The sequence below is a fragment of the Sphingomonas quercus genome (assembly GCF_018863195.1).
GTDB lineage: Bacteria > Pseudomonadota > Alphaproteobacteria > Sphingomonadales > Sphingomonadaceae > Solisphingomonas > Solisphingomonas quercus.
Window position 1 is genome coordinate 112,619 of sequence record NZ_JAHKRT010000001.1, and the last position, 111,013, is coordinate 223,631.

Sequence of the window (111,013 nt, forward strand, 5' to 3'; positions counted from 1 at the left end):
CGCCGATGTCGCCTCCGGGGAGATCGTGGTCCAGGCGGTCGAGGGCCGCTCGCGTCACCGGCTGATCTGGAGCTGGCTTGCCAGCCTGCTGCGACTGCGCAGCCGCAAGCAAACGGTGCGGGAGTTCCGCGGGGCGAGCCTGCGCATCGCCACCGAACCCCGCCTGCCGCTGTCGATCGACGGCGAGGTGCTGGCGCGCACCCCCGTCACCGCCCGCATCGCGGCAGGCGTGATCGAGGTGGCAGCGCCGGCCGATTGATCAGCCGGCGGGCTTCATTCTCCCGGCGGGCTCGGCATCGCCCTCGGATTGCTCGCTCGCCTCGTCGGGGTCGGTGACGGTAAGCAGCGGCCCTCCGCGCCATTTGCCCCAGCGATAATAGGCAAGAGACAGCAGCATCGAGGTCAGCGAACTGATCGGGATCGTCCACCAGATCGCCTCGGCGCCATAATAAGGCAGCAGCGACACCATCAGTCCCAGCCGCACCGGGAACAGGGCGATGAACAGAATCACCAGCGGCCCATAGACGGCGCCGTTGGCGCGCACCGTGCCGAACAGCACGAACGTGACGCCGAACAGCACGAAACCCCAGCTCGCCACCCGCTGAATATGCTGGGCGATCGGCAGCGACGGGCTGTTGGCGCCGAGGAACAGGCCGAGGGCGTGGGCGTCGATCACGGTCAGCACGGTCACCAGCACGCCCGTCATCACCACGTTGCACCACACGCCCGAGCGGGTGACGCGCTGCACCCGGTCCCAGCGGCCGGCGCCGATATTCTGCGCCGCCATGGCGCTGACCGCCGCACCCAGCGCCAGCGCCGGCATCTGCACATAGGTCCATAGCTGGGTGGTGACGGCATAGGCGGCCGTGGTCACCACGCCCTGGCGGTTGACGATGCCGATCACCGAGATCTGGGACAGCGAGACGACGATCATCTGCAACCCCATCGGCAGCCCCTTGGCGAGGATGATGCGGAGCAGCGCCGGGTCGGGGACCAGATAACGAAGCTCGCGCCCACGCAGCCGCAGCGGCAGGTCGCGCGAGTAGACATAGGTGAGGAGGGCGGCGAGGCTCGCATAGCCGGCGATCGCCGTCGCCACCGCCGAACCGGCGATGCCGAGGCGCGGCGCCGGGCCGAGACCGAGAATGAAGACGGGGTTGAGGCCTGCATCCAGCACCGCGCTCAGCCCCATGAACCAGAGAGGGGTGAGTGAATCGCCGGTTCCGCGCAGGCCCATCATCAGCACGACGCTGACGAAGCTGGCCGGCATTACGGCGAAGATCACCCGCATATAGGCGGCGGCGAGCGGCATGGCGTGGCCCGGGGTCGCCATCAGCGACAGCAAGGTCGGCGTCGCCAGCCAGCCGGCCACCGCCACCACCAGCGACAGCATGAACAATGTGCCGACCGCCGTGCCGATGGCACGGCGGGCCATGTCGCGATCCCCCCGGCCCCAATTCTGGCCGACGATGATCGTCGCGGCCATGCCGAAACCGAAGATGGTGGCGAACATCAGGAACATGATGATGTTGGCATTCGAGGTGGCGGCGAGCGCATCCTCGCCGAGGAAACGGCCGACCCACACGGCGTTGATCGACCCGTTCAGCGATTGCAGCACGTTCGACAGCAGGGTCGGCACGGCGAAGGCGAGCAGGGTGCGGGTGATCGGCCCGGTGGTGAGGTTTGCTCCTGCATTGCCGCGCATGCCGCCATCCCCCTCCCGCGAATCCGGTGCGCCGGGATGGAGCGACGGAGGACGGCTGTCCAGTCGCGTTTGCGGGGAGGCGCGCGATGGCGCGATGCCTCCCGTCTCGTTAAACGGGAGGCGAGTGGCAGGGCTGTCCCGGAGCACGCGCATTGTCCCCCGATACCGTCGCCCTGAGGCATCGAGCTTGTCGAAATGCCGTACCGAAGGGTCGTCGCGTCTCGCCCGCCCTTCAATGCGACTTTCGACAGGCTCAGCCTCAACTCAGTACGCACGGATAGGTCGGGATACCCCGGCGCGCCCCGGCGTGGCGGACGTCGCACGTGCCAGCGCTGATAGCCGGGACGGTTTTCCCCCGGGCTCAGGGCGAACTCCGGAAAGGCCAGACATCTCGCCGCGACCTTCTATGCCGGACGGCGGCTCTACCGGCGCCGGATTCCTGACCTCGGCCCGGCGGACTATGGACGTGCCGGCTTTGACGGGCAGGACGACTCCCCGGCCCCCGAGGCAGATCCTCCCGTAACAGCAGAATCGTTACGGAGCCAGCACGATCATGACAGCCGACGCCCCAACACCCGCACCTCGCTCGGCTCGTAGCCGAGACGTTCGTAAAAGGCCGCGACCGGAGCGTTGTCGGTACGGACCATGAGTCGGACGACCGGGGCGCCCTGCCCGGCAAGCCAGCCTTCCGCCGCTGCGACCATTTGCCGGCCCAGCCCCTCGCCCTGCCGGTCCCCGGCGACGGCGAGGTAATAGAGCCAGCCGCGATGGCCGTCATAGCCCGCCATTACCGTCGCGATCAGCCGGCCGCCCTCGTCATGGCCGGCGAGCACCGTTGACGAGGCGCAGGCCAGCGCCGCGTTGATGTCGGCGGCGGGATCGTTCCACGGCCGGGTGAGGCCCGCCGCCTGCCACAGGGCAACGGCGGCGGGCGCCTCGGGCGTCAGGTCCGCGATCGACAGGCTCATCCCAGCCGGGCGAGGGCCGCCCGCAGCCGTTCCGCCTCGGCGGAACGCTCGGCATGATCGGCGCGGGCCTTGTCCACCGCCTCGGGCTTGGCGCGCTCGACGAAGCCGGGATTGCCGAGCCGGCCGGCAAGCGCATCCCGCTCCTTCTCGGCACCCTCGGCGGCCTTGGCGAGGCGCGCCTTCTCGGCGGCGATGTCGATCACCCCTTCCAGCGGCAGCACGAAGGTCGCCTCGTCCACCGGCACCTGCGCGGAGCCGCCGGCCGGCGCGTCGCCGAGCTCGGGCTGGATGCGGGCAAGGCGGGCGATGGCCGCGGCGTTGCGCTCCAGCCGGGCCAGTGTCGAGGGGCCGGCATCCCGGATATGAGCGGGGATGCGCGCGCCCGGCGGCACGTTGAGGCTGCTGCGTGCCGCCCGCACCTCGCTGACGAGGCGAATCAGCCAGTCGATCTCCGCGGCGGCATCGGCATCGAGCGCGCGCGCGTCCGCCATCGGCCAGCGGGCGACGATCAGGTCGCTCTCCCGCTCGCCGAGCGCGTGCCACAATTCCTCGGTGATGAACGGCATGAACGGATGGAGCATGACCAGGATCTGGTCCAGCACCCAGCCCGCCACCGCCTTCGTCTCGTCGGCGATCCCGCCTTTTTCGACGTCGCTCGAAACAGGCTTGATCAGCTCCAGATACCAGTCGCAGAAGCTCGCCCAGACGAACTGGTAGACGGTGTTCGCCGCCTCGTCGAAGCGCAGGTCGGCGAGCGCGAGGTCCAGCGCCTGCACGGTGCGCACCGTCTCGGCGATGATCCAGCGATTGACCGGCAGATCGGCGACCGGCGGCTCCAGCGTGTTTGAGCCGCCGATGCCATTGGCCTGCGCGAAACGGGCGGCGTTCCACAGCTTGGTCGCGAAGTTGCGATAGCCCTCGACCCGCTTCTCATCGAGCTTGATGTCGCGGCCCTGGCTCTCCATCGCTGCCAGCGTGAAGCGCAGCGCGTCGGCCCCATAGCGATCGATCAGGCCGAGCGGATCGACGGTGTTGCCCTTCGACTTGGACATCTTCTGGCCCTGCGCGTCGCGCACGAGGCCATGAAGGTAGAGCGTGCGGAACGGCACCTCCTTCATGAATTCGATGCCCTGCATGATCATCCGCGCATCCCAGAAGAACAGGATGTCGAAGCCGGAGATCAGCACGTCGTTCGGATAATGGCGCGACAGCTCCTCGCTCTGCGTCGGCCAGCCGATCGTGCCGAACGGCCACAGCGCAGACGAGAACCAGGTGTCGAGCACGTCCGGATCGCGGCGCAGCGCCACGCCCTCGCCGGCCTGCGCCTGCGCGTCCGCCTCGGTCTCGGCGACATAGGCCGTGCCGTCCGGGCCATACCAGGCGGGGATCTGGTGCCCCCACCAGAGCTGGCGGCTGACACACCAGGGCTGGATATTCTCCAGCCAGTTATAATAGGTCTTCTTCCACGTCTCCGGCACGACCTTGATCGCGCCGGACCGCACCGCCTCCAGCGCCGGCTTGGCGAGCGTTTCGGCATCGACATACCATTGGTCGGTCAGCCACGGCTCGATGACGACGCCGGAACGATCGCCATAGGGCGTGGCGATGGTGCGATCCTCGACCTTCTCCAGCAGGCCCTCCGCCTCCAGCCGGGCGACGATCGCCAGCCTCGCCGCGAACCGATCCAGCCCGATCAGCTCGGCCGGGATCAGCCCGTCCGCGGTCTGGGCGATGCGCGCCGCGGCATCGAGCATGTTGAGCATGTCGGCGGGGCGGATGCCGGCGCGGCGGCCAACCTCGAAATCGTTGAAATCGTGGCCCGGCGTGATCTTCACCGCGCCCGAGCCCAGCTCCGGATCGGCATGTTCGTCGGCGACGATCGGGATCAGGCGACCGGTGATCGGCAGGCGCACCTCTTTGCCGACGAGATGCCGGTAGCGCTCGTCCTCCGGATTCACCGCCACCGCCATGTCGGCCAGCATCGTCTCCGGCCGCGTCGTGGCGACGGAGAGCGCGCCGGAGCCGTCGGCGAGCGGATAGCTGAGATGCCAGAATTTGCCGGCGACTTCCTTCGTCTCCACTTCCAGATCGGAGATGGCGGTCTGGAAGCGCGGGTCCCAGTTGACGAGGCGCTTGTCGCGATAAAGCAGCCCGCGCCGGTGCAGCTCCACGAAGACATGGACGACGGCCTTCGAAAAGCCCTCGTCCATGGTGAAGCGCTCGTTCGCCCAGTCGCAGGATGCGCCCAGCCGGCGCAGCTGACGGGTGATCGCCCCGCCCGATTCCGCCTTCCACGCCCAGACATGCTCGACAAAAGCCTCGCGGCCGAGCTCGGTGCGCTTGCGGCCCTCGGCCTCAAGCTTGCGCTCCACCACCATCTGGGTGGCGATGCCGGCGTGATCGGTGCCGACGACCCACAGCGCGTCCTTGCCCTTTAGGCGGGCATGGCGGGTCAGGATATCCTGCAGCGTGTTGTCGAGCGCATGGCCGATATGCAGCGAGCCGGTGACATTCGGCGGCGGCATGACGATGGTGAACGGCTCGGCAGCAGGGCGGGACGGGCGGAACCGCCCCTCCCCTTCCCAATGGGCATACCAGCGCGCCTCGATGTCGGCGGGGTCGAAGGTCTTGGGCAGATCGGTCATGCAGCGGCGGTAGCGGGGTGGTGGATGGCGTTCAAGACAGCTGACTGCCCCTCGAACCGCCGGCGGCAGACTATCGCGCGGTCCACCTCTTCAGCCAGCCCAGCACTTCCTCATGCCATTGCAGGCTGTTGCGCGGCTTCAGCACCCAATGATTCTCGTCCGGAAAGACAACGAGCCGCGACGGGATATTGCGCCGCTGGAGCGCGGTGAAGGCGCCGATCCCCTGGGTATAGGGAATGCGGAAATCCTTCTCGCCATGGATGACGAGCATCGGCGTCTGCCAGCGATCGACCATGTTGACCGGGTTCCAGCGCTCATAATCGGCCGGCGCTTCATAATAGGGACGGCCGCCATGCTCCCATTCGTCGAACCACAATTCCTCGGTCTGATAGGCCATGCCGCGCGCGTCGAACACGCCGGCGTGGGTGACGAGGCATTTGAAGCGGTCCGGCCAGTTGCCGGCGATCCAGTTGGTCATGAAGCCGCCATAAGAGCCGCCCAGCGCGCAGGCGCGGCTTTCGTCCAGCCAGCCATAACGCGCGGTGGCGGCGGCGAGGCCGAGCCTGAGATCCTCGAGCGGCTTGCCGCCCCAATCCTGGTTGATCGCGTCCGTGAAGGCCTGGCCATGGCCGGTCGAACCATGGAAATCGATCGTCACCACGCCGAATCCCGCCTCGGCCATCACCGCCGGGTTCCAGCGATACGACCAGCCATTGCCGAAGCTGCCCTGCGGCCCGCCATGGATAAGGAAAGCGATCGGCAGCCTGGTGCCCGCCGGCACCCCGGCCGGCTTCACCGCCCAGCCCCACACCGTGTCGCCGCCGGCGCCCTTGAAGCTGAACTTCTCCGCGGTCGGCATGTCGACGCCGGCGAGGAGGTCGGCGTTGATCGCCGTCAGCTGCGTTCCGCCGCCACCCGCTGGCGGCAGCCGGTACAGATCCGCCGGCGCGAGCATGGTATCGCGCGCGACGATCACGCCGCCATCCGTCAATGGCACCATCGCGCTGACTGTGCCGGCGGCGCTCAGGCGGGTGACCTTTCCAGTCGGGATGTCGACGCGAAACGCCGGCACGTCGAATTCGTCCTCGGCGGTGACCAGCAGGCTTTTGCCGTCCTTCGCCCATTGGATGGAGCCGACCGAGCGATCCCAGTCCCGGGTGAGCGCGCGCACCTTGCCGGTGGCGAGCTCGCGCAACTGGAGCACGAGCCGATCCGATTCATAACCGGGCCGCGCCATTGCCGCATAGGCCAGCCACTTGCCGTCCGGCGAGACGGCCGGCTGGGTGTCCATCGCCTTGTTGGCGGCGGTGAGGTTGGTCGGCTCGGCCGAACCGTCCGCGGGCACCGACCAGATATCGAGATTGGTGGACAGCGGCTCGATCCGGCCGGCCTCGCGGAGCGTGAAATAGACCGTCTTGCTGTCCGGGCTCCAGTTCAGCTCCTCACGACCGCCATAGGGCCGGGAGGGCGCGTCGCCGTCGAGCCGCTCGATCGAGATCGCCCGCCCCTGCCCGACGCCATTGGCGAGCGGCAGCACGAACAGCATGTTGCGCGTATCATCCGCCCATGTGTCCCAGTGTCGGATGAACAGCCGGTCATAGGTGCGCGCCGAGCCGGCTTCCGGCGATTTCGGCGGCACCGGCTCGGCAAGGTTCGCCACGCCCGGGCGCCGCGCCGCCCACACGACCAGGCTGGCGCCGTCGGGGCTGGGCAGGAAACCATCGACGCCGGCCGGGAAGCGCGTCACCTGGCGCAGATCGCCACCGGGTGCGATCGCGAACACCTGTCCTTCGCCGGTACGGTCGGAGAGGAACCAGAGGGTGCCGTCGTCGGTGTAATAGGGATCGGTGGCGTTGTGCGTCGGATCGGGGGCGAGCTTGACCGGCCTCGCGCCCTTCACCGAGAGATTCAGCGACCAGAGATCGAAATGGCCCTTGTTGCCGGTCCAGTCGGTTTCGCGCTGTTGCCAGACAAGGGTGCGCCCATCGGGCGACGCGACCGGCGCGGACAGGCGGCGGAGCGAGGCGAGGTCCTTCGGCGTGAACGGGCGGGAATTGGCTGTGGTGGCCAACAGGGCCGCAGAAGCTGCGGCAAGGGCCGCGATGGAGCGCATTTTCATGGCTATATTCTAGCCGGTTTGCGTTCGGCTGAAAGGTGTTCCGGGGCAGACAGGCGGATGGATGGCTCCCCGGCGGACGCGAACCGACGGGGAAAAGTCAGCTCCGGTCCGCCGTCAGCCTGGCGATTTCCTGCACGACCAGCCGCTCGACCAGGGTCGGCAGCTCCGCGTCCAGCCACGCCTTGAGCATCGGCTTCAGCAACTCGCGAACGAGGCCGTGGAGAGTGTCGTCGGCCGGATCGCCGCTCCTGAGCTTGAGGCTGGAGAGGTAGGTGAGCGCCTGCCGGCTGGCGTCGGCGGCGCCGGGCGATACCAGGGCCGGGGCCGGCCGCGGCGCTGGCGCCGTCGCAGCTTGAGGCTGCGGCGCGGCGGTGATGTCCAGCGGCTCCGTCAGCTCCAGTTCGTCGTCCGGCTCGGCCTCGGGCGCCACCTCCTCCTCGGTGATGACGCGCCGGATCGAGGCCAGGATGTCCTCGATGGATTGTTCGTCCGGTCCCATGATGTGCGTTATCGCTCAGCCATGCCGCGCTGTCACCTCGGCTGTTGCGGCCCGGAGACGGTGGTCGGGCCGACCGTGCGCGTCGCCTGGGTCGTCGGCGGGGAACCGAGCGCGAAATCCGAGATGCTGCGCGTAACCCGGTTGTAGTTCACCGCCGGATCATAGAGCGGCCCGGGATTTTCCAGGTTGAGATTCCTGATCTCGGCCTGTCCCATCGCATTGAGCAGCGCGAAGCCGGCGACGTAGCGGTCGCGCTCCGCGCTGACCAGCGCGACGCGGCTGTTGAGCAGCTCCTGCTCGGCGTTCAGCACCTCGATGACGGTGCGGGTGCCGACGCTGTTCTCGGCGCGCGCGCCCTCCAGCGCCAGCTGGTTGGCCGACACCGCCACCTGATTCGCGGTGATCGCCTCATTCGAGGCGCGGAAGCTGGCAAAGCTGGAGCGCGCCCGGGCGACCACCGATCGCTCGACCAGCACGGTCTGCTCGAACGCCTGCGACTGCAGTGCCCGCGCCTGACGTACCCGGGCGGCGACGAGGCCGCCCTGATAGAGCGGCACGTTGAGACGCACGCCGACGTTCGACGTCGTCACCACCTGGTTGCCGGCGACCCCGGGCAGGCCCGACGCCTGCTGCAAGGTGTTGAGATAATTGAGATAGGATGTTCCCGCAAAGATCTGCATGCTGGGCAGCAGGCCGGCGCGCGCCGTGCCCACGTCGAAACCGTTGGCGCGCGCAGTGGCGGCGATCGAGGCAAGCTGCGGATTATTCTCGATCGCCACCTCGGTGGCGCGATCCGGACTGTCGGGCAGGATCGGCAGCGGCGGCGGCGGCTCGAGGTTGACCGGCTCGAGGCCCGTCACCCGGCGGAAATTCTCCTGGCTGGAAACGAGGTTGCCCTGCGCGACCGCCAGCTGGCTGCGCGCACCCGACAGACGCGCTTCCGACTGGGCGACATCGGTGCGGGTGAGGTCGCCAACCTCGAAGCGATCGCGCGAGGCCTGGAGATTGGTCTCCAGCACCTTCACCTGATTCTCGTTGAGCTGGACGATCGACTGATCGCGGATCACGTCCATATAGGCGCCGACGGCCTCGGTGAAGAGGTCGGCCTCGACGCCGCGCAGGTCCGCCCGGCCGGCCTCGACGCGCGCATCGGCCGCCTTGATCGCCGAGCGCACGGCGCCGCCCTGGAACACTGGCACGCTCAGCGTGCTCGTCGCCTGAAGCTGGCGACCGCGGGATGCGAAGGTGCCGATGCCGTCGAAATTCTGGGTGAAGCCGACCTGCCCGCTGAAGGCCGGACGGCCGTTCGCCTTGGCGATGGCGACATTCTCGTCCACGGCGCGCAACTGGGCACGCGCGCCGGTGATGGTCGGATTGGTGTTGTACGACTGGATCAGGGCATCGCGCAGCGTCGTCGCCTCTGCCACCCCGGCCATGGCCGCCAGGATCGCCGTCCCCGCGATCAAGGCACCCCGCTTATGCAACACCATCCCCTCTCCCCCTTCTCATTTCTGTTCTTAGAAGCTGAACGCCCTCACCTTGGCGAAACCGGGCAGCACCACCGCCTCCGAATCGGCAAAGGGGAAGAGACCGAACGCCGAGCCCGACTTGCGCCCCAGCGCGAGACGGGTGACGCCGCGTTCGACGATGCCGGTGGCGAGCCGCCCGCCATCGACGAGCTGGTCGACGATCGCCTGCGGCACTTCTTCCACCGCTCCGTCGATCAGGATCAGATCATAGGGGCCGCCGCCGGCATGGCCCTCGGCGAGGGGGCCCTCGTCCACCGCGGTCGCGGCATGATGAAGCGCGCCGCGGGCCTGCGCGACGAGCGCCGGGTCGGACTCCACCGCGGTCACCGCCAGGCCGATATCGGCGAGCACCGCGACCGAATAGCCCGTCGCCGCGCCGATGACGAGCGCGCGCTCGCCCGGGCGCGGGCGCGCCGCGTCGAGCAGCCGCGCGGTGGCGAGGATCGGGTTGAGCTGCCGCCCGCCGCCGAGCGGCAGGGCGCGGTCGATATAGGCCACGGGCTGCTGCCCGGGGCCGACGAACGCCTCGCGGGGCACGCGGCCCATCGCGGCCAGCACGCCGGCGTCGGTGACGGCGTTGGTGCGCAACTGGCTCGCCACCATCGCCTTGCGGGCGGCCGCGAAGTCCTGATCTGTCGCCGGTTCGGTCATGAGCACTCCTGTCGCACAAGTGTGTTATACACGCAATACAGTCAAACTGCCTTTGTCTGTATCGCCAGCGTGCGCGCGCGCCAAGCGTCGGCGGCCGCTTGCCACGAATATGGTTTGCAAAGCGTTTACGGTACGAGCGTGTCCCATGCCGGTTGACAGGCCGGGCAAAGCCTCGCATCTGCCCCGCTTCCACATCGGGGCCCGATGGCGGAGTGGTTACGCAGAGGACTGCAAATCCTTGCACGCCGGTTCGATTCCGGCTCGGGCCTCCATTTCCGAACCCGTTCCGGCGCAACGCAAAGGTTTCGGAAAGGAAGTCTGCGTAGCCTACGTGGCTGAAGCGCGACATGGCTCGCGCGAATCAGACAATGGTCAAGGGCGGCGAGAACCGATGTTCAACGACGAAAAGAGCGATGAAACGCGCTCCGCTGTCGCCGGCGCGCCCCCGGCCACGCCGATGTCGGCGCAGGAGCGCCGCTCCGGACAGCGCCACATGTCGATCCTGCGCGTCGGCAAGATGCGCACGCCGCGCGGCGAGGATTTCTGCCTGATCCGCAACATCTCGGCAGGCGGACTGATGGCGAAGCTCTATCGCCCCGTCCAGGTCGGCGAGCATGTCGTCATCGAGCTGCGCGCCGAGCGTCGGCTGGCCGGCGAGATCCGCTGGACCAGGGACGACGCCGCCGGCATCCAGTTCGACGAGCCGATCGACGTTGCCGCGCTCCTCGCCGATCGCGAGGAGTTCGTCGACGGCCGCCACCCGCGCCCGCCGCGCCTCTCCCACCGCTGTCGCGCCACGATGCGCCTCGGCGCGGACTATCACCGCGTCACCGTCGTCGACATTTCGCAGGGCGGCGTGAAGCTGGCGGTCGACAAGCCGGTCGCGATCGGTGCCGATGCGGTGATCACGATGGAGGGGTTCCGCGCGGTCGCCGGCGTCGTGCGCTGGTGCAGCGACGGCCAGGCCGGCATCGCCTTCAACCAGGTCATCCCCTATCCGGAGCTGACCGGCTGGCTGCGCGGCCAGTCCCCGCGATAAGGCATAAATTGCACATGGTTAGCGGGATTTAACCCTGCGCGAACACCGCGGGGCAAGGATCATGCGCGATAAGGCCGCATGGCTCCCGTGTTTTTCTCCGCAATGTCCGGACTCCGTCACCTGTGCCGGGCGACGCGCGGCGGCGTGAGCGTGATCGGCGCACTCTCGGTAACGGCGACGATCGGCATGTCCGGCCTCGCTGTCGAGGCGAGCCAGGGCTATGCCGAAAAAGTCTCCAACCAGCGCATCGCGGACGCCGCCGCCCTGGCCGCTGCGATGGCCTATAACGCCAATCGCACCGACCCGAACCTCGCCAGGACGCTGTCCGACACCGCGCAGGCGATCGCGGCCGCCAATGGCGTGGCGCCATCCGGGGTGTCGCTGGCCGGCCCCACCGCCGACGGGCCGACGCGCAAGCTGATCAGCGTCACTGTCACCACCAGCGTGCCGCTCCGCCTCACCCGCGTGCTGACGCCGGCGCTCAGCTACGGCGTCAGCGCCAAGGGGGTTGCGGCGGTGTCGGACACGGCGCCTGGCGACAAGGGCAGCGGCGGCTGCATCATCGCCCTGTCGTCCACCGCGCAGAATGGCGTGGCGCTGTCCGGCGGCACCGGCATCGTCGCGGACGGCTGCGTGGTCGTCGCCAACGCCCCGATCACGCTGAACGAAGGCGGCAACATCACCGCGAGGCAGGTGATTTCCGGCGGTGCGGTGACCCGCAACGGCGGCAGCTGGATCAAGACCACGCCCGAGGACAACAAGATCTCGGCCAACGTGCCCGGCGCGGCCAGGGATCCGCTCGCCGCCAGCGCCGCGCTGAAGGCCGCGCTCGACAAGGCGGACGATCCCTCATTCTTTATCCCGTCCGCCAGCATCACCGATCCGGACACGCCCAATGGCGGCAAGGACTGGTATTTCGACTGGAACGGATCCAGCAACACCGTGAAGCCCTACCTCGTGGAGGGCGGCGTCTATGTGGTGCCGCCACCGGCAGCGGGACAGACCTACCGGATCAGGAAGCTGACCGTGGACGGCGGCGTGCGCGTCACCTTTCAAGGGGCGTCCACCGTCACGATCAACAACGGCCTCGTCAACGGCAGCAATCCCCTCACCATCGGCGACGGCAGCGACTGGAAGGTGAATGGCGGGATCGACACCGGCAGCGGCGGCATGGCCATGGGCAATTCCAGCCTCGCCATTGGCCAGGGCAATGTGCGCTTCAACAATTTCTCGATCGGCAATGGCAATCTCATCGTTAACGCCACCGCCAACTTCACCTGGAGCACGATCTCGATCGGCGCGGGCACCCATGCCTTTCGCGGGCTGAACGTCAGCGGCACGCTCAACGTCGGCGAGGGCGATTTCATCTCGCCCGGCCAGCTCAAGGTCACCGGCGGCACCGTCCTCAACATCGCCGGCGGCCCGACCAGCAGGATCGCCATCGGCGACACAGGCGGCACGTCGATCTTCGTGGACGGCGGCTCGACGCTGAAATTCGGCGCCTCGAAGAGCTTCGTCACCAGCGGCGGCATCACCACGGCAGGCGGCACGAACCTGATCTTCGGCGCCGCCGCCAACCATTTTATCAAGGGGACGATGAACCTCGCCGGCAGCGCCAGCTTCGGCAGCGGCGCCTATACGATCAACGGCGACTTCACCAACGGCACCGGCGGCGCGATGACCGGCACGGACGTCAGCTTCTTCATGTCCGGCCGGGTGTCGCTCGGCGGCGGCAGCGGCGTGGACATGCGCGCGCCGCAGGCGGCGGTCGGCGAGGCACTGCCGGATATCCTGTTCGCGACGCGCACCAGGCAGCCCACCTCCCTCAGCCACGGCGCCAACATGCTGCTGTCCGGAGTGTGGTGGTCCCCCTATTCGGCGTTCGTGATGGACGGCGGCACCAGCTTCCGGTCGGGCAGCCGCTGCTTCACGCTGGTCGCCGACACGGTGACGCTCAGGGAAGGCGGCGCGATCAGCGGCATCGGCTGCCCGGCGACGGGCAGCGGCCAGACCGGCGGCCCGGCGACCCTTTCGCTGATCCGATGATGCGGTTGCTCGCCTTTCTCCGCCGGCTGGCCGACGACCGGCGCGGCGTCGCGGCGCTCGAATTCGCGCTGTGGTCGACCTGCTTCTTCCTGACCGCGCTCGGCGGGCTCGATTTCGCGCTGTGGCGCACCTACCAGCTCCGCCTGCATGTCGCCGTCGAGCAGGGGGCGATGATGGCGTTCAACGCGCGTGATGCCGCCGGCGCCGCCACTGCGACGAGCATTCGCGCCTATGTGCAGGCCGCCGCCCGCCTGCCCGGCGCGGTGCAGGTGAATGTGACGTGCAATGGCGGCGGGGACCTCGCCTGCGCCGCCAAGGGCGACACGGCCCGCACCTGCGCCTGCATCAGCACCCTCAACGGCGTCACCAGCTATGCGCCCGCCAGCTGCGGCAGCCCATGCGCGCACTCGGCGCCGGCCGGCTATTATCTGACGATCCGCGCCAGCTATCCCTATCGGCCGGTCGTGCTGCCCCGGAACGCGGTGTTCGGCGGCACCATGGCCGATTCCGCGACGATCCCGCTGCAATGATCCGCCACCTCTTCCGTGACCGGCGCGGCGCCACCGCAGTGGAGTTCGCCCTTGTCGCGCCCGCGATGCTGGCGATGATCTTCCTGCTGCTGGAAGGCGGGCGGATGATCTGGACGCAACAGGTGCTCCAGGAAACCGCCTTCGCCGCCGCGCGCTGCATGGCCCTGAAATCAAGCGATTGCACCGATGTCAGCGCGATGCCGGCATGGGCGGTGACGAGGGCCCGCGCCTCGGGCGTGCGCATCGCCGCCGGGGCGGTGCACATCGAGAGCAACGCCGCCAGCAACAACCCGCTCTGCCAGAATCAGCCGGGCATGAACGGCGTCGCCATCACCAGCCCGTTCGCAAGCCGCATCGGGCATATCCTGCCGGTGGCGGGGCATGGCCTCACCGCCTCGGCCTGCTTCCCGGTGGCTCCGACGCCGTCAGCCTGACGTTTTTGCGATACGTTCGCAAAAAGGCTTGACCCAGACACCGCGCCGCGCTCTTCTGCTATTGCAAGTCATTTGCATGTAGGAACGGGCCATGTACGAGCTTATCGATCAGCCGGTGAATGCCATCGGACCGGGCAGCCGCCTTCTTCTCTGGGCCATGCGCGGCTGGGCGCAGGCCCGCGCTTCGGGCACCTGCCCGCCTGGCGCCATCGCCCCTGCATTTCTCCATTGCGGGGTGATCGCCGCGCTGCCCGATCTACACCGGCTGATGCTGCTTCTGGAGGGCGGCGAGCTGGAGCGGCTGATGCTGCCGCCCCCCGGCGCACCGCGCATCGACGATATCGAGGCAGTGCTGTTGCAGCTCTGGGCCGACGCGCTGAGCCGTCCCCACTGCGCCCGCGCCACATTGTCGCTGATGCTGTGCCGCGAAAGCGGCGGGACCGATCGGGCGGAGCTGGACGCGGCGTTTACCGCGCTCGGCAAGGTCGCGACGGTGCTGCTCGGCAAGGGGCTGGCACCCGAAGGATTGGCGGCGCGCAGTTCGGCGGGCACCTGATCTCCACCGGTCACAGGGTTGACCTGCGCCCGCCGCTTACCGAATGAGGGCGCATGTCCGCGCCCCTCACCCTGTTCAACAGCCTGACCCGATCGCTCGAGGTCTTCACCCCCATCGATCCGAAGATGGTGCGCCTCTATTCCTGCGGGCCGACCGTCTACAATTTCGCCCATCTCGGCAATCTGCGCGCCTATGTGTTTACCGACACGCTGCGCCGGGTCCTGAACTGGAAGGGCTACGCGGTCACCCATGTCATCAACATCACCGACGTCGGCCATCTGACCTCGGACGCCGACGCCGGCGAGGACAAGATGGAGCGCGCGGCATCGGCCGCCGGCAAGACGATCTGGGACATCGCCGCCTTTTTCACCGCCGCGTTCAAGGCCGATCTCAAGGCGCTCAACATCCGCGAGCCGACCATCTGGTCGACCGCGACGGATCATGTGCAGGATATGATCGCCTTCACACAGGCTATCGAGAAACATACCTATCCACTTGAATCCGGCCTGTATTTCGACACGACATCGGTACCCGATTACGGCCGTCTGGCCGGCAGCGCCACCGATGAGACGGTGGGCCGCATCGCCGAAGTGGAAGGCAAGCGCCACCCCGCCGACTTCGCGGTATGGCGCAAGTCGCCGGCCGGAGAGACGCGGCAGATGGAGTGGGAGTCCCCGTGGGGGCCCGGTGCGCCCGGCTGGCATCTCGAATGCTCGGTGATGAGCATGAAGTATCTCGGCCAGCAATTCGATATCCACACCGGCGGCATTGATCATCGCGAGATCCACCATCCCAACGAGATCGCCCAGAACCAGGCTTTCACCGGCTGTCAGGAAACTGGTGCAAATATCTGGATGCACAATAATTTCCTCGTCGATCGTGGCGCCAAGATGTCCAAGTCCTCGGGTGGCTTCTCGACGTTGGCAAGCATCGTCGAGCGCGGCGTGCATCCGCTCGCCTATCGCCTGCTGTGCCTCTCTGCGCATTATCGATCGGAACTGGATTTCTCCGCCGACAGCCTCGGCGCGGCGTTGACCCGGCTCAAGCGCCTCGTCGGACAGGTGGAGAAGCTTCGCGCCGAGGTCGGGCCGCAGCCCTGGATGGCGGTGCTCGACCAGGCCAGGGACGGCAAGGGCGCCTCCTATCGGTGGCAGCTGGAAGCGCTCGGCGAGTTGCCGCCCGCCCCCCTCGCCGCCTTCGACGACGCGATCGCCGCCGACCTCAACCTGCCCCGCGCCCTGCCCTTGGTGGAGGAAGTGGCCAGCGACAGGACGATCCCCGCCGGCACGCGCCTGCGGCTCGTCGCGGCGATGGACCTCGCCCTCGGCCTCGACCTGATGCATGTCACCCGCGCCGCGTTGCGCGTCCGGCCAGGGCAGGCGGCGCTGGATGCAGCCGCGATCGAGGAGAGGCTCGCCGGGCGCAAGGAAGCGCGCGCCGCCAAGGACTTCGCCCGATCCGATGCGATAAGGGATGAACTCAACGCCGCCGGCGTCGAGATCATGGACGGCGATCCGCTCGGCTGGGACTGGCGCGTCGACCTCGCCTGAAGCGGCGCCTCGGCAGTACCCCGGAGGGGCGGCGATCAGTGCTGAAGCTGCTCGGCCAGCCGCTGGTTGGCGAGGCGGAGCTTCTCGGCGATGTCGCCGACGAAGGCGCTCTCCAGCGCCGGGCGAAGATCGGGATTGGCGGCGAGGAAGCGGTTCAGCGCCTCGGCCTCGATGCACCAGAAACGGGATTTGGTGGCGAGGCGCACAGTGGCGGTGGCCGGGGTGCCGGCAAGCGCGGTGATCTCGCCGAGGAAATGGCCAGCGCCGCAGGTCGCGACCGGCTGGTCGCCGCTCAGCACCGTCGCCTCGCCTTCGCTGAGGTAGAAGAGATGCGGCGCGCGCTCCCCCTCCTTGATCAGGGTCTCGCCGGCCAGACCGTCGATCCACAGCCCCTGGCCGAGCAGCTGCCAGGCGGCGGTGCGGCTCATCCGGGACAGCGCCGTCTCGGCGAAATGGCCCTCCTCCGCGGTCATGCGGACGCGGTCGCGCCGGACGAACAGCAACAGGAGCTGGATCAGATTGACGATGACGAGCAGCGTCGCCACGCCTGAAGCGATCGGCCGATGCGTGGCGATCGCCGCATAAAGGCCGAGCGCGCCGGCGATCGCCAGCCCGGCGCGGATCGCGCGAACATCCTTGATGAACGACATGACGACGAGCACGCCGCCTGCTGCCAGCATCGCCATCTGCGCGAGAGTCATCGCCCCGGCCAGTCCCGTTTCCTGAAATTCTTTTCCCCGATTTCCGGCTTTAACGACAATGGCCCGGGCCGGCCAGCGCGTAAGCGCGGCACGCGGGCGTGCTTATCTGGCCAGCGCCTTGAGCACTGCCTGCCATTGCGCGACCCCGGCATCCAGCGTGGCCAGCGGCAGCCGTTCGTCGAGGCCGTGGGCGCGATCATCCTCGGATTTCATGAAGATGCTGGCGACGCCATAGGCCGGCACCCCCAGAGCGCGGAAATGCATCGAATCGGTGGCGCCAGCCTCCATCGCCGGCAGGATCGGCAGACCGGGCGCGCGGGCGTGCACCGCGTCCGTCACCGCCTTCACCACATCGGCGCGGAGCGGCGATTCCGGCGCCGCCAGCGTACCCGCGTCGCGATAGGCGACGGCGATGCCGGGATCCGCGACGATCTGCTTCAGCTGCGCTTCGATCGCGGCGATCGAGGTGCCGGGAAAGATGCGGCAATTGATCACCGCCTCGGCGCGCTGCGGCAGCGCGTTGGGGGCGTGGCCGCCGTCGATCATCGTCGCCACGCACGTGGTGCGGACAAGGCCGACATATTCGGGATCATCGGACAGCGTCGCGGCGGCGGCGGCGTCGCGCGGATTGGCGGCGAAGGCCTTCATCGCCGCCCCGAGCGGGCCGGGCGTGCGCGGCGCGCTGGCCTCGAAATAGGCCCTGGTCACCGGGCTGAGCTCGGGCGGGAACTGGAAGGAGGCCAGCCTGGCGAGCCCGGCGCCGAGCCGGTAGATGGCGTTAACCTTGCCCGGACGGCTGGAATGCCCTCCGGGATCGGTGACGGTCAGCACATATTCGGCATAGGTCTTCTCGGCGGCCTGCAGCCGATAGGCGATCGGCTTGCCGTCCTTGTCGAGCAGGCCGCCGCCGGCGTCCGCGTTCAGCACCAGCTCGGCGTTGCGGAGCGCGCTGGCGGCGGCCCGGGTGCTCGCCATGCTGGTCTCCTCATCGCCGGTCAGCGCGAGCACCAGGTCGCGGCCCGGCACCCAGCCGGCCGCCTTCAGCTGGAGAAGCGCGGCAAGCAGGATCGAGACGTCGCCCTTGTCGTCGAGCGCGCCGCGCCCATAGACATAGCCGCCCTCGATCACCGGCACGAACGGATCGCGCTGCCAATCCTCGCGCTTCGCCTCGACGACGTCGATATGGCCGAGCAGGACGATCGGCCTGGCGCTGCGATCGCGCCCCGGATAGCGGACAGTGAGATAGCCGGTCTCGCCGACGGGGGTGAAGGCGATGTCGCCGGCCGCGAAGCCGCCGGCGACCAGCCGTTCGCCGATCCAGCGCGCCAGCACCGGCACCTGCCCGCGCCCGGCGACAGTGGGCACCGCCACCGCCTTTTGCAGGATCGCCAGCGCCTCGCGCCCGCCGGGCGTCGCCGGCCCCTGCGCCGGAGCCGCGCCCGCCAGTGCGGCTGCCGCCGCCAGACCTGCCGCCAACCGCTTCCGCATGCCGTCGCCCCCCGCTTTTCCGACTATCGCTTTACCAGCTTGCCCGCCGGTCGCTAGAGAGCTGGGCTATGGCCGACAAGACACTCACGCCGTCCCGCATCGCGTTGGGCGCCTCAGCCCTGATCGCCGTCGCCGCGATCGGCGTCGCCACGCTGCGCGGCGGGCCGGAGGCGCCGCCCGCGCCGCCGCCACCGTCGGCCGCCGGCGCGCCGGGACAGGCACCGGACGTCGCCGCCATGATCCCGCAGCTGGAGGAAAGGCTGCGCGGCAACACCACCGACGCCAATGGCTGGCGCCTGCTCGGCTGGGCCAATTTCGAGACCGGGCGCTATCAGCAGAGCGCCGACGCCTATGCCAAGGCGACGTCGATCGACCCGGCGAGGGCGGACTATTGGTCGGCGCTGGGCGAGGCGACGGTGATGGCGGAGAAGGTCGGGGTCTCGCCGCGTGCCGAGCTCGCCTTCCGCAAGGCGCTGCAAGTCGATCCGAAGGATGCGCGCGCCCGCTATTTCCTGGCCATGAAGAAAGATCTCGGCGGGGATCACAAGGGCGCCATCGACGACTGGATCGCGATGCTGAAGGACGGGCCCGCCAACGCCCCCTGGGCGCGCGACGTGCGCCAGCTCGTCCAGGATGTGGCGGCGAAGAACGGGGTCGACATCGCCGGTCGGCTGCCGCCGCCCCCGCCCTCCTCCGGCCCGTCACAGGAACAGGTGCAGGCCGCAGCCCAGATGACGCCCGAGCAGCAGCAGGCGATGATCCGCCAGATGGTCGACCGGCTCGCCGCGCGGCTCAAGGCCAGCCCCCGGGATGGCGAAGGGTGGGTCCGCTTGATGCAGGCGCGCGCGGTACTCAACGATCGGGCCGGCGCCAGTCGGGCGCTCGCGGAGGGACGCGCGGCGCTCGCCGGGGATCAGGCCAATCTCGCCCGGCTCGGCGAAGCGGCGAAGGCGCTGGGCTTGCCGGGCGCCTAGTTCTCGCGGCCCGGCGGAGTGACCGGGAAGGGCAGCGGCGCCACCGGCAGACCATCCTCGATCAGAGCGCGGGCCTCGTCCGGCGTCGCCTCGCCATGAATGGCGCGCTGCGGCCGGTCGCCATTGTGCATGTCGCGGACTTCTGCGGCGAAGGCGCTGCCGACCCAGTCGGAGCCCTCCAGCATCTGCTTCTGCGCCCTGGCGAGGGCGGCGAGCATCGCCTTGCACTCGGCGTCGGCGCCGGTTGCCATCGGCATGGCCGGCGCGGCGCGATTGCCCTTGGCCGCTACCGCCGGCGCCATCACCGCCTTGTCGATGCCGGGGTCGCCGCACATCGGGCAGGAGAGCAGGCCGCGCGCCTTCTGCTGCTCATAATCCGCCGACGAGCCGAACCACGCCTCGAACACATGGGCGGCGCCGCATTTGAGATCAAAGACGATCACAGGAGCGCGATCGGGCGGCGATGGGCGATCGCCGGCACGCGGGCGCGGACGGCGGCCACCGCGTGCGGATCGACCTCGGCAAAGCCGAGGCCGGGCGCCTCGCCCATGTCGAGGATCACCTCGCCCCATGGATCGATGACCAGCGAATGGCCGTAGGTGTCGCGTCCATCCTCGTGATGGCCGGTCTGGGCGGCAGCGATCACGAACACGCCGGCCTCGATGGCGCGGGCGCGGAGCAGCACGTGCCAATGCGCGCGGCCGGTTGGCACGGTGAAGGCGGCGGGCACGGCGAAGGCGACGGCGCCGGCGTCGCTCATCGTGCGATAGAGATCGGGGAAGCGCATGTCGTAACAGATCGACAGGCCCATCGGCCCGAGCGGGGTGTCGGCGACGACGGCGCCAGCGCCCGGCGCATAGGCCGCCGATTCGCGCCAGCTCTCGCCGGTCGGCAGATCCACGTCGAACAGATGGATCTTGTCATAACGCGCGCGGATCGTGCCGTCCGGACCGATCACGAAACCGCGATTGGCGAACCGGCCGCCCTCCCCGCCGGCCAGCGCCAGCGAGCCGAGATGCACCCAGATGCCGGCCTCCGCCGCTGCCTCGCGGACGGCGGCGAGCACCGAATCATCGGCCTCGCTATGGATATGGGCGGCGGCGCGCGCGCGATCCCGATCGACGAGGTTGCCCATCTCGGGAGTGAACAGCATCGCCGCCCCGCCCGCCGCCGCCGCGGCCACCGCATCGGCGAGCGCGGCGGCGTTGGCGGCGGGGTCGATGCCGGTGGTCGACTGGAAGAGCGCGACGCGCATCCTCGTCAGGCCGCGAGCAGAGCGTCGAGCTTGCCTGCCCGGTCCAGCGCGGCGAGATCGTCCGACCCGCCGACATGATCGCCGTTGATGAAGATCTGCGGGACTGTGGTCTGCCCGTTGGCGCGGCTCAGCATCTCCCTGCGGCCGTCCCCGCCCATGGTGATGTCGGTCTCCGCGAAATCGACGCCCTTGCTGGCGAGGAGCTGCTTGGCCCGCGTGCAATAGGGGCAGAACATTTTCGTGTAGATCTCGACCTTGGCCATTATCCGTCCTTTCCGGGGCGCCTTCAGTTGTGGTCGCATCGCCGCCCTGTCAACATGGCTCGTCACCGGTCACCACCCGCGCCCAGCAGAGCAGCCGCACCTCCACCGCCCCGGCCCGCTTGAGCGCGCGGGCGCAGGCGGCGGCGGTGGCGCCCGTGGTAAACACGTCATCGACGAGGAGGATGCGCCGGCCTGCGGCGCGCGGCGCGGCGCGGAAGGCGGCGGCGACGGCTTCGGCCCGCGCCTTCGGACCCATCCCGCGCAGCACCGGCGTGGCGCGGGTGCGCACCAGCATGTCGACGTCAAGCGGCAGCCCGGTCTGTCGCGACAGCGCGCGGGCGATGAGCGCGGCCTGATTATAGCCGCGCCGCCACAGCCGCCAGCGATGCAGCGGCACCGGCACCAGCACCGCCCCCTCCTCCCTCTCGATCCGCCGGCGCATCTGCCGCGCGACCGTACCGGCGAGGCCGGGCCGCCCGCCATATTTGAGGCGCAGCGCCAGCACCCGCGCCGTCTCCCCATAGGCAACGGCAGCGGCCACCCCGTCATAGGGCGGCGGATCGGCGAGGCACGGCGCGCACAGCGCACCCTCGCCCATATCGTGCGCGAAGGGCTGGCCACAGTGCGCACAGGCCGGCCCGCCGAGAAAGTCGAGCCCCTGCCAGCAATCGAGGCAGAAGAGATGCGGCGCGTCGACCACGACGCCGCACCCCGGACAGCGCGCCGGCAAGGCGAAATCGAGCAGGCGGCCGCCGAGCGCGGCGAGAGCGGGCATGGCCGCTTGTCACCTCGCCGCACCGCGCGCACAAGCCCGGCGATGAGCAGCAGCCCCGAGATATTCGACCGCGCGCTTCGCCGCCTCCGCCGCGATCGCGCCGCCCGCATGCCGGCCGAGGATTTCGTGCGCGCCCATATCGCCGCCGAGCTGATTGAGCGGCTGGAGCTGGTGAAGCGCGCGTTCACCCGGGCGCTCGATCTCGGCAGCAGCGACGACAGCATCGCCGCCCCGCTTGCCGCGCGCGGCATCGAGGTGACCCGCGCCGACGCCGGCCCCGTCAACGCCGCGCGCGGCGGCGGTCAGCCCTGGGACGAGGACTGCATGCCGCTCGCGGAGGCGAGTTTTGACCTCGTCGTGTGGGCTGGCGGCATGGATCAGGTCAACGATCTGCCCGGCGCGCTGATCCAGATCCGGCGCGTGCTGCGACCCGACGGGCTGTTCATCGCCGGGCTGGTCGGCGCGGGGAGCCTGCCGCGGCTGCGCGCCGCCATGCACGCCGCCGACATGGCCGGGCCCGGTGGCGCCGCCAGCCCCCGCCTCCATCCGCAGATCGATGTGCGCGCGATGGGGGACCTACTCCAGCGGGCTGGCTTCGCGCTGCCGGTGGCGGACGGCGAGTCGCTCGACGTGCGCTATCGCTCGCTGGCCGGGCTGGTCGCCGACATCCGCGCTGCCGGCGCCGCCAACGCGCTCATCCAGCGCAGCCGGCGCGCGCTGACACGGCTCCAGGCCGGCGCCGCCTTCGCCGCCTTTCAGGACGAGGCCGAGCCCGACGGGCGCGTGCGCGAGCGGCTGGAGCTGATCTACTGCCTCGGCTGGGCGCCGGACGAGAGCCAGCCCAAGCCGGCCCGGCGGGGCAGCGCGGTGCGCTCGCTGGCGGACGAGCTGAAGGGTCGCGGCTGAGAGTTTGGGGGCGAGGCAGGGCCGGCATTTCCCCGACATCACCGGTCCGAAGTCGGCGCCGCGACAGGCACTCAGGCCCGGCGAGGCGCGCCTCCCGAAAGCCAGTTCAGGATGACAGGGCTTGTCGACAGGCACGGCCTGTCACAACAGCGCCTCGATCAGGCCGATCAGCGGCCGGTCCGCGGGCGGCATGTCGAGCGCGTGCAGCGCCACCGGGCGCACCCATTTCAGCGCGGTGGCGTGGCGCGGCTCGGGCGTACCCGCCCATTTGCGGCAGGCATAGAGCATGAGCAGAAGATGCCGCTCGCCCAGCGCCTCGCTGGCGAAGGTCGCCGGGGCGAGGCAGGCGGCGTTGACGTCGATGCCGAGCTCCTCGTGCAATTCGCGGATCAGCGCCGCCTCGGGCGTCTCGCCGGGCTCGACCTTGCCGCCGGGGAATTCCCAGAGGCCGGCCATCGGCTTGCCGTCGGGACGCTGCTGCACCAGCACGCGCCCGTCGCGATCGACCAGTGCGGCCGCCGTCACCAGCAGAAGCTCCGCTGCCATCGTTACTCTTCCTTCACTTCGATGATCTAGGCGCAGGCCGCGGCTTGCCGCCCATTTGGGGAATGACGATGCGGAAAATGTTGCGCAAGGGCCTGGACGCGCTCGCCCGCGACAGCCGCGGCGCGTCGGCGATCGAATATGGCCTGATCGTCGCCCTCATCGCGCTGGCCATCGTCGGCGGCCTCAGCGCGGTCGGCGGCAATGTCCTCGGTTTCTGGCAGCGGGTGGATCAGGAGGTCCGTATCAGCGGATGACGCCGTTGTTTCGGGGCTTTTCGCGCATCTACCTTAAGTCTTTTGCAACCACATTCGGTGTATTTCCCCTGCATTCGCCTCATCGCGGGGCGGCCGGGACCATCGCCAAGGAGATTGCCATGAAGTTCATCGCCAAGCTCGTCCGCAACCAGAAGGGCGCGACCGCTATCGAATACGGCCTGATCGCAGCGCTCATCGCCGTCGCCGCCATTGGCGCGATGCGTGGCCTCGGCACCAGCCTGAACACCACCTTCAACAGCGTCAGCGAGCAGCTGAACAACGCTTCCTGATCGCTTTTCCGGGCGGGGGAATGAAGAGGCGGCGGGTCCTTGGGCCTGCCGCCTTTCTCGTGCCTAGCCGATCGCCAGGAATTTATCGCGGCGGGCGGAGCGCAGCGCTTCGGGCGTCTCGCCGGCCAGCGAGGCCAGTTCCTCGGACAGCGCCGCGCCGAGGGCATTGATCGCCTCGTCGCGATGGCGGTGCGCGCCGCCGACCGGCTCGGGGATGACGCGATCGACCACGCCCAGCCGGCGCAGATCCTGTGCCGTGACCTTCATCGCCTCGGCAGCGTCGGCAGCCTTCTCGGCGGTGCGCCACAGGATCGAGGCGCAGCCTTCCGGCGAGATCACCGAATAGACGGCATGCTCGAACATCAGCACGCGGTTGGCCGCGGCCAGCGCCACCGCGCCGCCCGAGCCGCCCTCGCCGACCACTGCCGCGATCAGCGGCACGCCGAGCGACAGACAGGTCTCGGTGGAGCGCGCGATCGCCTCGGCCTGGCCGCGCTCTTCGGCCTGCACGCCGGGAAAGGCGCCGGAGGTATCGACCAGGGTCACCACCGGCAGGCCGAAGCGATCGGCCAGCTCCATCAGGCGGATCGCCTTGCGATAGCCTTCGGGCTTGGCCATGCCGAAATTGTGGCGGATGCGGCTGGCGGTATCGTCGCCCTTCTCGTGGCCGATGACCATCACCCGCCGACCGGCGATGCGGCCGAAGCCGCCGATGATCGCCTTGTCGTCGGCGAAGGCGCGGTCCCCGGCCAGCGGCACGAACCCTTCGACCACGCCGGCGACGTAATCCTTGAAATGCGGCCGCTCCGGATGGCGGGCGACCTGTGTTTTCTGCCAGGGCGTCAGCCTCGTGTAGCAGTCACGCAGCAGCTTGTCGGCCTTGGCCTCGATCTTGGCGATCTCGGCGTCGATGTCGACGGCACCGCTGCCATTGGCGGCGCGCAGCTCCGCCACCTTGGCCTGCAGCTCCGCGACGGGCTTCTCGAAATCCAGATAGGCGACCATGGCGGCGCGGGTTAGGCGGCTGGGGCGGCGCGGTCAATGTCGTCCGGGGTATCGGAGCATTCCCCCCGCTCTCGACCCTGTCCGGAATGACGACGGAATGGCTCAGGCGGCCGGGACATCCGCCAGGGGATGGCGCGCGTTCACCAGTTCCACCAGACGCCGCGAATCGACATGGGTGTAGATCTGGGTGGTGGCGATGTCGGCATGGCCGAGCATCGCCTGGAGCGCGCGCAGGTCGGCCCCGCCTTCGAGCAAATGGGTGGCGAAGGCGTGGCGCAGGACGTGCGGGCTGATCCGCGCCGGATCGAGCCCCGCCTCCGCCGCCAGTTCCTTGACGAGCTGGTAGAGGCGGATGCGGCTGAGATGGCGCTTGCCCGAGGGGAACAGCCAGTCGCCGCCCGGCGGCAGCGTCGCCGACCATTTCGCCACCGCCTCCAGCGCGCGTTCGGAGATCGGCACCAGCCGCTCCTTGCCGCCCTTGCCGCGGAGGATCGCGAAGGGCTGACCGGGGCGGATGGCGCGGCGCGGCAGCGACACCAGTTCCGTGGCGCGCAGGCCCGAGCCATAAAGCAGCTCGATCAGCGCGGTGAGGCGCAGCGTCAGCGGCGTCGGGGCACGTTCGGCGAGCGCGGCGAACAGGCGGTCGATGTCGGCCGTGCCCAGCGTCTTCGGCAGGGTGCGGCGGGCACGGCCGCGCGGCAGCGCCTCGCCCGGGTCGTCCTCGCGGAATCCCTCGTCGCGGAGAAAGGCGAAGAAGCGGCGCAATGCCGTGCCGCGCCGCGCGATCGTCGCCGGCGCCAGCGTCATCCAGCTTTCGGCGAGCGTCGCCAGCGCCGCCTCGTCCGCTCGCGCCAGCCCGCCCGGCAGGCCCGCGGACGCGCCCTCCAGGTCGGCGCGATAGGCGAGCAGCGTGTTGCGCGCCGAGCCCGCCTCCGCAGCCATCATTTCGAGGAAGCGGGCGATGAGCTCCCGATCGCCCGCCCCGCTCATGCCGATCGGCTGATCGCTTCCGCAGCGATCATCCGCGCCTCGGCCTCGTGGCCGGTGGCGGCGAGCGCGGCGACGATGTGGCGCAGATAGGCAGGCGGCACGCCGTCCCAGGCCGGGCTTTGCAACCCGATCGCGGCGAGCAGCGCGACCATGCCGGACTGGCCGCGCGCGGCGGCGCCGTCGATGGCGCGGGTCCAGGCGTCCTGATGGCCGAGGCCGGCGGCAGTCGCCCCGTCGAGCTCGCCCAGCGCGTCAGCCGGCAGGCGGCCGAGACCGGCGAGGCCGGCGACGAGCAGCTGGGCGCGGCGGGTCTGGCCCATGCCAGCGATGCGCTTGGCGTCGATCGTGATCACCGGTCGCGGCGCGGCGACGGCGAGCAGGCTCCACCCCAGCTCGCCCGAGGAGCCGCTCGGCAGCAGCGGCGCCCATTGCGCGGCGCGGCGATCAAAGCCGGCGGACAGCATCGCGGCGATCAGATCGCCGGCATCCGACGCGAAATCGTCCTTGGGCTGGATCAGCGCTGCGGCGCGCGCCGTCAGGATGGCGTTGGCGTAGCGGTCGGCCGCGGTCGGCGGATCGGCCCAGATCTTGCGCAGCGCCGCCACCCGGTCGGACTGTTCGGGCGCGGCATAGGCGAGGCGCAGGCGGCCGGTGACGCTATTGTCCTCGGCGGTGGGGTCGGCATCGTCGCCGAGCGTCGAATAGAGATCGACCAGCGCGCTGTTCGAGAACACGCCGAGCACCGCGGCGGTGCGCGCCGGATCGATCCGCGCCGAATAGGGGATGGCCGGCGTGCGCGCCGCCCAGGCGGTCATCGCCGGGCCGCCGCCTTCGAGAAGTTGCGGGGTCAGCGGCACGAACGCGGCGTTGCCCATGCCGAAGCGCCAGGGCGTGAGCTTGTTGACGCTGCGCCAGCTGATCGTGATCGCACGGCGATCATTGGTGCCGGCCGCCGCCAGCTTTTCGGCAAGCAGCAGGTCGATGCCGCCGGCGGTGCGGTCGGCGCGGGCTTTGTCAAGGATCTCGCCGGAGGTCGCCGAATCGCCCGACAGGCCGGCACATATGGCGCGGGCGAGCTGCCACTCCGGCGCCTTGTTGGCGGCAGCGCCGCGATCGGCGATGCCGCACAGCGCCACCGGATCGGATGTCGCCTCGGCCGTCGCCAGCGCCACCGCGTAAAGCCGCGCGGTATAGCGATCGCCGTCGACCGACTGGACCAGCAGCCGCGCCGCGTCCGCCTCGCCCATGCGCAGCAGCAGCGCAGCCCGCTCGGCCACCCAATCGGCCGGCTGGACCCTGGCCGGCGCCGGGATCGGGCTGAGCAGCGCGCGCCGCAGCAGCATCGATGCCCAGCGGGACGCGACCGGCGCATCCAGCCGGGTCATCAGCCCGACCAGGAAACGCCCGTCCGCGCGCCCGAAGGCATCGGGCGCGAAGCCGCCGCGCGCCACCGCCAGCGGCCCGACCCGGTCGATCGGACGGCGAGCCTGCGGGGGCAGCTCATCAGCCTGTTTGGCTTCCTCGGCGGCGGCAAGCTCGTCCGGCGAGGGCGGCGGCGGCGCGGCAACGGTGACGATCTGCTGCCCTTCGGCGGCGGGCAGCGCCGTCACCGGGGCGGGGGCGGCGGGTGCCGCCGGCGTGGGGGCGGCAGGGGCGGCGCCCGCCGCCGGCGCCGGCGCCGGCTCGCCAAAGCCGGGCGGCAGCAGGGATTCGGGGCGACTGTCCTGCGCCAGCACCGGCAGCGCGATCGCCGCCGCGCCGGCCAGCGCCGCGAGCGCGATCGCCCTATTTCGCGGCCGCATCGTTCAGCACGTCCTTCTCGACCCGGGTCTGCGGCACCTCATGATTGCGGCTGGCGAGTGCAATGGCGCCGCCAATGACGATCACGATGAGCAGGATCAGGATAAGCAGGGGACGCGACATGAGGAAGGTTTCCGTGAATTCTGGCAACAAGCTGGCGCTTTGACGCCGGGACAGCACCCTGTATAGCCCGCGCCGCGATGTCGCAAAGCCCTTCCCTCACCGCCGACACCGAAGCCGCCCCCGCCCCACGGTCGCGCACGATCGTGCTGGTGGGAATGATGGGCTCCGGCAAGTCCACCGTTGGCCGCCGCCTCGCCGCCCGCCTGCGCCTGCCGTTCGTCGATGCCGATCACGAGATCGAGCGCGCCGCCGGCCTCACCGTGCAGGAGATTTTCGATCGTCTCGGCGAGGCGGAGTTCCGCGACGGCGAGCGGCGGGTGATCGCCCGGCTGATCGAAGGCGCGCCCAAGGTCATCGCTACCGGCGGCGGCGCCTTCATGCATCCCGAGACGCGCGCCCTGATCCTGGAGAAAACCACCGCCATCTGGCTGCGCGCGGATATCGACGTGCTCGCCGATCGCGTCGGCCGGCGCGACGGGCGGCCGCTGCTCAAGGGCAAGGACCCGCGCGTCGTCCTCGCCGAACTCGCCAAGGTGCGCGAGCCGATCTACCGGCTCGCCCCGATCCACATCCTCTCCCAGCCTCTGCCGCACGAGGCGGCGGTGGAGGCGATCCTCAAGGCGCTCGGGAAATGATGACGCGGATCACGGTGGCGCTCGGCGCGCGCAGCTATCCGGTGGATATCGAGAACGGCCTGCTCGATCGTGCCGGCGCGGTGCTGGCGCCGCTGGCCCGGGCCAATCGGCTGTTCCTGGTGACGGACGTGAATGTGGCGGCAGCCCAGCTCGACCGCTTCCGCGCGGGCTGCGCGGGGATCGAGATCGAGGCGGTGATCCTGCCGGCCGGCGAAAGCAGCAAGAGCTGGGCGCAGCTGGAGGCGCTCACCGATCGCATGCTCGATTGGGGCGTGGAGCGCGGCGACCATGTCGTGGCGCTCGGCGGCGGGGTGATCGGCGATCTCGTCGGGTTCGCCTCGGCGATCGTCAAGCGCGGCTGCAATTTCGTGCAGGTGCCGACGACGCTGCTCGCCCAGGTCGACAGCTCGGTAGGCGGCAAGACCGCGATCAACGCCCGCGCCGGCAAGAACCTGATCGGCGCCTTTCACCAGCCGGCCCATGTGCTGATCGACCCCGATGTGCTCGACACGCTGGGCTCGCGCGAGACCCGCGCCGGCTATGCGGAGGTGGTGAAATACGGGCTGATCGACGATCCGGATTTCTTCGACTGGTGCGAGGACAATGCCGGGGCGCTGCTGGCCGGAGACGGCGCCGCGCGGCGGCACGCCATCGCGCGCAGCGTCGAGGCCAAGGCGCGCATCGTCGGCGAGGATGAGCGCGAGACCAGGGACCGCCGCGCGCTGCTCAATCTCGGCCACACATTCGGCCATGCGCTGGAGGCGGAGACCGGCTTTTCGGAACGCCTGCTGCATGGCGAGGCGGTGGCGGCGGGCATGGCGCTTGCCTTCCGCTATTCGGCGGCGCGCGGCCTGTGCGCGCCGGACGACGCGGAGCGGGTGTCGCGCCACCTCGCCGCCGTTGGCCTGCCGACCTCGGCCGCCGAGGCACATGTCACCGCCGCCGGCGCGACCCTGGTTGCCCATATGGCGCATGACAAGAAGATGGCCGGCGGCCGCCTGCCGTTCCTGCTCGCGCGCGGCATCGGCCAGACCTTCGTTGCGAAGGATGTCGAACTCGAGGATGTGGCCGCGTTTCTGGACAGCGAGCGGGGCTGAATTTCCCGAACAATGTGAGGGTCAGCGCGCGCGGCGGAAATCCCCCAGGCCGATCGCCGCGATGATCCCGGTGAGCCCGCCGACAATGCCGGTGAACATTGGTCCGTTCAACGCCAGGCCGAGCCAGTCGTGCAGCAGGGCCCCGATGGCGCCGGCGGCAACACCGGCGACGAGGCCGAGGATGATCAACCGTGAAAAGAAACGCACGGACATGGTTCGCCCCTTCACATGCCGCCATCAAGCAGAGTGAGGCGCCCGCGTGAAAGAGGCCGATCGGCCAGTCACCGCGTTCCGCGCCACGCGATGAGGAGCCAGCCGAGGATCATCGCCACCCCGCCCAGCGGCGTGATCGCGCCCATCACCTTCGGCGCGCCGAATGCCAGCGCGTAGAGCGAGCCGCCGAACACCGCGCCGCCGGCCGTGAACAGCCACCCTGCCCGCCGTTCGCGCAGCGCGATCGCGGCCAGCGTGGCGACGGCATGGACCAGCTGATAGGTGCCGCCGGTGCGCAGCAGGGCGGCGGCATCCGCGCCGGCGCCGTGCGCGGCGAAGGCGCCCGCCGCGACCGCCAGCGCGCCGGAGAGGCCCGCCAGCAGGGCCAGCGCATCCCGCTTCATGTGCCGCGCGGCCGGCGGAATTCGGGCTCGGTGAGGATCATGTCGCGTGCCGCGGCGACGTCGTTATGCTCACGCTGCAGGGCGAAGCGTTCGTCGTCGCGGCGGCGGTAATCGGCTTCGGCGGTGACGACCTCGTCCGCGTCGGCGCCGACCAGCGTCAGCGCCTGCTTGCCCATGGCGACGGCGCTCTCGAATACCTCGCGCACGCAGCCCGCGATCGGCACGCCGGCGATGCGCAGCATGTGCCGGCGATCGAACACGCGGACGAGCAGGCGGGCATCGGGGAATGCGGCCGCGATCGGCTCGAGCTGCGCGCCGCCAAGCCCCTCGCCGTCGATGCAGAAGGCGATGAGTTCCGCCTCCTCGGCGCCGGCCTGACGGAGCAGGTCGATGCGCGTGCCGTCCCCGTACCAGACCTTCATGCCGAAGCCGGCTGCGGTCTCGATCATCTCCACATCGGTATCGACGACGGTGATCGACACCCCCTGCGCGAGCAGCATCTGCGCCACCGTCTGGCCGAAACGGCCATAGCCGACGATGATCGCGCTGGACTGCTCGGCTTCTTCCGGCCCCGGCACATGGATCAGCCGCGCGCCCGCCGCCTCGCCGCCGAAGCGCCGCGACAGCGTCATCAGGAACGGCGTGGTCGCCATCGAGAGGGTGACGATCGCGCCGAACAGGCTCGCCGCGCCGGGAAGGATGAGCAGCGCTTCCTGGGCCTGGGTGAACAGCACGAAGCCGAATTCGCCGCCCTGGCTGAGCAGCAGGCCCATGGCCAGCGCCGGCCGGTTCGCCATCCCGAACAGGCGGCAGAGCCCGAACAGCACCGCGGTCTTCACGATGATCAGCACCGCCGCCATGCCGAACACGAAGGCCGGCCGCATCGCCACCGTATGCAGGTCGAGCATCATGCCGACCGAGAGGAAGAACAGGCCCAGGAGGATTGAGCGGAACGGCTCGACATCGGCCTCCAGCTCATGGCGATAGGGCGAATCGGCGAGCATCACCCCGGCCACGAAGGCGCCGAGCGCGGTGGAGAGGTGCAGCGTTTCCATCAGCGCCGCCGACGCCAGCACGGTGACGAGGCCGGCAGTCACGAACATCTCGCGCTCGCCCAGCCGGCCGATGAGGCGGAAGATGGGCGAGATGACGAAGCGGCCGGCAAGCACCAGGCCGGCCACCGCCGCCACCGTATAGACCGCCATCAGCCACCCCGGCGGCGCAGCGGGGTCGGCCGGCGCCCGGCTCAGCGCCGCGATCACCGTGATCAGCGGCACGATCGACAGATCCTGGAACAGCAGGACGGAAAAGGCGCGTTCGCCGAACGGCGTGTTCATGCGCCCCGCCGAGCGCAGCAACGGCAGCACCTGTGCGGTCGACGACAAGGCCAGCGGCAGGCCGAGGGCCAGCGCCGCCGCGCTGCTGAATGGAGTGAAGAAATAGATGACGCCCGCCAGCGCCAGCCCCGCCAGCACGACCTGCAATAGCCCGAGGCCGAATATGTCGCGCCTCAGCTGCCATAGCCGGGCGGGATTAAGCTCCAGCCCGACGAGGAACAACAGCAGCACGATGCCGATCTCGCCGACGGCGGCGGCGCTTTCCGGCGCCGTGATCAGCCGCAGGCCCTGCGGCCCGATCGCGGCCCCCGCGACGAGATAGCCGAGCACGGCGCCGAGGCCGAGCTTGCGGAACAGCAGCACCGAGACCAGCCCGGCACCGAGCAGGATGAAGCCGTCGGCGAGCAGGTCGCCGGTGACAGGGCCGGGCGCGCTCATGCCGCTGCCCGCCCCTGATGCGCCTGCGCCGCCGCCTCGGCGACCGCTTCGAAAGCGAGGCGGATCGACGGGTGGCGCGCGCTGTGCGGCAAGGCGGCGCGGAAGATGTCGAGGCCGGGCCAGTCGCCCGGATCGTCGCGCCGGCCGGCGAGGAAAGCGGCGAGCGCGTCGCGGGCGGCGGCAAGTTCGTCCGGCGAGCGGCCGATGGCATGCGCGCCCATCAGCGCCGCCGAGGCCTGGCCCAGCGCGCACGCGTTCACCGCCTGCCCCAGCTCGGCGACACGGCCGTCATCGCCGATCGACACGTCGACGGTCACCCGGCTGCCACAGACCGGCGAACGCCGCTCGGCCGTCGCCTGTGGCGCGGCCAGCCGTACGTGGTGGGGGATGGCGGTGGCGAGGCGCAGGATCGCGGCAGTGTAAAGTGGCGCGCTCATCCGCCGGTCCCCGCGCGGCGCGCCGCCACCCAGTCGACCACTGCCCCGCCCGAGGCGTGGAGCAGGGGATAGGTATGCGAGGCGCGCATCCAGTCGGGCCGCGCCGATCGCGAGCCCCAGATCGAATCATAGACCAGGGAGACGAGCAGGAACAGCACGGTGGCACCGAGCAGCCCTTTCAGCGCCCCGAAACCCAAGCCGAGCAGCCGGTCGAGCGGCCCGAGCACCGACTGCCGGGTGCGCGCGCCGACCGAGCGGGCGACCATCCGCCCGCCGAAGAATGTGATGCCGAATATGGCGACGAAGGCGAGTATCGCCGCGCCGGTCTCCGTTCCCACCGGCCCGATCAGCCAATGCGACACGGTGGTGAACAGCAGCTTCAGGGCGACGATCGCCGCCACCCACGCGAACAACGACAGGATCTCGGTGACGAAGCCGCGCATCACCCCCAGCAGCGCGGCGCCACCCACGAGGATGAGCACGACGATATCGAGTGCGGTGAGCGCCATGACCGGCAGGTATGCGTGGGGGGCCTGACCGTCAACGTTCAGGCAAAGAGATCGATCACCTTTGCATCGGGCATCGCATGCGCGACGAGCAGCGACCGGTGGCAGGCGGCAGGATCGCGCTCGAAGCAGAGCAGCGCGGAGGGCTGTTCGGCAGCCAGATCGCGCATCTGCTCGATCTGCGCCGCGGCCTCGGTGGTGGCGAGCTGGCCGGCATAGATTGCGGCCAGCTCGGCGCGCCGCCCCTTGCGCGCCGCCTCGCGTCCGGCCGGCGGCGTACCCAGCGCCCTCAGGTTGATGTAGCCGATGCCCGCTTCGCTCAGGCCGGCGGCGAGCACATTCTTCGAGAAGCCCGGCTTGCGGGACAGCGGCACTGCGCGCACGTCGATGACCCGGGCGACGCCGGCCGTTTTCAGGGCTGCGATCAGCTCGGGCTGGGTGGTCCCCTCATAGCCGATCGTGAAGATCGTCCCGGCGCGCGACAGCATTGGCCTCTCCTTCCCCATTCCGCTAACGGGCAACGAATCATGACGGATAAGGTGCATATCATCGGTGGCGGGCTGGCCGGATCGGAAGCCGCCTGGCAGCTCGCCCAGGCCGGCATAGCGGTGCGGCTGTCGGAAATGCGCGGCGTCGAGGCGACGCCCGCGCATCATACCAGCGACCTCGCCGAGCTGGTCTGCTCCAACAGCTTTCGCTCCGACGATGCCGAGAACAACGCCGTCGGCCTGCTCCATGCCGAGATGCGGGCGATGGGATCGCTGATCCTGGCGCAGGCGGACGCGCATCGCGTGCCGGCCGGATCGGCGCTGGCCGTCGACCGCGACGGCTTCTCCGCCGGCGTCACCGCCGCGATCGAGGCGCATCCGCTGATCGAGCTTGTCCGCGAGCGGGTCGACGCGCTGCCGGCAGACGGGCCGACCATCGTCGCCACCGGCCCGCTCACCGCCGCCGCCCTCGCAGGCTCGATCGGCGCCGCCACCGGCGAGACCGAACTGGCCTTCTTCGACGCGATCGCCCCGATCGTCCATCGCGACACGATCGACATGGACGTGGCCTGGTTCCAGAGTCGCTGGAACAAGGGCGAGGGCAAGGATTACATCAACTGCCCGCTCGACAAGGAGCAGTATCTTGCCTTTCACGCCGCGCTGCTCGCCGCCGAAAAGACCGAGTTCCGCGAGTGGGAGCGCGACACGCCCTATTTCGACGGCTGCATACCGATCGAGGTGATGGCCGAGCGCGGCGTCGACACGATGCGTTATGGGCCGATGAAGCCGGTGGGCCTCGATGATCCGCGCACCGGGCGCTGGCCCTATGCGGTGGTGCAGCTGCGTCAGGACAATGCGCTGGGCACGCTGTGGAACATCGTCGGCTTCCAGACCAAGCTCAAGCATGCCGAGCAGGTGCGCCTGTTCCGCACTATCCCGGGGCTGGAGAAGGCCGAGTTCGCGCGGCTTGGCGGGCTGCATCGTAACACCTTCCTCAATTCGCCGCGGCTGCTGGACGCCGCGCTGAGGCTGAAATCGGCTCCGCACATCCGTTTCGCCGGCCAGATCACCGGCTGCGAGGGCTATGTCGAGAGCGCCGCCATCGGCCTCATCGCCGGGCGTTTCACCGCCGCCGAACTGGCCGGGCGGGCGATCGTGCCGCCGCCGGCCGAGACCGCGCTCGGTGCCCTCCTCGGCCATATCACCGGCGGCGCGGAGGCCGACACCTATCAGCCGATGAACGTCAATTTCGGCCTGTTCCCGCCAATTCCCGGCCGCACCCGCAAGGCCGAGCGCAAGGGAATGATGGCCGCCCGCGCCCGTGACGCGCTTGCGGCGTGGATGGCGGACTGACGCGCCAGACGGCTGGCCACGAAGACAGCAGCCAACCCATGGGCGCGGATGACAAACGGGCGCCATGGGGGAGTGAATCATGAGCAGTTTCATCGAAACGCAGCATTTTTCCCCGTCGCTGTCGGTGCCGATCGCCGTCGCGCTCCTCGGCTCCGGTGTGTTCGTCGTGGTCCGCGTCGTGACCGCGGGCATGCCGTCCTATAAGCTATTGGTCGCGCTCCTCCTTATGGCCGTTCTCGTGGCCTTCGCTGCCCTGCTGGTGTTCTATCCGATGACGACCCGCGTCGACGGGGAGATGCTGTCGGTGCGCATGCCCGCGCTGATCAACCGCACGATCGACCTGCGAAACGTCGCCGAGGCGGATGTCGAGGAATTCAGCCCGCTGGGCGATTATGGCGGCTGGGGCGTTCGCTTCGCCCGCGGCGGCGTTCTCTATAATCTGCGCGGCGACCGGGCCGTCACCTTGCGACTGAAGAGCGGGGAGAAGGTTTCCGTCGGCTCGCAGGCGCCGCACGAGCTCTTGCGCGCGATCGAGGCCGCCCGCTCCTGATCGCAGCCTGAGTCCCTGAGCTTCGTCGACGCCGGATCGCCGTTCATCGAGGCCGGCTCGACGGCACCCCGTCCGCGCGGCCACCCCCTGCCTGCCCGATTGCCCCCAAAGCCCGCCGGGGAAGGCTCAGGCTCATCGGGTATTGTGACCAACAGGGGGAAATTCCGACATGCGTATGTTCCAATGGGGCGGCTTCGCCGCGCTACTCGCCTTCGCCGGGGCCGCCGATGCGGCGGCCGTGCTGAAGGCCCAATATCTGTTCCAGAACAGCCTCGCGTCGAGCGTTGCCGGGGCGCCGGACCTTGTCAATGTCGACCCGATGGGCGCCAACGCCTTCGTCACCGATACCGTACACGGCGAGACGCGCAGCGTGTTCAGGACCGGCGGCACCGCCTCGAAAAGCCAGCAGGGCGGCCTCAGCTTCAATAGCGGCGGCCTGTTGTCGCCGACCGAATATTCGGTGGCGATGACGCTGAAATTCAACGACGCCAGCAGCAACGGGCGTTGGCGACGCATCCTCGACACCAGCAATCGCGGCTTCGACGGCGGTCTCTACGTCAATCCGCAGAACGACCTTGAAGTCTATCCGGGACGAGGCGCCGATACCGATTTCCTCGCCGGCGACTATCGCAACATCGTCCTCACCGTTAAACCCGGCGCGACGCCCGGCGCTCTCAGCCAGGTCAGCGCCTATATCGACGGCGGCGCATCGCTCGGCCTCATGACGAGCGTCATGGATATTTCCATGAGCGGCATCCTCAACCTGTTCCTGGACGACGGATCGGAATGGGCGCCGGCCAGCATCGCCGCGCTGAGCTTCTATGACGGCGTGCTCAGCGCCGCCGAGATCGCCGAGATCAATGGCGACCCGATCCCGCATCCCTCGGCCGTGCCCGAACCGGCCAGCTGGGCGATGATGATCCTCGGCTTCGGCGCGGTCGGCGTCGCCTCCCGGCGGCGTCAGGGCGCCCGTCGCTCGCTCGCCTGAGCCGAGGTCAATTATCGTCGCGGCTGGCGAGCGCCGCTTCGACCGCCGCGCTGCAATCGCAGCGCGGCGTGTTGCTGGCGGGCTTGCGCACCTGTCGCGTGGTGGCGAACTCGGCAGCGGTCAGCGCGCCATCCTTCTGCTTGTCGGCGGTGTCGAAACGCTTGATCGAGCTGGCGGCATATTCCTCGAAGCTGAGGCGGCCGTCGCCATTGGCATCCAGCCGCTCGAAGGCGCGATGGCGGCCGATCAGGAACTCGTCGCGGCTGACGCGGCCGTCCTTGTTCTTGTCGTTGCGCGCAAAGCGCTTCTCCTCGCGGGTCGCCTCGGACGCGGCCGGCGGCGGCAGCGGGATATCGCGATCGTCATCCTTTGCCTGCGCGGCGAACGGCGCCGGGCCGAGTTGGCCGCCATGGCCGTCGTCCTGATTCTGCCACCAGAACAAGCCAGCCGCGACCAGCAGCAGCGCTGCCACTCCGCCTGCGAGATACCGCCACATCAACCATTCTCCACCGCTCGACCGCTACGGTCTAGCTCCCGGTAAGGCGGTGCCGCAATATGGCCAATAGGCGGGCCGGCGATCCCTGCCGTTCCGCCGCGCCGGCAGCGATGTCGCGCAGGGCGAGCGCGGAAAGCAGGCCGAGCGGGCGCACGCCACGCGGCCAGCGCGCCCGCACCGGCACCGCCTCTGCCAGCGCCGCCCTGTCCCCGCCCCGCGCGAGATCGACCAGCGCCCACGCCGCGCCCGCGCCCTCCGGCGCGACGCCGCCGAGCAGGCGGGCGGTCAGCCTGAACAGCCCTTCGCCGCGCGCGGCGGCATGGACCGCCCGCTCCTCGGGGCCGACAGCATCGGCGGGGAGCAGCACCTCCCAGCCTTCTTCCATGTCTGCCATCTCGGCTCCCGAGATACCCGCGGGCAGCACGTCCTGCGCGATCGCCCGGAGCAGGGGCTGGGCGGGCGGCGGCCCATCATCCAGCGCGGCGAGCGCATCGCGCCACCAGACCAGCCGCATCTGCCCGATAACCGCCTCGTGGGTGGAGGCGATGATCCGCGCGAACTGCTCGTCGAGCGCCCAAAGCGCCGTGACCGCCGGCCTGACGCCGGCGGGCACATAGGCGAGCGCCAGGCGGCGCTCAGGATCGGCTATTTGTAGCAGACCTGACGCGCCGCCTTCACGACGCGGTCGGCATCGACCAGCGCCAGCTTCTCCAGATTGGCCGCATAGGGCAGCGGCACGTCTTCATTGGTGACGCGCAGCACCGGCGCGTCGAGATCGTCGAACCCTTCCTCCATGGCGATGGCCATGATCTCGGACGAGATGGAACAGACGGGCCAGCCTTCCTCGACGACGACCATGCGGTTGGTCTTCGCCAGTGAACGCAGCACCGTCTCGCGATCGAGCGGGCGCAGCGTGCGCAGGTCGATCACCTCGGCCTCGATCCCCTCGCCGGCCAGCGTTTCGGCGGCCTCCAGCGCCAGGCCGACGCCGATCGAATAGGACACGATCGTCACATCCTTGCCCTCGCGGACGATGCGCGCCTTGCCGATCGGCAGCACGAAATCGTCGATCTTGGGCACCTCGAAGCTGCGGCCGTAGAGCAGCTCGTTCTCAAGGAAAACGACCGGATCGTCGGTGCGGATCGCGGCCTTGAGCAGGCCCTTGGCGTCGGCCGCGTCATAAGGCGCGATGACGATCAGGCCGGGCACGGCGGCATACCAGGGGCCGTAATTCTGGGAATGCTGCGCGCCCACGCGGGAGGCGGCGCCGTTGGGGCCGCGGAACACCACCGGGCAGCGCATCTGGCCGCCCGACATGTAATTCGTCTTGGCGGCCGAATTGATGATGTGATCAATCGCCTGCATGGCGAAGTTGAACGTCATGAACTCGACGATCGGCTTCAGCCCGCCCATCGCGGCGCCGGTGCCGACGCCGGCAAAGCCATATTCGGTGATCGGCGTATCAATGACGCGCTTGTCGCCGAATTCGTCGAGCAGGCCCTGGGTGACCTTGTAGGCGCCCTGATACTGGGCAACCTCCTCGCCCATCACGAAGACGCGGCCGTCGGCACGCATCTCCTCGGCCATGGCATCGCGCAGCGCCTCGCGGACGGTCGTCTTGACCATCTCGGTGCCGGCCGGGATCGCCGGATCGGCGGTGACGGCGGCCTTGTCGCTGGCGAGCTTGCTGGTCCCGGACTCCGCCTTCTTCGGCGCGGCGGCCTCGGCAGCAGGGGCGGCGGCGGGCGGCGCGGACTCAGCAGCCTTGGCGGCCTCGGCAGGCGCGGTGGCGGTGTCCTCGCCCTCGCCGGCGATGGTGGCGATGACGGTGCCGACCTTCACCCCGTCCGTACCTTCGGCGACGAGGATCCTGGTGATCGTGCCCTCATCGACGGCCTCGAACTCCATGGTCGCCTTGTCGGTCTCGATCTCGGCGAGGATGTCGCCGGATTTGACGGTGTCGCCTTCCTTCACCAGCCACTTGGCGAGCGTGCCTTCCTCCATCGTCGGGGAAAGCGCGGGCATCTTCAATTCGATCGACATCTCAATACTGCCCCACCAGCACATCGGTATACAGCTCGCCACCCTCAGGCTCCGGCGACTGCTCGGCGAAGTCGGCCGCCTCGGCCACCCGCGCCCGGATTTCCTTCTCGATCTCCTTCAGCGCATCCTCGGTGACGCCCATCGCCTCGAGCTCCTTCTTGGCATGCTCGATGGGATCGGAATTATCGCGGACGGACTGCACCTCCTCGCGCGTGCGATATTTCGCCGGGTCGGACATAGAGTGGCCGCGATAACGGTAGGTCTTGAGCTCGAGCACGATCGGACCCTTGCCGGCGCGCACCCAGGCCAGCGCCTCCTCGGCGGCGCCGCGCACGGCCAGCACGTCCATGCCGTCCACCTGTATACCGGGAACGCGGAAACTCTCGCCACGGCGATAGAGCTGGTCCTCGGCGGACGAGCGGGCGACGCTGGTGCCCATCGCATATTGGTTGTTCTCGATCACGTAGATGATCGGCAGCTTCCACAGCTCGGCCATGTTCAGGCTCTCGTACACCTGGCCCTGATTCGCGGCGCCATCGCCGAAATAGGCCATGCACACGCCGCCATCGCCTTCGTATTTGTGCTTGAAGGCGAGGCCGGTGCCGAGGCTGACCTGGGCGCCGACGATGCCGTGGCCGCCGTAGAATTTATGCTCGACGCTGAACATGTGCATCGAGCCGCCCTTGCCCTTCGAGATGCCGGCCTGGCGCCCCGTGAGTTCGGCCATGATCACCTTCGGATCAATGCCATAGGCGAGCATGTGACCATGATCGCGATAGCCGGTGATCACCGAATCCTTGCCGGCTTCCAGCGCGGACTGCAGGCCGACGGCGACCGCCTCCTGACCGATATACAGATGGCAGAAGCCGCCGATCAGGCCGAGCCCGTAGAGCTGCCCTGCGCGCTCCTCGAAGCGGCGGATGAGCAGCATCTGCTGGTAGAAGCCGAGCAGCTCCTCCTTCGACGCCTCGTAGCGCTCCGGCTGGGCAGGGCGTTCGCGGTTGGGAATGGCCGGTTCGGCAGCAGCGGCGGCAGCGGCGGCGGGCGCATTGCTGCGGGCGGGGGATTTTCTAGCTGCCGGCTGGCGGCTGGTGGGTCGGGTTGCTCGGGCCAAGCGGATCGCCTTCCTCGGGTGGGTTGCACGTCGTGCATTCCCTATAGGCGGGGAAAAGCGGCCTCGGCAACGGGCCGGAGAGCGCGAAATGCTTTACTTGATGTCCAGGATCACTTCGTCCGGACGCGCCAGGCCGAGATCCTTGCGCACCAGCTCGTCCGCCATATCCGGATCGGCACGCCGCGGATCCAGCAATGCGACGCGATGAGCGAGCTGGGCGCGCTGCGCCTCGAGCTGTTTCAGCTCCACGGCGCGGCGGCCCAGTTGCTGACGATAATCGCCGAGTGCGAACAATCCGTTCGCGCCCAGCAGAGCATAGCCGGCGAAATTGCCGATGATGAGCAGCGCCAGCGCCGGCCACAGCGCCGCCATGATCAACGAACGTGGAGACTGACGAGTGCGGCTCATCCGCGAATCAAACCAGAATCCTCTCGGCGACTCAAGGTAATAGTGATTCGCTTCGGCGCTTTACCGACTCGTTCGGGCGAAAATCTCACGGCCGGCATAGCGCGCCATCATCCCCAACTCCTCCTCGATACGAATGAGCTGGTTATATTTTGCCAACCGGTCGGAACGCGCCAGGCTGCCCGTCTTGATCTGCCCGCAATTGGTAGCGACGGCGAGATCGGCGATGGTCGCGTCCTCCGTCTCGCCCGAGCGATGCGACATGACCGCGGTGTAGCCGGCGCGCTGGGCAGTGGTCACCGCCTCCAGCGTCTCGCTCAGCGTACCGATCTGGTTCACCTTCACCAGCAAGGAATTGGCGAGGCCATCGGCGATGCCCCTGCGCAGGCGCGCCGGATTGGTCACGAACAGATCGTCACCAACGAGCTGGACGGAGCCGCCGATGCGGTCGGTGAGCGCCTTCCAGCCGACGAAGTCATCTTCGCTCATGCCGTCCTCGATCGACATGATCGGATAGCGTGCGGCGAGGTCGGCGAGATATTCGGCCATTTCCTCCGGGGAGAGCACGCGGCCCTCGCCGTCCAGATGATAGGCGCCGTCGCGGAAGAACTCGGTGGCCGCGCAATCGAGCGCCAGCACCACGTCGTCGCCGGGCGTGTAGCCGGCCTTTTCGATCGACTGCATGATGAAATCGAGCGCGTCCGGCGCCGAAGCGAGGTTCGGCGCGAACCCGCCCTCGTCGCCGACGGCCGTCGCCAGCCCCTTGTCGTGCAGCGACTTCTTGAGCGTGTGGAAGATCTCCGAGCCACAGCGCACCGCCTCGAACAGGCTGTCCGCGCCGATCGGCATGATCATGAATTCCTGGAAGTCGATCGGATTGTCGGCATGGGCGCCGCCGTTGATGATGTTCATCATCGGCACCGGCAGGACATGCGCGCCGACACCGCCGACATAGCGATAGAGCGGCAGGCCGCGTGCGTCAGCCGCCGCCTTGGCCGCCGCGAGGCTGACGCCGAGAATGCCGTTGGCGCCGAGACGACCCTTGTTGGCGGTACCGTCCAGCTCGATCATCACCGCGTCGAGCGCAGCCTGATCCTCGGCATCGAGGCCGACCACCTCGCCCGCGATCTCGCCGTTGACGGCGTCGACCGCGTCGGACACGCCCTTGCCCAGCCAGCGGCTCTTGTCGCCGTCGCGCTTCTCCACCGCCTCGTGCGCGCCGGTCGACGCGCCCGAGGGTACGGCGGCGCGGCCGAAGCTGCCATCCTCGAGCGTCACATCCACCTCGACGGTCGGGTTGCCCCGGCTGTCGATGATCTGGCGGGCATGGACATCGACGATCGCGGTCATGGAGAATTCCCTTGTGGCTGGAAGTCGCGCAAGCCTCTATCGAGCGATGGCGCGCGAGGCAATTCGCGCGCGGCGCCGGGCGTCTCAAGGAACTTGAGGCAAGCTCCGCGCGTCCTTCGTGCGAGGCTGAAACCACCGGAGACCGCGATCATGCCGAACCGCAACAACGAGCTTCCCGAGGGCACCGACAGCATCATCGCCGGCGCGTCTGCCACCGATGATGATTTCACCCCGGCCATACCGATGACCGGCCGCGACGAAGGCGAAGGCGAGTCCGCCGGCCTGCGCGACCGGCTCTCGTCCGCCACCGCATCCTTGCGTGAGCAAGCCACCGAGCGCACCGCCGACCTGCGCGGTCAGGCGGGCGACAGGGCGCGCGCCTTTGCCGAGCAGGGCAAGGAGCGTGCCACCACCGCGCTCGAGGGCGTATCCCGCATGATCGGCGAGGCCGCCGGCCAGGTCGACGAGAAGGTCGGCCGGGAATATGGCGATTATGCCCGCCGCGCGCAGGCGGCGATCGAGGGCCTCGCCACGACGCTGCGCGACAAGGACGTGGACGCCCTGTTCGACGACGCCCGCGACCTCGTCAAGAAGAGCCCGGCGATCGCGATCGGCGCCGCCGCCGTGGTCGGGTTCGCGCTCGTCCGGCTGATCAAGTCGGGCACCGGCCAGGACGAGACCGCAACGGCCGACACCGAGACCGACCGCAGGAAAGGCTGATCCCTTGGACGAAAGGGGGAAGGATGATTTGCGGCCGTCCCTCGGCGATCTGGCCCACCAGCTCGTCGAGGACGGCCGCACCGCGGTCGAGGCGGAGATCAATGTCTGGAAGGCGATCGCGGCGTGGCGGCTGAGCGGGCTCAAGCTCGGGTTGCCGCTGCTGCTCGTCGCGCTGTTCGTCCTGCAGGCGCTGGTGACGGCCCTGTTCATCGGTGTGGTCATCGCGCTCGCGCCGCTGGTCGGCGCGGGGCTTGCGGTGCTGATCATGGGCATCGCCGGGCTGGTGCTGATCGGCCTGCTCGTCTGGATCGGCACGCGCCAGCTGCGCACCCTCTTCGCCCCCCTGCCGCCTGAGGATCCCGCCGCATGAGCGACGGCCTCACCCGCATCTCCCAGGCGCGAGAGACGGCACGGCGCGCCCGGCTGCGTTTGAAGGACGACGTCGAGCTGCTGCGCCAGCGTGCCCAGCCCGCGAAGCTGGCCGGGGATGCCGCGCGCGAGATGGCCGAGCATGTCTGGCTGCGCCCGGCCGCGGTCGTGGCCAGCGCGGCGGCGGTCGGCCTTTCGGTGGCGGTGCCGGGGCTGCGCCGGTGGGGCTTCGCGCTGGGCCGGGTCGCCTGGCGCAACCGCTCGCCGCTCGGACGGTTTATAATCGCGACACTGCCGGCCTTGCGCCGCATGGACAGGAAGGACCGCTAGCATGACGACGAGGATTGACGCTTCCGGAAACGCCGTCGATTCGCAGGACACCGAAGCGCCCGGCCGGATCGAGGCCGCGCGCAACGCCACCGGCGATGCCTATTCCACCGCCCGCGACAAGGTCGGCAGCGCGCTCGAAGGTGCGCGCGAACGGCTCGGCGACGTCTATGGCGATGCCCGCGACCGCTCGGCCGACCTCGCCCGCAAGACCGGGGACAGCATTCAGGAGCATCCTGTTGCCGCGCTCGTCGGCGGCCTCGCCCTGGGCGCGCTCGTCGCCGCGGTGCTGCCGCGCACGGAGCGCGAGGTCGCGGCCCTCGGGGCGATCGGTGGCCGGCTCAATGACGCCGCGCGCAGCGCCGCCGATGCCGCCAAACAGGCCGGACGCGACAAGCTCGATGAGCTCGGCCTGACGCCGGATCGCGCCCAGGACGCGGTGAGCAAGCTCTTTGCCGACGTCGCCAAGGCGGCCACCCATGCCGGCACCGCCGCCGCTACCGCGGTGCGCACCGGCAAGGACGCCGGCTGACGCTCAGCCGCGGTTCAGTCCGCCGGCCCTAGACGATACCCGGTCGGCCGCCTTCTTGCCGAGGGCGGCCCCCTTTTCAGTGAGACCGTAAATGCATTCCTTCCGTTCCCTGCTTGGTGCAGCCCTTCTCTCGGCCTCCGGCCTCGTTCTGCCGGCCTTCGTCGCGCCGGCGGCGGCAGCGGCGGTCGACACGGCTGAGCCGGGCAAGTTCATCGAGACGCTGACCGACGAAGGTTTTCGCGTGCTCCGCAGCAACAGCCGCGATGCCGCGCGCGGCCAGTTCCGCACGCTGCTCTCGCAATATTTCGCGATCGACCAGATCGGGGACCGGCTGCTCGGCAAATGGCGCGCCCAGATCACCCCGGCCCAGTACAGCGCCTACAAGGCGGCATTTCCGGGCTTCCTGATCGGCACCTATTCCGACCGGCTATACGAATATGGCAAGTCGGATGTGAAAGTGGTCCGTGTCGTGCCGCGCGGCAACAGCGCAGTGGTAATGAGCCAGGTCATCCAGCCCGGTGCCGCGCCGATCACGGCGCTGTGGACGGTGGACCGCATGGGCAGCGGTTATCAGGTCAGCAACCTGACGGTGGCCGGCATCAACCTCGCCGTCACCCAGGCGGCGGATTTCGACAGCTATATCCAGCGCAACGGGATCGACAAGCTGATCGCCTTCATGAAGTCGCGCGGCTGACGGAACGCGGCGCGGGGAGAGGCTTCCCGCGTCGGTCCGCTGCCTATAATGACAGTGTCAGGCCATCTCCGGCTGACCTTTCAAGCGCAGGATTGCCATTCATGAGCAAGCTCCATCTCGTCTTTGGCGGCCGGGTGAAAGACCCGCAGACGCTCGATTTCGACACGAACACCGTCGAGGTCGTCGGCATCTTCCCGGATTATGCGAGCGCCGAGAATGCGTGGCGCGCGGCTGCCCAGCGCACCGTCGACGATGCCGAGATGAAATATGTGGTGGTCCACCTCCACCGCATGCTCGAGCCGCCGCTGGATCTGCCGTCGGCGTAGCAGAAAAGGCGGCTCACGCCCCCCGGTAGCGCCAGAGCAGCAGCGGGCGGGCCAGCGCGAGGCCGGCGAGGAAGCCGCCGATATGGGCGGCGATGGCGATACCACCGGGCGCGCCGCCGATATTGGCGATGCCGAACAGCAGCTGAAGGCCGATCCACGCCGCCGCCAGCCACAGGACGTGGAGCAGCTTGCCGGGGATTGGCCCGAAATCCTGCACCTTGCGCTGGCCGAACAGCAGCGAATAAGCGCCGACGATCGCCGACACGGCGCCGCTCGCGCCGACCATCGGCTCGGTCGATGCAGGATCGACCGCCCATTGCGCCAGCGCCGCGCCATAGGCGCCGACGCCGTACAGGACGAGCAGCCCCCGCGAGCCCAGCGGCGCCTCCACATAGCGGCCGCAAAAGCCCAGCATCATCATGTTGAAGGCGATGTGCAGCAGATTGGCGTGGACCAACGTCGCCGTCAGCGGGGTGAGCAGCGCCGGCACCGCATAGGGCAGCCACTCGATCGCCCCGAAGCGCGCCGGCACGAAGCCCGCATACAGCGCGGCATGATCGATCAGGCGCGACACGGACGCGACGAGATACGCCGCCGCGGTGACGGCGACCAGCCACACCGTGGCGCGCGGCGGCGGCATCCTCATCGCGTCACATCCCTGCGGTGGGGAAGAGCGGGCGTCAGATGAACTCGATCTTGGCGATCGAATAGTAACGGTCGCCCGACGGCACCGTCACTTCGACATCGTCGTCAACCTTGCGGCCGATCAGGCCGCGGCCGAGCGGCGAATTATAGGAGATGCGGCCCTTCTTGGCGTCCGCCTCGGTCTGACCGACGATCTGGTAGACGACTTCCTTGTCGTCCTCGTCGAGCAGGGTGACGGTCGCGCCGAACACCACCTTGTCGCCGGACAGGTCGCGCGGGTCGATGATCGTCGCGCGGCTCAGCTTGTCCTCGATGTCGGCGATGGTCGCCTCGATCTGGCCCTGCCGTTCCTTGGCGGCGTGATATTCCGCATTCTCGGAAAGGTCACCATGGGCGCGCGCTTCCTCGATCGCATCAATCACCTCCGGGCGTTCGATGGTCTTGAGGCGGTGCAGCTCCTCCGTCAGCATCCGATGGCCCTCGGCCAACATCGGCATCTTCTCGACGGTCGCCATCTCCAAACAACCTTTCGTTAAAAAACAGGACGCGGACGGCCGGTGTCGCGGCCGCCCCGTCCATTCAGCGCATGTTGGGGGTCAATTACGCGGGGAGCGATAATATTCCTGCAGCGCACGCACTTCAAGGGGCCTGCGCCGCATTGCGGCGATGGCCCGTGCCGTAGCGACGCTCGCCGCCGCGGTCGTGAAGTAGGGAATGCGCTGGCCGAGCGCCGAAATGCGGATCGCGCGGCTGTCCTGCAACGACTGCCAACCCTCCGTCGTATTGAAGATGATCGCCACCTCGCCGTCCTTGATGCGGTCGACGATATGGGGCCGGCCCTGGGCGACCTTGTTGACGCGCTCGACACGCACCCCCTCGGCCTCGAGATATTCCGCGGTGCCGCCGGTGGCGAGGATGGTGAAGCCGAGGCTCTCCATCTCGCGCGCGGCGGGCAGGATCACCGGCTTGTCGCTGTCCTTGACGGAAATGAACACGGTGCCGCCATCGGGCAGTATGGTGCTCGCACCGAGCTGGGCCTTGGCGAAGGCAGTCGCGAAATCCGTATCGATTCCCATCACTTCGCCGGTCGATTTCATTTCCGGTGACAACACTGGATCGACGCCCGGGAAGCGCGCCCAGGGGAACACCGCCTCCTTCACCGCGACATGATCGACGCTGCGGTCGATCGCCGGAAGTGTGGCCAGCATCTCGCCGGCCATCACCCGCGCCGCGATCTTGGCGACCGGCTGGCCGATCGCCTTGGCGACGAACGGCACGGTGCGGCTGGCGCGCGGATTGACCTCGATCAGATAGACTTTGCCGTCCTTGACCGCATACTGGATGTTCATCAGCCCGCGAACCTTCAGCGCATCGGCGAGCGCGCGCGTCTGCCGCTCGATCTCGGCGATGATCTCGTCGGACAGGCTGTAGGGCGGCAGCGAGCAGGCGCTGTCCCCCGAGTGCACGCCGGCCTCCTCGATATGCTGCATGACGCCGGCGACGATGGTGTCCTTGCCGTCACAGATCGCGTCCACATCCACCTCGATTGCGTCGCGCAGATACTGGTCGATCAAAACCGGTGAGTCGCCAGACACTTGCACGGCGGTCTGGATATAATGTTCGAGCTGCGCCGGCCCGTCGACCACCTCCATCGCGCGGCCACCCAGCACGTAGGACGGCCGCATCAGCACCGGATAGCCGACCCGCTCGGCGACGCGCAGCGCCTCCTCGCGGCTGCGCGCGATGCCGTTGCGCGGCTGGAGCAGGCCAAGGCGGGTAACGAGATCCGCGAAGCGTTCGCGATCCTCGGCGAGGTCGATCGCGTCGGGGCTGGTGCCGAGGATCGGGATGCCGGCCGACTCAAGCTCCTGGGCGAGCTTCAGCGGCGTCTGCCCGCCGAACTGCACGATCACCCCGACCAGAGTCCCGTTCTGCTGCTCGACATGCAGGATTTCGAGCACGTCCTCGACCGTCAGCGGCTCGAAATAAAGACGATCGGAGGTGTCATAATCGGTGCTCACCGTTTCCGGGTTGCAGTTGACCATGATCGTCTCATAGCCCGCGTCCGCCAGCGCGAAGCAGGCGTGACAGCAGCAATAGTCGAACTCGATGCCCTGCCCGATCCGGTTCGGGCCGCCGCCGAGGATGACGATCTTCTTCCGATCGCTCGGCTGGGATTCGTTTTCAGGCTCGCCGAACACCGGCGCCTCATAGGTCGAGTACATGTATGGCGTCTTCGCCTCGAACTCGGCCGCGCAGGTGTCGATACGTTTAAACACCGGACGCACGCCGAGACGATGGCGGAGCGCGCGCACCTCCTTCTCGGTGACGCCGCCGGTCAGCGCTTTCACAGTGTCATGGACGATGCCGGACCCGCGCGCCTGGGCGCGGTCCATGCCGGCGAGGTTGGCGGATTGCAGCGCCAGCCAGGCGAGGCGCCTGTCGGAAAAGCCCATCGCCTTCAGCTTGCGCAGGCCGGCGGCGTCGTTCGGCAACCCGTCGCGGCAGACCCGCTCTTCGGCCTGCACGATCTCGCGCAGCCGCTCCAGGAACCACGGATCATAGCCGGCGAGCCGGTGGATCTCGTCGACCGTGAAGCCTTCGCGCAAAGCCTGGGCGGCGACGAGCAGCCGGTCGGGCGTCGCCTTGGACAGCGCCGCCTCGATCTCGGTACGGCCAGCGCCGGCCAGACGATCGACGATGTTGAGGCCGGACAGGCCCGTCTCCAGGCCGCGCAGCGCCTTTTGCAGGCTTTCGTGAATGTTGCGGCCGATCGCCATCACCTCGCCGACCGACTTCATCGCCGTGGTCAGCTGGTCGTCGGCGCCCTTGAACTTCTCGAAGGCGAAGCGCGGCACCTTGGTGACGACATAGTCGATCGTCGGCTCGAAGCTGGCGGGCGTCGCGCCGGTGATGTCGTTGTCGATCTCGTCGAGCGTGTAGCCCACCGCCAGCTTGGCCGCGACCTTGGCGATCGGGAAACCGGTCGCCTTGGAGGCCAGCGCCGAGGAACGCGACACGCGCGGGTTCATCTCGATGACGACCAGCCGGCCATCCTTGGGATTGACCGCGAACTGGACGTTGGAGCCGCCCGTCTCCACGCCGATCTCGCGCAGCACCGCAATCGAGGCGTTGCGCATGATCTGATATTCCTTGTCGGTCAGCGTCAGCGCCGGCGCGACGGTGATGGAATCGCCGGTATGGACGCCCATCGGATCGACATTCTCGATCGAGCAGATGATGATGGCGTTGTCGTTGCGATCGCGCACCACCTCCATCTCATATTCCTTCCAGCCGAGGACCGATTCCTCGACCAGCACCTCGGTGGTCGGCGAAAGATCGAGGCCGTTGGTGACGATGGCGATGAAATCGGACTTGTTGTAGGCGATGCCACCGCCCTGCCCGCCCATCGTGAAGCTCGGCCGGATGATCGACGGCAGGCCGACATGTTCGAGCGCCGCCAGCGCCTCGTCCACGGTATGGGCGATCGCGGAGCGCGGGCTTTCCAGGCCGATCTTGTCCATCGCCTCGCGGAATTTCTGGCGATCCTCGGCCTTGTCGATCGCCTCGGCGTCGGCCCCGATCATCTGCACGCCATATTTCTCCAGCGTGCCGTCGCGGAACAGCGCCAGCGCGGTGTTCAGCGCCGTCTGCCCGCCCATCGTCGGCAGCACCGCGTCGGGCCGCTCCTTCTCGATGATCTTGGCGACGATTTCGGGCGTGATCGGCTCGACATAGGTGGCGTCGGCCATGTCCGGATCGGTCATGATCGTGGCGGGGTTGGAGTTGACGAGGACGATGCGATAGCCCTCCTCCTTCAGCGCCTTCACCGCCTGCGTGCCCGAATAATCGAACTCGCACGCCTGACCGATGACGATCGGGCCGGCGCCGATGATGAGGATGGAGGAGATGTCGGTACGCTTGGGCATGTCAGACTCGCGCTGGATTCAGGGGGGACGCGGCCATCAGGTGCCGGGCCGGAGTTGAGAGACGAACTGCTCGAACAGGTAATGGCTGTCCTGCGGTCCGGGGCTGGCCTCCGGATGATATTGGACGCTGAACGCCGGCCTGTCCTTGAGCCTGAGGCCGGCGAGCGAGCCGTCGAACAACGACACGTGCGTCGCCTCGGCATTGGCGGGCAGGCTGTCGGCCTCCACCGCAAAGCCGTGATTCATGCTGGTGATCTCCACCCGGCCGTCGTCGGTGCGCTTCACCGGATGGTTGGCGCCGCGATGGCCCTGGTGCATCTTCGACGTCTTGCCGCCGATGGCGAGGCCGAGCAGCTGGTGGCCGAGGCAGATGCCGAAGATCGGCTTGCCGACGTCGAGAAGGTGCCGGATCACCGGCACGGCATAGGCGCCGGTCGCCGCCGGATCGCCGGGCCCGTTGGAGAGGAACACGCCGTCGGGCTGATGCGCCATCACCTCCTCAAAGGTCGCGGTGGCGGGCACGACGGTGACATGCGCGCCGGCAGCGACGAGGTTGCGCAGGATGTTGCGCTTCAGACCATAGTCGATGGCGACGACATGGGGCCCGTCCGGATTGGCGGCGTGGGTGGCATAGCCCTCGCCCATCGTCCACAGCCCGTCGTCCCACTTGTAGGTCTGGAGGGTCGATACCTCCCTGGCGAGGTCCATGCCCTCCAGGCCCGGCCACGCCCGCGCCTTCGCGGCGAGGCCAACGACGTCGAACTCGCCCTTCGCATTATGGGCGATGACGCCGTTCGGCGCGCCATGGATGCGGATCGCCCGGGTCAGCGCCCGCGTGTCGACGCCGGCGAGGCCGATGCGTCCGTTGGCCTTGAGCCAGGCGTCGAAGCGACCGGTGGCGCGGAAATTGGACGGATCCGTCACATCCTCGCGGACGACGCAGCCGAGCGCGAAGGGGTTGGTCGCCTCCACATCCTCGGGGTTGGCGCCGACATTGCCGATGTGCGGGAAGGTGAAGTTGACGATCTGCCCGGCATAGGAGGGATCGGTCATCACCTCCTGATAGCCGGTCATCGCGGTGTTGAAGCACACCTCGCCAACAGCCTCGCCCTCGGCGCCGAATCCCCGCCCCCATATCGCCGAACCGTCGGCGAGAACGAGGACGCCGGTAGCCCCTTCAGGAGCGCGCGCAGGGGTGTCGGCCATCGTGGTGGCGAGTCCTTCTTGGTTGGCCATGTGGCGGGTAAACGGCCGGCGAGGTAGGGCCCGTACCGCCGCGGGTCAACTCCTGTCGAAATCTGATCGAGCTCGTTATATATGGTCCTTTCCCGGAAACCCGAGGACCCATGATCCGAGACGATATCAAGGTGGCGCTGGTCACCGCCATGAAGGCGCGCGAGACGGACAAGACCGCCGCCCTCCGCCTGATCCAGGCGGCCATCAAGAACCGCGACATCGAGGCGCGCACCGGCGGCGCGCCGGCCGACGACGATCAGCTCGTCACCGACGTGCTGCGCAAGATGGCCAAGCAGCGCCGCGAATCGATCGAGATGTACGACAAGGGCGGGCGCGCCGAACTGGCCGATGCCGAGCGCGCCGAGCTGGCGGTGATCGAGGGCTTCCTCCCCGCGCAGATGGACGAGGCCGCGCAGGCGGCCGTGATCGACGCCATCGCCACCGAGCTGGGCGCCACCGGCCCGAAGGACATGGGCCGGGTCATCGCGCTCTTGAAGGAACGTCATGGCAGCCAGATCGACATGTCCCGCGCGAGCGGGCTGGTGAAGGCGCGGCTCACCGCCTGACGGCACGCGCCGCCGTCCCGACACAGCGCTCCCGCTGCCTGAGGGCCGTGGGCGGGAGGCGTTGCGCCGCGCCCCGCCCCCGAGTACAGAGCGGAATTGATATAATCGCGGCGTCCGAGTCGCAGCCACCAGGAGGGGAGGACCGCCATGCTGCTGTCCCCCCAGTTTCTCGATGAAATCCGTGCGCGCACGACATTGTCCGCGCTGATCCAGCGCAGCGTGAAGCTCGTCCGCGCCGGCCGCGAGTTCAAGGCCTGCTGCCCCTTCCATCAGGAAAAGACGCCCAGCTTCTGGGTCAATGACGAGAAAGGCTTCTACCATTGCTTCGGCTGCTCGGCGCATGGCGATGCCATTCGCTGGCTGACCGAGGCGCAGGGCCTGTCGTTCATGGACGCGGTGAAGGAGCTGGCGGAGGCGGCCGGCATGGCGCTGCCCGCCCCCGACCCGATCCAGCGCGAAAAGGCCGAGCGGGCCGCCGGCCTGCATGACGTGATGCTGCGCGCCGAGCGCTGGTTCACCGAGCAGCTGGCCGGCATCGGCGGCGGCGAGGCGCGGGCCTATCTGGCCAAGCGCGGCATCGACGCGGAGATGGCGGCCGCCTTCGGCCTCGGCTTCGCGCCCGATTCCCGATCCAGGCTGAAGGGCGCGCTCGCCGATTGCGGCGAGGAGGCGCTGGTCGCCGGCGGCCTGTTGATCGAAGTCGAAGGCAAGGAGCGGTACGACCGTTTCCGCGGCCGGCTGATGATCCCGATCCGCGATCCGCGCGGACGGACGATCGCGTTCGGCGGTCGCATCATCGGCGAGGGCGAGCCCAAATATCTGAACTCGCCGGAAACGCCGCTCTTCGACAAGGGGCGCACCCTCTACAATCTCGATCGCGCCGCGCCCGCCGCGCGGAAGGCCGGGCGAATGCTCGTCGTCGAGGGCTATCTGGACGTGATCGGGCTGGCGCGGGCCGGCATCGGCGAGGCGGTGGCGCCGCTCGGCACCGCCCTGACCGAGCAGCAAATGGGCCTGCTGTGGCGGATCACCGACACGCCGATCCTGTGCTTCGACGGGGACAAGGCCGGTGCCAAGGCGGCGGTGCGCGCCGCCACGCGCGCGCTGCCGGTGATGCCGCTCGGCAAGTCGCTGTGCTTCGCCTCGCTGCCGGCCGGCAAGGATCCGGACGATCTGGTGCGCGACGGCGGCAAGCCGGGCTTCGAGGCGGCCATCGCCCATCCCGAATCGCTGGTCTCGCTGCTCTATCGCGCCGAGCGGGCGGATGTGGACGCATCATCGCCCGACGACCGGGCGCGGCTGCGCGGCGCGCTGGACGCGCTCGCCGCCACTGCGACGGACAAGCTGCTCGCCGAGGAATATCGCCGCTCGTTCAACAATCTCTTCTTCGAGGATTTCGGGTGGAAGAAGCGCGAGCGCTCAGACGTCCAGCAGTCCGTGCTGCGCACCGCCCCCGGCGCCATGCCGGTGCTCTCCACGACGTTCGTGCGCTCGATCCTTTACGGCCTCACCCGCTTTCCGGGGGTCGCGGCGGGCCGGCTGGAGGCGATCGCCGGCCTGCACATCGATCATGACGATTTCCGCCGGTGGCGCGACACCCTGGTCGATATCGGCGTCAACCGGCCGAGCCTGTCGGACGACGGCATCGCCGCGATCCTCGCCGCGGAACGGCTGACGGAGGTTGCAGCGTTCGACCTTCGTTACGATCTGCGCTTTCCCTTCTCGATGCGGCAGGCCGAAACCGGCCATGCCGTCGAGCGGCTGATCGCGATGATCGAGTTGCTAAATGAAGAACGCGACCTAGATGATGAAATGGCGCGGTTGAACGCCCGGGCGATAGCGGATAGCGGCCTCGGCCGTTACGAGTCGATCGAAGCGGCTAGGCAACAGATCAGGGAACGGAAACTCATGCTCCGCGAACGGAGTTTTGAGCTGGGAACGGTTGAGACAATGATGGCAGGCGCGAGCCCGTCGATCATGGCAGCAGGTGGCGGAAACTAAATGGCGAAGACGAACGTGAGCGAGCCGCAGGACAAGACGGAGGCCGGCGACGCGCCGCTGATCGACCTCAACGAGGCCTCGCTCAAGAAGCTGATCACGCGCGCCAAGAAGCGCGGCTACATCACCTATGATCAGCTCAACGAAGCCCTGCCGCAGGACCAGATGTCCTCCGATCAGCTCGAGGACGTGATGTCCGCGCTGAACGAGATGGGCGTCAACATCGTCGAGAATGACGATGCCGGCGAGGACGAGCAGCCCCAGGACGATGCCGACGAGGAGATCGTCGGCGCCGAGGACGGCGAGCCATCCCAGGTCCTCACCGCCACCGCCAAGAAGGAAACCATCGATCGCACGGACGACCCCGTGCGCATGTACCTGCGCGAGATGGGCGCGGTGGAGCTGCTGTCGCGTGAGGGCGAGATCGCCATCGCCAAGCGCATCGAGGCCGGCCGCGACACGATGATCCTCGGCCTGTGTGAAAGCCCGATCACCTTCAACGCGATCATCGAATGGTCGACCGCGCTGAACGAGGGCACGATCCAGCTGCGCGAGATCCTCGACCTCGACGCCATGCTCCACAAGGGCCCGACCGCCGAGCAGGTGGAAGGCGACGAGGACGGCGGAGAGATCAGCGAGAAGACCGCCGGCCCTTCCTTCAAGGACGAGGATGAGCCGGAGGAGGAGACGGCTCCCGACGAGGACGAGGAGTCGCTGACCGAGCGTCGCGCCCCGCGTCCGTCCGAGGAGGATGAGGACGACAATACGCTGAGCCTCGCCCAGATGGAGGAGCAGCTCAAGCCGCAGGCGCTTGAGAAGTTCGCGGCCATCACCGAGCTCTACAAGAGCTTCGCCAAGGTGCAGAATGCGCGGCTTGCCGCCCTCGGCGTCGGCGACGACTTCCCCGCGGCCGAGGAAAATCGCTACCAGAAGCTGCGCGAGGACCTCACCGCCGAGGTCGAAAGCGTGCAGTTCCACGGCGCCAAGATCGAATATCTCGTCGACCAGCTCTACAGCTTTAACCGGCGCCTGACGGCGCTGGGCGGCCAGATGCTGCGCCTTGCCGAGCGTCACAAGGTGCCTCGCAAGGCATTCCTTGACGCCTATGTCGATCACGAGATGGAAGAGGGCTGGCTCGATCGGGTCGGCGGCCTCGACAAGAAGTGGGCCGCCTTCGCGGCGGCCGAGCGTGCGCCGGTCGATCGCATCCGCACGGAGATCGGCGAGATCGCCCAGGCCACCGGCATGGCGCTGGCCGAGTTCCGCCGCATCGTCAACATGGTCCAGAAGGGCGAGCGCGAGGCGCGCATCGCCAAGAAGGAGATGGTCGAGGCCAATCTGCGCCTCGTCATCTCCATCGCCAAGAAATACACCAATCGCGGCCTGCAGTTCCTCGACCTGATCCAGGAGGGCAATATCGGCCTGATGAAGGCCGTGGATAAGTTCGAATATCGCCGCGGCTACAAATTCTCGACCTACGCGACCTGGTGGATCCGCCAGGCGATCACCCGCTCGATCGCCGATCAGGCGCGCACCATCCGCATCCCGGTCCACATGATCGAGACGATCAACAAGCTGGTCCGCACCAGCCGCCAGATCCTGCACGAGATCGGCCGCGAGCCGACGCCGGAGGAGCTGGCCGAGCGACTGTCCATGCCGCTGGAGAAAGTGCGCAAGGTAATGAAGATCGCCAAGGAGCCGATCTCCCTCGAAACGCCGATCGGCGACGAGGAGGACAGCCATCTCGGCGATTTCATCGAGGACAAGAACGCTGTCATCCCGGTCGACGCCGCGATCCAGGCGAACTTGAAGGAAACGGTGACGCGCGTGCTGGCCAGCCTGACGCCGCGCGAGGAGCGCGTGCTGCGCATGCGCTTCGGCATTGGCATGAACACGGATCACACGCTGGAGGAGGTGGGCCAGCAGTTCAGCGTGACGCGCGAGCGCATCCGCCAGATCGAGGCCAAGGCGCTGCGCAAGCTGAAACACCCGTCGCGCAGCCGCAAGATGCGCAGCTTCCTCGACCAATAGCGGCCGACCGGTGGGGCCGCCCCGCCGGACAGCCAGCCACACGCAATCAGCGCCGGTGTCCGCAAGGACGCCGGCGCTGATCATTTTGGGCTCGTAACCTCGTCTTTACTGACGGGGGCTATCCCATCCGTCGTGTACCGCGTGGCTTGCCGCGCCTCATCGAGGAAATGCGATGATCGCGACTAATTTTCTTCCGCTGAATCACGGTCAGGTGGCCGAAACCGTCTCCGCGCTCGTTATCGCGGAGGGCACGGCCAGCCATGGCTATTGTGCCTCGCGCAGCCTCGCGCAGGGACCCGACGCCAGCCGGAACATCGCCGATGCGCTGCACTATCTCTGCGTCCTTTACGGGCGCCAGCCGGACATGATCGACCTCGCCTCGCTGCGTCATCCAGCGACGCAGGCGGGCCATTTCCTGGCCGAGGCGGCCGATGCCTTCGCCGCGGAACGGCTCTATCTCGCCCAGCTCGCCGTCGCCGCCGGCCCCCAGCCCAGCACGCCCGGGCAGGCCGACAGCCAGGGCGCCGTACTTGGCCATAATCATGCGCTGGCGATGCTCGCCCGCTCCGATCGCCACGGCACCGCCTTCGGCGCGGCCGCCGCCCTGCTCGTCGACTGGCATGAGGTTCGCGCTTTGCTCGATCTGGCCGCACATCGACTCGGCGTCGACGTCCCCGCCTGTCTGTTGCCGGTTCCCGCCGAGACGCTGGCCATCGCCGCCCTCCTCGCCGAGACCCCCGCGGTGGAGCGCGCCATCGCCTTCGGCGCCCAGCAATTCCTGTTTCAGCAGCGCGGCATGTGGAGCCTGCTCGAGGCGCGCGAGATCGCCCGCCGCAATTCCTGATTCATCTTTTCTCTCTTCCGCATCCTCCCTTACGGCCGGCCGCGCCATCACGCGCGCCGGCCGTTCGCGCGTCCGCGCACTGCCGCCGCCATGGTCCAACCCTGCCGGATATTCCCCCTGCCCCCGACGATGAGAAAGAGCCGCAGCCTTCTCATCCATTATATTAGGGCGCCGCGGAAAAACGCGGTTGCGCGCAGATGTGTCGAAATTTTTCTCTGCAAACTGCGTGGACAAGCAGTAACCGGGCGCGCCATCACTAATTTCGGGTGTCAGGGAGGTAGCGATGACCCATCAAGCACGATGCCTGTGCGGCGCGGTACGCATCACCATCGAAGCGGAGCCGCTGGCGGCGCGCGCCTGCTGGTGCCGGGTGTGTCAGTATCTCGGCGCCGGGGCGAACACCGTCAATGTCTGCTTTCCGGCCGAGGCGGTGACGGCCAGCGGGGCGGTGCAATGGCATGAATGGGTCGCCGACAGCGGGACGGTGATGCGGCGCGGATTCTGCCCTGAATGCGGCACGCCCCTGTTCAGCAATGCGCTGTCGCGCCCGCACCTCACCTTCATCCGCGCCGGCGCGCTCGACGATCCCGAGCTGATCGCCCCACAGGCGACGATCTGGACGAGCGCCGCGCCGAGCTGGGCCTGCATCGATGCCGACCTGCCGCAGGTGGCGTGCCAGCCGGCGCCTGTCGCCTAGGGGACAACGGCGCTCCAGCCCTTGGCCTCTTGCGCCACGGCCTGCCTGGTGGCGCGGGTGTAGAGGCACAGCATCGTCCCCTTGGCCCCCTTCATATGCCGCTGCGGCCAGGCGCCGCGGACCAGCATCGCGTCGACGCCGCTGCCGTCAGGGAAGCCGACCCGGTTGGGCAGCACCCTTGCCGCCCTGAGCCCGGAGGCGCGCAGGCAGGCGGCGCGCCCGGCCCGCTCGTTCTCGGCCCACGCAGCCGGGCTGGAGGCGACGGTCGGCGCGGCGGCGGCGAACAACAGGCAGGCAAGGACGATGCGCATCAATGTCTCCGTCAGGGCCGGTGCAGCACGCCGCCCGGCATTGGCCGCCGCACGCCGGTGGTGCCCGGAAAGCTGATCTCCAGCCCCTTCAACGTACGGACCGCCATATAGGCGAAGCCCTCCGCCTCGGTGGCGTCCCCGTTCCAGCCGAGCGCCTCGATCGGCTCCGCTGCGACATTGCAGCGGCGCGCGATCATCTCCATCAGCGTCGCATTGTGGCGGCCGCCACCGGCGACGATCAGCCGGCGCGGCTGCTCGGGGCAGTGACGGAAGGCGCGCGCGATCGTCTCGGCGGTGAAGGCGGTGAGCGTCGCGGCGCCGTCGGCGGCACTGAGGCCACGCACCGCCGCCAGTCCGAAGTCCGCGCGGTCGAGCGACTTGGGCGGCGGGCGATCGAACCAGCCATTATCGAGCATCGTCGCCAGCACCGCCTCGTCCACCCGGCCGGCGGCGGCGAGCGCACCGCCTGCGTCGTAGCGCGCGCCCGTTTCGGCCAGCACCCAGTCGTCGATCAGGGCGTTGGCGGGGCCGGTATCGAAGGCGATCAGCGCGCCGTCGGCGCCGATGAAGGTGACGTTGCCGACGCCTCCGAGGTTCAGCACGGCGAGCGGCGGCGCGCCATCGGCGGTCAGCGCGCGGTGATAGACCGGGATCAGCGGCGCCCCCTGACCGCCGGCGATGACATCGGCCGAGCGGAAATCGTCGACGACGGGGATGCCGAGCATCTTCGCCATGCGATCGCCCTCGCCGATCTGCCATGTCCAGCCGCGGTCGGGCCGGTGGGCGATGGTCTGGCCGTGGAAGCCGATCACCGCCACCCCGGAGGCCTCGACGCCGGCATGCGCGAGCAGGCGGCGGACGAGATCCATGTGCCGGTCCGTGAGCATCGCGGCGGCGGCGTCGATCACCAGATCGTGACGCGGGCGGCTGAAGCTGAGCGCCATGGCGGTCGCCTCGCGGATGGCGGCGCGCTCCTCGTCGGGATAGGGCTCGGTGAGAAAGGCGACGGGCCTGACCGCCCCCTCCCCGTCCGTCTCGATCAGCGCGGCGTCGATGCCGTCGAGCGAGGTTCCGGACATGAGGCCCACGGCAAGCACGCTACCCAAGGCTTTCTCCCCCTGCTAGGCGACATCCGCCATGACTGAATTCCGATCAGACCTGCTACGCCTCCTCTCTTCGCGGGGCTATATCCATCAAGTCACCGATGCGGCCGCGCTCGACGCGCTGGCGCAAAAACAGGTCGTGCCGGGCTATATCGGCTTCGATCCGACGGCGCCGTCGCTGCATGTCGGCAGCCTCGTCCAGATCATGCTGCTGCGGCGCATGCAGCAGGCCGGCCACAAGCCGATCGTCGTCATGGGCGGCGGCACCGGCAAGATCGGCGACCCGAGCTTCAAGGACGAGGCGCGGCGCCTGCTGACCGGCGATATCATTGCCGAAAATGTCGCCTCGATCCGGCGCATCTTCGAGCGTTTCCTGACCTTCGGCGACGGGCCGACCGACGCGATCATGGTCGACAATGCCGAATGGCTGGATCGGCTGGAATATATCCCCTTCCTGCGCGACGTCGGCCAGCATTTCTCGATCAACCGCATGCTCAGCTTCGATTCGGTGAAGCTTCGGCTCGACCGCGAACAGTCGCTGAGCTTCCTCGAATTCAACTACATGATCCTCCAGGCCTATGATTTCCTGGAGCTGTCGCGCCGCGTCGGCTGCCGGCTGCAGATGGGCGGCTCGGATCAATGGGGCAATATCGTCAACGGCATCGAGCTCGCCCGCCGCATGGACGGCACCGAAGTCTATGGCGTCACCACCCCGCTGATTACCACCGCCGACGGCGGCAAGATGGGCAAGACCATGGCCGGCGCCGTTTGGCTGCATGAGGATCAGCTGCCGCATTTCGATTACTGGCAGTTCTGGCGCAACACGCATGACGCCGATGTCGGCCGCTTCCTGCGGCTGTTCACGGATCTTCCGCTCGACGAAATCACCCGGCTGGAGGCGCTCCAAGGCGCCGAGATCAACGAGGCGAAGAAGATCCTCGCCGATGAGGCGACGGCGATGTGCCGAGGGCGTGGCGCCGCCGCCGTCGCCGCCGCCACCGCGCGGGCCACCTTCGAGGAGGGCGGCGCGGGCGAGGCGTTGCCGAAGCTCCAGGTGGCGGACGGACGCATCCCGATCGTGGTGGCGCTGACCAGCCTCGCGCTTGCCGCATCCAATGGCGAGGCGCGGCGCAAGATCGCCGAGGGCGCCGTGCGCCTCAACGACATCGTTGTCCGCGACGACAAATATGAGGTCGTGCTGGATCAGGAGGAGCCGGTGAAGATCAGCCTCGGCAAGAAGCGTCACGGGCTGCTGACGCGATGATCCGCCGATTGATCGCCGCTGCCGTCGCGCTGCTCGCCGCATCCACGGCGCCGGCCGCCCCGCTCGACGACATTGCCCAGCGCTACGTGAAGATGTCGCTGGAGGCGGGCGAGCGCGAACCGGGCTATGTCGACAGCTATTACGGCCCGCCCGAATGGGCGGAGGCCGCAAGGAAGGCGCCACGCAGCTTCGCCGATCTGCGCGGCGAGGCGCAGGCGCTCGCCAGGGCACTGGCGGCAATCGACCCGCGGACGCTGGACGCCATGTCCGTCCGCCGCCGCGCCTATCTGCAAGCGCAGGTGAAGGCGGCGACGACGCGGCTGTCGATGGACATGGGCGAGAAATTCCCCTTCCAGGACGAGGCGGACGGGCTGTTCGGCGTGCGCCCGCAGCTGAAGCCGCTTGCTGCCTATGATCCGGTGCTGGCGCGTATCGATCGGCTGGTGCCGGGGCCGGGAGCGCTCGCCGATCGCGTGGATGCGCTGCTCGATCGCTATATCGTGCCTGCGGACAAGGTCGAGCCGGTAATGCGCGCGGCCATTGCCGAATGCCGGGCGCGGACGATGCGGCACATCGCGCTCCCTTCCGACGAGCGCTTCGACCTCGGCCTCGTCACCGGCAAGAGCTGGTCGGGCTATAACTGGTACAAGGGCAACGCCCACAGCCTCATCGAGATCAACACCGACCTGCCGGTGCGCATCGGCCGCGCCGCCGAGATCGGCTGCCATGAGGGCTATCCCGGCCATCATGTGCTGAACATGCTGCTGGAGCGGAAGCTGGCGCGCGGGCGCGGCTGGGTCGAGTTCACGATCAACCCGCTGTTCGGCCCGCAGGGCACCATTGCCGAGGGCACCGCAAATTACGGCGTCCACCTCGCCTTCCCGGGCGAGGAACTGGAGGCGTTCGAGGCGAAGACGCTGTTCCCGCTCGCCGGGCTCGACCCCGGGGAAGCGCCGCGCCTTGCCGCGCTCCGCGACGCGATGGACGAGCTGGCCGGCGCGCGGCTGACGATCGCGGAGATGTATCTCGACGGCAAGATCGACCGCGAACAGGCGATCGCGCTCAGTCAGAAATACCAGCTGCTCTCGCGGACACGCGCCGAGCATGGCCTCGGCTTCACCGAGCAATATCGCAGCTACGTGATCAACTATGCGACCGGCAAGGACATGGCGCAGGCCTATGTCGAGCGCGCCGGACCGTCGCCGGCGGCGCGGTGGGCGCGGTTCGAGGCGGTGATTTCCGAGCCGACGGTGCCGGCGGATCTGCTGCCGAAATAGACGGAGGGGGGCCGGCGGCCTGATCCAGGCGTCACGCCGGCCGTGCCACAACAAGGCCTCAATCTCGCGAGACATTCGACGCATCGGGAGGAGGCGACCCGCATGCTGCTGTCGGTGATGCTGTTCCAGGCGGTGGCGGGGCCTCCTCGCCCGGAGCCGGCGCCGCGCGCGAAGGCGCAGGCGGATTGTCCCGCGGGCCCGGGCGCTGAAGGCGACATCATTGTCTGCGCGCATCGGCGGGAAGGTTTCCGCATCGGTGCCCAGGACGTCGCCAATGAGGAGAAAAGCCTGCCGAAGGCGGATTTCCGCCTGTTCGGGCAGAGCCGTCTGAAAATCTCGGGGGAGCAGAAGGGCGTGGGCGGCTTCACCAGCAATCGGGCGATGGCGACGATCGCCATCCCCTTCTGAACCGCCTCAGCCGCGCCGCACCGGCACTACCCCGGCAAGCACCAGCGAGCCACTGCGACGCGGTACCGCCTTCATCCTGAGCGGAGCAACCCCACCACCGCGTCGCGCTCGAACAGATAGAGGCAGGTGCGCGCCGCCTGCCCACGCGCGCCCTCCAGCCCGCCGTCGCGATCGACCAGCAGGCGGGCGTCGTCGGTGGCCACCGGCACCAGCGCCGTCACCTGCTCCGCGTCGGCGAGCCGGAACGCCGCCTCGCCCGACTGGCGCGTGCCGAGGATCTCGCCGCCGCCGCGCAGCCGCAGATCCTCCTCGGCGATGCGGAAGCCGTCATTGGTCTCGCGCATCAGGGCAAGGCGGGCGCGCGCCGTCTCGCTGAGCGCGGCGCCGCGCAACAGCAGGCAGACCGAACGCTGGTCGCCGCGCCCGACGCGGCCGCGCAGCTGATGGAGCTGGGCGAGGCCAAAGCGCTCTGCGCCCTCGATGACGATCAGCGTGGCGTTGGGCACGTCGACGCCGACCTCGATCACCGTGGTGGCGACCAGCACGGCGATGCGGCCGGCTGCGAAATCGGCCATCACGGCATCCTTGTCCGGACCCTTCATTCGGCCATGGACGAGGCCGATGGCATCGCCGAAGCGCGCCTTGAGCGCCGCCGCGCGTGCCTCGGCCGCGGCCATGTCGGACACCTCGCTCTCCTCGACCAGCGGGCAGACCCAATAGGCCTGCCGCCCCTCGCCGATATGGCGGCCGAGCGCGTCGACAACCTCGTCGATCCGCTCCAGCGAGACGACGCTGGTCTGGATCGGCTGGCGGCCGGGCGGCATCTCGTCCAGCCGGCTGACGTCCATCTCGCCATATTGAGTGAGCGTCAGCGTGCGCGGGATCGGGGTCGCCGTCATCACCAGCAGGTGCGGCGGGCGTTCGGCCTTGGCGGTGAGCATCATGCGCTGGGCGACGCCGAAGCGATGCTGCTCGTCGACCACCACCAGCCCCAGCCGCTTGTACGCCACCGCCTGCTGGAAAATGGCGTGGGTCCCGACGAGGATGTGGATCGAGCCGTCCGCCAGCCCCATCAACGTCGCCTCGCGGGCGCGCCCCTTCTCGCGCCCGGTGAGGATCGCGACATTGACCGGGAGATGGCCGAGATGGCGGCGCAGCGTCTCATAATGCTGGCGGGCGAGAATTTCGGTCGGCGCCAGCATCGCCCCCTGCGCGCCGGCCTCGACAGCATTGAGCAGGGCCATCGTCGCCACCAGGGTCTTGCCGGCCCCGACATCGCCCTGAAGCAGCCGAACCATCGGCGTGCCCTGCGCCATGTCGCCGGCGATCTCAGCAGACGCGCGGGTCTGGGCGCCGGTGGGCGCGTAGGGCAGGCCAAGGGCGGCGCGCAGATGGCCGTCTCCGGCGAGCGGCTCGCCCTTGCGGCTGCGCGTCGAGCGGCGGACCAGCATCAGGGCGAGCTGGTTGGCGAACACTTCGTCATAGGCGAGCCGCTCGCGGGCCATGGCGTCCTGCGGGTCGGCATGGGCGCGCACGATCGCCTCGTGCCAGTCCGGCCAGCCGCGCCGGGCAAGCAGGCTCGGCTCGATCCATTCGGCGAGCGCGGGGGCGCGGGCGATCGCCTGCTCGACGAGAGCGGCCAGCCTCTTGTTGGTGAGCCCCTCGGACAGCGCATAGACGGCCTCGCGCGGGCGGACTTCCTCGTCCGGCTCAAGCACGTCCGGATGGACGATCTGAAATTCGGTGCCGTAAGTGTCGAGGCGGCCGGTGATCCGTCTGGGCTCGTTCAAGGGGAACAGCTTGCGCGCCCAGCCCGAATTGCCGCCGAAGAAGACGAGGCTCAGCGCCTCGCCCGCCCCGTCCACGGCCTGCACCCGGAACGGCCCGCGCGGCGAGGACGAGGAACGATAGCCGACGGGCGTCACGGTGAGCACGATCACCCGCCCCGCCTGCGCTTCGGAGAGGCTGTCCACCGCCACCCGGTCAACCCATGACACCGGCATGTCGAACAGCAGATCGACGACGCGCGTCAGGCCGAGCCGGCCGAGCGGCCTGGCCAGCGCCGCGCCGACGCCTTTCAGCGCCTCTGTCTCGGCGAAGAGTGGATTGAGGATTTCGGGCCGCATCACTAGATACGGCCCGTCTAACACGCAGCCGACAGGCGCCGCCAGCGCCCGCCGGCCAATCGCCTATGGAGCCCCATGGACCGCGCACATCGTCTCCGCCGACTGGGCTTTCGCGCCTGGCATCGCGGCACCAAGGAAGCCGACCTGCTGATCGGAGGCTATTTCGACGCGGCCTCGGCGGCGTGGAACGATGCCGAGATCGACTGGTTCGAGCGACTCCTTGAAGAGGAGGATGTGGAGATCATGGCCTGGGCGATCGGCACAGCGCCATGGCCGGCGCATTATCTCGGGCCGCAGCAACAGGCGATGGCCCGGCTCGATTACATCCCGATCGCGAAGTGAGAGGGCTTCGGCTCATGCACCATCCCTTGTCACCCTGAACCTGTTCAGGGTCCACCCCGCCACCGGCTACCGAGCGCGTGGAGGCGTGGATGCTGACCAGGTTCAGCATGACGGAACACAGAAGCGGGAACCACCTCGACGTGACCGACCTCCAGCGTATCCTCAAGGCCGAGCGGCCGCTCACCCTTTCCGCCGCGCCGCAAGGCTTCATGCCGTGGCTGATGGCCGATCTCGCCCGCGCAGCGGCGGTGAAAGGGGCGCGTGCGGTCTATGTCGCGCCGGACGACGTGACGATGCGCGGCCTCGCCGACGCCGCCGCCTATTTCGCGCCGGAGCTGACGGTGATCGCCTTTCCGGCGTGGGATTGCCTGCCCTATGACCGTTCATCGCCGTCATTGCGCGCCTCGTCCGAGCGGCTCGCGGCACTGCATCGCATGCAGCGCAAGGCTCGCGGCCCCGAGCTGATCGTCACCACCATCAACGCCGTCACCCAGCGCACGCTTACGCCGTTCCGCATCCGCCAGCTCGTCGCCCGTCTCGCGCCGGGCGAGCGGATCGACCGGGACAGGCTGGCCCTGCTGCTCCAGGCCAACGGCTATGTGCGCACCGACACGGTGCATGATGCCGGCGAATTCGCGGTGCGCGGCGGGCTCGTCGACCTGTTCCCGAGCGGCGAGGAGCAGGCGCTGCGCCTCGACTTCTTCGGTGACGAGATCGAGAGCGTCCGCCAGTTCGACCCCGGCGACCAGCGCACCACCGGCCGGCTGGAGGAGGGATTCACCCTGCTCCCCGCCTCCGAGGCGCTGCTCGACGAGGAGTCGATCAAGCGCTTTCGCTCCGGTTATCGCGCCAGGTTCGGCGCCACCGCCACCGGCGATCCGCTCTATCAAGCGATCAGCGACGGCCGCCGGCTGGCCGGCATGGAACATTGGCTGCCGCTGTTCGAGGAGCGGCTGGCGAGCCTGTTCGATCACCTCGCCGACGATGACGTGATTGTTCGCGACGCCGGCGATGCTGGCGCGGCCGACGCCCGCTTCGAGGCGATCAGCGACTATCACGCCAATCGCCTGCGCGCCCAATCCAGCGACCCGGGCAGCTATCGCCCGCTGGAGCCGGCCAGCCTCTACCTCGACAAGGCCGAATGGGACGCGATCGTCGCCGATCGCCCGCTCCACCTCGCGACCCCGTTCCGCGAGCCGGAATCGCCGACCGTCCTCGATTTCGACGTCGAAGGCCCGCGCGATTTCGGAGCGGAGCGCGCCGCCAACGAGAATGTCTATGAAGCGGTCGCCGCCCACCTGCGCAAGCTCGCCCGCGACAAGCGCAAGTCGGTGCTCGCCAGCTACTCGCGCGGGGCACGCGAGCGGCTGTCCGGATTGCTCGCCGATCATGGCGTAAAGCCGATCCACCTCGTCGACAGCTGGCAGGAGGCGCTCGGCGTCACCGGCGTGGCACTGGCGGTGGTGCCGCTCGACCACGGCTTTACCGCGCCGGAAGTGGCGCTCCTCACCGAGCAGGATATGCTCGGCGACCGGCTCGTCCGCCGTGCCAAGCGCAAGAAATCCACCGATGCCTTCCTGCAGGAACTGGCGACGCTATCGCCCGGCGATCTCGTCGTTCACGCCGATCACGGCATCGGCCGCTATGACGGGTTGACCCAGATACCGGTCGGCCAGAGCCCGCACGATTGCGTCGCGCTGGAATATGCCGGCGGCGACAAGCTCTATGTCCCGGTCGAGAATATCGACGTCCTCTCCCGCTACGGCGCCGAGAATGAGGGCGTGACGCTGGACAAGCTGGGCGGCGTCGCCTGGCAGGCGCGCAAGGCGCGGATGAAGGAGCGCATCCGCGAGATCGCCGGCGAGCTGATGGCCACCGCCGCCGCCCGCGCGCTGAGGCCCGCCGACATCGCCGAGCCGGATGCCGGCGGCTATCCGGCATTCGTCGATCGCTTCCCCTATTCCGAGACGGACGATCAGGAGCGCGCCATCGCCGACGTCATCTCCGATCTCGGCGCCGGCCGGCCGATGGACCGGCTGATCTGCGGCGATGTCGGCTTCGGCAAGACCGAGGTAGCGCTGCGAGCCGCGTTCGTGGCGGCGATGGCCGGCATGCAGGTGGCGGTGGTGTGCCCGACCACGCTTCTCGCCCGCCAGCATTTCACCAGCTTCGTCGAGCGGTTCGCCGGCTTCCCGCTTAATATCGGGCGCCTCTCCCGCCTCGTTCCCGCCGCCGAGGCGAAGAAGACCAAGGAGGGGCTGGCCGAAGGCACGATCGACGTCGTCATCGGCACCCACGCGATCCTCGCCAAAGGTGTCGAGTTCAAGCGGCTCGGCCTCGTCATCGTCGACGAGGAGCAGCGCTTCGGCGTCACTCACAAGGAGCGGCTGAAGGCGCTGAAGACCGACGTCCACATGCTGACGCTGACCGCCACGCCGATCCCGCGCACGCTGCAGATGGCGATGTCGGGCCTGCGCGAGCTGTCTGTGATCCAGACGCCGCCGGTCGACCGGCTCGCGGTGCGCACCTATGTCATGCCATGGGATCCGGTGGTGCTGCGCGAGGCATTGCTGCGCGAACATTATCGCGGCGGCCAGACCTATTTCGTGGTCCCCCGCATCGCCGACCTGCCGGACATCGAGAAGTTCCTGCGCGATGACGTGCCGGAGATCCGCTACGTCGTCGCCCATGGCCAGATGGCGCCGACCGAGGTCGAGGAGCGGATGTCCGCTTTCTATGACCGCAAATATGACGTGCTGTTGTCGACGACGATCGTCGAGAGCGGGCTCGATATCCCGTCCGCCAACACCATGATCGTGCATCGGGCGGATCGCTTCGGCCTCGCCCAGCTGTATCAGATCAGGGGTCGGGTCGGCCGCTCCAAGACGCGCGCTTATGCCTATATGACGACCGCGCCCAGCCGCCAGATCACCGAGACCGCCGAGAAGCGCCTGCAGGTGCTGACAAATCTCGATACGCTTGGCGCCGGCTTCCAGCTCGCCAGCCACGACCTCGACATTCGCGGCGCCGGCAACCTGCTCGGCGACGAGCAATCCGGCCACATCAAGGAAGTCGGCTTCGAACTCTATCAGCAGATGCTGGAGGAGGCGATCCTCGACGCCAAGGCCGGCGGCGGGGCGATGGCGCCGGTGCGCCGCGAGGATTTCTCGCCGCAGATCACCATCGACGCGCCGATCATGCTGCCGGAGGATTATGTCCCCGATCTCGACCTGCGCATGGGGCTCTATCGCCGCCTCAACGAGCTGGAGGATGGCGGCAGCATCGAAGCCTTCGCGGCCGAACTGATCGACCGCTTTGGCCCGCTGCCGGAGGCGACGCAGAATCTGCTCAGCGTCATCGAGACCAAGCTCAACTGCCGGGTGGCGTGCATCGCCAAGCTGGATGTCGGGCCGAAGGGCGCGCTCGTCACCTTCCACCCGGATGGCTTTCCCAATGTGCCGGGCCTGCTCGCCTATGTGGAGCGGCTGTCCGGAACGGCGAAACTGCGGCCCGACAGCAAGCTGGTGATCACCCGCAGCTGGCCGGACGCGAAGAGCCGCCTCAACGGCGCGCTGCAACTGTCGAAGGGGCTGGCCAAGGTCGCCGCGTAACGGCACCATGCCCGGGCACCGCTCATCAAGGGCGGGCTGAACAGAGGGGATGGATATGGGGACCGGCTTCCGCGGGCTTGGACTGATGCTGGGCGCGTTATGCGCCACGACATTGCCGGCCGCCGCCGCACGGGCGCAGGGCGAGATCCCGTTCGACGCGGTGGATTTCCTGAAGCCGCCAGCCGACATGCATCTCGGCGAGATCGCCGGCGTGGCCGTCAACGCGCAGGGCCATGTCTTCGTCTACCAGCGCGGCAACACCAGCGGGCCGGCCTATGGCGCCGCGGCGGCGCAACTGCTCGAATTCGACCAGGCCGGCCGCTATGTGCGCGAGATCGGCAAGGGTCTCTATGCCTGGTCCTACGCCCATGCCGTCCGCGTCGACCCGCAAGGCAATATCTGGGCCATGGACAAGGGCTCGGACATGGTCATCAAGTTCACGCCGGCCGGTCGCGTGGCGATGGTGTTCGGCCGCAAACCGGAAGCCAGCGACGAGAATGCGCATCCGCTGGAGCACCCGAATCCGCCGCGTCCCGCCGTCGACGGCCAGTTCCGCCAGGTGACGGACATCGCCTGGGACAGCAAGGGCAATGGCTATATCAGCGACGGCTATATCAATTCGCGCGTCGCCAAGATCGGCCCGGACGGCCATTGGCTGAAAAGCTGGGGCAGCTTCGGCAGCGAGCCCGGCCAGTTCAACACGCTCCATTCGATCGCCAGCGATGCCTCGGATCGCATCTATGTCGCCGATCGCGGCAACCGGCGCATCCAGGTGTTCGACACCGAGGGCAAGCTGCTCGACACCATCACCATCAACGTGCCGGCGCCCGCGAACGCGCCCGCCGCGATCGGCAACCGCCCCAGGCTCAACCCGGACGGCAGCGCCGCCGCGGGCAACGGCACGATGCAGCCCGGCGCGCCCTGGTCGCTTTGCATCACGCCAAAGGGGCCGAACGGGCAATTCCTCTACGTGTCCGATGCGTATCCGGGGCGCATCTACAAGCTGACGCTCGACGGCAAGGTGCTGGGCTGGCTGGGCGGTTCGGGCAAGCAGCTCAAGCAGTTCGGCTGGATCCACGAAATGGCCTGCCCGTCGGAGAACGAGCTTTATGTCGGGGAACTGCTCAACTGGCGGCTGCAGAAGCTGACGCTACGACCGGGCAAGTAACGCCTCTCGCGTCGTCATGCTGAGCCTGGTTCAGCATGACGACGCGCTACTGCGCAGCTATGTAGCGAAGCGTGCCGGCGAGGCGCGCCTCCCCACCCGTGTCGTTGGGATGGTTTATGCCGTCCATCACCGGCACTTCCAGAAAGTCGAACGGGCTCACGCCATCCAGGCAGGCGAGGTTGACGCCAAATTCCTTCTGGTTGGATCGGCGCTGATGATGCGTGTAGATGCCGCAGCGCGAGCAGAAAAAGTGCTGCGCTGAGCCAGTGTTGAAGCGGTAACTCGCCAATGCCTCCTCACCTTGATTGAAGGTGATCCCGCCCATCTTCACCGAGACGGCAATCGCGCCCCGCATCCGGCAATAGGAGCAGTTGCAACGGCGAATGGTATTGAAGCCGTCGCTCAGGCGCACCTCGAAGCGCACCGCGCCACAATGGCACTGTCCGGTTCGTAGATTTGCATCATCCGGCATGGCAGCCTTCCACAAAGCTCAAATCCACGGCCGCTCTTCAACGTCCGAACGAGGGACAGCCCGTCGCTGGCTTCAGCGAAATGTTGCGATAGCCGAGCGCCGCCCGGCGCTCGCCATCGCCGGTCGAGATTACGGCGATGCCCTTGAAAGTCGCAGGGCCCTTGCGGGTCTCGGCACGCTCGACGGGGCCGCGGAGGCGGACGAGGACGAGGTTGGCCAGCTGCGGCGGGTTCTTCTGCGTCAGCCAGTTGCTCGTCTGGCTGCCTTCGCCGGACAGCTCGCGGTCGGGCGAGGTGTCGCCCCCGGCCTTGATCTTCCAGCCGGTCGGCAACCGGCAAACCGCCCACACCTCGACATTCCACATCGAGAACGTGAAGCCCGCGACGCTCTCGCCCTTTTGCAGAGGAAGGTCGACCACCGAGGCCAGAAAGGTGCGCGGATATTTGACGGGGGCTGCCGCCGCCGGTGCGGGCGACGGCGCGAGGAGCAGCAGGGGAAGCAAGGTCAGCATGCTATCTTCGTACCATCGCCTCCAGCGCCGGCAAGTCGAGCGGCGGCGCGGACAGGAAGCCCTGGTAGAAATTGCAGCCTTCCTGGGCGAGCAGGCTCAATTGCTCGGCCGTCTCCACACCCTCGGCGATCACCGCCAGCCCCAGCGATCGCGCCATGTCGATGACGCCACGCACCACGACGCGATCGCGCGGGCTGCCGACGATGTCCTGCGAGAGATGCTTGTCGATTTTCAGATAATCCAGCGGCAGCGCCTTCAGATAGGCGAGGCTGGAATAGCCCGTGCCGAAATCGTCGATGGCGACGCGCAGGCCGCCGGCCCGCAACGCGGCGAGCAGATCGGCGGCGATGTTGAGATCGTCGATCAACCCGCCCTCGGTCACCTCGACGGTGACGCGGCGGCGGTCGAGCCCGCCGGCGTCGATCATCGCGATGAAATCCTCGGCGAAGCGCGGCAACAGCATCTCGGCGGCGGTGACGTTGATCGCCACACGCAGGCGCTGGAGCACGGCCGGCCAGGCGGTGACCTCGGCCACGACCTGCCGCTGCACGTGCTGGGAGAGCTGGACGAGATAGTCCGAGCGCTCGGCAGCGGCGAACAACGTCTCGGCGCCAAGCTCGCCGAGACGCGGATGCCGCCAGCGCGCCAACGCCTCGACGCCGACCACCTGGCCGGTGGTGACGGCGATCTGAGGCTGGTAAAGCAGCTCGATCTCGCCTTGGGCCAGCGCCGAGCGCAGGTCGATCTCGAGCTGGTTCTGGGCGACGGCGGCGTCGACATCGGGCGCGCTCAGCAGGCGGACCGGCCCGCCCTCCCCGGTCTTGGCATCGGCCAGCGCGCCCGAGGCGCGGCGCAGGAGCGCGGCGGCGTCATCGTTGGGCTCGGCGACGGCGATGCCGACATGCGAGGCGAGGTTTATGACATGCTCGCCGGCGACGAACGGCCGCCGCACCGCGTCGGCGAGCGCGCGCCCGAGAAAGCCGGCTTCCTCGGCCGTCACCGGCGCCGGCAGACCGACGAGGAATTCCGCCCCGGCCATGCGCGCGATCATCCGCCGGCCGCGCAGCGCCAGCCGCTCGATCCGCCGCGCGACGATACGCAACAGCGCGTCACCGACATCGACGCCGAATGCGGCGGTGATGATCTCGAACCGACTGACCGAAACCAGCAGCACCGCGACGCCACCGGCCCCGTCGCCCTCGGCGCGGATCGCGGCCTCCAGCCAGCGCCGGGCCGCCTTGGCGTCCTGCAGGCCGGTGAGCAGGTCGCGGCTGCCCGCGGCGACGTGGCCGCCGGCCTCATCCAGTTCCTCGACGCGGGCGATGACGATGTCGTCATCGAGCCGCAGCCGATGGACCAGCCGCCCGCCGTCGCCGTCATGCGAGAAGGCCGTCGATTCGCCAGTATCGAGCAGCGTGGCGAGCGCACCGCGCAGCGAGCGCAGCCCCTGGCGGCCGAGGCGCCGGGCGATGCTGGTGACGCGCGGCTCCAGCGTGCGCGCGCCGATCGCGCGGGCCAGCGCGCTGCTCAGCCGCACGCGGGGCGCGCCCTGCTGCCATTGCCAGCCGAGCGCATCGATCGCCGCCGGCTTGGGTCGCCGCGCAGTCGGGTGGCCGCCATTGATGCGTTCGGCGAGGCGCTCGGCAAAGCGCAGCGCCTGGGCGTATTCGCAGGTCGCGAACGGCTCGGCGAGATAATGGGTGGCACCGGCGGCATAGACCTCGCCGAGGCGGTCGAGGTCGGTTTCGGAAAGGATGGCGAGCAGCGCCGCGCCATTGGCCTCAACTGCATCAGCGAGGCAGCGCATCGCCGCCAGCCCTTCGGCAAAGGCATCGCGCGCATCGACCACCGCCACCGTCGCGCCGGAGGTGACGAAGCGTCGCTCCGCCGCCGCGACGCGCCGGGCGCCGACCGCCAGCCACCCGCAACGCTCGGTCAGCGCGGCCAGCTCGTCTCGACGATGGAAGGAGAGAAGGAAGACGGGTGCCGCATCGGCAATCATCGGCATCCTCCTTACCCCGCGCACGACGAAGGGCCCGGGGGCCACCTTCCCCCGGTCGCCCTTGCTCTTCATGTTGCTCCATCCTAGCTGTCGTTCATGTATGCGCAAGGTGAGAGGATGCTGCACCGGCGGTGTGGCAGCGATTGCGGCCGATGACGGGCGCCCGGCTGGCCCTGCTCGCGTCTCCCGCGCCGCCGGCCCAGCTCGCCGCGAGGGAATTGCGCGACCGTTATGACTTCGTGCCGCTGTCCCGCGCTGAGACAGTGATCGCGCTCGGCGGCGACGGCTTCATGCTGCAAACCCTGCATCAGATGCTCGACGATCGCATCAATGCGGCAGTGTTCGGGATGAATCTCGGCACCGTCGGCTTCCTGATGAACGAGTGGCGCGTCGACACGCTGGAGGAGCGGCTGGAGCGCGCCCGCCCGTTCGGCGTGATGCCGCTGCGCATGGAAGCGATCACCGTCGATGGCGAGAGCTATGTGATGCCGGCGATCAACGAGGTCTCGCTGCTGCGCGAAACGCGCCAGACGGCATGGCTGGAAGTGATGGTCAATGAGCGCGTCGTGCTGCCCGAACTGGTCTGCGACGGGGTGCTGGCGGCGACGCCGGCCGGCTCCACCGCCTATAATCTTTCGGCGCAGGGCCCGATCCTGCCGCTGGGCTCGGCGATGATGGCGCTGACCCCGATCAGCCCGTTCCGCCCGCGCCGGTGGCGCGGCGCGATCCTGCCCGACACGGCACGCCTGTCGTTCCGCGTGCTCGATCCGGTGAAGCGCCCGGTCTCCGCCGTCGCCGATCAGCGTGAAGTGCGCGACGTGTCGACGGTGAAGGTTGCGATCGACCGCGCCACCACGCTGACGCTGTTGTTCGATCCGGAACACGCCCTGGATGACCGGATCACGATGGAGCAGTTCGCGGTCTGAAACGGCCCCTTGCAATCCCCCTCGGGGCGTTGCATAGGGCGCGCCTCGCCCGGCAACACCGGCGCGGGACGGCCATTCCCTGGTAGCTCAGCGGTAGAGCATCCGACTGTTAATCGGCAGGTCGTAGGTTCGAATCCTACCCGGGGAGCCATCCGTCCAGACAGCGCGGCGGACGCCGCCTCGTCCCCCTCCCCGCCATCACCCGGATCGATGCAGCGCCACCCCGCCCCTGCACCCTTTCGCGGACGCCGAGTCGGCACTCGCGACGCTCATGTCAGCGCTTGACAACCGGAATTCGATCCGTTTCGGCACCGAAACAAGCCAGCTTAATCAACACAGGAAGAGTCTGCGCGAATAACTTGTCTCACGCGCAGAACGTTTAGTCTCCATAGCGACTTGGGCATGTAGACCGCTGCGTTAACCATGAATATTTAGTCTGATCGCGGCCCCGATGATTGCGGCGCGGGCCGCGTGGTCTGCCCCGAAACCCGTGGTGAACGGTGTTTTTGGAATGGCCGCTAAGATTGGCGAAAGGATTCAGTGCGAGCTTCGTACAGCAATGTTGTGCTGTGCAATCTCGCGTGACCGGGGGGTTAACCATGTCGTTTAACATGAGCTGGCAAGAGGAGCTACGTGCTCCAAGATGCGACGATCCTATGCGGTCCTTGCAGGCGGTTCGATCGATCCGGCTGCGCAAAATGCAAATCTGCGGGGAGGAAAAGGAGATCGCCATCCGCCTTGTTGAATCCACCGAGAAAATTCAGGCGGCGTGCGACCTCATCAACGATCGTTATGCGTGGCGCGGCTATGGATCGAGCCACCACATTCCCGAAGACGCCAACCACATGACCTTCACCGCCGAAGTCGAAGAGGAGGTGGTCGGCACGATCACGCTCGCCGTCGACTCCGCGCAAGGGCTGGCTGCCGACCGCGCCTTCAAGGATGAGCTGGACGCGTTCCGCGATCTGCCCGGCGTCAAGCTGTGCGAGCTGACCAAGTTCGCCTTCGATCCCGCCGTCCAGTCCCGGGAGCTGATGGCCGCGCTGTTCCACATCGTGTTCGTCTACGGCCACCGCACCCATGGCTGCACCGACCTGCTGATCGAGGTCAATCCGCGCCACGTCCGTTTCTACGAGGCGATGCTCGGCTTCCAGCGGCTCGGCGCGGTGCGCACCAACGAGGGCGTCGACGCACCCGCCCAGCTGATGTGGCTCAAGGTCGCCGCCATCCGCGAGCAGATCAACTGCCATGCCGCCACTCAGGATCGACCGAGCTCCCGCTCGCTCTACCCCTTCTTCTTCTCGCCCGCCGAGGAGAACGGCATCTATCAGCGCCTCACCCGCGCCATCCCGCAACCACATGCCAATGACACTTATGACGAGGTGGAGATCGCACCCATTCCGGGCGTGCACATCGTCGATGCCCCATCGCTGAAATCAACTTTCGCCAAGGGGTATCCGATCGAGGCTGCGGCCTAGGGTCTGAGCCCGACAGGAGGGCGCCCGACCGTTCGGGCGCCCTCCATGGCGGCAGCTGAGGCGAGCTTCACATTGGCGCGACGCTGACCCATGGCGAAGCCGGCAAGGCCGAAGCCGGCGAGCATCATCGCCTATGCGGCCCGGGGAATGGTGAAGGTAAAGATATCAGCGCAATAGAGCGGCGGATCAGAGGTCCAGGCCGCCGAGCGCCTGAGCAAGCCGCTCGCGCGTGAACGGCTTCTGGACGACCGGTCTTTGCCGATAGCCGTCATCGAGGCCGGCTTCGCCATAGCCGGTGATGAACAGGAACGGCCGGCCGCGGTCGGCCAGCGCGTCGGCAATGCGATAGCTCGGCTGGCCGTTCAGGTTGACGTCGAGCACCGCGGCGTCGACCGTCTCGGCGTCGAGCACGGCGAGCGCCTGCTCGACATTGGCGACCGGCCCGACAATCTCGCAGCCAAGGTCTATGAGCATATCCTCAAGCAGCATCGCGACGACCGCCTCGTCCTCCACAACGAGGATCCGTCGCCCCACCCAATTCCCGCTGCTCATTCCTGGTCCTTTTCCGAAATCGGTACTTTGATCGTGCATATGACGCCGGCGGGCTGATAATCGAGCTGCACGCTGCCGTTCAATTCGCGCGGCAGGCCCTGCTCGACCAGCCGAGCGCCGAAGCCACGACGGCTCGGCGGCGCGACGGCCGGCCCGCCGACCTCCCGCCAGCTGATGCTCAGCATTTGCCCGTCGCACGTCCAGCTCAGCGACACCCGCCCGGCATCGCCGGATAGCGCGCCGTGATCGACCGCGTTCGTCGCCAGCTCGTGGAGGGCCATGGCCAGCGCCACCGCCATCTGCGGCCGCAACTGGATGTCCGCGCCGTCCACGCTGATGCGATCGGGATCGGTGCCGTCCCCATGGAACGGCGCGAGAGCCTGGACGGCGATGGCCCGCAGGCTCGCCCCTTCCCAATTGCTGCGGGTGAGGATGGTGTGCGCATCGGACAGCGCGATCAGTCGCGCCTCGAACGCGGCGCGTGCGCGGGGCTCGGCGGCACCACCACGGAATGTCTGGCTGGCGATCGACAGCACCGTCGCCAGCGTGTTCTTCACCCGATGGTTCAGCTCGTTGATGAGCAGCTTGAGATGCTCCTCGGCGCGCTTGATGTCGGTGATGTCGCGAGTGGTGCCCCCGATCGATTCGACGCCTCCGGCCGCATTCATGATCGGCGTCAGGATATAGTCGTAGATTCGCCAGCCGAGCGTGGCGTGCGGAAAGCCGACCTCCCCGCGAACCGGCTTGCCGGTGGCGGCCACCTCGTCGATCTCGCGCTCGTGCATCTCGGCGTGCCACGGCTCATAACCGACTTCGAGCAGGGTCCGCCCGATCGAGTCCGGCAGCGTCCGGTTCCACATGCCGAGCAGCGCCTGATTGGCGAAAATGAAGCGATAGTCGCGGTCGAAGGCGTAGATGAGATCGGGGGTGCTGGAGATCAGCGCCTCGTAGAAATGCTTCTGACGCTCCGATTCGGCGGTGACGCGGGCCAGCTCCTCCTGCGCCTCGCGGCGGGCGGTGACGTCGCTGGCGGCGCCGAGCCATTCGACAACCTCGCCGTCGTCATCGAGGATCGGCACGGCGCGGGACAGTGTCCAGCCGAGCGTGCCATCGACCCGCCGCACGCGATGCTCCAGCTCGAAGACGCCGCGGGAGCGGATCGCCTCTGCGATCGCCGCCTTCACCCGCGGCTGATCCTCCGTCTCGACATAATCGTCCAGCCAATTGCTGCGCGGGGCCTGCGTGTCGTGGAGGAAACCGCGGCCATCAAGCTCGCGCAACTCCGACCAGTCCGGGCTCACCCGGTAGACCGCGTCGGTACTGGCTGTGACGAACGCCCGGAACCGTTCCTCGCTCCTCCGCGATGCCGCCGCGGAATTGTCCTCCTTCATGCAGGCATGCTCGCGTGTCTCACCCCGTTTCGCGGTAATGAATGCTCTATCGGCGGCAAAGTTCTGCGGTAAATATTTATCTGCCGATCGCCCGCGACATTTCCGTGATGCGACGTGCCGCCCCCGATCACCGCCCGCCTGCGCCGGGCGATTGATCCACATGATAGCGCGAGCCCGTAACATTGTTCTATGTGGACCGGTTGGCCAGGGGACGAAAGCTCAGTGACGGACGGGATCGCGAAGGCGCGCACGGGGATTGATGGGTTCGATGACCTGACTCTCGGCGGACTGCCGCGTGGGCGCCCGACACTGGTCTGCGGCTCGGCGGGCTGCGGCAAGACGCTGTTCGCTTCGACTTTCCTGATCAACGGCGTCCGCGACGAGGACGAGCCCGGCATCTTCGTCACCTTCGAGGAGCGGCCGGTCGACATCGTAGACAATGTCGCCTCGCTCGGCTTCGGCCTGGGCGAACTGATCGCGGCGAAGAAAATCCATATCGAGCACATCGCCATCGACCCCTCCGAGCTTGCCGAGGTCGGAGACTATGATCTCGAGGCGCTGTTCCTGCGGCTCGAGCTGGCGGTGGAGGAGATCGGCGCCAAGCGGATCGTGCTCGACACCATCGAGAGCCTGTTCTCCGCCTTCCAGAACCCCGCCATCCTCCGCGCGGAAATCCGTCGCCTGTTCGATTGGCTGAAGGAAAAGGGCCTCACCGCGGTCATCACCGGCGAGCGCGGCGACGGCACGCTGACCCGCCAGGGCCTGGAGGAATATGTTTCCGATTGCGTGATCCTGCTCGATCACCGCGTTCTCAATCAGGTGTCAACGCGGCGGCTGCGCATCGTCAAATATCGCGGCACCGCCCATGGCACCAACGAATATCCGTTCCTGATCGGCGAGGACGGCTTCTCGGTGCTTCCGGTTAGCTCGCTCGGGCTCGGCCACCAGGTGCATGACGAGCGCATCTCGTCCGGCGTCCCCGATCTCGACGCGATGCTGTCGGGCGGCGGCTTCCATCGCGGCAGCAGCATCCTGCTGAGCGGCGTGGCCGGATCGGGAAAGAGCTCGATCGCCGCCGCCTTCTGCGCCGCCGCCTGCGCGCGCGGCGAGCGGGCGCTTTACTTCTCGTTCGAGGAATCGGCCCAGCAGACGGTGCGCAACATGCGCTCGATCGGGCTCGACCTGCAGCCTTGCATCGACGCCGGCCTGCTCGCGTGCAACGCCTCGCGACCGACCTTCTACAGCCTTGAGATGCACCTCGCGATCATGCTGCGCGAGATCCAGCGCTTCCAGCCGACGCTGGTGGCGATGGACCCGATCTCCGCTTTCCTCGATTCCGGCGACAAGCAGGAAGTGCAGTCGATGCTCCTGCGGGTGATCGACTATCTGAAGAGCCTGGGCATCACCGGCGTGTTCACCCACCTCGCCCATGTCCAGAACGAGGCGCAGACCGACGCCGGCCTCTCGTCGCTGATGGATGCCTGGATCATGCTGCTCAATCGCGAGGTGAGCGGCGAGTTCAACCGCGAGCTCTATCTCCTCAAGGCGCGCGGTATCGCCCACTCCAACCAGGTGCGCGAATTCGTGATGAGCGAGAACGGCATGCGACTGGTCGAGCCCTATCTCGGCGAGAATGGCGCCCTTACCGGCTCCGCGCGCCGTTTCGAGGAAGCGCGCAGCCGGCGGCTTGAAGCGGTGCGGCGGGCGGACGCGGCGCGGCTTCAGGACAAGATCACCCAGCGCCGCCGACGCACCCAGGCCCAGATCGAGGCACTGGAAGCGGAGCTGGAGGCCGACGAGATTGAGCTGAGCGGCCTCGTCGCCCAGGAAACCGCCTATCTGGACCAGGCGCAACAGGATGCGGCGAATATGGCAATGGCACGCGGAAACGCCAAACGTGGGTGAGGACGAGGCAATGGCAGAGGCAGACAACAAGCCGCGCAAGCTCACCCTCTATGTTGCAGGACAGACGCCGAAATCGGTGGCCGCGATCCGTAATCTGGAGCGCATCGCCGAGGAGCTGGCGGGCCAATATGAGATCGAGGTGATCGACCTGCGCCAGCACCCGCATCTGGCCCGGGAACATAATATCGTCGCAATCCCGACCCTGGTCCGCTCGCTGCCGGTGCCGGTGCAGAAGATCATCGGCGACCTTTCCGATCAGGAGCGGGTTCTCGTCCATCTTAAGGTCGAGAATTGATGGCCAGCCTCGGAGCCGCGCAAGGCGGCGAGCGCGAGGCCGAGCTCCGCCGCCGCCTCGCCGAGGCCGAGGATACGATCCGTGCCATCCGTGAGGGGGAGGTCGATGCGCTTGTCGTGCGCGGGCCGCAGCAGGACGAGGTCTTCGCGCTGGGCGGGCAGGACAGCTATCGCGCCTTCATGGAGGCGATGGACATCGGCGCCACGGCGCTCGATGCCGACGGCAAGCTGATCTACGCCAATGCCGCGCTGTGCTCGCTGCTCGGTCGCAGCGCCAAGGATCTGCAACGCGACGGCATCTTCGCCGCGCTGGGCGACGATGCCGCGCGGATCGTGCGGGCACTGATCCGCGATGCGGAGAATAACCGCCGCAGCCGCCAGGTCGCCCTGCCCTGCGCCGGCGGCTATTGCCACGTCGAGGTGGCGGCGGCGCCGCTGTCGCTCGGCTTCGGGCGGGGCCATGCCATCACCTTCACCGACGTCACCGAGCGGATCGAGACCGAGGCAGCCCATGAGAGCGACCGCATCGGCCGCTCGATCATGGCTTCCTCCAACGAGGCCGTGGTGGTCGTCAATCGCGACGGCGTGATCACCCATGCCAATGCCGGCGTGCGCCAGTTTCACGAGGGCAGCAGCATCGGGAAGTCGTTCGATCGGGCTTTCCACTTTGGCTTCGGGCTCAGCTCCGGCCTGATGGGTGGCGGCGATCTGATCGGCGTGGCGCTGGCCGGCACGGCGGTGCGCGGCATCGAGGCGACCTTGAAGCAGGACGATCGCACCCGCGACCTGCTGCTCAGCGCCGGGCCGCTCCGCCAGTCGGGCGACGTGATCGGTGGCGCCATCGTGACGATCGCCGACGTCACCGAGCGGCGCGCCGCCGAGCGGCGGCAGGCGCTGCTGATGGGCGAACTCACCCATCGCGTCCGCAACACCCTCACCCTCGTCATGTCGATCGCCAATCGCACCATCGCCGGCGCCAGGGACATGGCCGATTTCCGCACCGCCTTCGGGCGCCGGGTCGAGGCGCTGGCCGCCACGCACAGCCTGCTCGCCGAGGGCACCTGGAGCGGCCTGTCGCTGGAGGAGCTGATCAACGCGGAGCTGGCCCCATACGTCACGCTGGGCAGCGATCGCGTGCACCTAGCCCTCGGCAAGGTTCGCATCGCACCGAATACGGCGGTGGCGCTGGGGCTGATCCTGCACGAGCTGGTGACCAATGCGGTCAAATATGGCGCGCTGTCCACGGAGGACGGCCGCATCGCCATCGGCACCGTGATCGACGGCACCACGGTCGAGATCAGCTGGCAGGAAATAGGCGGTCCGCCGGTCGTCGCGCCGGAGAAAATGGGCTTCGGCCAGACCGTGATCGCGCGCGGCCTTGCCGGCAGCGGCCTGCGCCCCACCGAGGTCGAATTCCATCCGGAAGGCCTGGTGTGCCGCATGTACGTGCCGCTGGAGCTTTCCGAGGCGGCCTAGCCGGGCCGCGTCACGGCTCGCTGAACGCCTCGACGATCCGGCGATCCCCGCACAGGAAGGCGTCGGCCACGAGGCGCATCGGGGCGATGTCGACATCGCTCGTCCCGGCGTCGATCAGCGCGGCGAAGCGGGCGTAGAGTTCGGGATATTCGCGATCCTCGGCGATCCTCGGCGCCTCGCCGGGCAAGGTCAGCACCGTCCCGCCCTTCTCCAGCCTGAGGGTGCCGCGATCGGTGTCGACGCTGATGTCCCAGCTTTGCGGCCCCGTCTGGCGCCAGTCGAGGTCCATGCGAATGGCCGCGCCCGCGACGTCGCGAAACGAAAGGTCGGCGGCGATCGGGGCGGCGCGGTTCGCCGGGATCGACAGCACGCTCCGCTCGACGAAAAAGGGGTGCGGCAGAATATATGTCGCGATCGACAGCGCGTTGATCCCGGGATCGAACACGCCCAGCCCGCCCGGCTCCCAGATCCATGCCTGTCCCGGATGCCAGACGCGGACATCCTCGCGCCAGACGATGCTGGCGCTTCTTATCTCGCGCTCGGCCAGCCAGTCCCGCGCCGGGCCGACGCCAGCGGCATAGCGCGAATGCCAGCTCGCGAAGAGGGTGACGCCGGCCGCCTGCCGCTGCGCATCGAGGATCGCCACTTCCCCGAGCGTCGCGCCGGGCGGCTTTTCGAGGAAAACATGCTTGCCCGCCGCGATAGCCTGGGCGGCGAGCTGGTAGCGGACCTGCGGCGGCGTGCAGAGCGCGACCGCGTCCACCGCCACACCGGAAGCCAGCATCTCGTCGAGCGTGGCGAAGCGCGGCAACCCGCCCACCCCTTCGCCATGGGTGCTGGCGGTGGCGGCGAGCTGGAAAGCGGGGTTGGCGGCGATGGCCGGCAGATGCTGGTCGTGCGCGATCTTGCCGAGGCCGATCACCGCGATGCGGATCGGACCGGCCATCAGAGCTGCCTCACCGCGACCAGATCCTCGGCGGCGCGGACCAGCGTGTTGCGTAGCGGCAAAGCGAATGGCGCGGCCTCGATCTCGAATATGTCGCCGGCCTCGGTTCGGACGGCATCGCTGAACGACAGCGTCGCCGTGCCGAAGAAATGGACGTGAACATCGCCCGGCCGGCGAAACAGCGGGTATTTGAAGTGATGATGTTCCAGATTGGCGAGGCTGTGGGACATGTTCGCCTCGCCGGACAGGAACGGCTTCTCCCAGATCATTGCCCCGTCACGGACGATGCGGCTGGTGCCCCGCACATCGGCGGGCGCCGCGCCGAGGAGCAGTTCGGGGCCGATCGCCGCCTGGCGCAGCTTGGAATGGGCCAGCCACAGATAATTGTGCCGCTCGGTGACGTGATCGCTGAACTCGTTGGCGAGGCACAGGCCGAGGCGGAACGGCGTGCCGTCGTCACCGATCAGGTAAATGCCGGCAAGCTCCGGCTCCTCGCCGCCGTCCTGCGCGAAGGCGGGCATGGCGAGCGGCGCCTCGGGCCCGACGAGCTGAGAGCCGTCGCCCTTGTAAAACCATTCCGGCTGCTGGCCGATCTCGCCCGGCCCGGGCTTGCCGCCGGCCACGCCGGCCAGGAACATGCGCATCGAATCGGTCTGCTGCTCGGCGGCCGCGGCCTCCCGATGCATCTTGTCGCGCCCCTCGGCCGAGCCGAGATGGGTGAGGCCCGTGCCCGTCATCAGCAGATGGGCCGGATCGGGATGGTCGATCGGGGCGATAAGCCGGCCGGCCGCGAGCTCTGCGGCGGGGTCGACCGTCGCCCCGTTTCCGCGCGCCGCCACCTCGTCGGCAAGGCTATGCCCGGCGGCAATGGCGGCGAGCGCCAGCGCCCGCACGCTTTCGGCGCCGGGCACGAACGCGGCGCGATCATTGCTGGCAGCGATCACCGATCGCGCGCCGTCCGCCCCGCGATGCTGCAACAGGCGCATCCCCATATCCATCCTCCGATTGGCAATTACTCAGACATATTTCAGGCGGTCGCGATCGGCAATGTCTCGTGTTAGAACGAGCAGAGGGGGCAAAATGACGAGCGATATTACGTTGGACGAAGAAGGCGGCAGCGGCCGCGCACCACGCGGCACCGGGCGCCGCCTGCACGGAGCAATCGCGCACAAGCTCGGCGCCGCGATCGTCTCGGGCGAATATCAGCCGGGCGACCGGCTGGAGAGCGAGATCGCCTTTTCCGAGACGCTCAACGTCTCGCGCAGCGCCTATCGCGAGGCGGTGCAGGTGCTCACCGCCAAGGGCCTGGTGGAAAGCCGTCCCAAGGCCGGCACCCGCGTGCTGCCGCGCAATCGCTGGAACCTCCTCGATCCCGACGTGCTCGCCTGGTCGTTCTCCGGCGAGGCGGACATGGAATTCATCCGCAACCTGTTCGAGCTGCGCGCCATCGTCGAGCCGGCCGCGGCGCGCCTCGCCGCCGAGCGGCGCGACCGTGCGGACCTCAAGGCGATGAAGGCTGCCCTGGGGGCGATGCGCCAGCATTCGCTGGCCACCGAGGCCGGGCGCACCGCCGATCGCGATTTCCACACCGCGATCCTGCAGGCGACCCGTAACGACGCGCTGATCACGCTGAGCGCCAGCATCGGCGCTGCGGTCAACTGGACGACGCAGTTCAAGCAGCGCTCCCGCGCGCTCCCCCGCAACCCGATCCCCGATCATGTCCGCGTCTACGACGCCATCGCGCTGGGCGATGCCGACGCGGCGAGCGAGGCGATGCGCCAGCTCGTCGCGCTGGCGCTGGAGGATACGCGCAGCTCGATGGCCTGAGCTTTCAGGCGATCTGCTGATCCGGCAGCGCCTGTGTCGGGCGCGCGCCCCACAGCGCGTAGAACAGCACATAGAGCTCGCACGCCGCGGTCAGCAGGAAGGACATTTGCAGGCCATAGGCGTCGGCAAGCTTGCCCTGCACCACCACCAGCGCGCCACCCGCGATGGCCATGATCAACAGGCCCGACCCCTCCTCGGTCAGCGGGCCGAGGCCGCGAATGCCGAGAGTGAAGATGGTGGGGAACATGATGGAGTGGAACAGCCCCACCGAGATCAGCGCCCACATGGCGAGATGGCCGGTGGCGAGCGTCGCGATCATCATCACCGCGAAGGCAAGGATGCTCGCCGCCGCCAGCACATGCTCGGCGGCGATGCGCTGCATCAGGAAACTGCCGACGAAGCGGCCGACCATCATCCCGCCCCAAAGCAGGAACAGATAATGGGAGGCCTGCTCATGAGTCAGGTTGCCGATCTGCGGCTGCGACACGAAGTTGATGAACAGGTTGGACACGCCGATCTCGGCGATCAGGTAGATGAAGATCGCCGGCACGCCGAACACCAGATTGCGGTGACGCCACAGCGAGTGGCCGCGCCGCTCCTCGCGTGCGGCGCGGCGCACCGACGCCCCCATCGCCGGCAGCGGGAAGCGCGCGATCACCACGGCGAGGACGATCAGCACCATCGCGACGATGAAATAGGGCAGCTGCACGGCCTGCGCGTCGGCCAGCCGCTCGGCAGGGGTCAGCGCGGCCGCCCCGGCCATGCTGGTGCCCGAGGTCGAGCGGCCGAGGATCAGATAGCCGCCGAACAGCGGCGCCAGCGTCGTGCCGAGCGAGTTGAACGCCTGGACGAGATTGAGCCGGGACGAGGCCGTCTCGGGCCGGCCGACGACCGCGACATAAGGATTGGCGGCGACCTGTAGCAGGGTGATGCCGCTCGCGATCACGAACAGCGCGACGAGGGTGACGCCGTAGGAAGGGATGCGCGCCGCGGGGATCATCACCAGCGCGCCGGCCGCCATGATCGCCAGGCCGGTGACCAGCGACTTGCGATAGCCGATCCGCTCGATCAGCCGCGCCGCCGGGATCGAGGCGACGAAATAAGCGATGAACCACACGCTCTCGATCAGCGTTGTCTGAGTGTAGGTGAGGTCGAAGACGCTGCGCAGGTGCGGCAGCAGCGTGTTGTTGATGACGGTGATGAAACCCCACATGAAGAACAATGTCGCCAGCAGCGTCAGCGCCGGACGATAGCTGCCGCCTTCGGCATGATGATGCGACGGATCGAGAGAGGCGGACATGGGCGCTGGCATCGGCAATCCTTCCCTCGGCAAGACCGTCAGCCGCGGCTTGCCCTTATTCTTTTTGTCAGACTATATATCGGCAAACGGGGCGTCAACGGGCGCCGGCGGAGGGGAATGTCGATGCGCTTCTTCGGAAAAACGGGCCTCGGTGCGGCGGGACTGGTGGCGGCGATGACCGCCACCGGGGTCCACGCCGCAGAGGCGAAGCGCGAGGCGTTCGGCACGCTCGCCGACGGCACCGCGATCGAGGCGGTGACGCTGAGCGCCCGCAACGGGGTCAGCGCGCGCATCATCTCGTTCGGCGCGACGCTCCAGGCGTTCAACGTGCCGGACCGGAGCGGCAGGACGGTCGATATCGAGCTCGGCTACGACACGCTCGCCGACTATGTCGCGCGGCCCAATTTCTGGGGCGCGAGCATCGGCCGCTATGCCAATCGCATCGCCGGGGGCAAGTTCACGCTGGACGGGCAGAGCTACCAGCTGCCGCTCAACGACAAGACCAATTCGCTGCATGGCGGCACCCAGGGCTTCGACAAGAGGCCGTGGCGGATCACCGGGGTGAAGAGCGGCGCTGCGGCCAGCGTTACCCTCGCCCTCACCAGCCCGGCCGGCGACCAGGGCTATCCCGGCAAGCTGGAGGTGACGGCAACCTATGCGCTGGACGACGCCGGCAATCTGACGATCGACTATGACGCGACCAGCGACGCTCCGACCATCGTCAACCTCACCAACCATGCCATCTTCAATCTCGCCGGCGAAGGCGCTCCCGGTGGCATCCTTCGCCATCGGCTGATGATGCCGGCGCGCCGGTTCACGCCGGTCAACGCCGCGCTGATCCCGACCGGCGAGCTGGCGCCGGTCGCCGGCACGCCGTTCGACTTCACGCGCGCCCGCACCATCGAGGACGGCATCCGCGACGGCCGCGACCGGCAGATCCTGTTCGGCCGCGGCATCGACCATAATTTCGTGCTCGATGCCGGCGCCACGCCCGAGCCGAAGCTTGCCGCGCGCCTCGAGGATCCGGACTCCGGCAGGGTGCTGGAGGTGCTCACCGATCAGCCGGGCGTGCAGATCTACACGGGCAATTTCCTCGACGGCACGATCGTCGGCAAGGCCGGCCATCTCTATCGCATGGGCGACGGCATCGCGCTGGAGCCGCAGAAATTCCCCGATACGCCCAACCAGCCCTCGTTCGGATCGGCGCGCGTCGATCCGGCGCATCCCTATCATCACCGGATGGTTTTCCGGGTGTCGACCACTCAAGGCCGCTGATCATGACCGACAAGACGCCGCCCAAGCTCCGTTCCCGCGCATGGTTCGACAATCCGGCGAACATCGACATGACCGCGCTCTATCTGGAGCGCTATCTCAACTATGGGATCAGCCTGGAGGAATTGCAGTCGGGCAAGCCGATCATCGGCATCGCCCAGACCGGCAGCGACCTGTCGCCATGCAATCGCCATCACCTCGTCCTTGCCGAGCGGGTGCGCGAGGGCATCCGCGAGGCCGGCGGCATCGCCATCGAATTCCCCGTCCATCCGATCCAGGAGACCGGCAAGCGGCCGACCGCGGGCCTCGATCGCAACCTCGCCTATCTCGGCCTGGTGGAGCTGCTCTACGGTTATCCGATCGACGGCGTGGTGCTGACCATCGGCTGCGACAAGACCACGCCGGCCTGCCTGATGGCGGCGGCGACGGTGAATATTCCGGCGATCGCATTGTCGGTCGGGCCGATGCTCAACGGCTGGCACAAGGGCGAGCGCACCGGATCGGGCACGATCGTGTGGAAGGCGCGCGAGATGCTGGCCGCCGGCGAGATAGACGACAAGCAGTTCATCCGCCTCGTCGCCAGTTCGGCGCCGTCGACCGGCTATTGCAATACGATGGGCACGGCGACGACGATGAATTCGCTCGCCGAGGCGCTGGGCATGTCGCTTCCCGGCTCGGCAGCGATCCCGGCGCCTTATCGGGATCGGCAGGAGGTCGCCTACCACAGCGGCCTGCGCATCGTGGAGATGATCGCCGAGGATCTGAAGCCCTCCGATATCCTCACCCGCGAAGCGTTCGAAAACGCCATCGTCGTCAATTCCGCGATCGGCGGATCGACCAACGCGCCGATCCACCTCGCCGCCATCGCCCGCCACGTCGGCGTCGATCTGCCGATCGACACCTGGCAGGAGCGTGGCCACAAGGTGCCTTTGCTCGTCAATCTCCAGCCTGCGGGCGAATATCTCGGCGAGGATTATTATCGCGCCGGGGGCGTGCCGGCGGTGATCGCCCAGCTGATCGGCCAGGGGCTGATCCACGAAGGCGCGATGACCGCCAACGGCCGGACGATCGGCGACAATTGCCGGGGGGCCGCGATCGAGGACGAGCGGGTGATCCGCCCGTTCGCCCAGCCGCTCAAGGAGGAAGCCGGCTTCATCGTGCTGCGCGGCAATCTGTTTGATTCGGCGATCATGAAGACCAGCGTCATCTCGGACGAGTTCCGCCAGCGCTATCTCTCCAACCCGGCCGATCCCGACGCCTTCGAGGGGCCGGCGGTGGTGTTCGACGGGCCGGAGGATTACCACGCCCGCATCGACGATCCCGCCACCGGGATCACCGAGGAGACGCTGCTGTTCATGCGCGGCGCCGGGCCGATCGGCTATCCGGGCGCGGCCGAGGTGGTCAACATGCGGCCCCCCGCCTATCTGATCCGCGAAGGCGTGCATGCGCTGCCCTGCATCGGCGACGGGCGCCAGTCCGGCACCAGCGGCAGCCCCTCGATCCTCAATGCCAGCCCAGAGGCGGCGGCAATGGGTGGCCTCGCCCTCATCCGCACCGGCGACCGGGTACGCATCGACCTCGGCAAGGGCCGCGCCGACGTGCTGATCCCCGACGAGGAGCTGGCCGAGCGGCGCCGCGCGCTGCAGGAGGCCGGCGGCTTCGCCTATCCCGCCTCGCAGACGCCGTGGCAGGCGATCCAGCGTGCCGTGATCGGGCAGATGGAAAGCGGCGCGATCCTCGAGGGCGCCGAAGCCTTCCAGAAGATCGCACAGACCAGGGGCCTGCCCCGCGACAATCACTGAGCCCCCGGGGAAGCAGCGCCCGGCGCAGGCCACAGCATAGAGCGATAATCGAGGGCTGTCCTCTGTCCAACCTCACAGCTTTGCGAGGTCCGGCCGGAGGATAGGCTTCCGGCTTCTTCGGCCCTCGGCAGATCTCTCCATGCTCGACAATATCGACCGGACAATCCTGAGAACGATCCAGTCGAACGGACGGATGACGAACCAGGAACTGGCCAACCGCTGCGGCCTGTCGCCATCGGCCTGCTTCGATCGCTTCAAGAGATTGCGCGACACCGGCTACATCAAGGGCTTCACCGCCGTCCTCGATCCATCAAAGCTCGATCAGCCGCTCCTCATCTTCGTCGAGGTGCTGCTGGATCGCACCTCCCGCAATCTGTTCAGCCAGTTTTCCGAAGCCGTCAGACGGGTGCCGGAGATACTGGAATGCCATATGGTCGCAGGCGGCTTCGACTATCTGCTCAAGGTGAGGGTCCGCGACATGGCCGCCTATCGGGCCTTCCTCGCGGATTCGCTGGTGGAGATGCCGGGGGTGCGCGAGACGCGGACCTATCCCGTGCTCGAAGAGGTGAAGAACAGCGCCGAGCTGCTCATCTGATCGCCTTCACGCCGGGCACGAGGCAGCGCCGCGACGCGACCGCGGACAGATAGGCGCTCATATGATCCACCGCCCGCGCGGTCGGGCTAAGCAGGCGGCGGCGCTTGTCGGTGCTGTCCCGCCGGCTCTGCAACAAGCCTGCGTCGAGCAACAGGGTGATATAGCGCAGCGCCGTCGATGGCGGGCAGGCGGCCCCGATGCACGCCGAGGACACCAGCATCTCCTTGCCCTGAAGCCCGTGAACGAACACGTCGAGGAGCAGGTCCCAGGCCGGCTCGCCGAACATGTCACTGCCGAAGCTCCGCTCGCGCAGACGCCGCTCCGCGTAGAGCGAACGGGCGAGGTCGGCGAGCGACATGCCCGTGCAGTCCGGGGAATCCCTCCTCTCCTCCGCCGCCTCGCCGGGGTGCGCCGCGGCCGCGGGCGGTCCTTGAGCGATGTCGGACAGGCGGGCGTTGAATTCGGCAAGCTGCCAGCTCGCCGGAAGATAGTCTGTTGCGTTCATTTAAGGTTTCCCGGAGGGCGTGCTCAGAGCAGGCCCAGCTGTCGGAAGCTCGCAATCTCGCCATCGCCGATGACGAAATGATCGAGCAGCTTGATGTCGAACAAGGCAGCCGCGCGAACCAGTTCGGCGGTCGCCCGCCGATCCTCCGGCGACGGGGCCGCACAGCCGGACGGGTGGTTATGAGCGATGATCAGCCGCGCCGCGCCCAGTTCCAGCGCGCGGGCGACGATCGCCCGGCTCGGGCATTCGACCGAGGCCAGCGAGCCCACGGCCATGATCTCTTCACGGATCAGCCGGTTACCGGTGTCGAGGAACAGCGCCAGCATCTGCTCGGCGCGATCGTTGCGCAGCCGGAGGCCGAGGTAATCGGCGACCTCCACCGTGCTGTTGAGGATGAGCCGATCCGCCGCCCTGACGCGCAGCGCGTGCAGCATCGCCTGCTGGACGGATCTGAGATGCGCGGCAACCGCCTCGGGAACACCGCCGAGCCGGCCGCAGCCGGCCGCGGACAGCGTCGCGGGAAGCGATCCGAAACGATCAATGAGCCGCCCCGCCATCTCCCCGCCCGGCCCCTTGCCGAGGACCGGTTCGAGGATCAGCGCCAGGAAGGATCGGCACCCAGCCTGGCCACGCGCATCCGGTGCCGGATCGTCCCAAGCAGCAAACACAGGCAGAGCGGATAGATCCAGACCTGCACGAGGATCGCATAGACAATGCGCGCCGCCCGTCCCTGAATATCCAGCAATCCCACCAGATGACTCGCCGTCTCCACGGCCAGCATCGCGGTCATCCATAATGGCCAGAACCTGGTTGTGCGAAGCGACAGCATGAGAAACGCAGCTGTCACCGCCGCATCGACTGCGAACATGACGCCTTCGAACCCCGTATAGCGGCTGGCCGCGGGCGACAGCACGAGCGCGCTGACCGCGACGCTGGCGAGCAGCATCAGCGCCCCCACCCGCTCCGCCGCGCCGCCAAAGGCGAGCGCGGCGAGCGTGCAGACCGCCAACAGGGCGAGGAAATAGATCTGGTGGCCCATCCTCCCTTTCAGGCCGGGCCACCGAGCCCCGTCAAGATGGAATCAGGCGGCGTTGACGACGCGCAGATCCGGCGTCTCGCTTGCCTCGAGCATCTTGGCGATCCCCGGCGAATCCCAGTCGCCGATCGACAAGGGCAGGATCCTCTTCGCATCCATGGTCAGGGAGCTGTGGACGTCGAAGGTGACGGCGCGCGCCTGGCCCATCAACCGGATGGCAGCGATGATGCGGGAGATGGCCTCCCGCCCGACTTCCAGCTCCAGCTCGGCGTCGGCCTTGCCGAGGCAGGTGCTGGCGAGGAGCTTGCCGAGATGGCCGAGCGAGGCATCATTGGCGGCTTCGGCGAGGTGGATGTCTTTGCGAACCTGACGAACAAGAGCGAGAGTCTCTTTGCGCATGGCTACCCCTTCCGCAAAAACGCGGTTCCTGGAAGTTTTTCCGTGTTTGGATCAGCCGCCGACCAGCACGATGCGCTCGAGAAAGTGCATGAGCAGGACGAGGGCGATCACCGACAGGGTAGCGCTCATTGCCAACCCGCCGGCCAGCACCGCGGTCACTCCGAGGAGCTCGCCAGTGCCGAGATCATTCACGGGACGCCGATCCGTTCGAAACGGAAGCGGAAATCCTCGCGTCAGGGGCAGGTGATGGAAGACCGCGCTCGGCTCCTTGAGGAGCATCGCGTCAGATACATCTGGCTCATCCTCCAGCCCCTGGCGCTGCGTGGACGACGCCCCATCTGCGCCGGCCAGGGGGGCGGCGGGAAGGGTCTGCGGCTCGGGTAGTATTCGATACGGTATCGCCTGATCGCCCTCGAACGCGGCAAGAAGCTCGGCGGCGTGGCGGCGGCTGGTCGCCTTGAGGCGGCGTCTGGCATTGTCGATATAGGCGTCGACGGTGCGGTGGGAGAGACCCAGCTCGCGGGCGATCTCCTTCGACTCCAGACCTCGCCTGACGAGCTGAAGGCATTCGCGCTCGCGGCGCGTGAGGGATGACACCTCTGGTTGATCGGCCGTCACACCGGGAGTGTTAATCAGGCGCGCCATGAGGTTTCAACGATGGCGGCACCGCTGTGCCGACATGGCACAGCGCCCCGGTTGCCCCGGGCGACTTCGACCGGGGCCCTGCCGGCTCCGCTTCCCGGCCTCCGCGCGCGCCCGGCCCGGCAACGGCCAGGGGTTCCGGGAGAGCGAGCGCTCCGCTAATCCCGGGCGGCACGGCTGCCAGGAGAAGGGTGATGAGCGAGGAAGCGTCGGCGGGTGAAGCCAGCCCGTCCGCGATGATCGACGAGAAGATCCGCAGCCTTGGCGATTGGCGCGGGGTGACGCTGGCGCGAGTCCGCGCGCTGATCCACGAGGCAGACCCCGATGTCGTCGAGGAGGTGAAATGGCGCGGCGTGCCGGTGTGGTCCCATCACGGCATCATCTGCACCGGCGAAACCTATAAGAAGGTCGTCAAGCTCACCTTCGCGCAAGGGGCCGCGCTGCCCGACCCGGCCGGGCTGTTCAATGCCAGCCTGGAGGGCAATGTGCGGCGCGCGATCGACCTGCCCGAAGGCGTTGCCCTCGACGAGGATGCATTCGCGGCCTTGATCCGCTCAGCGGTCGCCCTGAACGCAACGCGGGCGCGCCGCTGATCGGAGGAGGAGCGCGCGGGGGACACTGCGGCGGCCCCGCGCGACCTCGATCAATAGGGGTAATCCACCCCATAATAGCCGTGTACCTCGCGACCATAGTCGCGATCGAAGCTCGGTTCGTTCTGGCTGGTGTAACGCGGCGCCTTCTCGAGCACCGCCCTGTCCAGATTGACGACATAACCGCCCTGACCCGTGTCATAGGTCAGCACGTCCCACGGCAGCGGATAATAATCTCCGCCCATGCCGAACAATCCCCCGAACGAGAGCACTGCATATTCGACCCGCCCGGACAGCTTGTCGACCATGAAGTTATGGATGGACCCCAGTTTCTCGCCCTGATTATTGTAGACGGCGGTGCCTTCCACCTTGTTCGACGCGATCAGGCGACTGGTTTCATCCGTGGCGATACCGGTATTTGACATGGCGATCATCTCCTCGCGATTGGCGGCTAGATATGGGGCGACAACGCACGAGACGGCGACGCTCTCCGTTCCCTGGCGCCGATGAGGCAAGCGGCGCCGCCGGCGCGTCGGGCCGCGGCCATGGCACCGGCGCGGGCGTGGGACGTTCGTCGCACGTCATCCGGGGGAGACGGCAGTGCGCAACCTTGATCTCAGCTCGTGGCATGGCCTGTTCACCACCCTGCTCGGCCTCGCGCTGGTCACGCTGATCGGCGTCGGCATCCGGCTGGTGACGATGGTCGCCATCCAGCAGCGGCGGGAGCGGATGAATCGCCAGATCAACGAGCGGCTGCGCACCCTGATCGCCGCCTATCGCACGCTGGGCGGCTCGTTCACCGGCAATCTCGCCGTCGATCCCACCCATTTGCGCGACGTCGACCGCCAGGCCGAGGTGGCGGCGCTCGATCTCAGCGCGGCCCGCGTCGCCAGCTCGGATCGCGCGCGGCGCATCCGCGACGCGGTGGAGGCGGCGCTGTCCGACATCATCCTGCTCGGCACCGAAGAGCATGTCCGGCTGGCCGAGCGCGCGGCGCGCGAACTCGTCGCGGGCCGGCCCGTCCACACCCAGGATCTGGTCGTATCGCTGCGCGCGTTCATCCGCGAGGCGCTCGACCTCGATGCCATCCCCACCGATCTCGCCATCCCGATGCAAGGCCCCGCCCGCCCCGCCAGCGGCGGAGCCGGCAAGGACAAGGGAGAACGCAACGGACAGGGCGGAGGGGGCGGCGGCGGCGGCGGCATGGGGATGGGCATGGGGATGGGAATGGGCGGCATGGGCGCCGGCATCGGCATCGGCATGGGCGTCCATGACGAGGAAGATGAGGACGACACCGCGGATTTGGCCGCCGTCCCCCCTCCCGGCGGCGGCTCAGGCGGGGGCTGATGCCATCAGCAGCCGGGCGATATCGTCGCGGCGGGTGAGCAGATCGGCCAGGGTGTAACGGTCGAACACGGCAAGGAAGGCGGCGAGCGCTTCCTTGAGCACGCTGGTCAGCCCACAGGCCGGCGCGATGACGCAATTGCCGCAGTCGACCAGGCAGAAGCCGTCTTCCGTGTGGCGGACGAGCGCGCCGATATTGATCTCCTCCGGCGGCCGCCCCAGCCGGATGCCGCCGAACCGCCCGCGCACGCTCTCCACATAACCGGCGCGGACCAGCTGGTTCACCACTTTCATCAGGTGATTTTGCGAGATGGCGTGGGTGCGCGCGATCTCCGCGATCGAGCACAGGCGCTCCGGCCGCCCACCCAGATGGATCAGCACGCGCATCGAATAATCCGTGAACAACGTCAGTTTCATGGCGCGCTCGATAATATGCATTCCTGTTGCATGTTTCAAACGCTCTATATAGATGCATTCTTGATACATGATTGGGGCATGAGTCGTGAGCAGTGGCGTGACAGTGGATGAAGCGGCTCTCGGGCAGCTCGTGAACGCCTTCTATGCCCGCGTCCGCGCCGACGCCGAGCTCGGGCCGGTGTTCGACGATGCCGTCGGGGATTGGCCCCAGCACCTCCAGACGCTGACCGACTTCTGGTCCTCGGTGATGCTGGGCACCGGCCGGTACAACGGCCGGCCGGTGCCCGCGCATCTGCGCCATCTCGACCGCCTCGATCCTGCCCTGTTCACCCGCTGGCTGCGCCTGTGGGCCGAAACCACCGAGGCATTGTTCGCGCCGGACGTCGCCGCCGCGCTTCAGGACAAGGCGGCGCGCATCGGCGAGAGCCTGCAGCTCGCCCTGTTCTTCCGTATGGGCGCCCCGCCCGGCTGAGCTTGCACCCCCTACTCTTCATCCCACTGCCAAGGAGACGCTGATGCCGCAGACACTCAGCGAGCGCACCATCGCGCTCGTCAAAGCCACCGTTCCGGCGCTCGAGGCCCATGGCCTCGATATCGTGCGCGAAATGTATGCGAGGATGTTCCGCAACCCGGACATTCGCGACCTGTTCAACCAGTCGCATCACGGCGACAGCGGCTCCCAGCCGCGCGCGCTGACCGGGGCGATCCTCGCCTATGCGGCGAACATCGATAATCTCGGCGCGCTGGCGCCCGCAGTCGAGCGGATCGCGCAGAAGCATGTCGGCCTGCAGATCCTGCCCGAACATTATCCTCATGTCGCTGACGCGCTGCTCGGCGCGATCAAGGCGGTGCTCGGTGACGCTGCGACCGAGGAAATCCTCGCCGCCTGGGGCGAAGCCTATTGGTTCCTCGCCAATATCCTCATCGCTCGCGAGGGCCGCATCTATGGCGCGCTCGCCGAGGCGGAGGGTGGCTGGAGCGGCTGGCGCGATTTCCGCGTTGCGGAGGTGGTGACGGAAAGCAGCGTGATCCGTTCCTTCATCCTGCGTCCCGTCGATGAGGGCGCGGTGATCCGCCACAAGCCCGGCCAGTACCTCACCTTCTGGCTCGCCATTCCCGGACAGCCGCCGGTGAAACGCAACTATTCGATCTCCAACGCACCGAACGGCGAATATTATCGCATCTCCGTAAAGCGCGAGCCGCAGGGCCTCGCTTCGGGCTGGCTGCATGCCGCGGCGGTGCCGGGCACGGTGCTGAAGGTGTCGCCGCCGGCCGGCGAATTCTTCCTCGCCGATCACCCGGAGCGGCCGGTGGTGCTCCTGTCGGGCGGGGTCGGCCTCACCCCGATGGTGGCGATGCTGGAAACGGTGGCGGCACGTGGGCTGGCGACGCCCGTCTATTATATCCACGGCACCCATGATCGCGACACGCACGCGATGCGCGATCATGTCCGCGCGCTGGCCGCGAAGACCGCGGCCATCCGGATCGTCGATTTTCACCAGACGCCGCTTCCCGATGAAGTCGCCGGCCGGGATTACGACCATGCCGGTCTGATCACCGAGGAGTGGCTGCTCGCCAACACCCCGGTCGGCGAGGCGGACTATTATCTGTGCGGGCCGCGCCCGTTCCTGCGCGCGGCGGTGTCGGCGCTGTCGCTTTCGGGCGTGCCGTCAGACCGCATCCACTATGAGTTCTTCGGACCGGCCGACGAGCTGCTTGCCGCCTGACCGAAAAAGGCGGGGCGTGTCGCGTCGAGGATCATGGCGCGACACGCCCCGCATCCAGCTGCCCGCTCGCCCAGAGAGACTGCGCATCGCGCAGCATGCTGGGGGCTATCGACAGGACGAGCAGGGCTGCCATCGAGACGTTGAAGATACGCAGCGCCCGCTCGTCCCTGAGAAAGCGCTTCAGAACCGACCCCGCGCCCGCCCACAGCGCGATGCAGGGAAAGCCGACAAAGACCAGCACGGCGGCGATCACCGGCACGTCGGTGGTCATATGGCCCGGCCTGGCGAAGCTCGCCACCGCGCCGAGCACCAGCGCCCAAGCCTTGGGGTTGACCCATTGGAAGGCCGCGGCGTCGAGCAGGCTGAACGGTCGCCCCCGCGCCCCCGCCTCGTGGAGGCCGCTGGCGGTGGCGATGCGCCACGCCAGCCATAACAGGTAGATGGTCGAAAGGACGTGCAACACGGTGTAGAGCGACGGCACGCGGTCGATCAGCCCGGCTACGCCCCAGCCGAGCACCAGCACCATCAGCGCGCAGCCGCCGGAAATGCCGATCATGTGCGGCAATGTCCGCTTGAGCCCGAAGGTGGCGCCGGACGCCAGCAGCATCATGTTGTTGGGCCCCGGCGTGACGCTGGCCACCATGCAGAAGAAGGCGAGCGCAATCAGGATTGCAAGGCTCATCGACACCACCCCGGAACTATGACAATGGCGATTTGTCGCGACTGACTTTATCAGTCAAAGCAATTATTGTCATAGTGACAAAGAAACCGGGTGACGCATGTGGATACCTGATCTGGACGGCGCGTCGGCCACGCTCTCCGGGCGGCTGGTCGAGGCGCTGGCGCGCGACATCGCCGCCGGACGTCTCGATGCCGGGCACAGATTGCCCACCCATCGCGATCTCGCCCAGCGCCTGGGCATCGGCATCGGCACGGTAACCAGCGCCTATGCGGAGGCAGCGCGGCGCGGCCTGATCGAGGCGAGGGTGGGCAGCGGCAGCTATGTCGCCGGCCCGGCGGCAACGACCCGCGAGGATGCGACGATCATGCTGTCGCATAATATCCCGCCGCTGGAGCCGTCGCAGCGGCGGCTGGCCGCGACCCTCGCCCGGCTCCGCCGGCGGCCCGACCTGCTCGACGCGCTCGGCTATGCCCCGCCGCCGGGACTGCCGTCGCATCGTCGCGCCGCGGCGGAATGGCTGGCGCGCCACGGCGGCCCGGACGGCGTCGATGCGGAGCGACTGATCGTGACCGCCGGCGCGCAGCAGGCGATGGCGCTTGCCTTCCAGGCACTCTGCGCACCGGGCGACACGGTGCTTGTCGAGGCGGCGACCTTCTTCGGCGCGCGCACCCTGGCCCAGCATGCCGGCTACCGGCTGGTCGGCGTGGCGATGGACGATGAAGGGATGCTGCCCGACGCGCTGGATCGCGCCGCGGCAGGAGGGGCGCGCGTCCTCTACATTGTGCCGACCCTGCAAAACCCGACCGGACGGATCATGTCGGCCGCGCGCCGCCAGGATATTGCCGCCATCGCCCGACGCCGCGACATGTTCATCATCGAGGATGATGTCTACGGTTCCTTCGCGGGGGAAGCCGCCCCGCCCCCGCTCACCGGCTTCGCGCCGGAGCGAAGCTTCTATCTGAGCGGCCTGTCGAAGACGGTGGCGCCGGGGCTGCGCACCGGCTTCCTCGTCGCGCCGGACGGGCCGTGGTTCGAGCGGCTGGTGGCGGCGATCCGCGCCCAGAGCTATGCGCCGCCGACGCTGGGCGGACTGGTCGCGGCCCAATGGATCGAAGACGGCACCGCCGACGCCATCGCCGCCGAGATCGCCGCCGAGGTCGAGGCCCGCACCGCACTCGCCGTTGATCGGCTGGGCGATCGGCTGGGCCCGATCTACAGTGCGCGCTGTCCCCACCTGTGGCTGCCCATGCCCGAGCTGGACGCCGAGCGGCTGGTCGCCCGCGCGCTCCGTGCCGGTGTCCAGCTCACCCCCGCCAGCGCCCCGATCGTCGACCCGGCGCTGATCACCGGCGTCCGCCTCTGCGTCGGCGCCTCCCGCTCGCGCGCGGAACTCGAGACGGCGCTTCATCGCCTCCAACTCATCCTCGCCGCCCCGCAAAAAGAGCCGACCATGGATCTGGTCTGAGCCGTAAAGGCTTGGCGGGGTAGATAACGTGCTATATAGCGCGTTATGTTATTCCGGAGGACGTGATATGGACGACGTGCTGGCCCGCGAAGGGGCGGTGATGCTGGGCAGCCGGCTGAAGAGGCTGGCCGAACGCTTGCAGACCGGTGCCGAGCGGATCGCGGCCGATTGCGGCCTGCCGACACAGCCCAGCCAGATGCCTTTGCTCACCGCGCTCTATCGTCATGGTCCGATGACGGTCGGCGACGCCGTGCAGGCATTGGGGATCAGCCAGCCGGCCGTGACCCGCATTCTCTCTCGCCTGTCCGAAATGGGATTGATCGAGACCAGTCGCGGCGCTCGCGACCTGCGCAGCAAGACGCTGTCGCTCAGCCCTGCCGGACGGGACGCGATGGAGCAGGCGACGACATTGCTGTGGCCGCGCTTGCGCGCTGCCGTCGATGAGGTGTGCGACGTGCCGGCGCTGCTCCGCCTGATCGAGGCAGCCGAACGCGCGCTCGCCGAACAGCCATTGGACCAGCGCCCCCGCGGCGGGCTCGCGATCAGGCGTTTCAGCGACGCCCTTGCTGAGGATTTCTACCGTATCAATGCCCAGTGGATCGATGACATGTACCGGCTCGAGCAGACTGACATCGACGTCCTCAGAAATCCCCGCGAGCGGATCATCGCGCCGGGGGGCGACATTCTGTTCGTTGAGGATCCGGCGCTCGGCATCGTCGGCACTTGCGCCCTGCAAAAGACCGGAGAACGCCAGTTCGAACTGACCAAGATGGGGGTGCTCGATAAGGCGCGCGGCAGGAAGGCGGGCGAATTCCTGCTCGAGGCGATCATCGCGCGCGCTTATGCGCTGGGATGCGATCGGCTTTATCTGCTCAGCAATGCCAAGAGCGCCGCGGCGATCCATCTTTATGAGAAACTCGGCTTCGTTCACGATGCCGGGATCATGGAGGAGTTCGGCCGGCGCTATGAGCGATGCAATGTGGCGATGCTCCACCGCCCGGCTCCAATGGATGTCGCGGGCGGGGGTGCGCCGGATCGGCGCCCGCGCGGCGGCGATGTCGAGCGGGGCGACGGCAGCCTGGCAGCGCGCCAGTCCATCCCGCCCGCGCACGGCGATCATCGACGAGAATGAACGCGCCCTGGCAGGTTGCGCCGGGCTGTTCGCGATGCCCTTTGCCAAGCAACCGCTGGCGTCGGACGGTGGATCAAATCCGCCGCGATCGCGGTTGGACAGGCAGCGAAGGAGCAGCGAGGCGATGTGCAATCTTCAATCGGACAAGGTTCCGGTCAGCGTCATGCGGCAGGCGTTCGACAGTCTCGATTTGTCCCTCTCCTTCCCCGAAGGCATCCCCAATCTCGAGCCTCGCTCGGACATCGGCATCACTGATTCGAACGCGATCATCCGCGCAGCGCCCGGCGGCGGCGCGGAACTGGTGGTGCGGCGGTGGAGCTGGCCGGACGAGCGCGGCAAGCCGGTCTATAATTTCCGCTCGGACGGGCGGGAGTTCGCCCGCGGCCGCTGCCTGATCGTCGCCGACGCCTTCTATGAATTCACCGCGCCGCCGAAGGGCGCGCCGCGCGGCGCCCGCAAGACCAGGTGGCAGTTCACCATGGCCAACGAGCCGTGGTTCTGCATCGCCGGCATCTGGCGCACCCACCCCGAGATCGGCGAGGCCTACACGATGCTCACTACCACGCCCGGCCCTGATATCGCGCCCTATCACCACCGGCAGGTCGTGGTGCTCGGCCGCCGCGACTGGGCGCGTTGGCTGGACTACACCATACCCGCCTCGGACGTGCTCGGCCCGGCGCCCGCCGGTACGCTCGCGGTCGGGCGCTGCGCCGGGGAGGAACCCGCGGCGCAACCACAATTGGCCTTGCAACCCTAGCGCGGATCGCGGTTCCGTCCTCGCCAACGTCACCGGCCATCGCCGCCGCGTCCATGCCGGGGCAGGCTGGACGCGGGGCCCTGGCCTCCAGACCAGATGCAGGCGCGCGGATCAGAACCGCGCGCGCGCCGTCACCGACATATAGCGTCCGATCGCGTCATAATAATTCGGCCCCGCCTCGCTGAGCGGCGGCTGCTTGTCGAACACATTGTTCATATTGGCGCCGATCGTGAAACGATCGTTGATCTTGAACGATATGTTCATGTCCAGATAAGTGAATGCCGGCACCTTATTGTTGACCAGCGTTTCGATCAGCGTCCGGTTATAGATACCCTTGCCGATATAACGGAGGCGGGCGCCGAGATCGATGATCTTTCCCGCATAATTGGCGCTGAAATTGGCGCGCCAGTGCGGCACGCCGCCGCTGGTGCCGCCGGCGATCTCACCGATATTGTTGGTCACGGAAATGCCGTTATCGGTCGTGGTGTATTTCACATAGGTGGCCAGGCCCCGCAGGCTGAGCGTACCCGGCAGGGAAGCGCTGAGATGCGACAGCGGCAGGCGATAGGAGGCCTCCATATCGATGCCCTGGCTTTTCACCTTGGAGAGGTTCTGCGAGTTGGCATAAACCCGGATCACCGTCTGGGTCGTCGGGTCGCGCACGACCTGAGCACAAGCCGCGGTGAAGCCGAGGGAGCAGGCCAGCGTCAGGTTCTGGCCGGAAAGCGTCCCGGTTTCGTTGCTGATGACGATCTTGTACCAGTCTACCGAGGCGTTGAAGCCGGGGAGGAATTTCGGCGAGAACGTCGCGCCAAACGATGTCGTGTGGCTGATCACCGACTTGAGGTCCGGATTGCCGCCAGTGTGATATTCGACAAAATTTGGCGCCGGATTATAACCGACAATGCCCTGACGGCCCGCAGTATCCAGATCGATCATCGGGCGGACATTGATGGTCTCCACCGAGAAAAGGCTGGAGATGCTGGGCGCGCGGAAGTCGCGCGAGCGCACGCCGCGCAGCAGAATCTGGTCGAACAGCCTGATCGTGGCCCCGCCCTTCCATACCCAGGTGCCGCCGGCCCGGCTATAATCCGCGTATCGTGCCGCCCCGTTCAGGTCGAGCTTGATCTTACCCTCGAGCTCCAGAAGTGGAACGCCGACTTCGGCGAATGCTTCCTTGACGTTATATTTCCCACCCACCGTAAAGGTGCTGTAGAGAGAAGGCATGAAAATGCCCGCGATGTCATCCGAGCTTGCCGGTGTCTGCTGCTGGCTTTGCCAGCGGCCGCTGGCACCGAACACCACAGTGATCGGCTGCCTCGCCCAGAGCCTGAACAAGTCACCCTGAAAAGACAGCTCGGCAGAGTCGATCTTGCTGATGGAATCGCCGCCCTGGACGCCGTTGATATAGGTCATGGCCTCTGGCGAGGCATTCCACACGCCAAAGAGATTGACCGGCACGCACGCCGCATCGTCGTTCGCCGAACTGGCATCGGCATTGACCGCGCAGACCGGGCCATTGGCGCCCTGCACGGCGTTGATGGCGTCGTTGAACCGCGCCGTAATCGGCGTGACGATACGTTCGCGCGACCTGGTTTCGCCGTGGTTATAATAGCCATGGGCGGTCCAGCTGCCGAACAGCGTCGCATCGAAGCCGATCGCGCCTTCATAGGATTGGCGCCGGGTGCTGAGATTGAGCATGAACGGCCCGTTCCAATATTTCCCGAGCGTGAAGCTCGTCTCACCCGCCGCGGACAGCTGATCGCGAATGTCCTGTGACAGAAAGGCGTTGTTGGCCGATATCGTAAGGGGAACCGGGGCCAGGATATTCGGCAGGAACGGGTAGTTCGACCTCACCTGGCCATAGCTTGCATCGGCCCACAGGGTAACGCCGTCGGCCACTTCATAGGTGGCGTGGGCATAAGTGGCGATGCGGTTGGACGGGGTGGTCACCGCGATCCCGTCATAGGTGCCGACCGCATCCGCGCCACCGACGACGTTGGTCGGGAACTGGCCCGGACGGGGCGTGGCGGTGGGCGTTCCGCTGCGGAAGGCGCGCAGCGTGCCGTCCTCGTTGAACATCTGCCCGGCAAGCACGCCGCTGGTGATCAGGCCCGACGGCACCTGATTACCCCAGTTCACATCCGCGACCATGATCTGGCGGCGATCGGCGGGGTCGCTCGGGTTGACCGGAACGATGCCGGCGCTGGCGAGACGGGGTCGGGAATTGCGATCCGGGATCGAGCTGTCCTTCTGCCAGTCCGCCGCGACCATGATCTGGCCGCGGTCCTCGGCGAAGCCGGTGCCCCAGGTGACATCGGCGCCAAGGCGCTGGCCGTCGGCGCGGGACGAGATGCCCGCGGTCGCGCCGACCGTCAGCCCCTGCACCTTCCGCTTGAAGAGAATGTTGACGACACCGGCGGTCGCGTCGGAGCCATAAGCGGCCGAAGCGCCGCCCGTCACCGTCTCGATGTGGTCGACAATCCCCATCGGAATGAAGTTCAGGTTGCTGCTGATCACCGAGCGGCGGCCGTTTACCAGCGTCAGCGAGGACCCGATGTTGCGCAGCGACGGCGTGCCCGCGGTGCCGGCGCTGGAGGCATTGCCGACGCCGACCTGCGGCGAGTTGCTCGGGCGGAAGGCGGGCGAGTCATTGAGCACCTGCTGGAGGTTTGGCGGATCGCCCTGGTTCAGCTCGAGCGCGCCGATCACCGTGGTCGGCGTCGGCGCGTCAAAGCCGGCGCGCTCGATGCGCGACCCCGTGACGATGATCTGCTCATCCGCCTGGGTGAGATCGTCCTGCGCTGCCTGGGCCTGGGCGACACCGGCGTACAGCAGGGTGACGGCCAGCGCCGCGGCGCTGCTTCCACGAGCCATGCCAATGATCGAAAAACCTGAAATGGCTCGCATTCTGCTTCCCCCTCCTGGATCGAGCTAGCCTTGTGGAGGAAGGTTTACACATTATCCCATACAGGACAATACATCCTATTCAGGATTGTAATCTAAATATCATCTCGATCCGATGCAATCCGGCCCCATCTTGGTTGAAGGGCGGACGGCCCCGCCCGGCCACATTGCCGGCGGGGCAGGCAGCCGGGCTATTTCGCGTTCATGAGCTTTCGCTGGAGGAATTCCTGGGTGCGGCCATAGGCCTTCAGCCAGTTGCTGTGCAGGACGAAATCATGAACCTCGCCGGGCAGCACGAACTGCTCAACCTGCACCTTGCCGCCCGCGTCGTTCAGCGCACCGATCATCTCCACGGTCTGCGAGAAGACTACCGCCCGGTCATCGTCGCCATGAATGAACAGCACCGGTGCACGCCAGTCCTTCGCGCTGCTGATGGCTGAGGATGCGGTGGCAATGCGCGCCAATTCCGGCGGCGCGCCGGGTGCGGTGAGATAAGGCAGGAAACTCGTCCAGTTATGGACGCCGGCCATGTCAACGCCGGCCGCGAAATCCCCGGGCAGCTTGGACAGCGCCAGCGCCGTCATGATGCCGCCATAGCTCATGCCATAAGCGCCGATCCGCCTGGGATCGATATCGCCGCGGCCCTTCAGATAGGCGACCGCGCCGGCGATATCGCGCACCTCGCTGGCGCCCGCCTCGGCGAAGTCGAGCGCCTCGCGCCAATCCATGCCATAGCCGGTTCCGCCGCGGAAATTGACCGACAGCACGACATAGCCCTGCGAGGCGAGAAACTGGTTCATCGCATAGAAGCGGGCATAGGGGCCCATCGGGTGCCAGCCGAGCAGCATCTGGCGCGGCGGCCCGCCATGGAAGAACAGGATCGCCGGGCGCGGGCCGGACGCCTTGCCCGGGGGCATGAACAACTGCCCGTGGACCGGCATATTGTCGCTGCTCTGGAAGACGACGCGCTGCGGCTCGACCAAATCCTTGGCCGGGAACGATGCGGCGTCCGACGCGGCATAGACCGGCTTCATCGCGCCATCGCGCGAAACCAGCACGGGCTGCATCGGATTGCGGGCGGTGGCGTGCAGCGCATAGAGGGCGCCGTCGCCGCCGACGACCGGCATGTCCTCGATGCTGGCGCCGCGGGTGATCGGCCGCGGCGTGCCTCCGGCGGCGGCGACCTCCCACAAATGCCGGTGATCGTCATCGGCGGCGTTCGAGGAGAAGATAACGCCGGTGCGCGCCCGATCGAGCTCGGCGGCGAACAGTTCGGACCCGTCGGGCGTCAGCGCGACCGGCTGGCCGCCCTGCGCGGGGATCGAATAGAGCCTGAGCCAGCGCGTCTTCTCCCACGGGAAGACGAGCCGGTCATTGGCCGTCCACAACAGCGTCGTGCCGTCCTCGACCGGCTGGAACACGCTGCCGGCGCCGGCATCCGCGGTCCACACCGGGGCAGATTTGCCGCTCGCCACGTCGGCGACCCAGATCGACCAGGGCGTGCCCTCTCGTTTGCCTCGGAAGACATACATCAGCTGCGATGCGGTGGGGGGCGTGCGGATCCAGGCGATACGCTTGCCATCCGGCGACCAGCGCGGCGAGGCGTCGCGGTCGGTGCTCGGCGAAACCCAGCTGATCTGCTTGCTGGTGAAATCATAGATGCCGAGCAGGACATGGCCCTCGCGGCGGCGGCTCAGGAATGCAAGCTTGCTGCCGTCCGGCGACCAGACCGGGCCGCCGCTATTGCCGCGGTCGCGGATCAGCTGGACGGCCGGGCCGCTGGCGTTAACGTCGGCGATCCACAGCTGCCCGCCGCGCGTGAACACGAAGCGTCCATCGACCGGCGAGGCGGTCGGCCCTTCGCCGGCGCCGAAGCTGCGCGCCGCCTCGCCCGGCTTCTGCGCGAAGATCTCCTTGGAAAGCGGCCCGGTGACGAGGCTCTCGGGGTTGATCGGGCCGCCGCCTTCGAGGCTGCCACCGCCAGTATAGAGCAGGACCGAACCCTTCGCCGCCCAGGCGATGCGATCCAGCTCATAGCCATTATCCTTGGCGAAGTTCGTCAGCTTGCGCGTGGACCAGCCGTCGCCGGCACGCTCGGCGATGAGGATGTTGCGCACGCCGCGCTCGTTGGACACCCAGGCGACGCGCCCGTCCGCGGGCGACGCCGTCAGTCCGCCCGGAAGCGGCGCGCCGAGCACATTGTCCAGCGTCACCTGCGCAAAGGCCGGGGGCGCCGCGAACGGCAGAGCCCACGTGCCTGCCAGCAGCGCGAGCGCGATCGAAGTTCCAGTCCTTGTCATTCGCATGGCATCAACCTTCCGCGGAATTACGGGCGCATGAGGCGCGCCATGACCGGCAGTATCGGGGCAGCGAGCGTTGCCAGCGGGGCAGCAAGACGCGGCGGGCCACGCGAACGCCCGGCGATAGCACGCCGTCGTCCGAGTCGGTCATATTCACCCTCTTGTTGGCGTGATCAGGATTGTTTTTCTGATTGGACCATAGGCGCCGGAAACCGGCCTGGTCAAACCCGCAATTTCCCTCCGAAACCTCTTCGGGAAAAGGGTAATTCTGGAGAATTTATGCCGATTTTCCCGAGCGATCAGGACTCCCGCTTGGTCGGCCCGCAGAGCGCTCGCCCGGCCCGGCGCATCAAGCACATCCCAGCCGTGGGCCCCGTCCGTGGAGCCCTACTGTCCTGATCGGAAACTTCCTCGCAACGCCGCGGAAGGGTCGGCCATCGACACTCGTCGGGGCCACGGGGGAAGTTGATCGTCACCTGTTAAGAGACCCCAGGCGCGATGCTCGGGCCGAGGCCCGCGTCCCGACCGCGCGTGGCCGGTCTGCGACGTGACGGCAAGGCCTTCACGCGACTGCCCGAAAACAACGTTCCCCGATCGCCGGGCATCGTCGCATTCGGAGGAGCAGCATTGGCGCGGCATCGGTCACCGCGACTTTATGGGCGATCCCCCGAGCAGGGGCCGGGACTGATCGACGATAATGCTACGCCCCCCGACCCGCTGGTCGCTCTCCGCTTGCGACGGGCGTAACATTCCTCGCCGGTGCTTGGCCGGAGACGATTGCCGCCCTGCGTCACGCTCCGTCGACGGGGCCTCAGCGGGCCCCGCCCCCCTCCCCGGTGCGCCTATGTCAGCGCACCTCCGTGTAGACATAGTCGGTCTGGCTGTCGCGAACGGTGAGCGTCCGCGTGCCGTTCTTCTCGCCGACGACCGCCTCTACCCCGATATTGCCGGGCGCGGCCGAGACGATCGAAACGGTGCCGTCCGCGCTCTTGCGCGTGGCGATCGGGCCCTCGACGAAACCCGCGGTGATCCACGGCGCGCCATTGCGCTCGCTGATGCGGATCGTCCCATTGTCGGCCGGGTTGCGATAAAGCTTGCCGAGGCTGGCCATCACCGCCGGGTCGGGCGGCAGGGTCAGCCGCGCGCGACGCATGCCCGCCTGCCTCTTGGTGCGCGCCGCGGCTACGGCCAGCTGCTGCTCCGCCTGGGGCTTGGCGTCATAGACCAGCTCGAACACGCGGCGCAGCAGCGGGTCGAACATGGTCGGGCCGGTATCGGCGTTGGTCAGGATGACCAGCCCGATCCCGGAATCGGGCAATGCGAACCAGGTGCTATGGAAACCCTGCAACGTGCCGCCATGGGTGATCACGGACACGCCGGAGACGACATGCTCCATCAGGCCCATGCCATACCAGTTATTCTCCCCGGTCGGCACGCCGCGGCGGCGGCGCTCCAGGATATTGGCCTCGCTGACATAGCGCTTGCCGTCGATCGTTCCCTTGCCGAGCTCCAGCAGGACGTAACGCGCCATGTCCGCCGCGCTCGACCACGCGCCGCCCGCCGGGCGATAAGGCGGGATGAGATGATTGAAGGCGTTCGACATCTCGACCATCCTGCCATCGACGTCGAAGCCGTGGGGATGAGCCCAGTCGCCGCTCTCGCCCTTGGCGAAATCGAAGGTCGTGTCCTTCATCCCGAGGGGATCGAAGATGCGCGTCTGCATCGCCTTGTCGAAGGCGGCGCCCAGTTCCATCTTCGGGTAGGCGAGCGCACCGCCGATATAGCCGGCCGCCGCCGCCATCAGATTGCTATACTGGTAAAGCTCGCCAAACTTGCTGGTCGGCGTGGTCTGGGCGAGGCGCACGAAGGTATCGGACGCCGGCGCGCCATCATCGGCGAGGATGAACGACAGATCCTTGCGCGGCAGGCCGGTGCACGCACAGACGAGATGACGGATCAGTACTGACTGGGTGACGGCGTCATCACCGAGGCGGAAGCTGGGATAGACATCCACCACCTTCTCATCCCAGCTCAACTTGCCCTCGTCCGCCAGGAAGGAGAGCAGCAATGTTGCCATCCCCTTGGTGTTGGAAGCAATCATGAACTTGGTGTGGGCGTCCACCGGCTCGTTCTTGCCGATCTCGCGCGTGCCGACACCGCCCTGCCAGACGACCTTTCCCTGATCAATGAAGGCGAGGCCGACCCCCGGCACCTGCAACTCCTGCGCGGCCTTGGCGACGAAATCGCGCAGCACCTGCACCTTGTCCGGGGTCAGACGCTTGGCCGTGACGCCCGCGAAATTCTCCGGCTTGTAGCCTGCCGGACGCAGGCTGCGCTGCACCAGCGACATGGCGGCGGCGCGTTTGTTGGCGGTCGCGGCCGAGCCTTCGGTGATCACCACCGTCCACGCCGCCCCCACCCGCATCGCCGTCGCCGAAACGTTGACCCGCTCGCTGGGTGAGGTTTCATAGGAGAAGCTCGTCCGCTCGTCCCAGCCGTCGCCCGGCAGGCCGGGGTTGCTCGTCCGCGAGACACGGCCCGCGTCGGGCCGGTAGAGCGACCACGCCTTCGCCAGCGCATCCTGCGCGTTGGCGGCCGCGCCCACTTCGGCCACCGCAACGGAAAGATCGCCCTCCGGCACCGTGAACACGGTCAAAGGTCCGCGGACGGCCACCGTCCAATCCCGGGGCTGGGTGAAAGAGAGGCCGGTCGCCGTCTTGCCGGGCGTGTCGGCGGCGGCGCCCTGGGCGAACGAGATGGCGGGGACGGCCAGCAAGGCAAGGGACAAGGGGAGCGCGGACGTGAGTTTCACGGGCAACCTCTTTATCTATATTTCATCGAGGGACCAAATTCGGTCCTGATCAGGACACATATACCCAATCGGAAAAACAAATCCATAGGTTCGCCGCAGCGAACCCGACTTCCAGACCGAGCTGACCCATCGCTTCGAGGCCGATCCCGCAGCGCAGGCAGCACTGGCGAGAACCGTGCGCCTCGACACCGTGTCGCACGACGGGTTCGACGCCGCCTTCTGTCCCGGTGGCCACGGGCCGATGTGGGATGTGGCGGAGGATCCGGGATCGGCCGCGCTGACGCTGCCGGGTCGGCCGGCTGAATGTCTAGGGCGATGGGCAGGGCGATATTGCCCGCCATGGCGGCGAGCATCGCGCCGTCTTCGTCTATCGGATGCAGTCCTATCGCTATTGGGAAGAGCGCCTCGGCCGAGACGATTTCGCGCTGGGCAATTCGGAGAGCACTTCACCATGTTGCGGACGGACTCGCCCGGGCCTTGCAGGGCGCCGCGCTGTCGGACGGGCGGCGCCGCTCGTTGCAGGCACTCGCCGACGGCCGTTTTTCCCGACCGCCCCTCCCTTGCCGGCTCTTGCCATTCGCCAGTTCAGCGCCGACCATTGACCGCAAGCCCCCTTCCAACATCCGGCGGAAACCATGCCCCAGCATCTCAAGATCGACTTCGTCTCCGACATCGCCTGCCCGTGGTGCGTCATCGGGCTGGGCGGGCTCGAGCAGGCGCTCGACAGCCTCAGGGGCGAGATCGAGGCGGATATCGCCTTCCACCCGTTCGAGCTCAATCCCGACATGCCGGCTGGCGGCGAAAACGGGCTGGAGCATATCGCCCGCAAATACGGCATGTCCCCGGATCAGGTGCGCGAGAATCGCGGACGGATTCGGGATCGCGCCGCCGCGATCGGCTTCACGATGAACAGCTCGGACGCGAGCCGCGCCTACAACACATTCGATGCCCACCGCCTGATCGCGTGGGCGGGAGAAAAGGGCCGCCAGATCGAGATGAAGCGGCAATTGTTCACGCTCTACTTCACCGACCAGAAGGACGTCGGCGACCGCGACGTGCTCGCCGCCGCCGCCGAGGCCGCCGGGCTGGATGGGGCGGAAGCCCGGGCGGTGCTGGACTCCGATCGCTATGCCGAACAGGTCCGCGCCGAGGAGATGCTCTGGCGGCAGCGCGGCATCAACAGCGTGCCCGCCATCGTCGTCGGCGGACGTTATCTGATTTCCGGTGGCCAGCCGCCGGAGGAGTTCGTGCGCCAGCTTCGCGCGATCTCGGCAAGGCTTGTCGAGGAGCAGGCGGCGGCGGGCTGAAGGCGGGCCGCCGCCCCTACCAGAAGCGGCGGGTGTCGAGCAGGTCGGCGCGCGCATCGGTCGCGCGGGCGACGAGGCTGGTCTTGCGCTCGCGCCGCAGCGCCTCGGCTTCGGGCGGATCGACGAGCCCGACCTTGCCCATCACCTCGGGCGCGGTGGCGAGATCGTTGAGGGCGCCGAGCGCGTCCTGCAATGCTTCCAGCGCGGCGACGAAACGCTTGTGCCGCCGCCTCTCATCCTCGCGGTCGAACAGGCCTGCGAAAAACTCCCCCGCGTAGCGCAGCTTCTTGGCGTCCTTGCGAACCTCGTGCCGGGCATCGTCGTCCAGCTCGGCGAGACGGCGCCCGCCTTTCTTCACCTTGCGGCGGAAGCGGCCGAGCGCGGTGGCGGCCAGGGTCCGCGCGGATTGGTCGCCGTCGATCGTCGCGCCGGGCGCATGCCGCCAGTTCTCACTCCAGATCCACTCCACGAGGTCGAGCATCAATCGCCGGGCGCGTGGTGATGACAGCAGCTCGTCGACCCGGTCATAGGCCGCCTCGCGTGCCGCCGACAGTCGATCGCGCAATGGGCCGGGCCGTGTCTGATCGAGCAGCACGTCGAGGTTGCGCGCGTCGCCGAATTCTCCGGCCAGCCAGCGCAGCTCCCCGCGCAACTCCGCGCCGGATTCGCCAAGCATCGGCCTGAACAGCGCGAAGGCCGAGCGCAGCCGGCGCAGCGCCACCCGCGCCTGGTGCAGCGCCGCCGCATCGCGACCAGCCATCAGCAGCGCCTCGTTGAGCCGGAATTGCCGCACGCAGGATTCGACGATCCGGCGGAAAGCCTCCGCCCCCGCCATACCCCGGGCCAGCGCGACCGGCTCCGCCTTCACCGATCGCGCCTTCGCCTCAAGCAGCGCATAGCCCCGCTCCGATTTGCTGCGCACGCCAAGCCGCGCAGGGGCGATGGCGTCGATCTTGCGGGCCAGCGCGAACGCTGCGGCCGGCCCCCCGCTCTTCACCTCCAGCTCGATCTCCGAAATCGGCGCCCGCCGCTCGCCGGCTACTGCTTCGCCACGGTCGATCGCCAGTTCGATCGTCGTCCCGCCCTCCTCGACCATCCAGATGCGCCGCTCGATCTCGACCGCGAAGACCGGCGCGATCGCCTCGACCGCATCACCCAACATGGCGCGCAGCGGCGTGGCGTCGTCGAGGATCGGCGTGTCGCCCTCGATTTCGCGTTCCCATTCGGATCGGGCGAACAGGCCGGCAGCGCCCTTGCCGGCGCGCTTGATCGTCTGCACCCGCCGACCGTCGGCGCGACGGATGCGCAGCGAGAAGCCCGCCCTGGCGAGCTTCCGGTCCGGCGTATCGAAGTAGATCGCGTGCTGCTGCACATGTCTCGGGGCGTCCGCCAGAAGGCTCGACGCCTCGACCGCATCCGCACATGCGGGCGTCAGGTCGAGCTTCAGTTCAACTTCGTCCGCCATGTTCGCTGCTTTTGTCATGCGTGTACCGCCTCGTCGGACCTATCATCGGAAGGCGCATTGCCCAATGGACGATGCCTGCCGATAACGGCCCCAGGGAGGAAAGAGTGGCGGGACCATTGGCAGGGCTGAAGGTGCTGGAGCTGGCGCGGATCCTCGCCGGGCCGTGGGCGGGGCAAACGCTCGCCGATCTCGGTGCCGATGTGGTCAAGGTCGAAAGCCCCGAGGGCGACGATACGCGTAGCTGGGGGCCGCCCTTCGTGCCGGCCGCCGATGGCGGCGATTTGTCGGCCGCCTATTTCCACGCCTGCAATCGAGGCAAGCGCTCCGTGGTCGCCGATTTCACGACCGAGGAGGGACGCGCGCTGGTCCGCCGGCTGGCCGCGAACGCCGACGTGCTGATCGAGAATTTCAAGGTCGGCGGCCTCGCCGGATACGGGCTCGACTATGCGAGCCTGTCGGAAATCAATCCGCGGCTGGTCTATGCCTCCATCACCGGCTTCGGACAGGATGGTCCTTATGCGGCCCGCGCCGGCTATGACTTCCTGATCCAGGGGATGGGTGGCGCGATGTCCGTCACCGGCGATCCCGATGGCCAGCCGACCAAGACAGGCTACGCCGTCGCCGACCTGTTTTCCGGGCTGTACGCGACGATCGGCATCCTCGCCGCACTGCGCCGCCGCGATATCACCGGCAGCGGAGCGTGGATCGACTGCGCGCTCCTCGACAGCCAGGTCGCGGTCCTCGCCAACCAGGCGCTCAATTATCTCGTGTCGGGCGAGGTGCCGACGCGGCGCGGCAACGCCCACCCCAATATCGTGCCCTATGAGGTGTTTCCGGCCGCTGACGGCCACGTGATCATCGCCGTCGGCAATGACGGCCAGTTCCGCCGGCTGTGCGAGGCGATCGGCGTGCCCGCGCTGGGCGCGACGGAGCTTTATGCCACCAACGCGCTCCGCGTTGCGCACCGCGCCACGCTGGTGCCGGCGATCGCGGCGCGGACGATCGCCCTCACCCGCGCCGAGCTGCTCGCGCAGCTGGAGGCGGCGACGGTGCCCGCCGGCCCGATCAACGATATCGGCGAGGTGTTCGCCGATGCCCAGGTGCGGCATCGGGCGATGCATGCCGATCTGCCGGCGCCGCACGCCAGGGACGGGATCATCCCAGGCGTGCGCACGCCGATCGCGATCGACGGCACGCCGATGATGCACCCCGCCCCCTCCCCGCGTGTCGGCGAGCATCAGCGCGATGTCGCCGAGGATCCGGACTGGGGTTAGGCCCTCTGCGCCGCGGCTCGGATCTGGCCGAGCGTGGTGGCAGGCGTGATCGCCTCGGGTTCGAGCAGGCAGTGGAGGATCGCCGGCCTCCCCGCCGCCAGCGCGCGCTCGAAGGCGGGCGAGAACTCGGCCGTCTCGCGCACCGTCTCGCCATGGCCGCCAAAGGCGCGGGCGTAGGCGGCAAAATCCGGGCTCGTCAGCCGCGTCGCCGAAATGCGACCGGGAAATTGCCGCTCCTGATGCATGCGGATCGTGCCGTACATGCCATTGTCGACGATCACGATGACCAGCGCGATGTCGTGATGGACGGCGGTGGCGAATTCCTGCCCGTTCATCAGGAAATCGCCGTCCCCGGCAATGGTGACGACGATGCGCTCGGGGCATTGCCGCTTGGCCATGATGCCCGCCGGAACGCCATAACCCATCGATCCGCTGGTCGGCGCGAGCTGGGTGCCGAAGCGGCGGAAGCGGTAATAACGATGGATCCAGCCGGCGAAATTGCCGGCGCCGTTGGCGATGATCGCGTCTTCCGGCAACCGATCGCGCAGCCACGCCATTACCTCGCCATACTGGAAGGCGCCGGGGATGGCGGCGGGCCGATCCGACCAGTCGCGATACGCGGCGCGAAGCGTGGCGCGCGCCTCGCCCCATGACGGGCGGACATCGCCAATTGCCTCCAAGGCGGCGAGGAAGGCGGCGGGCGTAGCGTTGATCGCCAGCGCCGGCTGATAGACGCGGCCTAGCTCCGCCGGATCGGGATGGACATGCACCAATGACTGCGCCGGCACCGGGATGTCGAGCAGCGTATAGGAGGAGGACGCGATCTCCGAGAGGCGGCTGCCGATCATCACCACCAGATCGGCCTCGGCCAGCCCCGCCAGCAGCCGCGGATTGGGCGCGATGCCGAGATCGCCGACATAATGCTCATTGCCGGCGGGGAAGAGATGGGCACGGCGGAAGGTGGTGGCGACGGGAAGGTCGAAGCGGTCGGCGACGCGCTGTAGCGCCGCGCACGCCGCCGCCGACCAGCGCGATCCGCCGACGATCAGCAACGGCCGCTGCGCAGCCGACAGCATCGACTGGAGGCGCAGCATGTCGGCAGGCGGAGGCGCGCTCTCGGCGGGCTCGACGCGGGGCGCGTCGGCCGCCCCGGCGTGATCGCCGAGCATGTCCTCGGGCAGCGCGATCACCACCGGCCCCGGCCTCCCCTGCATGGCGATGCGGAAGGCGCGCGCGATCAGCTCCGGAATGCGCTCGGCGCGGTCGATCTCGATCACCCATTTGGCGAGCGCGCCGAAGGTGGCGGGATAATCCAGCTCCTGAAAGGCCTCGCGATGGCGCATGCCGCGCTCCACCTGGCCGACGAACAGGATCAGCGGAGTCGAATCCTGCATGGCGATGTGCAGCGCGGGGCTGGCATTGGTGGCGCCCGGCCCGCGCGTCACGAAGCAGATGCCGGGCCGCCCGGTCAGCTTGCCATAGGC

Annotated in this window: 109 protein-coding genes and 2 tRNA genes (2 of these 111 cut by a window edge); 53 read left to right on the top strand and 58 right to left on the bottom strand. The window is 68.1% G+C overall.

Translation table 11 applies throughout. The annotated features are described in order from the left end of the window. A protein-coding gene (locus tag KOF26_RS00555) for a diacylglycerol/lipid kinase family protein (RefSeq protein WP_435876828.1) crosses the window boundary here: on the top strand, positions 1-259 show its 3' end. The gene continues 641 nt to the left of window position 1, outside the view; 259 of the gene's 900 nt are visible here — the last part of the coding sequence; its start codon lies off the left edge, out of view; the stop codon is at positions 257-259. Here KOF26_RS00555 and KOF26_RS00560 read toward each other — a convergent pair whose 3' ends face one another. The 7 genes from KOF26_RS00560 to KOF26_RS00590 form a co-directional block, all read right to left on the bottom strand. Next, positions 260-1,705: an MATE family efflux transporter gene (locus KOF26_RS00560; RefSeq protein ID WP_216318344.1), complete on the bottom strand. Its 1,446-nt coding sequence runs from the start codon at positions 1,703-1,705 to the stop codon at positions 260-262. Positions 1,706-2,256: 551 nt separating this feature from the next. After that, positions 2,257-2,673 (bottom strand): GNAT family acetyltransferase, encoded by a 417-nt coding sequence (locus tag KOF26_RS00565; protein ID WP_216318346.1) that lies wholly within the window; start codon positions 2,671-2,673, stop codon positions 2,257-2,259. Continuing rightward, positions 2,670-5,318: a valine--tRNA ligase gene (locus KOF26_RS00570; protein ID WP_216318360.1), complete on the bottom strand. Its 2,649-nt coding sequence runs from the start codon at positions 5,316-5,318 to the stop codon at positions 2,670-2,672. The genes KOF26_RS00565 and KOF26_RS00570 overlap by 4 nt, the downstream gene beginning before the upstream one ends. Before the next feature lie 70 nt (positions 5,319-5,388). Continuing rightward, on the bottom strand, positions 5,389-7,431 hold the full coding sequence (locus KOF26_RS00575; RefSeq protein ID WP_435876829.1) for a S9 family peptidase: 2,043 nt from the start codon (positions 7,429-7,431) through the stop codon (positions 5,389-5,391). A gap of 103 nt (positions 7,432-7,534) precedes the next feature. Then, positions 7,535-7,936, bottom strand: a complete 402-nt coding sequence (locus KOF26_RS00580; protein ID WP_216318367.1) for a DUF2497 domain-containing protein — start codon at positions 7,934-7,936, stop codon at positions 7,535-7,537. Positions 7,937-7,968: 32 nt separating this feature from the next. After that, positions 7,969-9,423 (bottom strand): TolC family outer membrane protein, encoded by a 1,455-nt coding sequence (locus KOF26_RS00585; protein WP_363181509.1) that lies wholly within the window; start codon positions 9,421-9,423, stop codon positions 7,969-7,971. 30 nt (positions 9,424-9,453) lie between these two features. Continuing rightward, on the bottom strand, positions 9,454-10,116 hold the full coding sequence (locus KOF26_RS00590; RefSeq protein WP_216318373.1) for a protein-L-isoaspartate O-methyltransferase family protein: 663 nt from the start codon (positions 10,114-10,116) through the stop codon (positions 9,454-9,456). Between the two features lie 198 nt (positions 10,117-10,314). On the opposite strand from KOF26_RS00590, the gene KOF26_RS00595 reads away from it, so the two are divergent. The 7 genes from KOF26_RS00595 to cysS all read left to right on the top strand — a co-directional run bounded on the left by KOF26_RS00595 (position 10,315) and on the right by cysS (position 16,271). Beyond that, positions 10,315-10,388, top strand: a tRNA-Cys gene (locus KOF26_RS00595). Positions 10,389-10,507: 119 nt separating this feature from the next. Beyond that, complete coding sequence (locus tag KOF26_RS00600; RefSeq protein WP_216318376.1) at positions 10,508-11,155, top strand: PilZ domain-containing protein; 648 nt, start codon at positions 10,508-10,510, stop codon at positions 11,153-11,155. Positions 11,156-11,257: 102 nt separating this feature from the next. Next, on the top strand, positions 11,258-13,201 hold the full coding sequence (locus KOF26_RS00605; RefSeq protein WP_216318379.1) for an autotransporter outer membrane beta-barrel domain-containing protein: 1,944 nt from the start codon (positions 11,258-11,260) through the stop codon (positions 13,199-13,201). After that, entirely contained in the window at positions 13,198-13,731 is a 534-nt protein-coding gene (locus KOF26_RS00610; RefSeq protein WP_216318382.1) for a TadE/TadG family type IV pilus assembly protein, read from the top strand. Before KOF26_RS00605 ends, KOF26_RS00610 begins: the two co-directional genes overlap by 4 nt. Next, on the top strand, positions 13,728-14,165 hold the full coding sequence (locus KOF26_RS00615; RefSeq protein WP_216318385.1) for a TadE/TadG family type IV pilus assembly protein: 438 nt from the start codon (positions 13,728-13,730) through the stop codon (positions 14,163-14,165). Before KOF26_RS00610 ends, KOF26_RS00615 begins: the two co-directional genes overlap by 4 nt. A gap of 91 nt (positions 14,166-14,256) precedes the next feature. After that, positions 14,257-14,721, top strand: a complete 465-nt coding sequence (locus tag KOF26_RS00620) for a hypothetical protein (protein ID WP_216318388.1) — start codon at positions 14,257-14,259, stop codon at positions 14,719-14,721. A gap of 53 nt (positions 14,722-14,774) precedes the next feature. Further along, entirely contained in the window at positions 14,775-16,271 is a 1,497-nt protein-coding gene (cysS, locus tag KOF26_RS00625; protein WP_216318391.1) for a cysteine--tRNA ligase, read from the top strand. A 35-nt stretch (positions 16,272-16,306) separates the two neighbouring features. On the opposite strand, the gene KOF26_RS00630 is transcribed toward cysS, so the two are convergent. Further along, positions 16,307-16,972 (bottom strand): cyclic nucleotide-binding domain-containing protein, encoded by a 666-nt coding sequence (locus tag KOF26_RS00630; protein ID WP_216318393.1) that lies wholly within the window; start codon positions 16,970-16,972, stop codon positions 16,307-16,309. Between the two features lie 102 nt (positions 16,973-17,074). Beyond that, a complete protein-coding gene (locus KOF26_RS00635) occupies positions 17,075-18,460 on the bottom strand; it encodes a M20/M25/M40 family metallo-hydrolase (RefSeq protein WP_216318396.1) in 1,386 nt (461 codons plus the stop codon). A 68-nt stretch (positions 18,461-18,528) separates the two neighbouring features. Here KOF26_RS00635 and KOF26_RS00640 point away from each other — a divergent pair, with 68 nt between their 5' ends. After that, positions 18,529-19,434 carry a tetratricopeptide repeat protein gene (locus KOF26_RS00640; RefSeq protein WP_216318399.1) on the top strand — a complete coding sequence of 302 codons (906 nt, stop codon included), beginning with the start codon at positions 18,529-18,531 and terminating at the stop codon, positions 19,432-19,434. Here KOF26_RS00640 and KOF26_RS00645 read toward each other — a convergent pair. Genes KOF26_RS00645 through KOF26_RS00660 form a run of 4 tightly spaced genes read right to left on the bottom strand, consistent with a single transcriptional unit; the run spans position 19,431 to position 21,727 of the window. Next, positions 19,431-19,877 (bottom strand): DUF1178 family protein, encoded by a 447-nt coding sequence (locus tag KOF26_RS00645; RefSeq protein ID WP_216318402.1) that lies wholly within the window; start codon positions 19,875-19,877, stop codon positions 19,431-19,433. The genes KOF26_RS00640 and KOF26_RS00645 overlap by 4 nt on opposite strands. Then, positions 19,874-20,689 carry a nitrilase-related carbon-nitrogen hydrolase gene (locus KOF26_RS00650; RefSeq protein ID WP_216318405.1) on the bottom strand — a complete coding sequence of 272 codons (816 nt, stop codon included), beginning with the start codon at positions 20,687-20,689 and terminating at the stop codon, positions 19,874-19,876. The genes KOF26_RS00645 and KOF26_RS00650 overlap by 4 nt, the downstream gene beginning before the upstream one ends. A 5-nt stretch (positions 20,690-20,694) precedes the next feature. Further along, positions 20,695-20,952, bottom strand: a complete 258-nt coding sequence (gene grxC / locus KOF26_RS00655; protein ID WP_216318407.1) for a glutaredoxin 3 — start codon at positions 20,950-20,952, stop codon at positions 20,695-20,697. 49 nt (positions 20,953-21,001) lie between these two features. After that, positions 21,002-21,727 (bottom strand): ComF family protein, encoded by a 726-nt coding sequence (locus KOF26_RS00660; protein ID WP_216318410.1) that lies wholly within the window; start codon positions 21,725-21,727, stop codon positions 21,002-21,004. Positions 21,728-21,769: 42 nt separating this feature from the next. Between KOF26_RS00660 and KOF26_RS00665 the strand changes: the two genes are divergently transcribed. Then, on the top strand, positions 21,770-22,633 hold the full coding sequence (locus KOF26_RS00665; RefSeq protein WP_253200901.1) for a class I SAM-dependent methyltransferase: 864 nt from the start codon (positions 21,770-21,772) through the stop codon (positions 22,631-22,633). 141 nt (positions 22,634-22,774) lie between these two features. On the opposite strand, the gene KOF26_RS00670 is transcribed toward KOF26_RS00665, so the two are convergent. After that, the gene (locus KOF26_RS00670; RefSeq protein WP_216318418.1) at positions 22,775-23,179 is read right to left on the bottom strand and encodes a (deoxy)nucleoside triphosphate pyrophosphohydrolase; all 405 of its coding nucleotides are present in this window, start codon (positions 23,177-23,179) and stop codon (positions 22,775-22,777) included. A gap of 80 nt (positions 23,180-23,259) precedes the next feature. Between KOF26_RS00670 and KOF26_RS00675 the strand changes: the two genes are divergently transcribed. Together KOF26_RS00675 and KOF26_RS00680 are read left to right on the top strand one after the other, a co-directional pair. Beyond that, complete coding sequence (locus tag KOF26_RS00675; protein WP_435876830.1) at positions 23,260-23,433, top strand: Flp family type IVb pilin; 174 nt, start codon at positions 23,260-23,262, stop codon at positions 23,431-23,433. Positions 23,434-23,552: 119 nt separating this feature from the next. Continuing rightward, the gene (locus KOF26_RS00680) at positions 23,553-23,723 is read left to right on the top strand and encodes a Flp family type IVb pilin (protein ID WP_216319852.1); all 171 of its coding nucleotides are present in this window, start codon (positions 23,553-23,555) and stop codon (positions 23,721-23,723) included. Positions 23,724-23,786: 63 nt separating this feature from the next. On the opposite strand, the gene KOF26_RS00685 is transcribed toward KOF26_RS00680, so the two are convergent. The 4 genes from KOF26_RS00685 to KOF26_RS00700 all read right to left on the bottom strand — a co-directional run bounded on the left by KOF26_RS00685 (position 23,787) and on the right by KOF26_RS00700 (position 27,641). Further along, positions 23,787-24,728, bottom strand: coding sequence for an acetyl-CoA carboxylase carboxyltransferase subunit alpha (locus tag KOF26_RS00685; RefSeq protein ID WP_216318420.1), 942 nt, complete (start codon positions 24,726-24,728; stop codon positions 23,787-23,789). A gap of 102 nt (positions 24,729-24,830) precedes the next feature. After that, the gene (locus KOF26_RS00690; RefSeq protein ID WP_216318423.1) at positions 24,831-25,718 is read right to left on the bottom strand and encodes a tyrosine recombinase; all 888 of its coding nucleotides are present in this window, start codon (positions 25,716-25,718) and stop codon (positions 24,831-24,833) included. After that, positions 25,715-27,520: a hypothetical protein gene (locus KOF26_RS00695; RefSeq protein ID WP_216318426.1), complete on the bottom strand. Its 1,806-nt coding sequence runs from the start codon at positions 27,518-27,520 to the stop codon at positions 25,715-25,717. The genes KOF26_RS00690 and KOF26_RS00695 overlap by 4 nt, the downstream gene beginning before the upstream one ends. Continuing rightward, the gene (locus KOF26_RS00700; protein ID WP_216318429.1) at positions 27,504-27,641 is read right to left on the bottom strand and encodes a hypothetical protein; all 138 of its coding nucleotides are present in this window, start codon (positions 27,639-27,641) and stop codon (positions 27,504-27,506) included. Before KOF26_RS00700 ends, KOF26_RS00695 begins: the two co-directional genes overlap by 17 nt. 77 nt (positions 27,642-27,718) lie before the next feature. On the opposite strand from KOF26_RS00700, the gene KOF26_RS00705 reads away from it, so the two are divergent. Beyond that, the gene (locus KOF26_RS00705; protein ID WP_216318431.1) at positions 27,719-28,276 is read left to right on the top strand and encodes a shikimate kinase; all 558 of its coding nucleotides are present in this window, start codon (positions 27,719-27,721) and stop codon (positions 28,274-28,276) included. Further along, a complete protein-coding gene (gene aroB, locus KOF26_RS00710) occupies positions 28,276-29,373 on the top strand; it encodes a 3-dehydroquinate synthase (protein ID WP_216319855.1) in 1,098 nt (365 codons plus the stop codon). Before KOF26_RS00705 ends, aroB begins: the two co-directional genes overlap by 1 nt. A 21-nt stretch (positions 29,374-29,394) precedes the next feature. Here the strand turns inward: aroB and KOF26_RS00715 are convergent, their stop codons facing one another. The 6 genes from KOF26_RS00715 to KOF26_RS00740 form a co-directional block, all read right to left on the bottom strand. Then, complete coding sequence (locus KOF26_RS00715; RefSeq protein WP_216318433.1) at positions 29,395-29,586, bottom strand: hypothetical protein; 192 nt, start codon at positions 29,584-29,586, stop codon at positions 29,395-29,397. Between the two features lie 68 nt (positions 29,587-29,654). Beyond that, positions 29,655-29,990 (bottom strand): DUF423 domain-containing protein, encoded by a 336-nt coding sequence (locus tag KOF26_RS00720; protein ID WP_216318437.1) that lies wholly within the window; start codon positions 29,988-29,990, stop codon positions 29,655-29,657. Continuing rightward, positions 29,987-31,765 (bottom strand): cation:proton antiporter domain-containing protein, encoded by a 1,779-nt coding sequence (locus KOF26_RS00725; protein WP_216318440.1) that lies wholly within the window; start codon positions 31,763-31,765, stop codon positions 29,987-29,989. The genes KOF26_RS00720 and KOF26_RS00725 overlap by 4 nt, the downstream gene beginning before the upstream one ends. Continuing rightward, on the bottom strand, positions 31,762-32,202 hold the full coding sequence (locus KOF26_RS00730) for an iron-sulfur cluster assembly scaffold protein (RefSeq protein WP_216318443.1): 441 nt from the start codon (positions 32,200-32,202) through the stop codon (positions 31,762-31,764). The genes KOF26_RS00725 and KOF26_RS00730 overlap by 4 nt, the downstream gene beginning before the upstream one ends. Continuing rightward, positions 32,199-32,711, bottom strand: coding sequence for a CvpA family protein (locus tag KOF26_RS00735; protein WP_216318446.1), 513 nt, complete (start codon positions 32,709-32,711; stop codon positions 32,199-32,201). The genes KOF26_RS00730 and KOF26_RS00735 overlap by 4 nt, the downstream gene beginning before the upstream one ends. A gap of 38 nt (positions 32,712-32,749) precedes the next feature. Further along, positions 32,750-33,196: a DUF488 domain-containing protein gene (locus KOF26_RS00740; RefSeq protein ID WP_216318449.1), complete on the bottom strand. Its 447-nt coding sequence runs from the start codon at positions 33,194-33,196 to the stop codon at positions 32,750-32,752. 39 nt (positions 33,197-33,235) lie between these two features. On the opposite strand from KOF26_RS00740, the gene trmFO reads away from it, so the two are divergent. From trmFO to KOF26_RS16955, 3 genes are all read left to right on the top strand, one after another. After that, on the top strand, positions 33,236-34,549 hold the full coding sequence (gene trmFO, locus KOF26_RS00745; RefSeq protein ID WP_216318452.1) for a methylenetetrahydrofolate--tRNA-(uracil(54)-C(5))-methyltransferase (FADH(2)-oxidizing) TrmFO: 1,314 nt from the start codon (positions 33,236-33,238) through the stop codon (positions 34,547-34,549). Between the two features lie 79 nt (positions 34,550-34,628). Next, positions 34,629-35,099, top strand: a complete 471-nt coding sequence (locus tag KOF26_RS00750) for a hypothetical protein (RefSeq protein WP_216318454.1) — start codon at positions 34,629-34,631, stop codon at positions 35,097-35,099. 169 nt (positions 35,100-35,268) lie between these two features. Next, the gene (locus tag KOF26_RS16955; RefSeq protein WP_253200907.1) at positions 35,269-36,087 is read left to right on the top strand and encodes a PEPxxWA-CTERM sorting domain-containing protein; all 819 of its coding nucleotides are present in this window, start codon (positions 35,269-35,271) and stop codon (positions 36,085-36,087) included. A gap of 7 nt (positions 36,088-36,094) precedes the next feature. Here the strand turns inward: KOF26_RS16955 and KOF26_RS00760 are convergent, their stop codons facing one another. From KOF26_RS00760 to eno, 6 genes are all read right to left on the bottom strand, one after another. After that, entirely contained in the window at positions 36,095-36,583 is a 489-nt protein-coding gene (locus tag KOF26_RS00760) for an EF-hand domain-containing protein (protein ID WP_216318457.1), read from the bottom strand. A gap of 31 nt (positions 36,584-36,614) precedes the next feature. Continuing rightward, positions 36,615-37,241, bottom strand: a complete 627-nt coding sequence (locus tag KOF26_RS00765; protein ID WP_216319862.1) for a squalene/phytoene synthase family protein — start codon at positions 37,239-37,241, stop codon at positions 36,615-36,617. Then, positions 37,229-38,626, bottom strand: a complete 1,398-nt coding sequence (locus tag KOF26_RS00770) for a pyruvate dehydrogenase complex E1 component subunit beta (RefSeq protein ID WP_216318460.1) — start codon at positions 38,624-38,626, stop codon at positions 37,229-37,231. The genes KOF26_RS00765 and KOF26_RS00770 overlap by 13 nt, the downstream gene beginning before the upstream one ends. Before the next feature lies 1 nt (position 38,627). Further along, the gene (pdhA, locus tag KOF26_RS00775) at positions 38,628-39,635 is read right to left on the bottom strand and encodes a pyruvate dehydrogenase (acetyl-transferring) E1 component subunit alpha (RefSeq protein WP_363181687.1); all 1,008 of its coding nucleotides are present in this window, start codon (positions 39,633-39,635) and stop codon (positions 38,628-38,630) included. A gap of 198 nt (positions 39,636-39,833) precedes the next feature. After that, entirely contained in the window at positions 39,834-40,148 is a 315-nt protein-coding gene (locus KOF26_RS00780) for an FtsB family cell division protein (protein WP_216318465.1), read from the bottom strand. Positions 40,149-40,208: 60 nt separating this feature from the next. After that, positions 40,209-41,495: a phosphopyruvate hydratase gene (gene eno / locus KOF26_RS00785; RefSeq protein ID WP_216318467.1), complete on the bottom strand. Its 1,287-nt coding sequence runs from the start codon at positions 41,493-41,495 to the stop codon at positions 40,209-40,211. Positions 41,496-41,645: 150 nt separating this feature from the next. On the opposite strand from eno, the gene KOF26_RS00790 reads away from it, so the two are divergent. The 6 genes from KOF26_RS00790 to KOF26_RS00815 all read left to right on the top strand — a co-directional run bounded on the left by KOF26_RS00790 (position 41,646) and on the right by KOF26_RS00815 (position 44,463). Beyond that, entirely contained in the window at positions 41,646-42,215 is a 570-nt protein-coding gene (locus tag KOF26_RS00790) for a hypothetical protein (RefSeq protein WP_216318470.1), read from the top strand. Positions 42,216-42,243: 28 nt separating this feature from the next. Next, entirely contained in the window at positions 42,244-42,585 is a 342-nt protein-coding gene (locus KOF26_RS00795; RefSeq protein ID WP_216318473.1) for a phage holin family protein, read from the top strand. After that, positions 42,582-42,914, top strand: a complete 333-nt coding sequence (locus KOF26_RS00800) for a hypothetical protein (protein WP_216318476.1) — start codon at positions 42,582-42,584, stop codon at positions 42,912-42,914. The genes KOF26_RS00795 and KOF26_RS00800 overlap by 4 nt, the downstream gene beginning before the upstream one ends. 1 nt (position 42,915) lies before the next feature. Next, positions 42,916-43,443, top strand: a complete 528-nt coding sequence (locus KOF26_RS00805) for an ElaB/YgaM/YqjD family protein (protein WP_216318479.1) — start codon at positions 42,916-42,918, stop codon at positions 43,441-43,443. Positions 43,444-43,534: 91 nt separating this feature from the next. Beyond that, positions 43,535-44,137 carry an MlaC/ttg2D family ABC transporter substrate-binding protein gene (locus KOF26_RS00810; protein ID WP_216318482.1) on the top strand — a complete coding sequence of 201 codons (603 nt, stop codon included), beginning with the start codon at positions 43,535-43,537 and terminating at the stop codon, positions 44,135-44,137. A gap of 101 nt (positions 44,138-44,238) precedes the next feature. Continuing rightward, positions 44,239-44,463, top strand: coding sequence for a DUF4170 domain-containing protein (locus KOF26_RS00815; RefSeq protein ID WP_216318485.1), 225 nt, complete (start codon positions 44,239-44,241; stop codon positions 44,461-44,463). A 13-nt stretch (positions 44,464-44,476) separates the two neighbouring features. On the opposite strand, the gene KOF26_RS00820 is transcribed toward KOF26_RS00815, so the two are convergent. The 4 genes from KOF26_RS00820 to carA all read right to left on the bottom strand — a co-directional run bounded on the left by KOF26_RS00820 (position 44,477) and on the right by carA (position 50,243). Then, on the bottom strand, positions 44,477-45,109 hold the full coding sequence (locus tag KOF26_RS00820) for a rhomboid family intramembrane serine protease (protein ID WP_216318488.1): 633 nt from the start codon (positions 45,107-45,109) through the stop codon (positions 44,477-44,479). A 34-nt stretch (positions 45,110-45,143) separates the two neighbouring features. Continuing rightward, a complete protein-coding gene (gene greA, locus KOF26_RS00825; protein WP_216318491.1) occupies positions 45,144-45,623 on the bottom strand; it encodes a transcription elongation factor GreA in 480 nt (159 codons plus the stop codon). Between the two features lie 81 nt (positions 45,624-45,704). Beyond that, on the bottom strand, positions 45,705-49,037 hold the full coding sequence (carB, locus tag KOF26_RS00830) for a carbamoyl-phosphate synthase large subunit (RefSeq protein ID WP_216318494.1): 3,333 nt from the start codon (positions 49,035-49,037) through the stop codon (positions 45,705-45,707). Between the two features lie 36 nt (positions 49,038-49,073). Continuing rightward, entirely contained in the window at positions 49,074-50,243 is a 1,170-nt protein-coding gene (gene carA, locus KOF26_RS00835) for a glutamine-hydrolyzing carbamoyl-phosphate synthase small subunit (protein ID WP_216319865.1), read from the bottom strand. 140 nt (positions 50,244-50,383) lie between these two features. On the opposite strand from carA, the gene KOF26_RS00840 reads away from it, so the two are divergent. The 5 genes from KOF26_RS00840 to KOF26_RS00860 all read left to right on the top strand — a co-directional run bounded on the left by KOF26_RS00840 (position 50,384) and on the right by KOF26_RS00860 (position 56,409). Then, complete coding sequence (locus KOF26_RS00840) at positions 50,384-50,839, top strand: GatB/YqeY domain-containing protein (protein ID WP_216318496.1); 456 nt, start codon at positions 50,384-50,386, stop codon at positions 50,837-50,839. 147 nt (positions 50,840-50,986) lie between these two features. Beyond that, positions 50,987-52,840 (top strand): DNA primase, encoded by a 1,854-nt coding sequence (dnaG, locus tag KOF26_RS00845; RefSeq protein WP_216318499.1) that lies wholly within the window; start codon positions 50,987-50,989, stop codon positions 52,838-52,840. Next, positions 52,841-54,868, top strand: coding sequence for an RNA polymerase sigma factor RpoD (rpoD, locus tag KOF26_RS00850; protein WP_216318502.1), 2,028 nt, complete (start codon positions 52,841-52,843; stop codon positions 54,866-54,868). A 172-nt stretch (positions 54,869-55,040) separates the two neighbouring features. Next, positions 55,041-55,712 carry a DUF6975 family protein gene (locus KOF26_RS00855; protein ID WP_216318505.1) on the top strand — a complete coding sequence of 224 codons (672 nt, stop codon included), beginning with the start codon at positions 55,041-55,043 and terminating at the stop codon, positions 55,710-55,712. A gap of 283 nt (positions 55,713-55,995) precedes the next feature. Continuing rightward, complete coding sequence (locus KOF26_RS00860; RefSeq protein WP_216318508.1) at positions 55,996-56,409, top strand: GFA family protein; 414 nt, start codon at positions 55,996-55,998, stop codon at positions 56,407-56,409. Here the strand turns inward: KOF26_RS00860 and KOF26_RS00865 are convergent. Both KOF26_RS00865 and KOF26_RS00870 read right to left on the bottom strand, forming a co-directional pair. Continuing rightward, positions 56,406-56,720, bottom strand: a complete 315-nt coding sequence (locus KOF26_RS00865) for a hypothetical protein (RefSeq protein ID WP_216318511.1) — start codon at positions 56,718-56,720, stop codon at positions 56,406-56,408. The two genes, KOF26_RS00860 and KOF26_RS00865, sit on opposite strands and share 4 nt — an antisense overlap. 11 nt (positions 56,721-56,731) lie before the next feature. Continuing rightward, positions 56,732-57,817: an anhydro-N-acetylmuramic acid kinase gene (locus tag KOF26_RS00870; protein ID WP_216319868.1), complete on the bottom strand. Its 1,086-nt coding sequence runs from the start codon at positions 57,815-57,817 to the stop codon at positions 56,732-56,734. A gap of 40 nt (positions 57,818-57,857) precedes the next feature. On the opposite strand from KOF26_RS00870, the gene tyrS reads away from it, so the two are divergent. The 3 genes from tyrS (at position 57,858) to KOF26_RS00885 (ending at position 60,772) form a co-directional block, all read left to right on the top strand. Next, positions 57,858-59,087, top strand: coding sequence for a tyrosine--tRNA ligase (gene tyrS / locus KOF26_RS00875; RefSeq protein ID WP_216318514.1), 1,230 nt, complete (start codon positions 57,858-57,860; stop codon positions 59,085-59,087). Next, positions 59,084-60,364 carry a hypothetical protein gene (locus KOF26_RS00880; RefSeq protein ID WP_216318516.1) on the top strand — a complete coding sequence of 427 codons (1,281 nt, stop codon included), beginning with the start codon at positions 59,084-59,086 and terminating at the stop codon, positions 60,362-60,364. Before tyrS ends, KOF26_RS00880 begins: the two co-directional genes overlap by 4 nt. A 102-nt stretch (positions 60,365-60,466) precedes the next feature. Continuing rightward, positions 60,467-60,772 (top strand): hypothetical protein, encoded by a 306-nt coding sequence (locus KOF26_RS00885; RefSeq protein ID WP_216318519.1) that lies wholly within the window; start codon positions 60,467-60,469, stop codon positions 60,770-60,772. A 71-nt stretch (positions 60,773-60,843) separates the two neighbouring features. Here KOF26_RS00885 and recG read toward each other — a convergent pair whose 3' ends face one another. After that, on the bottom strand, positions 60,844-62,898 hold the full coding sequence (gene recG / locus KOF26_RS00890) for an ATP-dependent DNA helicase RecG (RefSeq protein WP_216318522.1): 2,055 nt from the start codon (positions 62,896-62,898) through the stop codon (positions 60,844-60,846). A 75-nt stretch (positions 62,899-62,973) separates the two neighbouring features. Between recG and KOF26_RS00895 the strand changes: the two genes are divergently transcribed. The 3 genes from KOF26_RS00895 (at position 62,974) to KOF26_RS00905 (ending at position 68,019) form a co-directional block, all read left to right on the top strand. Next, positions 62,974-63,240 (top strand): FAD assembly factor SdhE, encoded by a 267-nt coding sequence (locus KOF26_RS00895; RefSeq protein ID WP_216318525.1) that lies wholly within the window; start codon positions 62,974-62,976, stop codon positions 63,238-63,240. A 140-nt stretch (positions 63,241-63,380) separates the two neighbouring features. Further along, on the top strand, positions 63,381-66,851 hold the full coding sequence (gene mfd, locus KOF26_RS00900; protein WP_216319871.1) for a transcription-repair coupling factor: 3,471 nt from the start codon (positions 63,381-63,383) through the stop codon (positions 66,849-66,851). A 55-nt stretch (positions 66,852-66,906) separates the two neighbouring features. Next, positions 66,907-68,019 carry a peptidyl-alpha-hydroxyglycine alpha-amidating lyase family protein gene (locus tag KOF26_RS00905; RefSeq protein ID WP_216318527.1) on the top strand — a complete coding sequence of 371 codons (1,113 nt, stop codon included), beginning with the start codon at positions 66,907-66,909 and terminating at the stop codon, positions 68,017-68,019. A 46-nt stretch (positions 68,020-68,065) separates the two neighbouring features. Here the strand turns inward: KOF26_RS00905 and KOF26_RS00910 are convergent, their stop codons facing one another. Genes KOF26_RS00910 through KOF26_RS00920 form a run of 3 tightly spaced genes read right to left on the bottom strand, consistent with a single transcriptional unit; the run spans position 68,066 to position 71,004 of the window. Next, complete coding sequence (locus KOF26_RS00910) at positions 68,066-68,491, bottom strand: GFA family protein (protein ID WP_216318529.1); 426 nt, start codon at positions 68,489-68,491, stop codon at positions 68,066-68,068. A gap of 37 nt (positions 68,492-68,528) precedes the next feature. Further along, a complete protein-coding gene (locus tag KOF26_RS00915; protein WP_216318545.1) occupies positions 68,529-69,002 on the bottom strand; it encodes a hypothetical protein in 474 nt (157 codons plus the stop codon). 1 nt (position 69,003) lies between these two features. Continuing rightward, positions 69,004-71,004 carry a putative bifunctional diguanylate cyclase/phosphodiesterase gene (locus KOF26_RS00920; protein ID WP_216318575.1) on the bottom strand — a complete coding sequence of 667 codons (2,001 nt, stop codon included), beginning with the start codon at positions 71,002-71,004 and terminating at the stop codon, positions 69,004-69,006. Between the two features lie 152 nt (positions 71,005-71,156). Here KOF26_RS00920 and KOF26_RS00925 point away from each other — a divergent pair, with 152 nt between their 5' ends. From KOF26_RS00925 to KOF26_RS00935, 3 genes are all read left to right on the top strand, one after another. After that, entirely contained in the window at positions 71,157-71,930 is a 774-nt protein-coding gene (locus tag KOF26_RS00925) for an NAD kinase (protein WP_216318578.1), read from the top strand. 76 nt (positions 71,931-72,006) lie between these two features. After that, positions 72,007-72,081: transfer RNA gene (locus KOF26_RS00930), tRNA-Asn, on the top strand. Positions 72,082-72,628: 547 nt separating this feature from the next. Next, positions 72,629-73,408, top strand: a complete 780-nt coding sequence (locus KOF26_RS00935; RefSeq protein ID WP_216318581.1) for a GNAT family N-acetyltransferase — start codon at positions 72,629-72,631, stop codon at positions 73,406-73,408. 186 nt (positions 73,409-73,594) lie between these two features. On the opposite strand, the gene KOF26_RS00940 is transcribed toward KOF26_RS00935, so the two are convergent. Both KOF26_RS00940 and KOF26_RS00945 read right to left on the bottom strand, forming a co-directional pair. Next, positions 73,595-73,960, bottom strand: a complete 366-nt coding sequence (locus KOF26_RS00940) for a response regulator (RefSeq protein WP_216318584.1) — start codon at positions 73,958-73,960, stop codon at positions 73,595-73,597. Beyond that, positions 73,957-75,351 (bottom strand): sensor histidine kinase, encoded by a 1,395-nt coding sequence (locus KOF26_RS00945; RefSeq protein WP_253200916.1) that lies wholly within the window; start codon positions 75,349-75,351, stop codon positions 73,957-73,959. Before KOF26_RS00945 ends, KOF26_RS00940 begins: the two co-directional genes overlap by 4 nt. 222 nt (positions 75,352-75,573) lie before the next feature. Between KOF26_RS00945 and kaiC the strand changes: the two genes are divergently transcribed. Genes kaiC through KOF26_RS00960 form a run of 3 tightly spaced genes read left to right on the top strand, consistent with a single transcriptional unit; the run spans position 75,574 to position 79,026 of the window. Next, a complete protein-coding gene (gene kaiC, locus KOF26_RS00950) occupies positions 75,574-77,256 on the top strand; it encodes a circadian clock protein KaiC (RefSeq protein WP_216318591.1) in 1,683 nt (560 codons plus the stop codon). A gap of 10 nt (positions 77,257-77,266) precedes the next feature. Then, positions 77,267-77,551 (top strand): circadian clock KaiB family protein, encoded by a 285-nt coding sequence (locus KOF26_RS00955; protein ID WP_216318594.1) that lies wholly within the window; start codon positions 77,267-77,269, stop codon positions 77,549-77,551. Beyond that, on the top strand, positions 77,551-79,026 hold the full coding sequence (locus tag KOF26_RS00960) for a sensor histidine kinase (RefSeq protein WP_216318597.1): 1,476 nt from the start codon (positions 77,551-77,553) through the stop codon (positions 79,024-79,026). The genes KOF26_RS00955 and KOF26_RS00960 overlap by 1 nt, the downstream gene beginning before the upstream one ends. A 10-nt stretch (positions 79,027-79,036) precedes the next feature. On the opposite strand, the gene KOF26_RS00965 is transcribed toward KOF26_RS00960, so the two are convergent. Next, on the bottom strand, positions 79,037-79,972 hold the full coding sequence (locus tag KOF26_RS00965) for a Gfo/Idh/MocA family protein (RefSeq protein WP_216318599.1): 936 nt from the start codon (positions 79,970-79,972) through the stop codon (positions 79,037-79,039). Further along, positions 79,972-80,964 (bottom strand): AraD1 family protein, encoded by a 993-nt coding sequence (gene araD1 / locus KOF26_RS00970; RefSeq protein WP_216319874.1) that lies wholly within the window; start codon positions 80,962-80,964, stop codon positions 79,972-79,974. The genes KOF26_RS00965 and araD1 overlap by 1 nt, the downstream gene beginning before the upstream one ends. 88 nt (positions 80,965-81,052) lie before the next feature. Here araD1 and KOF26_RS00975 point away from each other — a divergent pair, with 88 nt between their 5' ends. Beyond that, positions 81,053-81,799: a FadR/GntR family transcriptional regulator gene (locus KOF26_RS00975; protein ID WP_216318602.1), complete on the top strand. Its 747-nt coding sequence runs from the start codon at positions 81,053-81,055 to the stop codon at positions 81,797-81,799. Positions 81,800-81,803: 4 nt separating this feature from the next. Here KOF26_RS00975 and KOF26_RS00980 read toward each other — a convergent pair whose 3' ends face one another. Beyond that, positions 81,804-83,099 carry a sugar MFS transporter gene (locus KOF26_RS00980; protein ID WP_253200929.1) on the bottom strand — a complete coding sequence of 432 codons (1,296 nt, stop codon included), beginning with the start codon at positions 83,097-83,099 and terminating at the stop codon, positions 81,804-81,806. Positions 83,100-83,222: 123 nt separating this feature from the next. Here KOF26_RS00980 and KOF26_RS00985 point away from each other — a divergent pair, with 123 nt between their 5' ends. The 3 genes from KOF26_RS00985 (at position 83,223) to KOF26_RS00995 (ending at position 86,768) form a co-directional block, all read left to right on the top strand. After that, positions 83,223-84,374, top strand: coding sequence for an aldose epimerase family protein (locus KOF26_RS00985; RefSeq protein WP_216318607.1), 1,152 nt, complete (start codon positions 83,223-83,225; stop codon positions 84,372-84,374). A gap of 2 nt (positions 84,375-84,376) precedes the next feature. After that, positions 84,377-86,173 (top strand): IlvD/Edd family dehydratase, encoded by a 1,797-nt coding sequence (locus KOF26_RS00990; protein WP_216318612.1) that lies wholly within the window; start codon positions 84,377-84,379, stop codon positions 86,171-86,173. Between the two features lie 139 nt (positions 86,174-86,312). Then, on the top strand, positions 86,313-86,768 hold the full coding sequence (locus KOF26_RS00995) for an Lrp/AsnC ligand binding domain-containing protein (protein ID WP_216318615.1): 456 nt from the start codon (positions 86,313-86,315) through the stop codon (positions 86,766-86,768). Here KOF26_RS00995 and KOF26_RS01000 read toward each other — a convergent pair. Genes KOF26_RS01000 through KOF26_RS01020 form a run of 5 tightly spaced genes read right to left on the bottom strand, consistent with a single transcriptional unit; the run spans position 86,761 to position 89,353 of the window. After that, positions 86,761-87,273: a helix-turn-helix domain-containing protein gene (locus tag KOF26_RS01000; RefSeq protein WP_216318617.1), complete on the bottom strand. Its 513-nt coding sequence runs from the start codon at positions 87,271-87,273 to the stop codon at positions 86,761-86,763. The genes KOF26_RS00995 and KOF26_RS01000 overlap by 8 nt on opposite strands. Before the next feature lie 23 nt (positions 87,274-87,296). Then, positions 87,297-87,830, bottom strand: a complete 534-nt coding sequence (locus KOF26_RS01005; protein WP_253200933.1) for a JAB domain-containing protein — start codon at positions 87,828-87,830, stop codon at positions 87,297-87,299. A gap of 38 nt (positions 87,831-87,868) precedes the next feature. Next, the gene (locus KOF26_RS01010; protein ID WP_216318621.1) at positions 87,869-88,312 is read right to left on the bottom strand and encodes a hypothetical protein; all 444 of its coding nucleotides are present in this window, start codon (positions 88,310-88,312) and stop codon (positions 87,869-87,871) included. A gap of 42 nt (positions 88,313-88,354) precedes the next feature. Continuing rightward, positions 88,355-88,708, bottom strand: coding sequence for a hypothetical protein (locus KOF26_RS01015; RefSeq protein WP_216318624.1), 354 nt, complete (start codon positions 88,706-88,708; stop codon positions 88,355-88,357). 51 nt (positions 88,709-88,759) lie between these two features. Beyond that, on the bottom strand, positions 88,760-89,353 hold the full coding sequence (locus tag KOF26_RS01020) for a helix-turn-helix domain-containing protein (protein WP_216318627.1): 594 nt from the start codon (positions 89,351-89,353) through the stop codon (positions 88,760-88,762). A gap of 191 nt (positions 89,354-89,544) precedes the next feature. Here KOF26_RS01020 and KOF26_RS01025 point away from each other — a divergent pair, with 191 nt between their 5' ends. Continuing rightward, entirely contained in the window at positions 89,545-89,943 is a 399-nt protein-coding gene (locus KOF26_RS01025) for a DUF1801 domain-containing protein (protein ID WP_216318631.1), read from the top strand. Positions 89,944-89,993: 50 nt separating this feature from the next. Here KOF26_RS01025 and KOF26_RS01030 read toward each other — a convergent pair whose 3' ends face one another. Continuing rightward, complete coding sequence (locus tag KOF26_RS01030) at positions 89,994-90,365, bottom strand: PRC-barrel domain-containing protein (protein ID WP_216319877.1); 372 nt, start codon at positions 90,363-90,365, stop codon at positions 89,994-89,996. A gap of 175 nt (positions 90,366-90,540) precedes the next feature. Here KOF26_RS01030 and KOF26_RS01035 point away from each other — a divergent pair, with 175 nt between their 5' ends. Next, positions 90,541-91,287 carry a hypothetical protein gene (locus KOF26_RS01035; protein WP_363181534.1) on the top strand — a complete coding sequence of 249 codons (747 nt, stop codon included), beginning with the start codon at positions 90,541-90,543 and terminating at the stop codon, positions 91,285-91,287. On the opposite strand, the gene KOF26_RS01040 is transcribed toward KOF26_RS01035, so the two are convergent. Next, the gene (locus KOF26_RS01040) at positions 91,273-91,701 is read right to left on the bottom strand and encodes an Rrf2 family transcriptional regulator (RefSeq protein ID WP_216318634.1); all 429 of its coding nucleotides are present in this window, start codon (positions 91,699-91,701) and stop codon (positions 91,273-91,275) included. The genes KOF26_RS01035 and KOF26_RS01040 overlap by 15 nt on opposite strands. A gap of 85 nt (positions 91,702-91,786) precedes the next feature. On the opposite strand from KOF26_RS01040, the gene KOF26_RS01045 reads away from it, so the two are divergent. Next, positions 91,787-92,173, top strand: a complete 387-nt coding sequence (locus KOF26_RS01045) for a group III truncated hemoglobin (RefSeq protein ID WP_216318638.1) — start codon at positions 91,787-91,789, stop codon at positions 92,171-92,173. Between the two features lie 43 nt (positions 92,174-92,216). Continuing rightward, complete coding sequence (hmpA, locus tag KOF26_RS01050) at positions 92,217-93,428, top strand: NO-inducible flavohemoprotein (RefSeq protein WP_216318640.1); 1,212 nt, start codon at positions 92,217-92,219, stop codon at positions 93,426-93,428. A gap of 31 nt (positions 93,429-93,459) precedes the next feature. Here the strand turns inward: hmpA and KOF26_RS01055 are convergent, their stop codons facing one another. Next, entirely contained in the window at positions 93,460-94,110 is a 651-nt protein-coding gene (locus tag KOF26_RS01055) for a LysE family translocator (protein WP_216318642.1), read from the bottom strand. Between the two features lie 97 nt (positions 94,111-94,207). On the opposite strand from KOF26_RS01055, the gene KOF26_RS01060 reads away from it, so the two are divergent. From KOF26_RS01060 to KOF26_RS01070, 3 genes are all read left to right on the top strand, one after another. Then, positions 94,208-95,575, top strand: a complete 1,368-nt coding sequence (locus KOF26_RS01060; RefSeq protein ID WP_216318643.1) for an aminotransferase-like domain-containing protein — start codon at positions 94,208-94,210, stop codon at positions 95,573-95,575. Positions 95,576-95,642: 67 nt separating this feature from the next. Further along, positions 95,643-96,707, top strand: coding sequence for a bifunctional helix-turn-helix transcriptional regulator/GNAT family N-acetyltransferase (locus KOF26_RS01065; protein ID WP_216318645.1), 1,065 nt, complete (start codon positions 95,643-95,645; stop codon positions 96,705-96,707). A gap of 124 nt (positions 96,708-96,831) precedes the next feature. Next, positions 96,832-97,464: an SOS response-associated peptidase family protein gene (locus tag KOF26_RS01070; RefSeq protein ID WP_216318647.1), complete on the top strand. Its 633-nt coding sequence runs from the start codon at positions 96,832-96,834 to the stop codon at positions 97,462-97,464. A 111-nt stretch (positions 97,465-97,575) separates the two neighbouring features. Here the strand turns inward: KOF26_RS01070 and KOF26_RS01075 are convergent, their stop codons facing one another. From KOF26_RS01075 to KOF26_RS01085, 3 genes are all read right to left on the bottom strand, one after another. Then, complete coding sequence (locus tag KOF26_RS01075) at positions 97,576-100,341, bottom strand: TonB-dependent receptor plug domain-containing protein (protein WP_216318649.1); 2,766 nt, start codon at positions 100,339-100,341, stop codon at positions 97,576-97,578. Positions 100,342-100,562: 221 nt separating this feature from the next. Continuing rightward, a complete protein-coding gene (locus KOF26_RS01080) occupies positions 100,563-102,671 on the bottom strand; it encodes a prolyl oligopeptidase family serine peptidase (protein WP_216318651.1) in 2,109 nt (702 codons plus the stop codon). 847 nt (positions 102,672-103,518) lie between these two features. After that, the gene (locus KOF26_RS01085) at positions 103,519-105,483 is read right to left on the bottom strand and encodes a serine hydrolase domain-containing protein (protein WP_216318653.1); all 1,965 of its coding nucleotides are present in this window, start codon (positions 105,481-105,483) and stop codon (positions 103,519-103,521) included. 635 nt (positions 105,484-106,118) lie between these two features. On the opposite strand from KOF26_RS01085, the gene KOF26_RS01090 reads away from it, so the two are divergent. Continuing rightward, positions 106,119-106,790: a DsbA family oxidoreductase gene (locus KOF26_RS01090; RefSeq protein ID WP_216318656.1), complete on the top strand. Its 672-nt coding sequence runs from the start codon at positions 106,119-106,121 to the stop codon at positions 106,788-106,790. A gap of 16 nt (positions 106,791-106,806) precedes the next feature. Here KOF26_RS01090 and KOF26_RS01095 read toward each other — a convergent pair whose 3' ends face one another. Next, positions 106,807-108,255, bottom strand: coding sequence for a CYTH and CHAD domain-containing protein (locus KOF26_RS01095; RefSeq protein ID WP_216318659.1), 1,449 nt, complete (start codon positions 108,253-108,255; stop codon positions 106,807-106,809). Between the two features lie 71 nt (positions 108,256-108,326). On the opposite strand from KOF26_RS01095, the gene KOF26_RS01100 reads away from it, so the two are divergent. Continuing rightward, positions 108,327-109,529 carry a CaiB/BaiF CoA transferase family protein gene (locus tag KOF26_RS01100; protein ID WP_216318662.1) on the top strand — a complete coding sequence of 401 codons (1,203 nt, stop codon included), beginning with the start codon at positions 108,327-108,329 and terminating at the stop codon, positions 109,527-109,529. On the opposite strand, the gene KOF26_RS01105 is transcribed toward KOF26_RS01100, so the two are convergent. Next, on the bottom strand, positions 109,526-111,013 hold the 3' portion of the coding sequence (locus tag KOF26_RS01105; protein WP_216318665.1) for a thiamine pyrophosphate-binding protein. 180 nt of this gene lie beyond the right edge of the window; the window shows 1,488 of its 1,668 coding nt (coding positions 181-1,668); its start codon lies off the right edge, out of view; its stop codon occupies positions 109,526-109,528. The two genes, KOF26_RS01100 and KOF26_RS01105, sit on opposite strands and share 4 nt — an antisense overlap.

Coding starts and splice junctions, on each gene's coding strand:
- aroB (WP_216319855.1), top strand. CDS start 28,276: ATGACGCGGATCACGGTGGCGCTCGGCGCGCGCAGCTATCCGGTGGAT.
- KOF26_RS00610 (WP_216318382.1), top strand. CDS start 13,198: ATGATGCGGTTGCTCGCCTTTCTCCGCCGGCTGGCCGACGACCGGCGC.
- KOF26_RS01030 (WP_216319877.1), bottom strand. CDS start 90,365: ATGTCAAATACCGGTATCGCCACGGATGAAACCAGTCGCCTGATCGCG.
- KOF26_RS00570 (WP_216318360.1), bottom strand. CDS start 5,318: ATGACCGATCTGCCCAAGACCTTCGACCCCGCCGACATCGAGGCGCGC.
- KOF26_RS00805 (WP_216318479.1), top strand. CDS start 42,916: ATGACGACGAGGATTGACGCTTCCGGAAACGCCGTCGATTCGCAGGAC.
- KOF26_RS00660 (WP_216318410.1), bottom strand. CDS start 21,727: ATGCCCGCTCTCGCCGCGCTCGGCGGCCGCCTGCTCGATTTCGCCTTG.
- KOF26_RS00860 (WP_216318508.1), top strand. CDS start 55,996: ATGACCCATCAAGCACGATGCCTGTGCGGCGCGGTACGCATCACCATC.
- trmFO (WP_216318452.1), top strand. CDS start 33,236: ATGACGGATAAGGTGCATATCATCGGTGGCGGGCTGGCCGGATCGGAA.
- KOF26_RS00640 (WP_216318399.1), top strand. CDS start 18,529: ATGGCCGACAAGACACTCACGCCGTCCCGCATCGCGTTGGGCGCCTCA.
- KOF26_RS01060 (WP_216318643.1), top strand. CDS start 94,208: ATGTGGATACCTGATCTGGACGGCGCGTCGGCCACGCTCTCCGGGCGG.
- KOF26_RS00620 (WP_216318388.1), top strand. CDS start 14,257: ATGTACGAGCTTATCGATCAGCCGGTGAATGCCATCGGACCGGGCAGC.
- KOF26_RS00815 (WP_216318485.1), top strand. CDS start 44,239: ATGAGCAAGCTCCATCTCGTCTTTGGCGGCCGGGTGAAAGACCCGCAG.
- KOF26_RS01070 (WP_216318647.1), top strand. CDS start 96,832: ATGTGCAATCTTCAATCGGACAAGGTTCCGGTCAGCGTCATGCGGCAG.
- KOF26_RS00810 (WP_216318482.1), top strand. CDS start 43,535: ATGCATTCCTTCCGTTCCCTGCTTGGTGCAGCCCTTCTCTCGGCCTCC.
- KOF26_RS00985 (WP_216318607.1), top strand. CDS start 83,223: ATGCGCTTCTTCGGAAAAACGGGCCTCGGTGCGGCGGGACTGGTGGCG.
- KOF26_RS00650 (WP_216318405.1), bottom strand. CDS start 20,689: ATGCGCGTCGCGCTCTTCCAGTCGACCACCGGCATCGACCCCGCCGCC.
- KOF26_RS00955 (WP_216318594.1), top strand. CDS start 77,267: ATGGCAGAGGCAGACAACAAGCCGCGCAAGCTCACCCTCTATGTTGCA.
- KOF26_RS00630 (WP_216318393.1), bottom strand. CDS start 16,972: ATGACTCTCGCGCAGATGGCGATGCTGGCAGCAGGCGGCGTGCTCGTC.
- KOF26_RS01065 (WP_216318645.1), top strand. CDS start 95,643: ATGGACGACGTGCTGGCCCGCGAAGGGGCGGTGATGCTGGGCAGCCGG.
- KOF26_RS00580 (WP_216318367.1), bottom strand. CDS start 7,936: ATGGGACCGGACGAACAATCCATCGAGGACATCCTGGCCTCGATCCGG.
- dnaG (WP_216318499.1), top strand. CDS start 50,987: ATGCTGCTGTCCCCCCAGTTTCTCGATGAAATCCGTGCGCGCACGACA.
- KOF26_RS00995 (WP_216318615.1), top strand. CDS start 86,313: ATGCTCGACAATATCGACCGGACAATCCTGAGAACGATCCAGTCGAAC.
- KOF26_RS01055 (WP_216318642.1), bottom strand. CDS start 94,110: ATGAGCCTTGCAATCCTGATTGCGCTCGCCTTCTTCTGCATGGTGGCC.
- KOF26_RS00940 (WP_216318584.1), bottom strand. CDS start 73,960: ATGAGCAGCGGGAATTGGGTGGGGCGACGGATCCTCGTTGTGGAGGAC.
- KOF26_RS00600 (WP_216318376.1), top strand. CDS start 10,508: ATGTTCAACGACGAAAAGAGCGATGAAACGCGCTCCGCTGTCGCCGGC.
- KOF26_RS00960 (WP_216318597.1), top strand. CDS start 77,551: ATGGCCAGCCTCGGAGCCGCGCAAGGCGGCGAGCGCGAGGCCGAGCTC.
- KOF26_RS00705 (WP_216318431.1), top strand. CDS start 27,719: ATGTCGCAAAGCCCTTCCCTCACCGCCGACACCGAAGCCGCCCCCGCC.
- KOF26_RS00685 (WP_216318420.1), bottom strand. CDS start 24,728: ATGGTCGCCTATCTGGATTTCGAGAAGCCCGTCGCGGAGCTGCAGGCC.
- KOF26_RS00980 (WP_253200929.1), bottom strand. CDS start 83,099: ATGTCCGCCTCTCTCGATCCGTCGCATCATCATGCCGAAGGCGGCAGC.
- KOF26_RS00770 (WP_216318460.1), bottom strand. CDS start 38,626: ATGTCGATCGAATTGAAGATGCCCGCGCTTTCCCCGACGATGGAGGAA.
- KOF26_RS01100 (WP_216318662.1), top strand. CDS start 108,327: ATGCCTGCCGATAACGGCCCCAGGGAGGAAAGAGTGGCGGGACCATTG.
- KOF26_RS00780 (WP_216318465.1), bottom strand. CDS start 40,148: ATGAGCCGCACTCGTCAGTCTCCACGTTCGTTGATCATGGCGGCGCTG.
- KOF26_RS00565 (WP_216318346.1), bottom strand. CDS start 2,673: ATGAGCCTGTCGATCGCGGACCTGACGCCCGAGGCGCCCGCCGCCGTT.
- KOF26_RS00740 (WP_216318449.1), bottom strand. CDS start 33,196: ATGCTGTCGCGCGCCGGGACGATCTTCACGATCGGCTATGAGGGGACC.
- KOF26_RS00920 (WP_216318575.1), bottom strand. CDS start 71,004: ATGATTGCCGATGCGGCACCCGTCTTCCTTCTCTCCTTCCATCGTCGA.
- KOF26_RS00730 (WP_216318443.1), bottom strand. CDS start 32,202: ATGAGCGCGCCACTTTACACTGCCGCGATCCTGCGCCTCGCCACCGCC.
- KOF26_RS00880 (WP_216318516.1), top strand. CDS start 59,084: ATGATCCGCCGATTGATCGCCGCTGCCGTCGCGCTGCTCGCCGCATCC.
- KOF26_RS00925 (WP_216318578.1), top strand. CDS start 71,157: ATGACGGGCGCCCGGCTGGCCCTGCTCGCGTCTCCCGCGCCGCCGGCC.
- KOF26_RS00895 (WP_216318525.1), top strand. CDS start 62,974: ATGGACCGCGCACATCGTCTCCGCCGACTGGGCTTTCGCGCCTGGCAT.
- KOF26_RS01040 (WP_216318634.1), bottom strand. CDS start 91,701: ATGAAACTGACGTTGTTCACGGATTATTCGATGCGCGTGCTGATCCAT.
- grxC (WP_216318407.1), bottom strand. CDS start 20,952: ATGGCCAAGGTCGAGATCTACACGAAAATGTTCTGCCCCTATTGCACG.
- KOF26_RS00885 (WP_216318519.1), top strand. CDS start 60,467: ATGCTGCTGTCGGTGATGCTGTTCCAGGCGGTGGCGGGGCCTCCTCGC.
- KOF26_RS00790 (WP_216318470.1), top strand. CDS start 41,646: ATGCCGAACCGCAACAACGAGCTTCCCGAGGGCACCGACAGCATCATC.
- KOF26_RS00690 (WP_216318423.1), bottom strand. CDS start 25,718: ATGAGCGGGGCGGGCGATCGGGAGCTCATCGCCCGCTTCCTCGAAATG.
- KOF26_RS00560 (WP_216318344.1), bottom strand. CDS start 1,705: ATGCGCGGCAATGCAGGAGCAAACCTCACCACCGGGCCGATCACCCGC.
- KOF26_RS00635 (WP_216318396.1), bottom strand. CDS start 18,460: ATGCGGAAGCGGTTGGCGGCAGGTCTGGCGGCGGCAGCCGCACTGGCG.
- recG (WP_216318522.1), bottom strand. CDS start 62,898: ATGCGGCCCGAAATCCTCAATCCACTCTTCGCCGAGACAGAGGCGCTG.
- KOF26_RS01080 (WP_216318651.1), bottom strand. CDS start 102,671: ATGACAAGGACTGGAACTTCGATCGCGCTCGCGCTGCTGGCAGGCACG.
- KOF26_RS01075 (WP_216318649.1), bottom strand. CDS start 100,341: ATGGCTCGTGGAAGCAGCGCCGCGGCGCTGGCCGTCACCCTGCTGTAC.
- carA (WP_216319865.1), bottom strand. CDS start 50,243: ATGGCCGACACCCCTGCGCGCGCTCCTGAAGGGGCTACCGGCGTCCTC.
- KOF26_RS00720 (WP_216318437.1), bottom strand. CDS start 29,990: ATGAAGCGGGATGCGCTGGCCCTGCTGGCGGGCCTCTCCGGCGCGCTG.
- KOF26_RS01000 (WP_216318617.1), bottom strand. CDS start 87,273: ATGAACGCAACAGACTATCTTCCGGCGAGCTGGCAGCTTGCCGAATTC.
- KOF26_RS00700 (WP_216318429.1), bottom strand. CDS start 27,641: ATGTCGCGTCCCCTGCTTATCCTGATCCTGCTCATCGTGATCGTCATT.
- KOF26_RS00695 (WP_216318426.1), bottom strand. CDS start 27,520: ATGCGGCCGCGAAATAGGGCGATCGCGCTCGCGGCGCTGGCCGGCGCG.
- KOF26_RS00910 (WP_216318529.1), bottom strand. CDS start 68,491: ATGCCGGATGATGCAAATCTACGAACCGGACAGTGCCATTGTGGCGCG.
- KOF26_RS00725 (WP_216318440.1), bottom strand. CDS start 31,765: ATGAGCGCGCCCGGCCCTGTCACCGGCGACCTGCTCGCCGACGGCTTC.
- KOF26_RS00575 (WP_435876829.1), bottom strand. CDS start 7,431: ATGCGCTCCATCGCGGCCCTTGCCGCAGCTTCTGCGGCCCTGTTGGCC.
- KOF26_RS00865 (WP_216318511.1), bottom strand. CDS start 56,720: ATGCGCATCGTCCTTGCCTGCCTGTTGTTCGCCGCCGCCGCGCCGACC.
- KOF26_RS00840 (WP_216318496.1), top strand. CDS start 50,384: ATGATCCGAGACGATATCAAGGTGGCGCTGGTCACCGCCATGAAGGCG.
- KOF26_RS00820 (WP_216318488.1), bottom strand. CDS start 45,109: ATGAGGATGCCGCCGCCGCGCGCCACGGTGTGGCTGGTCGCCGTCACC.
- KOF26_RS01010 (WP_216318621.1), bottom strand. CDS start 88,312: ATGGGCCACCAGATCTATTTCCTCGCCCTGTTGGCGGTCTGCACGCTC.
- KOF26_RS00760 (WP_216318457.1), bottom strand. CDS start 36,583: ATGTGGCGGTATCTCGCAGGCGGAGTGGCAGCGCTGCTGCTGGTCGCG.
- KOF26_RS16955 (WP_253200907.1), top strand. CDS start 35,269: ATGCGTATGTTCCAATGGGGCGGCTTCGCCGCGCTACTCGCCTTCGCC.
- KOF26_RS00750 (WP_216318454.1), top strand. CDS start 34,629: ATGAGCAGTTTCATCGAAACGCAGCATTTTTCCCCGTCGCTGTCGGTG.
- KOF26_RS00615 (WP_216318385.1), top strand. CDS start 13,728: ATGATCCGCCACCTCTTCCGTGACCGGCGCGGCGCCACCGCAGTGGAG.
- KOF26_RS00965 (WP_216318599.1), bottom strand. CDS start 79,972: ATGGCCGGTCCGATCCGCATCGCGGTGATCGGCCTCGGCAAGATCGCG.
- KOF26_RS00670 (WP_216318418.1), bottom strand. CDS start 23,179: ATGGCAGCGGAGCTTCTGCTGGTGACGGCGGCCGCACTGGTCGATCGC.
- KOF26_RS00715 (WP_216318433.1), bottom strand. CDS start 29,586: ATGTCCGTGCGTTTCTTTTCACGGTTGATCATCCTCGGCCTCGTCGCC.
- KOF26_RS00975 (WP_216318602.1), top strand. CDS start 81,053: ATGACGAGCGATATTACGTTGGACGAAGAAGGCGGCAGCGGCCGCGCA.
- cysS (WP_216318391.1), top strand. CDS start 14,775: ATGTCCGCGCCCCTCACCCTGTTCAACAGCCTGACCCGATCGCTCGAG.
- araD1 (WP_216319874.1), bottom strand. CDS start 80,964: ATGGGGATGCGCCTGTTGCAGCATCGCGGGGCGGACGGCGCGCGATCG.
- KOF26_RS01090 (WP_216318656.1), top strand. CDS start 106,119: ATGCCCCAGCATCTCAAGATCGACTTCGTCTCCGACATCGCCTGCCCG.
- KOF26_RS00800 (WP_216318476.1), top strand. CDS start 42,582: ATGAGCGACGGCCTCACCCGCATCTCCCAGGCGCGAGAGACGGCACGG.
- KOF26_RS00605 (WP_216318379.1), top strand. CDS start 11,258: ATGTCCGGACTCCGTCACCTGTGCCGGGCGACGCGCGGCGGCGTGAGC.
- carB (WP_216318494.1), bottom strand. CDS start 49,037: ATGCCCAAGCGTACCGACATCTCCTCCATCCTCATCATCGGCGCCGGC.
- KOF26_RS00665 (WP_253200901.1), top strand. CDS start 21,770: ATGAGCAGCAGCCCCGAGATATTCGACCGCGCGCTTCGCCGCCTCCGC.
- KOF26_RS00680 (WP_216319852.1), top strand. CDS start 23,553: ATGAAGTTCATCGCCAAGCTCGTCCGCAACCAGAAGGGCGCGACCGCT.
- KOF26_RS01025 (WP_216318631.1), top strand. CDS start 89,545: ATGAGCGAGGAAGCGTCGGCGGGTGAAGCCAGCCCGTCCGCGATGATC.
- eno (WP_216318467.1), bottom strand. CDS start 41,495: ATGACCGCGATCGTCGATGTCCATGCCCGCCAGATCATCGACAGCCGG.
- KOF26_RS00915 (WP_216318545.1), bottom strand. CDS start 69,002: ATGCTGACCTTGCTTCCCCTGCTGCTCCTCGCGCCGTCGCCCGCACCG.
- KOF26_RS00905 (WP_216318527.1), top strand. CDS start 66,907: ATGGGGACCGGCTTCCGCGGGCTTGGACTGATGCTGGGCGCGTTATGC.
- rpoD (WP_216318502.1), top strand. CDS start 52,841: ATGGCGAAGACGAACGTGAGCGAGCCGCAGGACAAGACGGAGGCCGGC.
- KOF26_RS00590 (WP_216318373.1), bottom strand. CDS start 10,116: ATGACCGAACCGGCGACAGATCAGGACTTCGCGGCCGCCCGCAAGGCG.
- hmpA (WP_216318640.1), top strand. CDS start 92,217: ATGCCGCAGACACTCAGCGAGCGCACCATCGCGCTCGTCAAAGCCACC.
- tyrS (WP_216318514.1), top strand. CDS start 57,858: ATGACTGAATTCCGATCAGACCTGCTACGCCTCCTCTCTTCGCGGGGC.
- KOF26_RS00945 (WP_253200916.1), bottom strand. CDS start 75,351: ATGAAGGAGGACAATTCCGCGGCGGCATCGCGGAGGAGCGAGGAACGG.
- KOF26_RS00855 (WP_216318505.1), top strand. CDS start 55,041: ATGATCGCGACTAATTTTCTTCCGCTGAATCACGGTCAGGTGGCCGAA.
- KOF26_RS00935 (WP_216318581.1), top strand. CDS start 72,629: ATGCAAATCTGCGGGGAGGAAAAGGAGATCGCCATCCGCCTTGTTGAA.
- KOF26_RS00735 (WP_216318446.1), bottom strand. CDS start 32,711: ATGGCGCTCACCGCACTCGATATCGTCGTGCTCATCCTCGTGGGTGGC.
- KOF26_RS01020 (WP_216318627.1), bottom strand. CDS start 89,353: ATGGCGCGCCTGATTAACACTCCCGGTGTGACGGCCGATCAACCAGAG.
- KOF26_RS01015 (WP_216318624.1), bottom strand. CDS start 88,708: ATGCGCAAAGAGACTCTCGCTCTTGTTCGTCAGGTTCGCAAAGACATC.
- KOF26_RS00990 (WP_216318612.1), top strand. CDS start 84,377: ATGACCGACAAGACGCCGCCCAAGCTCCGTTCCCGCGCATGGTTCGAC.
- greA (WP_216318491.1), bottom strand. CDS start 45,623: ATGGCGACCGTCGAGAAGATGCCGATGTTGGCCGAGGGCCATCGGATG.
- KOF26_RS01095 (WP_216318659.1), bottom strand. CDS start 108,255: ATGGCGGACGAAGTTGAACTGAAGCTCGACCTGACGCCCGCATGTGCG.
- KOF26_RS01005 (WP_253200933.1), bottom strand. CDS start 87,830: ATGGCGGGGCGGCTCATTGATCGTTTCGGATCGCTTCCCGCGACGCTG.